A 115,343-nucleotide genomic window follows, 5' to 3' on the forward strand; every position below is an offset into this window, starting at 1 on the left:
CCGAAATCGCCGCGCATCTCGATCGCCCGCTCGGTATGGTCCGCGTCGTCATCGGTGATCTCGTCGTGGACGGCAACCTGCGAGTGCATTCGACTTTGACCGAGCAGGCGAGTTACGACGAACGCCGGTCGCTGATGGAGAGGACATTGCGTGGACTCCGAGCCCTTTAGCAAGAGCCAGGGTGGTGGTGCGGCGGAGGCCGAGACTCGGGTCGTCGCGTCGACCAAGATCGTCGTCGCCGGTGGATTCGGTGCGGGCAAAACAACTTTCGTGGGCGCGGTCTCGGAGATCGTGCCGCTGCGGACCGAGGCTATGGTCACCAGCTTCTCCGACGGCGTCGACGACCTAAACGACACCCCGGACAAGCGGACCACCACGGTCGCAATGGATTTCGGCCGGATCATCCTGCCGGGAAACCTGACGCTATACCTGTTCGGCACACCCGGACAGCAACGGTTCTGGTTCATGTGGGACGACCTCGTCCGCGGCGCCATCGGCGCGGTGGTGCTGGTGGACGCGCGCCGGTTGGAGGACAGTTTCGCCGCCGTCGACTTCTTCGAGGCCCGTAATCTGCCCTTCCTGATCGCGGTCAACCGGTTCCCGAACTCGCCGCGGTTCGCGATGGCCGAACTACGCGAGGCGCTGTCGGTGCGCGAGGGCGTACCGATCGTGGATATCGATGCCCGCGACGCGAAGGAGGTGCGGCAGGCGCTGGCCGCCGTCACCGAGTACGCGATCAACCGTTTGAAGGCTCAGGAATACGAGGGAGTCGCCCGGCATGGTTGAGGTGCTGGCCGCGGGCACGGTCGAGACCGCCGATCTGTTCACCATGGGCTACTGGCTGACCCTGCTCACTTTCGGGGTGTCGGCGGTCGGGATGTTCGTGGGCCTGGCCTGCGCGGTGAACGGCCGCCGCTCGGTCCGGTTCCGCCCGGTATGGGTGGCCGCCGCCGCGGTCTCCATCGGCGGTATCGGGGTCTGGCTGGCCAGCACCGTCTCACTGCTGGGAATCTCCATTCCGGGCCGCGTTCTGCGTTACGACATCTCGGATCTGACCCTGTCCCTGGTGTTCGCCGTCGCCGCGGTCTTCCTCGGCCTGCTGCTGGCCGGTCGTGAGTTCGAGCTCAAACGCATGGTGAACGCCGCGGCCGGACTCGGTCTCGGATTCGGGATCATGCTGTGGCTACAGATCACCTCGATCGATATCCAGGGTTCGGTCTCGGTGAACATCGGCTTCTTCGTCGTCGCGATCGTCGTGGTGGTGACCGCTTCCTCGCTGTGTGTGTTCCTCTTCCAGCGGTTCCGCTTCCCGGCGGCCCGGGTCGGGTCGATCGCGATATTCGGCGCGGGCGTGGCGGCCGTCTACTTCACCGGTGTCGCCTCGCTGGAATTCCGGTTCGACCCCGATGCCGAGCCCGCGCAGGGCATGGAGCTGTTCGGTTACGCCTTCCCGATGTTCGTTCTCGGTCTCCTGGCCCTGGCCGTTCCGATCACCGCGGTGCTGGTCGCCCCGGAGCGCCCCGACGACACTCCCCGCGGCCCGAAGCCCGGCGCGGGCGAGACCGGCGGCCCGGCGGGTGGTGCCGGCGGTGCGGCCCCCACGGACGAGCAGAGTCGGCCCGCCGCGCGCCCCAATGCCGCGGCGGCGCTCGCGCAGCGTGCTCAGCCGCTGCCGGAACCGGCGCGCTGATGCGGATGGAACCCGATACCGTGCTGTCCGATCAGGAGAAGCTGCTGCGGGAGCTGTGGGCGCAGGTGCGCGGCCTGCGCTCCGAGGTCTCCGAACTGCGGGTCGAGATCAGTGAAATGGAAGCCACGGTCGCCGATCTCGCGGCCCGGGCAGAGCGCCAGGAGCGAGTGGAGTTGCCGTGGCCGGTATCGCTGCTGCTGCTCCCGGCAGCCCTCGCTCTGGCGCTTCTGCGACAGGTGGGCGATATCGCGCAGGCGCTTGCGGCGGAAAGTGACTCACGACAGCGGGCGGAGCTGCCCGCGGAGACCGGGGCGAAAGCCCTCGAAAGTGGCGATGAGCGGGTCTCCCATTTCTGGGAGACCCGCCCTCACGCACGAGGATAACCGGTAGGGACCGCTGAAGCAGCAGTCCGCCGAGTTTTTCCGCAACTCACCGCATATCCGTCCGAAATAGCGGTGCGCCACCCACCTTCGGTCCGCAACCGGCCGGCAGGCGATCAGGCGAGGTGGGAGCCATGATTATGCTTGCGGGAGGTTTGCCACCGGCGCAAAATCGACCTTGGCTTCCGCTCGGAAGAGCCTGTCGCCACGATCTTTTCGCATCTAGGGGGCCTGACAACTCACCGGCGTTTCAGGTCCAGCAGGCCGCGGCGGACCGCCTCGACCAGACGCCGCGGCACCCGATGCACCACACCATCCACCGTGACCGGAACCAGATCCGGCGGGGTGGCCTTCCAATTCGACCGGCGGCTCCGGGTATTGGACCGCGACATCCTCCGCTTCGGTACCGCCATCTCAGTGCTCCTTCCGGGTCCGCCCGGCACGCCGGCCGTATCGGCGTTCGAATTTCTCCACCCGGCCCTGGGTGTCGAGCACGCGGTGCGCGCCGGTCCAGAAGGGGTGTGAATCCGCGGTGACGTCCACCGTCAGCAGCGGATAGGTATTACCGTCGGTCCAGGTGACGGTCCGGTCGCCGGTGGCCGTGGAACGGGTCAGGAACCGGGCCCCGGTACTCGCGTCCTCGAAGACGACGGGATGGTAATCGGGATGGATATCGGCTTTCATCACTTCTCCTTCCGGGCGCGCTCGCCCGTGTCGCCGCCCCGGCCCTCGCCGGTAGCGGCCGGATACGGTTCGTCCGGATCGCAGGGGTCGGTATGCCATTCGCCGAACGGATCCGGCCAGCGGGCCACCTGATGTGGTGCCCGTTCGACCAGCCGCAGTTCGGCATCGTCGACCAGCGCCCGGTCCAGTACCTGCCGGATCTCGTCCGGATCGGCCGCGTGGACCAGGACGACCAGCGAATTGTCACGGTCGCCGAACCTGTCGTCCCAGCGCAGCCGGGCCATGGCCAGCCGCTCCGGCTCGACCTCGGCGCGTTCGGCTTCGGTCATCGCCGCCAGCCAGCGGCCGGCCCCGCCGATCCGCAGCCCCCCGCCGGCCGATTCCAGCCACACCACCTCGTCCGGCTGGGTCGCCAGCCAAACCCGGCCGCGCGCGGTGACCACACCCTCGAACAGCACGTCCAGCGCCCCGTGCAGCCGCTCGGGGTGGAAGGGGCGCCCGGCGGCGAACTCCACCAGCTCCACCCCGCATTCCGCGCCCAGCGGGGGCTGCCCGCGCAACAGCGGGGTATGCGCGTCGAAAACCCGTCCGCGCCGGGACCGCGCCGGAATCCGGGCCAGCAGTTCCTCGACCGCTCCGGTGGTCACCGCGGCGTCCGGGCCCGCCCACAGCGCCGGGGCGAGCGGCACCAATCGGGACAGCACCGCCCCGAGCCGGGCCCGTTCCAGCGGGTCCACGGCGTCGCCGCCGGTGATCACCAGGGCGTCCGCGAAATCGACCTGCCCGACTGCCAGTTGAGCGAGGGTGCGCTCGTCGTCGGCCCATGCCCAGCCGAGTTCGTCCAGTGCTTCGTCCCCGGTCGCCGCAGCGAGCCAGGTGCGCGCGTCGAGACCGGTGAGCACGGCGGCTATCCGGACATCCCGCGCGGCGGGACCGTCCACCCGGCCGACGACACCGGCCACCACCACCTCGCCGATCCCCTGGCACACCGACTCCGCTTCGATGGCCGGATCCAGGGCGAGCACGATGCGCTGCACCGAATCCCGGGCCGCGAGAGTACAGAGCAGCGGCAGCAGATCCGCCTTCAGGGTGCAGGAGACGCAGCCATGCGCGAGTTCGTGCGCCGAGACGGTGGCGGTGCCGCCCTGGGATACGGTGCGGCGCACGATTCCCTCCCCGAGTTCGGCGAGATCGTGGCGCACCACCACGGTGCCCGCGGCGGCGCCGAGTGCGTCCGCGACGAGGTCGACGGAACCGGCCGGATCACCGTGCAGGCCGGCGACGACCACGACCGGTGTGCGGCGGTCTCCGGGATCGATGACGTCTGGGAGTTGTGCGGAATGGGACACCACTACCCTTTCGGTAATGATTTTCAATTACGACCGGGCACACGCTACAGTCTGGACCCATCGTTGTCGAAAACGATTGTCATCATCGTTCACGTCGGAGGGAGTCCCATGTCGGCGCACTGTCAGGTCACCGGTCGCAAACCCGGATTCGGCAAGGCCGTCTCGCATTCGCACAAACGCACCAGCCGGCGCTGGGATCCCAATATCCAGCGCAAGACCTACTACCTGCCCAGCGAGGGCCGCCGGATCACCCTCGATGTGTCGGCCAAGGGCATCAAGACCATCGACCGCGACGGGATCGAAGCGGTGGTGGCCCGTCTCCGCGCCCGCGGAACGCGGATCTGAGCGCACCGATGGCATCGAAATCGACCGATATTCGTCCGGTGATCAAACTCCGCTCCACCGCGGGCACCGGATACACCTACGTCACCCGTAAGAACCGCCGGAACGACCCCGACCGCATGGTCCTGCGGAAATACGACCCCGTGGTCCGCCGGCACGTCGACTTCCGGGAGGAGCGCTGATGGCCAAGAAGTCCAAGATCGCCCGTGACCGGCAGCGCCGCGCCGTCGTGGCCCGCTACGCCGAACGGCGGGCCGAGCTCAAAGAACTGATCCGTAAACCCTCCACACCCGAAGACGAGCGCCTGACCGCCCTGGCAGCCCTGCGCCGACTGCCCCGCGACGCCAGTCCGGTACGATTGCGCAATCGGGACACCGCCGACGGGCGACCGCGCGGTTATCTCCGGAAGTTCGGCCTTTCGCGTGTGCGTGTGCGCGAGATGGCGCATCGGGGAGAGTTGCCCGGTGTGCACAAATCGAGCTGGTAACCCACCGATCGTGAGTTAGGAACCGGTCATATGGCAGTCAAACGAGGCCCGTCGAAGAAGGTCCGCGCCGAACAGGCTCGCCGGCCCAAGAAGAACCCGCTGATCGCCGCAGGTATCGAGACGGTCGACTACAAGGATGTGAATCTGCTGCGCACCTTCATCTCCGATCGGGGCAAGATCCGCAGCCGCCGGGTCACCGGGCTGACCCCGCAGCAGCAACGCCAGGTCGCCGTCGCGGTGAAGAACGCGCGCGAAATGGCCCTGCTCCCCTTCACCAGCCGCTGACGCGACCCGAATCCCTCCCGGACGCCCGGCCCCGCACCACGCGGCGCCGGGCGTTCGGCTGTCGCCTCCACGGCCGGGCAGCGCGGATGCCGGTGCCCACTACAGTGGTGGGCATGATCACACTGCGGGGATGTACGGCAATCCTGGCTCTCGGCGTCGTCCTCGCGGTCTCGGCCTGCGGTGGCGACGGCGCCGCCTATCCGGAGCCCGGCCCCTCCCCGACCTCCGTACCCGCCCCGGCGAGTACGCCCGCCACGCCCACCGAGGATCCCGCGGCCGACCCCGGGCGCCTCTTCACCGCGGACCCCTCGATTGTCGGCGCCCATCCCGTCCCCTTCACCTCGTGGACGAAGATGGCCGAGGACCGGATCGCGATCCATTTCGAGACCGGCGTGCCCGAATGCTACGGCGTGGACGTCACCACCACCGCGGACGACCGCGCGGTCACCATCGAACTCCGCAGCGGCAGCCGCGCCGACGCCGTCGACAAGATGTGCGTGATGATGGCCGTTTTCGGCACGCTGGAGATCCAGCTGGACGCCCCGCTGGGCGACCGGCAAGTGCTCAGCGCTGTTTGACGGGGCCACGAATCCGTCGTCCCGAAGAGGCCTGCAGCGCAACATATTCCGTGCCCCCAAAAACATGGGCAGAGGAACTCGCGGCTCAACTGCAGCCGGAATGTGCCATAGCGTGCTTCTCGCACGGCCACCGGTCGTGCCCAGAACCACAGGAGAGGAACACGGATATGCAGAAAACTCTCATCGGTGGTATCGCCGCGCTGGCGATCGCAGCCGGCTCGGTCGCCGGTGCCGGCACCGCGGCCGCGGCCGGACTACCGCTCGAAGCCGCCGCACCCGCCGCACCGCGCATGGTGCAGGGTGACTCCAGTGGGTCCGGCGTTGGTCACCAACCCAGCGGCTCGTCGCTGGGCGGCCCGATCTCCACTGGTTCGGCACAGGTGCTCGGCACCCTCATCACCGGCCTCGCAGCCCTCCTCGGCGGCAACCTCACCCCTCCCTTGTGATCTCCTTGGGGGATACGCCCCCTAACGGTCTCCGGCTCGGGCCGGGTACAACCACATGGTTGTACCCCCGCCGACCGCTCACGACAACGATCGACCGAAAAGGAATAGTGGATATACGGAGTGCATTGATCTCGGGCGCGATTGCCATCGCGGCTGCCGCGATCGTCAATGTATCGGCCGGCACCGGAACGGCCATCGCCGGGACCGGCCCTGCCACTCGAACCCGCCGCCCCTGTTGGGGTATCCGTCCCGGATATGGCACACAAGGAAGTCGCCGGAGTGCCCACCGGTTCGGCGCTCACCGAGCTCGCAACCCTGTCGGCTTGCGTCCCGGGTACCACGAATTGCTGAATACGCTCCGCTGACCGGTTTCGGGCGGACGCTCGATCGACAAGCCATCGACCCGGCGTGGCAGCCTGTGGCCCTTCGATCGCTATGGATCGGAGGGCCACAGGCGTTGCCGCGTCGGCCCAGCTCAGTGGGCGAAGTGACGGGACCCGGTGAAGTACATGGTCACCCCGGCCGCCCGCGCCGCGTCGATGGTGTCCTGGTCGCGCACCGAACCGCCCGGCTGGACGATCGCCCGGATACCGGCTTCCAGCAATAGTTGCGGCCCGTCGGGGAACGGGAAGAACGCGTCCGAGGCCGCCACCGAACCCGCGGCGCGATCACCGGCCCGCTGGACGGCGAGCCGTACCGAATCGACCCGGTTGACCTGCCCCATACCGACACCTACCGACGCACCGTCGTGGGCCAGCAGGATGGCGTTGGATTTCACGGCTCGACAGGCGCGCCAGGCGAATTCGAGATCGGCGAGCGTCGCCGCGTCCGCGGCCTCGCCGGCCGCGAGGGTCCAGTTCGCCGGATCGTCGCCGTCGGCGTCGATCACATCGCGCTCCTGGAGCAGCAACCCGCCACTCACCGGCCGGTGTTCGGCACCCGTGGGTGCCGGCGCTTCGGCGATCAGGATGCGGATGTTCTTCTTGCGCTGTAACACCTCGATGGCACCGTCGGCGTAGGAGGGCGCCACGATCACCTCGGTGAAGATCTCGGCCACCTGCTGGGCCATCGCCACCGAAACCTCACGGTTGGTCGCGATGACGCCGCCGTAGGCGCTCACCGGATCGCAGGCGTGCGCTTTGCGATGCGCCTCGGCGATATCCGCGCCGGTCGCGATACCGCAGGGGTTGGCGTGTTTGATGATCGCCACCGCGGGCGCCTCGTGGTCGTAGGCGGCACGGCGGGCGGCATCGGCGTCGGTGTAGTTGTTGTACGACATCTCCTTGCCGTGCAACTGCCGCGCCCGTGCCAGGCCGAGCCCGCCGTCACCGTCGGTGTACAGCGCGGCCCGCTGATGCGGGTTCTCGCCGTAGCGCAGCACGGCCGCACGGTCCCATACGGCGCCGATCCAGGACGGGAACCCGTCTTCCCCGGCCGGGCTATCGACCAGCGTCGACGCCATCCAGTTCGCCACGGCGACGTCATAGCTCGCGGTGTGCTGGAAAGCCTTGGCGGCCAGCGCGATCCGCTCCGACAGCGTGAACCCGCCGTCGGCGACGGCCTTGCGGACCTCCTCATAGTCGCCGGTGTTCACCACCACGGCGACCGACGGATGGTTCTTGGCCGCGGCGCGCACCATCGACGGTCCGCCGATATCGATCTGTTCGACACATTCGTCCGGGCCGGCTCCGCTCGCGACGGTCTCGCTGAACGGGTAGAGGTTCACCACCACCAGCTGGAAGGCCTCGATACCCAGTCCGGAGAGCTGTTCGAGGTGTTCGGCCTTGCGGGTATCGGCCAGAATGCCCGCGTGTACCCGCGGATGCAGGGTCTTGACCCGGCCGTCCAGGGTTTCCGGGAACCCGGTCAGCTCCTCGACCGCGGTCACCGGGACGCCGGCGCCCGCGATCCGTGCCGCGGTCGACCCGGTGGACACCAGCTCCACCCCGGCCGCGTGCAGCGCGGTCGCCAGCTCCACGAGCCCGGTCTTGTCGTAGACGCTCACCAGCGCCCGGCGGATCGGCGTGCGTTCACTCACCGGAGAACTCGCTCATCAGGGATAACTGCCTTTCGTCCATCGGAGACAATTCCGCGGGTCGCGACGGCGGCGACAACCTCCACCAGCAACCGTCGCTCCACAACTTTGATGCGCTCGTGCAATTCGGCCTCGTCGTCGGCCGGATCGACCCGGACGGGCTCCTGGGCCAGGATCGGGCCGGTGTCCACGCCGGCATCCACCAAGTGCACGGTGGTCCCGGTGATCCGGACCCCGTAGGCCAGTGCGTCCCGCACCCCGTGCGCACCGGGGAAAGCGGGCAGCAGGGCCGGATGGGTGTTGATGATCCGGCCGCCGAAACGATCCAGGAACACCGGGCCCAGCAGCTTCATGAAACCCGCGCAGACCACCAGGTCGGGCGAGTATCCGGCCACCGCCTCGGTGAGCGCCACATCCCAGGCCCCGCGATCGGCGTGATCGCCGACCGCTACCCGGAAGGTGGGCACGCCAGCCGCCGCCGCGTGTTCGACGGCGGCGCACTCCCGGTCGACGCCCACCGCGTGGATCCGTGCCGGATAACCGGGATCGGCCGCGGCGTCGAGCAACGCGCGCAACAGTGACCCGGTCCCCGAGGCGAGTACGACCAGGCCGGCCGGGGTGGAATCGGTGGGTTCCGGGGCGGTCAGGGCTCTACTCCTGGAGTTCGAAGGAACGGCGGGCGGGGTCCACCCGCCGGCGGGAACGAACCCGCGGCACGGATAGAGCCTAGTAGACGCGGTCCGGCCCGCCTGCGGCGGCAGTGAGCCGCGGCCCGGACCGGACGTGGTCAGCTCCGGCGACCGTCTCCGTCGTCCCCGTCGAGCGCATCCGGTTCGACCACTTCCGCATCCACGATCTCGGGTGCCGCCTCCGCGGCGGCGACGGCCTCAGCGGTGGATCCGCGCGGCTGGTCCTCGACCACCTCGGCCTCGACCTCCAGCGGCTGCTCGGGCCCCGGCGACTCGGCGGGCGGCCGATCGAGCAGACCCGCATAGCGGGCTCTCGGATCGGTGGCGGAATCGGCCGGCAGCTCCGGGAGCCGCCGCTCGGGCAGCGCGCGGTCCGCCGGGCCTCGGGCGCTCTCCTGCTCGTCGGGGTAATAGTCCTCGTCGTAGTCGATATCGTCCGGGTCGAACAGCGCGTCGGGATGGCGCATCAGCGGTGTGGGGAAGGAGACGACGAAGGTGCGCGCGAACAGCAGACCGGCGTAGCCGGGAATCGCCAGCCAGGCGAACACCGCCAGAGCGAACACCGGAAGCTCGAGGCCGAGGCGCCCGAAATTCCCCAGCTCTCCCCCGGACAGCGCGGCCAGCGCGGTGAGCGCCGCGCTCCCGAGCCCGGCCGCGGCGAGCAGCGCCCAGGGCGCGCCGGGACGGTCGTAGCTCACCCGGGCCGATTCCACACCCCCGTACACACCCACGGCCGCCGGTACGAGCAGCAGCACGGCCCACCACAGCACGGCCGGGCCCGCCGGTACGGCGGCGAGCACCGGTACCGCGGGAATCGGTCCACCGACCACGGTGAACACTCCGACCGACGCAGCACCGAACTCGACTCCCGGGCCCACCAGCACCCCGACCGCGGCCACCGCGGCGTTCGGCAGATACAGCAGCGAGAGCAGGGTGAGCCCGAGCACGTCCACGATCCCCTCCGCGGCCCCGTAGGTCTCACCGACCCGCGACCAGTGCGGCAGCAGGCCCAGCACCAGCAGTACCGCCGCGGCGGCCAGCAGGCGCGATACGGCGCGGGCCGCCACGTACGCAGCGGCGATCACGTCATAGGGCAGACCCTCGAAAAGGCGTTCCCGGCAACGGAACGCGATACCGCACAGTACGGCGGTCAGATGCAGGAGCAGCACCCAGCCGAACGCGGTCAGCGGGTTGGGACGTTGTAGGGCAATGGATCCCGACGCGTCCTCGGTGACCGCCAGGCATACCGCGGTGATCAGCAGCGGACCACCCATGGCGGCACCGCACAACCAGCCGAGTTCGGCCCGGGTGGGTTCGGTATCGGTTGCGGCGACGGCTTCCCGGGCCGCGGCCCACAGCAGCAGCGCGGTCGGTAGCACCGGTAGCAGGCCCACCGTCGTACTGCCGATGAGCAGCGGTACCTGGTGCACGGCGAGCCAGCCGGCTGCCACCGCGCCGCTGAGACCGGTGAGATCGCTGCCCGCGGTGAAGAGGGTCACCAGCATGGTGACCACGACGACCGCCAGGGCGAAGGCTGCGGGCCGGAAAGCTACGAAAAGAAGCACCCGCGCGTGATCGGGCGGTAGCGAGAGAAAACCCGGCTCGTCGCCGGAACGCGTCGAACTCCTGCGTGCCCCCCGGAGCGGGTGGTTCGACGAGGTACGCGGGGAACTCATGGATTTCAGAGTGGCAGCCGCCCCGGCGCGGACGCTTCAGGCGCGCCGCGCCGGGTGCTGCCGGTACTCACTTCTGGTCGTCGGACTGCCGGAACGCGCGGGTGGCGTCGGCGGCCGGATCGGCGGGCTGTTCACCACCGAACGGCTGAGCCTGCTGGCCCGGCTGCTGCGGCTGCTGCGGCTGCTGCCCGTAGGTCGGCTGCTGCTGACCGTAGGGCGAAGGCTGCTGCTGGCCACCGGCGTACGGCGACTGCTGCGGCTGCTGGCCATACCCCTGCTGCTGTTGTTGCTGCTGAGGGTAGCCCGGCTGCTGCCCGTAGGCCGCCTGCTGCTGACCGTAGCCCGGCTGCGGCTGCTGACCGCTGCTGTACTGCTGGCCGTAGCCCGGCTGCTGGCCGTAACCCTGCTGCTGGGCCTGGTACTGCTGCTGGCCGTAACCCTGCTGACCGCCGGGGAATCCGGTCTGCGCCGCCGGACGGGCGGCCGGCGGGGTGAGGATTCCGGCGTCGAACAGCACGACCGCCACCGCGAGACCGGTCTGCACCAGCGCCAGCACCAGGATCAGGTAGAGCCCGATCTCGGCCTTCGCGCCATCGGGCAGGCTGAACAGCTGGAACAGGATGGTGACGAAGGTGCCGCCGGCCACCGCGGCCGCCGCGCCGACCCAGTCCTGCTTGGGCAGCAGCGACAGGCCCGCGAGTATCGCGGCGATCAGCAGCAGTCCACCGATCGTGGCTTCCTGGTATTCGAACAGGTTCAGGCTGGTATCGGCCGAGGACGGCAGATCCATATCGGTATCGGCGCCCACATAGGACAGGAAGCCGAGTAGGAAGGCGAGCACGCCCACCGCGGCCACCCCGATGGTGAGGAAGAACGGCAGTCCTTTCCCGCCGGCCCCAGCGGCACTCCCACCACCGGCCGCCTGCTGGCCTGGATTGGGCGGAACAGAGGGCGGAACGGGTGCGTTGTACCCGGAGCCCCCGGTCGGGTATGACATGTCGTCATCTCCTAGGTCGAGTAATACGTACTTGACGGCTGAATTCTCTTTGACGCTACTGCACGCGCGCGCACAGGTCATCACCGAAGGATTCGGCCATGGACGGCTCGACCACGCCACCGATACCGTCCACGCACCGTATTCCCGCTTGGTACGCGGCAAACCACGGAGGCCGTCCGCGCGATGCGGACGGCCTCCCGGAGTTCGGTGCTGCTACCGGATCAGGCGGAAACGGCCGCCTTCTCCAGGATCTCGCGCGCCAGCGCGGCGGTCTCGGACGGCGTCTTGCCGACCTTCACCCCGGCGGCCTCCAGCGCGTCCTTCTTGGCCTGCGCGGTACCCGAGGAGCCGGAGACGATGGCGCCCGCGTGGCCCATGGTCTTGCCCTCGGGGGCGGTGAAACCGGCCACATAGCCGACGACCGGCTTGGTGACATTGGCCTGGATGTAGGCCGCGGCCCGCTCCTCGGCGTCGCCGCCGATCTCACCGATCATCACGATCAGCTTCGTCTCCGGGTCCTTCTCGAACGCCTCGATGGCGTCGATGTGGGTGGTGCCGATGACCGGGTCGCCGCCGATACCGATGGAGGTCGAGAAACCGAAGTCGCGCAGCTCGTACATCATCTGGTAGGTCAGGGTGCCGGACTTGGACACCAGGCCGATCGGGCCCTTACCGGTGATGTTGGCCGGGGTGATACCGACCAGCGATTCGCCCGGGGTGATGATGCCGGGGCAGTTGGGGCCGATGATCCGGGTCTTGGCGCCCTTCTCCACGTTGTAGGCCCACGCGTAGGCGGTGTCCTGCACCGGGATGCCCTCGGTGATCACCACGAGCAGCGGGATCTCCGCGTCGATGGCCTCGATGATGGCGTCCTTGGAGAACTTCGGCGGAACGAACGCGATGGAGACGTCCGCGCCGGTCTTCTCCATGGCATCGGCCACGGTGGCGAAAACGGGCAGTTCGACGGCGTTGCCGTCGGCGTCGGTGTGCGAGACGGTGGTGCCCGCCTTACGCGCGTTCACACCGCCGACGACCTGGGTACCGGCCTTGAGCATCAGCGCGGTGTGCTTGGTGCCCTCGCCGCCGGTGATGCCCTGGACGATGACCTTCGAATCCTTGTTGAGGAAAATAGACATAGTTCTGTGTGTCCTTTACTGGGCGTGCCCTGGTAGGTCGACTCAGCGGGCCGCGAGTTCGGCGGCCTTGTCGGCGCCTTCGTCCATGGTCTGTGCCAGCGTCACCAGCGGATGCGCGGCCTCGGCGAGGATCTTGCGACCCTCTTCCACCCGGTTCCCGTCCAGGCGGACCACCAGCGGCTTATTCGCTTCGTCGCCCAGGATCTCGAGGGCCTTGACGATGCCATTGGCGACCGCGTCGCACGCGGTGATACCACCGAAGACGTTCACGAAAACGCTCTTCACCTGGGCATCGTTCAGAATGACGTCGAGCCCGTTGGCCATGACCTCGGCGGACGCGCCGCCACCGATATCGAGGAAGTTGGCCGGCTTGACACCGCTGTGCTTCTCGCCCGCGTAGGCGACGACGTCCAGGGTGGACATAACCAGACCGGCACCGTTGCCGATGATGCCGACCGCACCGTCGAGTTTGACGTAGTTGAGGTCGTTCTCCTTGGCCTTCAGCTCCAGCGGATCGGTCGCGTCCTTGTCCGCGAACTCCGCGTGGTCCGCGTGCCGGAACTCGGCGTTCTCGTCCAGAGTGACTTTGCCGTCGAGCGCCAGGATCTCGTTGTCCGGGGTACGCACCAGCGGGTTGACCTCGACCAGGGTGGCGTCCTCGTTGACGAAGACCTCCCACAGCTTCTGGATGGTCACCGCGGCGGCGTCCAGCACGTCGGCGGGCAGGTGACCCTGTTCGGCGATCGAGCGGGCGAACGCGAGATCGACACCCTTGACCGCGTCGACCGGGATCTTGGCCAGCCGGTCGGGCTTGGTGGCGGCGACCTCTTCGATCTCCATACCGCCCTCGACCGAGCACATGGCCAGGTAGGTGCGGTTGGTGCGGTCGAGCAGGAAGGAGATGTAGTACTCCTCGGCGATGTCCTTCGCCTCGGCGACCAGGATCTTCTTGGTGATGTGCCCCTTGATGTCCAGGCCGAGGATGTTCTGCCCGTGGGTGAACGCATCGTCCGGGGTGGCCGCGTACTTCACGCCACCGGCTTTGCCGCGGCCGCCGACCTTCACCTGGGACTTGATCATCACCGGTTTGCCGATTTCCGCGGCGATGGCGCGGGCGTCCTCGGCAGTGTCGGTCACGCGACCTTCCGACGAAGGCACCCCGTGCTTTACGAAGAGCTCCTTCGCCTGATATTCGAAGAGATCCATGTACTCACCGTCTCGTCTGCGTTGCTATGACAACGTCTTTGTTGGCGGCCCGACGTCGGTAGCGGGTCGTTCGGACTCTAACCACTCACAGGCACGCCCGATCGGGCACGTTCATCCTAAGTGGCGCAGGTCACGAGCCTTCCGGCGGGGAGGGCAAAGCCGCAGGCCAAGGCTACCGGCGAGTAGCTTTCCGGTGGGCCGCAGGCGGTGCGCGGCGACCGCCCGTGCGACGAGGGCGATCGCGGCCGCACCACCACAGGACAGAGCGTCCGACCGTGAGCCACGCCCACAAAGGAAACGTGATCAATATCACAGTAACGTTTGAAGGGGTCCTACCGCTTGCCGCGTCGCAATCGTTTCGTTACCGTCGAAGCCGGTCGATGTCACAGGCCGATCACAAACGTTGCACAGCGTGGATGCTTGCGCACCCGGTTGTACCGCGAGTAGAGATCTCCGTGATGTTGCTCCCTGAGCAGGTTTAGAGAGGACGGCAGCTTGACGCAGCACCCCGCTCCGCAGTCGCAGAGCCGTTCGGCAGCAGCCTTTCCGGCAGTGCATCCCTTCACCGCCGCCCGGAAGCCCGGTGCCAGTCGGATGCGAACCAGCCGATGAACCACCGCGGCACCCTCGACGCCCATCCCGACGGTCGCGCCCGGCGCCGGCACGAGAACGCGCAGCCGGCCGAAGCGACCCAGTCGTTCAACGCATTCGGCGTACCCGGTGACAGCCGGTCCCGCAGGCGCCCGCTCAATACCGCTGCCGCCTCGGCCGCCGCCGATGCCCACCGCACCGCCGCCGACGACTTCTGGACGACCAACCAGGGTTGGGCCGATTCCCGGGCCGACAGCTGGTCCGGTGGCGAGCAGCAGGCACAGGACAACTGGCAGCAGGGCGGGTGGCAGCAGAACGACAAGCCCGTCTGGCACAGCGATCCGAACTGGAACACCCACCAGAGCTGGACCGAGGCACAGTCGTGGTCCGACGCGCCCGCGCAATCCTGGCCCGAACCCGCGCCCTACGCGCCCGGTGGCCGAGCGGCTTCCGATCACTACGCCGCACCCACCACGATCGCCGAGGCGCTGGAGAACGCGCCGGTCGCCGACGAAACGCCCGAAGAAACACGCCGGTCCCGCTCCCGGGGCGCACATCGGGTAGCTGCCCCGCCGTCCGCGCTCAAGGGCCGCGCCGCGGTCGTCGCGGTGGCCGCGGGCGCGGTGGTGGCCGCCGGACAGTGCGCCACCGCCGAACCCACCGATCAGAAACACGCCCAGCAGGCCACCGATTACGAGGCCGCCGGGTCGGTCCACGAGATCGCCGCCCAGTCGATGGCGACCGAGGATCCGGCCGCCGCCGTATCCAGTACCGCGTCGCCACAGATGCTCGGCGGGAACCTTCCGGTCGACACCAGCCGCTTCGGCGAGATGCTGGCCAATGGCGCCCAATTCGCGGAGGATCTGGCCCAGGCCGAAGAAGCCAAATTCCGCCCACTGTTCGCGAAATTCGCCAATGGCGCGTACACATCCGGATTCGGCGCCCGCTGGGGTGTCCAGCATCTCGGAATCGACGTGGCCGCGCCGATCGGCACCCCCATCTACGCGGTGGCCGACGGTGAGGTCATCGATGCCGGGCCGGCCTCGGGTTTCGGTATGTGGGTGCGGCTGCTGCACGCCGATGGCACCATCACCGTCTACGGACACGTAGATACCACCACCGTCGGAGTGGGCGAATACGTGTTCGCCGGCGACCAGATCGCTACCGTGGGCAACCGTGGTTTCTCCACGGGCCCGCACTGCCACTTCGAAGTGTGGCTCAACGGCAGCGACAAGATCGATCCGGTGCCGTGGTTGGCCACCCGGGGGATCAGCCTCACCGGCAACGGCGACTGACCGATCCCGCCGACCGCCGGGTGCCACGATCCTCGGAGCACCCGGCCGCGGTCGTTTTTCACGGTGCGGCGGTGACCGCCAGCCCGATCAGCGCAATCACCTTGGCGATCTCCAGCCCGATGTACCAGTAGTGCGCCGTCGAACGCGGCAACTCCTCCCCCGCGAGCACCCGGTCCGAGCGACGTGACAGCGGCGGACGCACCGCGGCCAGCTGTACCACCAGGATCACCACCGCAATCGCGAGCCACACCCGCACCGCCCCGGCGGGCGCCAGCACGACGGCCGCCACCAGCAGTACCGCCGCCAGCACGGCCTCCACGGTGTTCAGGGCCCGGAACACCAACCGTCCGATCGCCAGCCCGAGTTCGGTGGTGACCCCGGGCGCACGGAATTTCAGCGGCGCCTCCAGGAACGAGATGGCCAGCACCATGCCGAGCCAGAGCATTGGCACGAACCACATCAGGTGCTGCAGGACAGACTCCATGATCGGAACCTCCCGCGCGTCCGAGCCCCGCGGGGGCGCTACAGCTTGGTCAAGGTCTGGCTGAACTTGGGAATGAGCCGGATGGTGCCGCTGGTCCCGAAATCGATCGTCACACTGGCCATATCGCCGACCCCGTCCGCGGCGACCACTCGGCCGAGACCGTACTTGTCGTCGCTGACCCGGTCGCCGACCGCCAGCACCAGGCCGACATTGTTGCGGGATACGCCGGGCCGCGCCGGGCGGGTCTCCCGGATACCGGGCCGCGGCTCCCGCGACTGCGGCCGGCCACCGGTCCAGTCCTCATCGCTCGACTCGGCACCACGGCGACGGCCGTACTGTGCCGGAGCCGACGGCCGTTTGGGTTCCAGCCGCTTCCAATCGATCAGATGGTCCGGGACCTCCTGCAAGAACCGGGACTCCGGGTTGAACACCGGCTGCCCCCACGCCGAGCGGACCACCGCGCGGGTGAGATACAGGCGGCGCCGGGCCCGGGTGATCCCCACATAGGCCAGCCGGCGTTCCTCGGCCAGTTCGGCAGGGTCGCCGAGGGCCCGCAGATGCGGGAACTGGCCGTCCTCCCAGCCGGTCACGAAGACCACCGGGAACTCCAGGCCCTTGGCGGTGTGCAGGGTCATCATGGTGACCATGCCCGAACCCTCCTCGGGGATCTGGTCGGCATCGGCCACCAGTGATACCCGTTCCAGGAAGGCGGCCAGCGAACCGGGTTCGGGTTCGCCCTCACCGGTTTCCGGTACCAGGCCCTCGGCGCGGGCGGCCTCGAGCGCGTTCCGCGCCTCGGAGCTGAACTCTCGGGCGACGCTGACGAGTTCGTTCAGGTTGTCCAACCGGGCACCGTCCTGCGGATCGTCGGAGGCCTCCAGTTCCGCCCGGTAACCGGTGCGATCCAATACCGCCTCGACCACCGCGCCCACATCGGGGAAATCGACCTCGTCCATCTCACCGGCGGCCCGGATCTGCTCGAGCAGCGCGACGAATCCGGCGATGGCATTGCGTGCCCGGGTGTTCAGCAGCGCGACCTCACCGGCGGCGGCATCGCGCAGCGCTTCGGCGAAGCCGATACCGCGCTGTTCGGCGTGCACGGCCACACAGGCCTCGGCCCGATCCCCGATACCGCGCCGCGGGGTGTTGAGAATCCGGCGCAGGCTCACCGCATCCTCCGGGTTCTCCAGGACGCGCAGGTAGGCGACGATATCGCGGACCTCTTTGCGCTCGTAGAACCGGACCCCGCCGACCACCTTGTAGGGCAGGCCCATCCGGATGAAGATCTCCTCCAGGGCCCGGGAGTTGTTGTTGGTGCGGTAGAACACCGCGATATCGGAGTAGGCGGCCTCACCGTCGTCCACCAGCCGGTCGATCTCCCGCGCGACGAAGGCCGCCTCGTCGTGTTCGTTGTCGGCGACGTAACCGGTGATGAGTTCGCCCTCACCGGCATCGGTCCACAGCCGCTTGTCGCGGCGGTTGCTGTTGCGAGCGATCACCGAGTTGGCCGCGGACAGGATGTTCTGCGTGGACCGATAGTTCTGTTCCAGCAGAATGGTCTCGGCGTCGGGGAAATCGCGCTCGAATTCCTCGATATTGCGGATGGTGGCGCCGCGGAAGGCGTAGATGGACTGATCCGCGTCCCCGACCACGCAGAGTTCGCTGGGCGGCACCGTACGCGCGTCCGGTTCCGGGGCCTCGCTGCCGGATGCGGCGGCCGCCGCGCCGGCGTCGGTATCGGCGGCTTCGCCGGCCGGGCCGGACCCCGCGGTGTGATGCCCGACCAGTTCCCGCACCAGCACGTACTGGGCGTGGTTGGTGTCCTGGTATTCGTCCACCAGGACGTGCCGGAAGCGGCGGCGGTAGTACTCGGCGACCTCGGGATGCCGTTGCAGCAGGGCGACCGTCTCGCCGATGAGGTCGTCGAAATCCAGCGCGTTGGCCGTGCGCAACCGCCGCTGGTATTCGGTATAGACCCGGGCGACCACGCGCGGCAGCTCGGCATCCTCGAATTCCGCGTCGCTACTCGCCTGTTCCGGGCCGACGAGTTCGTTCTTCAGGTTCGAGATGGCGGTCGCGAGCAGCCGCGGGGTGTACTTCTTGGCGTCCAGTTCCAGATCCCGGCCGATCATGGTGAGCAGCCGCCGGGAATCATCGGCGTCGTAGATGGAGAAGTTCGAGTTCAGCCCGGCCAGCAGGGCCGACTGGGTGCGCAGGATCCGCACACAACTCGAGTGGAAGGTCGACACCCACATGCTCGCGGCGCGCGGGCCCACCAGGCCGATGACCCGCTCGCGCATCTCGGCGGCGGCCTTGTTGGTGAAGGTGATGGCCAGGATCTGCCCGGGGGTTGCCCCGCGCGCGGCCAGCAGGTAGGCGATGCGGCGGGTCAGCACCGCGGTCTTGCCCGAACCCGCGCCGGCCACGATCAGCAGCGGCGAGCCGGTATGCAGTACAGCAGCGCGCTGCTGCGGGTTGAGGCCCTCCAGCAGCTGCTCGGCCTCCTCGGCCCGGCGCTGCGCGGTATCGGTGCGCTGCTGCGCCTGCTCGGCCTGCACCCGCTGCCGGAGCGCGGCCAGGCCGCCGGGCGCCGCCGCACGCCGGTCGGCACCGGATAGCTCCAGGCCGGGCAGGGCCGCGGCCTCCGGCGCCGGGCCGGGCTCCGGCGAGCCGGCGGCGGAGGTGGTGGCACGGGAATTGTGCGAATCCGAACGAAGTGCTGCCGCGGTGGTGTCCATCGTCTGTTCACGCTACCGCCGCGACCCGACACGATCGAACACTCGGCCGAATTCGTCGCCGACGGGACCACCCGGTGGGTCGGTGTCCCCACCAGTGAGCGTTTTGCATACATCGGTTGCCGTGGCAAACTGGCAATATGGTTTGCCCTTCAGCGAAACATCCGCGCCGGTTGTGTGGACAGCTGGGCCGCAGACCGGGCACCTGAGGCTCGAACGGGACGGGGGAACGGCACTACCAGACCCGCCGGGTCTTTTTCACGCGGTGGAAGAGCTCTGGATCGGTAATACGACGCGCCTCGGCGCCGATCCAGGTTCTGACACGAGGAGATGAGAAATGAGCACACCCGCTACGGCGACCGGGTCGGGTTCGACTACCGACACGGACTCGGAGCTCCCTCGGACCGAAGCCGAGATCGAGAAGCTCCGTAAGGAGATCGACCGGCTCGATGCGGAGATCCTTGCGGCCATCAAGCGCCGATCAGAGGTCTCGCGGATCATCGGCCAGACCCGGATGGCTTCCGGGGGCACCCGCCTGGTGCACAGCCGGGAGATGAAAGTGCTCGAGCGCTTCAGCGAACTCGGTCAGGAAGGTCACACCCTGGCGATGCTGCTGCTGCGTCTCGGACGCGGACGTCTGGGCCGCTAGGCCCCACAGAAACCGACGCGGCGGCCCACAGACCGCCGCAACCTCACGAACCGCCCCGGGTGACCACGCCCCAGGGCGGTTCGTACTGTCTGTCACGTCATGGCGATGTACTTGGTCGACAGGTATTCCTCGATCCCCTCGGTACCGCCTTCCCGGCCGAAACCGGACGCCTTGACGCCGCCGAACGGGGCCGCCGGGTCCGAGATCACCCCGCGGTTCACCCCCACCATTCCGCTCTCCAGCCCCTCGGCCACCCGCAGCGCCCGGTCGAGATCCCGGGTGTAGATGTAGCTCACCAGCCCGAACTCGGTGTTGTTGGCGGCGGCCAGCCCCTCTTCCTCGGTGTCGAAGGCGACGATCGGCGCCACCGGGCCGAAAACCTCCTCGCGGAGGATCCGCGCCCCCGCGGGGATATCGGTGAGCACGGTCGCCGGATAGAACCAGCCCGGACCGCTCGGAGCTTTCCCTCCGACGCGGACCGACGCGCCCGCACCGACCGCGTCGTCGACCAGTTCGGCGACGGTGTTCAATTGATCCTCGCTGACCAGGGGGCCGAGGGTGGTGTCCGGATCGGTACCCGGGCCCAGCCGGACCTGTGCGTTGACCGCCGCCACGAACTTATCGGTGAACTCCTCGACCACCGCGCGCTGCACGTGGAACCGGTTGGCCGCGGTGCACGCCTCACCGCCGTTGCGCAGTTTGGCCAGCAGGGCCCCTTCGACGGCCGCATCGATATCGGCGTCGTCGAACACCACGAACGGCGCGTTCCCGCCGAGTTCCATCGACGTGCGCAGCAGGCCGGACGCGGATTTCTCGACGAGGGTGCGACCGACCTCGGTGGATCCGGTGAAAGTGAGCTTGCGCAACCGGGGATCGTCGAGCAGCGGCTGGGTCACCGCGCCGGATCGGCGGGAGGTGATCACCGACAGCACGCCGTCGGGCAGACCGGCCTCGGAGCACAACTTCGCCAGCAGCAGCATGGTGAGCGGGGTCGCCGAGGCCGGTTTCACGATCATGGTGCAGCCCGCCGCCAGCGCGGGGCCGATCTTGCGGGTACCCATCGCGAGCGGGAAGTTCCACGGCGTGATCGCCAGACAGGGACCGACCGGCTGCTTGTGCACCAGGATGCGGCCGGTGCCCGAGGGTGCGTGCAGATAGCGGCCGTGGATACGCGCGGCCTCCTCGCCGAACCAGCGGAAGAACTCGGCCCCGTAGCGGACCTCGTTACGGCTCTCCGGCAGAGCCTTGCCCATCTCCAGGGTCATCAGCAGGGCGAATTCCTCGGCGCGCGCGGTGATGCGTTCGAAGACCGCCCGCAGGATCTCCCCGCGCTCGCGGGCCGGGGTCGCGGCCCAGTCCGCCTGAACCGCGACCGCGGCGTCCAGGGCCCGCACGGCGTCCTCCGGAGTCCCGTCCGCCACCTCGGCCAGCACCTCGCCGTTCGCCGGGTTGTGCACCGCGAAGGTGCCCCCGCCGGTGGCGTCGACGGGTCCGCCGATCCACAGTTGCTTCGGGACGGATGCGAGTACTTCGGTTTCCGATGCCATACCGGCCAGCCTATGCGCGGAACCAGCAGAAAACAGTGTCTATTGCTCCGCCTCCGGCGGGGCGGGTCGGGGCCCGGTAACCCCGATTCTTCCTGCTCCGCTCAGTCGCTGCGCTCTTTCGCTCCGTCGGTCCAGAACCCGGGGCGGGTCCCGACCATTGAGGTAGACCATCCGGAACAGGCGGAAGGTGCGTGCCGGCCTCGACCGGCCTGGGGAGGCGCACGACTCGATAAGTGCTCACTGGTCACCGGCCTCTGGACTGTCGACTGCACACGCTCAACCGCTTCGCTCCTTCGCTCTGTCGCTCCGGAGCCAGGGGCGGGCCCCGACCACGAACGCAGACCCCATCCAGATCGGACGAAAGACACCTGAGAGCCGCACCCGACCCGCCGGAGTTACCGGTGGGCAACCACCTTCGTTCGCCTTCGTCCGGCGGCCGGGACCCGCCACGGGCCCCGGCCGCGCCTGCGGCCGGGGCCCGTGGGTTGTACGCTCGGCCAGTGTGAGCGTCGACATAACCGCATCGGCGGCATGGCAGAGATTGCGCGATCACCACACTGCGATCGCCGCCCTACAACTGAGGGATCTGTTCGCCGAAGATCCGCCGCGCGGCCGGGATCTCACGCTGACCGCGGGTGAGCTGCGAATCGACTACAGCAAGCATCGCGTCACCCGGGAGACCCTGCAATTGCTGGTGGAACTGGCCCGGGAAGCGGGTGTGGAGACGCAGCGCGACCGGATGCTGCGTGGTGAACACATCAACACGTCCGAGGACCGGGCGGTGGGTCATACCGCCCTGCGGTTGCCGAAGGGCAGTTCCCTCACCATCGACGGCGCGGACGCGGTCGCCGCCGTACACGAGGTACTCGACCGGATGGGTGCCTTCGCCGACTCGGTGCGTTCGGGCGACTGGCGCGGTGCGACCGGTGAGCGCATCCGCACGGTGGTGAACATCGGTATCGGCGGTTCGGATCTCGGCCCCGTGATGGTGCATCAGGCGCTGCGTCACTACGCGGACGCCGGTATCGGTGCGCGGTTCGTCTCCAATGTCGATCCCGCCGATCTGGTGGCCACACTGGCGGATCTGGATCCGGCGACCACCCTGTTCATCGTGGCCTCCAAAACCTTCTCGACCCTGGAGACGCTGACCAACGCCACCGCCGCGCGTCGCTGGCTGGTCGACGCGCTCGGCCCGGACGCTGTGGCGAAACATTTCGTCGCGGTGTCCACGCACGCCGGGCGGGTCGCCGAGTTCGGTATCGACACCGACAATATGTTCGGCTTCTGGGATTGGGTCGGCGGCCGGTATTCGGTGGATTCGGCCATCGGCCTGTCGGTCATGGTGACGATCGGTCCGGCCAGGTTTGCCGAATTCCTCGCCGGTATGCACGATATGGACCGCCATTTCGCCACGGCGCCGCTGGCGGAGAACGCGCCGGCCCTGCTGGCTCTGCTCGGCGTGTGGTACGCGAACTTCTTCGGCGCGCAGTCGCGCGCGGTGCTGCCGTACTCCAACGATCTCGCCCGCTTCCCGGCCTATCTGCAGCAGCTCACGATGGAGTCGAACGGTAAATCGGTGCGAGCGGACGGTACCCCGGTCACCACCACCACCGGCGAGATCTTCTGGGGCGAACCCGGCACCAACGGTCAGCATGCCTTCTACCAGCTCCTGCACCAGGGCACCCGGTTGATTCCCGCCGATTTCATCGGTTTCGCCCAGCCGACCGACGATCTGCCCACCCGCGACGGCACCGGCAGTATGCACGACATCCTGATGAGCAATCTGTTCGCGCAGACCAAGGTGCTGGCCTTCGGGAAGACCGCCGAGGAGATCGCCGCCGAGGGCACACCGCCGGAATTGGTACCGCACAAGGTAATGCCCGGAAACCGGCCCAGCACCACGATCCTCGCGCCCCGGCTCACCCCCGCGGTGCTGGGCCAGCTGATCGCGCTGTATGAGCACCAGGTGTTCGTGGCGGGTGTGATCTGGGGGATCGACAGCTTCGACCAGTGGGGTGTGGAGCTGGGCAAACAGCAGGCCCTCGCATTGGCCCCACTGCTCACCGATCCGGAAGAACCCGCACCGCAGGATGATTCGTCCACCGACGCGCTGATCCGCTGGTACCGCACCAACCGCTGACGCTCACCACGGCCGGATCGGCAGATCCACCCGCGCGGCGGTCGCGGTGACCAGCCGGTGCAGTGCGGCCGCATCGGCCACCTGTTCCGGGTAGAGACTCGCGACGGTCAGAACGTGGTCGTCCCCGAATCGGCACAGGTAGCCGGACAGCCGGGTGCGCGGCCGCCGCGCGTAGTCGAGGCCGGGATGAACGGCCCGGGTGGCGATACCGGTGCACTCGTACGGCCCGAGGGTGGACAGCGCCGACGGGATCGCGCCGATATTCGAGCACAGGATGTCGCGTTCTCCCGCTCCCCGGGACAGCAGATGGGCCACTTTGTCGGGCACCAGGTAGAGGAACTCCTCCGGTAGTCCCCCGGGGCTGGTCATCCGCCGCTCGTAGGCCGACCGGCTCTTCGCGCGGATTTCGGCCGGACCATCCCCCGAGGCCACCGCGATCTCGGTCACCGCCAGATCATTGTCGATCCCGGGTTCCTCCCGGGTGTCCACGGGCAGGCTCGCCGCGATCTCGGCACCGGGAAAACCAGCGGCCCACAGCGTGTTCGCGACGAGCCAGATGAACAGGCTGTTGGCTGTACCTCCATATTTCGCGGCGACCGCCGCCCAGGCCGCCGCCGGGCAGCGGAAGATCAGCGCGGGTTCGTTCAGCGGGGCGTGGATGGAGATTTCGGCAGGTCCGGACGGACCGACGGGTTCGAGTTCCGCTGCGCGCGCGGCGTACCCGGCAGGTCGCTCGGCTCGAGCCGAGCGGTCGAGCCCCGGCCCGGCGATGAGGCGGGCCGGAGCGTGCGCGGTACGTGGAATACCTCCGGCCCCGGGCGCTACCCGTGGACGTCCGGCGGCCGATCTGCCGGTTCCGGGCCCTCGGATTCCACGCGGTATCCGGGCCGCGGCGGCCCGCACACCACCAAGCCCCACCGTCGCCCAGATACGCGCCGCATCGAGCCAGTCCGAATCCGAACCGCCCCCGACCTCGCCGCCCGGCGCCGTCCCCGGCCGGGCTCGCGGGATATCCACCGCGCGAACCGGATTCACCGCCTCGAGTGCTTGTTCCACCGCGAGGATCAGCCCCCGGGCATCGGCGAGCACATGGGAGCAGGTGAGGGCCACGATCGTGCCCCCGTCGGTAAGTGGCGCCGCCGACAGCCGCCAGCCCGGACCGTGTTCGGGATCCAGGTCGGCACCACACGCGTCGGCCCAGTACGGGATCTCGGCGGGCATGAGTGCCGTATGGTGCCGGTCGAGCCGATGAGCGCGATCGTTGCGCTGCCACCGCGCCCGAGCGCCCGGGACCCGGGGCCGGATCACCCGGCGGGCGAGCGGCCCGCTGCGTAATGCCCCGTGCAGTTGTGCGAGAACTTCGGGTTCCACCGCCCCCGCGGTGCGCCACAGGCCCTGGAGCGCGATCGGGGTGCCGAGCCCCTGATGGGTGCGCAGGAAGATTTCGTCGACAACGCTCAAGCGCCGCATCCGCACAGGTTAACCGTTGTTTCCGGGACGCCGCGCACGGCACCGCATCCGCCGCCGGTATCCAGCCGAGGCCGGCACGTGACCGGCCCGATCACCACCCCTCGTTCGTCGAGGCGGAGCCTGGTGACGCGGACGGCCGTGGGTCGCGGAGAGGGCGTCGGCGATGTGGAATATCTCGGCGGCGCCCATCCGTGTGGCTGTTCTCGGCCACGAACCCGGAAGGACGGGTGCCATCGATACCGACCGGTCCCGATCCCCCGAAGGTCCGCCATGTGACATAGGACGCATAATCGATGGATGCTCACGCACGACGTTGTCAACCAGGTTCCGCCGATCACTCCGTTCGAGGTCTCGCGGGACCCGGCGTTGCTGGCCGGTCTGCACCGGGAGGGCGCCGGGTGGGCAGAGGCGGAAGTGCGTGAACTCGGCACGCTCGCCGGTACCGAGCAGGTTCAGGAGTGGGGCCGGCTCGCCAACGAGTATCCACCCGTCCTGCACACCCACGACCGCTACGGCAACCGCGTCGACGAGGTGGAATTCCATCCGTACTGGCATGAGCTGATGGCGGTGGCGGTCGAACACGGGCTGCACGCCGCCCCGTGGGCCGACAACCGGGCCGGCGCCCATGTGGCGCGGGCCGCCAAGTTCTACGTCTGGGGCGCCGCCGATGCCGGGCACATGTGTCCCGTCTCCATGACCTACGCCGCGATTCCGGCACTGCGGCACAATCCGGAACTGGCGGCGCGATATGAACCGCTGCTCACCGCTCGCGCCTACGACTTCGGGCTGCGCGAACCATCCACCAAGGCGGGGCTCATCGCCGGTATGTCGATGACGGAGAAACAGGGTGGGTCCGATGTCCGGGCCAACACCACCACCGCGACCCCGCAACCCGACGGCACGTATCGGCTCGTCGGACATAAATGGTTCACCTCGGCACCGATGTCGGATATGTTCCTCACCCTGGCCCAGGCGCCGGGCGGGCTGTCGTGTTTCCTACTGCCGCGAGTGCTGCCCGACGGCTCCCGCAACCCGATCCGGCTCCAGCGGCTCAAGGACAAACTGGGCAACAAATCGAACGCGTCCGCGGAGATCGAATACGAGAACGCGATCGGCTGGCCGGTCGGCGCGGAGGGCGCCGGGGTGAAGACCATTATCGAAATGGTCAACATGACCCGTCTCGACTGCGTGATCGGGTCCGCGGTCGGGATGCGCACGGCCGCCGTACGGGCGGTGCACCACGCCCGCCACCGGAAGGCGTTCGGTGCCGCGCTGGTCGATCAGCCCGCGATGCGCAATGTGCTCGCCGATCTGGTGCTCGAATCCGAGGCCGCCACCACGGTCATGCTGCGGTTGGCCGGGGCCACCGATCGCGCCGCGGCGGACTCCGGCGAAGCCGCGCTGCGCCGGATCGCGCTCGCGGTGACCAAGTACTGGGTATGCAAACGCGCGGCCCCACACGCCGCCGAGGCCCTGGAATGTTTCGGTGGAAACGGTTACGTCGAGGAATCCGGGATGCCACGGCTGTACCGGGAGGCGCCGCTCATGTCGATCTGGGAGGGATCGGGCAATGTGGCCGCGCTCGACGCCCTGCGCGCGATGGGCACCCAGCCCGAGACCGTGGAGGCGTACTTCGCCGAGGTCTCCCGGGCGCGCGGCGAGAACCCGCATCTGGACCGCGCGATCGACCTGGTCGGCAAGGAACTGGCCGATCGCAGCGATATCGAGTACCGGGCGCGCCGGATCGTCGAGTTGATGGCGCTGGTCCTACAGGGCGCCCAGCTCGTCCGGCACGGCCACCGCGCGGTCGCCGACGCCTTCTGCGCGTCCCGGCTGGGTGCGGACTGGGGCGCCGCGTTCGGGACCCTGCCCACTGGCGTGGATACGACGGCGATCATCGAACGGGCGTTCGTCTGAGTGGTCAGTCGGCCGGGAGCACTTTGTCGAGGAAGGTGAGGGTGTGGTCGAGGCCGCCGTTCTCCTCCAGGTCTTCGTGGCCGGCCTCGAGGATCTGGACCATATGCTGCGTGCCGTTCAGGGCGAACTGCCCCATCAGCGCAAGGGTCAGTGGTAGCGGGACGACGGTGTCGTAGGTGCCGTGGACGACCAGAATCGGATCCTGGTAGCCGCTGATCGGCACGCTCATATAGTCGCGCGCCACCGACGCGAAATCCGGGTCGTCGAGGGGGCGCGATACCAGGGAGCCGATCTCCGTGGTGTACAGCATGGCCTCGGCCTGTGCACTGCAGCCGGCGCTGATTCCGGCGATGAACTTGCGGCCCTGCGGGGTCAGGAAGTCGCCGACCTCGGGGCCCAGCCGGGCGCCGACCATACCGGCGAGCACCATGGGCGCGGACCGGCCCACATATCCGGGCAGCTCGGGCTGATCCGGGCGCGAACGCAGGAACATGCTCTCCAGATTGCTGACCGGGGCCAAGGCGGCGGTACCGCGGAAATCGAGTTCGGGGGCGTACTCGGGAGCGAGCCGGCCGGTGCCGAGCGCGGCATGCCCACCCTGCGACCACCCGGCCACCGCCCAGCTCGGGGCGAGGCCGGGGTAGGCGGAGCGGGCGGCGCGGACCGCGTCGATGGTGGCGGTGGCCTCGCTCGTGGTGTGCAGATACGGATGGGGACCCGGTGAATTGGGGCTCAGCCCGATGTAGTCGGGGGCGACGACGGCGTATCCGGCGTCGTTGAAGCGCGCCACGGTCGGGCCGGTGTCCCGTTCGAGTTCCTCCGAGCCGGTGAGACCGCAGTTCTGCGCGAGCCCGGAGGTGCCGTGGTCCCAGGCGACCACCCGGCGGCCCCCTTCCGGGGCCGTCCCCTCAGGAATGCGTACCAGGGCGGCGGCGGGAACCAGTTCACCGCCCGGGCCGGTGGTGACGTATTCGATGCGCCGCACACCGTCGAGCCCGGCCCACGGCCGGTCGAGCAGTCCGGCCGAGAGCAGACGCCCCGGATACCAGGCCGCCTGCGCCCGTGCGACGGCCCCCGGCAGTCCGGCGCACAGCGCCGCAACCAGTGTCAGTACCCCCGCAAGCGCCCGGGCATAGCGGACCATTGCTCTGTGCTCTCCTCTGTTTATGCGGCAGACCATCGTCCATGGTGGCAGCGGTCCGGGAATCGTGCCCGTCCGGCCGGCGCGGGCATGTACCGGAAACACTCAGCGGGTCGGCGGGGCGATCTGCCAGTGCTGCTCCAGCGCACCGGCTATATCCGGCAGCACGGTGACCGGAATCCGTTTATGGCGCAACATGTTTCGTATCTCATTGACCTGTTCGCGCTTACGCAGTTCGTAGGCTCCCGAGACCGGCCCGCGGACCGGGGGAATCGAGAGCAGCACGAGTTCACTGTGCGGTTCCTCACTCCCGGTCAGATCCAGCGCGAGCGACCAGCGCGCGTCCTCGTCGAGGCCGAAACGGCCGGCCACCACACGCTCCCAATCGATACTGGTCGCCGACCACGGCGTCCGCCGCTGGATCGCCTCCTCGGTGAGGATCACCGTGTCCCGGGTGAACAGCGCGAACAGCGCGGCCACGGCGAGAATCGCGCCGAGGACGATCCCGGTGAACACCCGGGCGGGCCCGAACAGCAGCACCGTGGGGACGGTCACCGCGACGACCACCGCGACTCCGGCCAGACCGTAACCCAGCACCCGAGCGGTGGGCACGACACCAGCGTGCACCCTCTGCATACCGACTCCGTTCATCCCGCGAACTGGTGCCGGCCACACGGTACCGGACAATCGATGGCGGCTCCGCCGACGCTGGTCACCCGCTCAGAACAGCGCGACGGCGGCCTCGGCCGAGTACACGTGGAAGGTCATGCTCTGCTGGAAATAGAGCTGGACAGTTTCGGCGTCGTGGGCCAGATAACCGATGGACAGATCCTGGCCCACGGTGAGATCGAAGTCACCGCCGCGGGTGGTGAGCACGAACGCCCCGTCGATGGCCGGCGCCCAGATGATCTCCCCGTCGGGAACCAGTCGTTCCAGGTGGGTACGCAGCGGATGACCGTGGTTGGAGGTCTCGCTCACCTTCGTGTACAGATCGGCGCTCAGCAATACCGAATACGGTCCGTCGACACCGGCCAGCCGCAACTGGCTCACCGCCAGGGCGATCACCTCGGGCACCCCGAACACATCCTCGGGCAGCGCGATCGACCGGTTCGACGAGGCGGCCCGGATACCGGTGATACCGGCCGCCGCGTAACCCTCGAATACGGCCCGGTCCTCGGCGAAGGCGATATTGCGGGCGGCGTCCTTCACCGGGTCCAGGTCGGTGTCCTGAGCGCCGCGCTCGACATTGTCGAGTTCCTCGCGCGAAAGCGTGAACGGCACCCGCAACTCGACCAGCGGCGCCACCACCCGCTGCCGCGCCTGCACACCGTCGTGCGGAGCGTCGATCGGCGTCGTATGGCCGAGCCCGCGGGCCGAATAGTCCGTGCCGTGCGGGCCGGACAGGTCGACCACCCGGCGGCCGGCATTGTGCCGTTTGAAGGTACGCGTCGCCTCCTCCTCGATAACGGCCCAGGCCGCGTCGGTGATCGGCGCGAGTTCGCGATGCAGGTTGTTCATACGGTGCTGCTCCTTTTCAACGTGCCGATACCGAGGGAACCGTCGGCGGCCGGCGGCGGGCCCGGATCTACCGCCACGGCTTCCTCCGGCGGGTCGGGCAGATCGTCGAAGAAATCTCGGGGCGGAACGAAGAAGAGGGTGCCGGTGACCGCGGTGGAGAAATCCAGGATGCGATCGTGGGTGGCCTCATCGGTCCCGAGGAACATCCGCTCCAGCATGATCTCGGTGGTCCGGGGGGTCGCCGAATAGCCCACGAAGTAGGTGCCGAACTCACCGTCGCGGACACTGCCGAACGGCATGTTCGCGCGCAGGATCTCCCGTTCTGTGCCGTCGGGCTCGATCACCTGGTTCACCGCGATATGCGAGTCCGGGGGTTTCACCTCGTCGTCGAATTCGAAATCCTCGAGTTTGGTGCGGCCGATCACCCGTTCCTGCTCCTGCACCGGCAGCGCCCGCCAGGCGGTCAGATCGTGCAGGTACTTCTGCACGATCACATAGCTGCCGCCGGTGAAATCCGGGTCGTCGGCGCCGATCAGCGCGGCCCGGCCGGCGGGTGTATCCGGCAGACCGCCCTCCGGGTTCTCGGTGCCGTCGACGAAACCGAGCAGGTCACGTTGTTCGAAATAGCGGAAACCGACCGTTTCGTCGACGATCGTGCCGATATCGGCCAGCCGGTCGCCGATCGCCATGGCCAGTTCGAAACAGGCGTCGTGCACTTCGGCGCGGATATGGAAAAGCAGATCGCCCGGCGTGGCGGGAGCCCGGTGCAGCGGTCCCTCGTACCCGGGGAACTCATGCAGTTCGGCCGGGCGCGGCCCGCCGAACAGCCGGTCCCAGGCGGTGGACCCGACCCCGCTGATACACGCCAGCCCGGCGCCCGGCAACCGGAATCCGATGGCCCGGCGCAGACCGGGCAGCTCGGCGAGCAGATCCCGTGCCGCCGCCTCACCACCGGGGTCGATGGTGGCGACCAGGAAATACGCGGCCGGGGTGAGCGGTTCGAGAATCGGCTGCGGCTGCCCCATAGCCGATCACATTACCGGCGCGGGACCGACAAGCGTGTGACCCGGGCTGCCTACTTGGCGACCGTCAACAGAAAGGCCACATCGTCGATGGCCTGCACGCTGTGCCGCGCCCTCGGAACCACCAGCAGATCCCCGGCCGACCCCTTCCACTCGTTGTCCCCACTGTGCAGCGTGAGCGTGCCGGAGAGGACGAGCAGGGTGGCCTCACCGTTGTTGTCGTGTTCGGCCAGGCCCTGGCCGGCGCACAACCCCACGACGGTCTGGCGTAGCGAATTCGCGTGACCGCCGTAGATGGTCTGCGAGCTGCGACCACTGGTCACGGTCGCGGCCAGCTTGAGTTGCTGCCGGGCCACCGCTGTCAGCGATTTCTTGTCCATGGACAGCCTTTCGCCTCCGCATACCCACGACCGGGCTGTGATCGCGGGACGTACAGCCGAGTATGCCCGACCGGGCTCCACCGTTCCGGCGTTTTCCGCGGCTCGCGCCCACCGGAACCCGGATGCCGGCGGTCAGTCGCGGGTGAAACGCCGGATCCGGTAGCGTAGCCCGCCCATGGATTCGAGCCAGGTCGCCGGATCGGCCGACGACCACTCCGGACCCAGGGCGGGGGCGTGCGCGTCACCGTCCACCTCGGTGTCGACCTCGGTGACCAGTAGCTCGCCGGCATACGGCAACGCCAGCCGGTAGATCTCGCCGCCGCCGATCACCCATGTCGTCGCGGGCGCCGCCGAGGCCAGCGCCGCCTCGACCGACGCGGCCGCCTCCGCCCCGGCCGCGGACCAGCCGGGCTGCCGGGTCACGACGATATTGCGCCGGCCCGGCAGCGGCCGGAACCGGGCGGGCAGCGAATCCCAGGTGCGGCGGCCCATGACCACCGGATGACCGGCGGTCGTCTCCTTGAACCGAGCCATATCCTCGGGCACCCGCCACGGGATGGTGTTGTCCACTCCGATCACCCCGTCGGGGGTCTGCGCCCAGATCAGGCCGATCACGCGCGCGGATCCGGTCGTGTTCACACGGCCACCGGTGCCTTGATTCCCGGGTGATGCCGGTAGTCGCGTACCCGCACGTCCTCATACCGGTAGTCGAACAGCGAGGCGGCGGGTTCTAGTTCGAGCACCGGGAACGGGTACGGCGTGCGGGTCAGCTGCTCGGTCACCTGTTCGTGGTGGTTGTCGTAGATATGGCAATCACCACCGGTCCAGATGAAATCGCCCGGTGTGAGCCCGGCCTGCTGGGCGACCATCACGGTGAGCAGCGCGTAGCTCGCGATATTGAACGGCACGCCGAGGAAGAGATCGGCGCTGCGCTGATAGAGCTGGCAGGACAACCGGCCGTCGGCGACATAGAACTGGAACAGCGCATGGCACGGCGCCAGCGCCATCCGGTCCAGCTCGGCCACATTCCAGGCCGAGACGAGCATCCGCCGGGAATCCGGGTCGGTACGCAGCGTATGCAGCACCTGGGCGATCTGATCGATATGCCGGCCGTCGGGAGCCGGCCACGAACGCCACTGCACCCCGTACACCGGACCGAGCTCCCCCGCGGCGTCGGCCCATTCGTCCCAGATGCCGACCCCGTGCTCCTGCAACCACCGCACATTCGAGTCGCCGCGCAAGAACCACAGCAGTTCGTACACGATCGATTTGAGATGCACCTTCTTGGTGGTGATCAAGGGGAAGCCCGCGGACAGGTCGTACCGCAGCTGGTGCCCGAACACACTGCGAGTGCCGGTTCCGGTGCGATCCGCCTTGGCGGTCCCCGTCTCCAGCACCAGCCGGAGCAGATCTTCGTATTGGGTGTCCGGAGCGTGTCGCGGGTCCGGGACCTGACTGTTCGCTGCGCTGACCACGGGCCGAGCTTACTTCGCGGCCGATAGGTCGTGCCGCCGCCCCGGGACACCGATGCCGCCCCGGCGGGGCTACACCCCATCGATTCGGGCGAGCGCCTTCTCCGGCACCCGGCGCCCGGCTCCGTCTTCGACCTGCCAAGCTGACCCCATGCGCAGGCTGTATGTGATCGGTATCGGTGCCGGCGACCCCGACCAGGTGACGATGCAGGCGATCAAGGCCCTCCGGGAGATCGACGTCTACTTCGTGATCGGCAAGGGCGTCGAGAAACAGGAACTCGTGGCGGTGCGCACCGCGATCCTCGCCGAACACGCCGATCGTCCCTACCGGATCGTGGAGATCCCCGATCCGCCCCGCGACCGGGACCCCGCGGACTACCGCGGCACAGTGCTGGACTGGCACGAACGGCGTTCGCTGCTGCTGGAGGAGGCGTTCGCGGCGCACGAGGGGGTCGGCGCGATCCTGGTCTGGGGTGATCCGGCGCTCTACGACTCCACCCTGCGCATGGTGGAACGGGTGCTGGCCCGGGGCACCCTGGACTTCGACTACACCGTGATCCCGGGGGTCACCAGTGTGCACGCCCTCGCGGCCCGACACCGGACCGTACTGCACCGGATCGGCGAACCGGTGCACATCACCACCGGGCGCCGCCTGGGCGAGGACGGGCTGGGCGCCGGGTCGACGGTGGTCATGCTCGACGCCGACTGCGCGTTCACCACCGTCCCCGACGACACGTTCATCTGGTGGGGTGCCTATCTGGGGATGCCCGACGAAACCCTGATCGCGGGCCGGGTCGGCGCGGTCGCCGGCGATATCGTGCGGCGGCGCACGCAGTTGCGCGAACGCAAGGGCTGGATCATGGACATCTATCTGCTGCGCCCGGCCGAATGACCAGGTGATGGGCATCGGAGTCGTAGCATGGTCGGCATGACCGAACAGGACATACTCGGGCGGATCTCCGATCTCGTCGACCACGAGCACGACCTGCGGTCCCGGGCCTCGCGCGGGGAACTCGATCCCGACGTGGAGCGGCGGCGACTCGCCGAACTGGAGGTCATGCTCGATCAGTGCTGGGATCTGCTGCGGCAGCGGCGGGCCCGGATCGATCGCGACGAACCACCGGACGAGGCCCAGCCGCGATCGGCGGGACAGATCGAGGGCTACCTACAGTAACGCAGCATGTCTGACAACTCGATGGGTTATCGGGCACCGCCCTTCTCGGGCGTCCTCGGCTCGTACCCCGGCCGGGGTACGAGCCTTGGTTCCCGCGTCGTCCGGGCCGGTTGCACCGGCACCCATCGGGTGCCGGTCAGTGCCTTCCCGGCGGCGGGCGTCGGTAACCCGGCCCCCTGCTCGGAGGTCCGGGGATCGTGGTGGGTCTTCCTGCTGGAGTTGCGGCCGGGCAGCGAGGTTGACTGCGGCATTGAGCTCCCGATCGGCGCGGTACCCGCAGGGGCAGCCGAACACCCGGTCCGACAATGTCAGGGCGGGGTTGAGAATTTTCGCCCGCCCGGTGGTGAGCATCCGGCGCGGGCGGCGGGTGTCCTCCCGGACCCGCAACTACCCGAGGCCCGGCAACGTCACCGACCGCGGCGTGTCATCGTCGTCGACCCGGATCGCCGATCACACAAGCCACCGACAACATCGCGAGATACGCGGCAATGGCCTCGGCACACCGGCCCAAACCGCGAACAGAACCGCAGGACAACACGGGTACCGAGCCCTCCGGCAGCGCACACGCACCCCTGCCCGGCCCACAGACCCGGGCCCGGCAGTCCGAGATCCCAGACACCCTCTAAGGAGCCCCGCATGCCCGGCAGCGACAGCGACGCCACCGCGGACGGTCGGGTCGCCGAATACGATGTCATCGTCCTCGGCGGCGGTCCGGCCGGTGAGAACGCGGCCGCCTACGCCATCGCCGGCAGCGACCGCACCGCGGCGATCGTCGAACCGGAGAAGGTCGGTGGCGAATGCTCGTACTGGGCCTGTATCCCGAGTAAGGCACTGCTGCGCCCGGGCCATGTGCTGGGGGCCGCGCTGGGCATGCCCGGTATCGAGGCCGAAGGACCGGAGACCGCCGAAGTGCTGCGCCGGCGCGACGAATTCGTGCATGCCCACAACGGCGACCACGACGATTCGAGTCAGGTCGAGTGGGCTGCCCAGCAGGGTATCGAGGTGATCCGCGGCGGCGGCCGGCTCGACGGGGAACGCCGGGTACGGGTCGGCGACCGGGTACTGCGCGCCCGCTCGGCGGTGGTGCTGGCCACCGGGACCCATGCGGCCGTCCCGGACGTCCCCGGTCTGCGCGAGGCCCTGCCGTGGACCTCCCGCGACGCCACCAACCTGCACGAGATCCCGAAACGAGTGATCGTGATCGGCGGCGGTGTGGTGGCCTGTGAGGCCACCACCTGGCTCTCGGCGCTCGGCGCCGAGGTGACCGTCTTGGTCCGCGGGGACCGGCTGCTCACCGGTGTGGAACCGTTCGCCGGGGAGTACGTCGCCTCCGCGCTGACCGCGCAGGGGGTGCAGATCCGGTTCGGGACCCGGCCGCTGCGGGTGACCCGCCCCGCGGCCGTCGACCACGGCGAGGGCCGGATCCACGGCGGCGCCGTCACGGTACACGCCAAGGGTCCGGACGGGGAGACCACGCTCGTCGCCGACGAGATCGTGGTGGCGGCGGGGCGGGTGCCCAACACCGGCGAGATCGGCCTGGAAACAGTGGGCCTTCCCGGTGGATACGTCGCGGTCGACGATCGGCTGACGGTGTCCGGCGCCCCCGGGGAATGGCTGTACGCGGTCGGTGATATCAACCACCGCGCCGCACTCACCCATATGGGCAAATACCAGGGCCGGGTGTGCGGGGACGTGATCTCCGCGCGCGCTGCGGGCCGGTCGCTGACCGGCCCGCGCTATCGGGCGGCTGCCGACCACCATGCGGTACCGCAGGTGGTGTTCACCGATCCCGAGGTCGCCGCCGTCGGGCTCACCGCCGCGGCCGCCCGGAAAGCCGGCCATGAGATCCGCACCGTGGAACTGGATATCGCGGTCGCCGGTTCGGCGCTGGCCCGCGACGACTACACCGGACGCGCCGCGCTGGTGATCGACACCGCCACCGACACAGTGCTCGGCGCCACCTTCGTGGGCCCCGATGTGGGCGAACAGTTGCATGCCGCGACCATCGCGGTCGCCGGACGCGTCCCACTGGACGCCCTGTGGCACGCGGTGCCCGCTTTTCCCGCGATCAGTGAATTCTGGTTACGCCTGTTGGAGACCGATCGCTCGTCATTACGATCGGGTAGATGAGCGTAACCGAACAGATCACGACAACGGACGGTGTGGTCCGCGGTCGCCGCGGTCGGCGCGTGATGTACTGGCGGTCGCTGCCGTACGCCGCGCCCCCCGTCGGTGACCTGCGATTCCGCTCGCCCCAGCCGGTGCGGCCGTGGCCCGATATCCGCGACGCGACCTATTTCCGCGCCGCCGGTATCCAGCCGACCTTCGGAGTGCGGCTCGGTCCGCGCAAGCTTCAGGAGATGAGCGAGGATTCACTGACACTGAATGTCGTGGCTCCCGCCACCGCATCGGTGCGGCCGCGCCCGGTGATGGTGTTCATCCACGGCGGCGGCTACCTGTTCGGTACTTCGGCACTGCGCCTCTACTCCGGTGTCCAGCTGGCGGCCGACGGGGATGTGCTCGTGGTGTCGATCAACTATCGGCTCGGCGCGTTCGGATACGCCGATTTCAGCGAGTTCTCCACACCGGACAGCCCCTACGATTCCAATCTCGGTCTGCGTGACCAGATCGCGGCGCTGCGCTGGGTACGGGCCAATATCGCCGAATTCGGGGGCGACCCGGACAATGTGACGATCTTCGGCGAATCCGCGGGCGCCCACGCGGTATTGAGCCTGCTGGCGACGCCCGCCGCGGAAGGCTTGTTCCACCGCGGTATCGCCCAGAGCCCACCCGCGGACTGGGGGTTGACGGTCGCCGAATCGCGGGAATTCGCGCGCCGCGTCCTCGACCGGCTCGGTATCGCCCCCGAGGACGCGAATCACGCGTTGCGCGCCGCCGACCCGCACGATATCCGTCGCGCGTTCAACCGGGCGTCGAATGCGGCGATGACGGAATTCCCGGGGTTCTTCCCGGCCGCGCCGGTTGCCGACGGCGAGTTGTTGCCGCGCACGCCGATCGACGCCTTCACCGAAGGCCACACCCACCGGGTCCCGCTGATCATCGGCACCTGCCGTAACGAGGGCGCCCTGTTCAACCGCTTCACCGATACGCTGCCCACCCGCCCCGAACGCCTCAAGAAGGCACTCTCGTCCGCCGGACCCGACCTCTACCCCCGGGTGTTCTCCACCTATCCGGGTTTCCCGGCCGAACAGGCCGCGATGCGCGCGGGCGGCGACTACTTCTTCTGGCGGCCCTCGGTGGCGGTGGCGGAGGGCCACAGCCGTCACTCCCCCACCTACTCCTATCGCTACGATTACGCACCCCGGCTGTTCCAGCTCTACAAAGTGGGCGCCACACACGGGACCGATCTACTGCCCACCTTCGGCACGGTCTACGAACCGTGGAGCCGGGCCCTCACCGCCGGCGGCAGCCGTCGCGGTCTGCTCGCGGTGACCCGCCAGGTCCAGAACAACTGGTTGCATTTCGCCCGCACCGGCGAACCGCTGCCGTCCTGGCCGCGCTATACCGAACAGGAACGCAGCACGCTCATCATCGATGCGCCGGGCCGGGTGGACAACGACCCGGACAGCGCCCGGCGCGAATTGTGGGCGGGCGTCCGCGCACCGCAGCTGGTCCCGGACGAGGCCGGTGGGCCGGCTCTCCCGGCCGACGACGCGGAAGCGGCCGCCGAGTCCGAGCCCGAAACCGAGGGGACATTGCTCGACACGGTCGCCGCCGAACACCCGATCGCCGCGACCGCCGCCGCTACGGCCGCGCAGGTCGTGGACGAGGTGTCCGGCAGTGCGGACGATGCGGAACCCGATTCGAAACGAACCGACTGAAGCGGCCGCCCGTTCCGCGGCAACATCTCCGTACGGGCCCGGGTACCCCGCTTCGGGCGACCCGAGCCGACGGACAGCACGGCCTACTTGAGTAGGCGTGACATCCGGCGGTCGGCAAGGATTTTGCCACCGGTCTGGCAGGTGGGGCAGTACTGGAACGAGCGATCGGTGAAAGCGACCTCGCGGACCGTATCGCCGCATACCGGACAGGGCAGTCCGGTGCGGGCGTGCACCCGCATTCCCGAACGCTTCTCGCCCTTGAGCCGGGCGGCGTCCTGCCCCACCGACCGCGCCACGGCATCCGCCAGCACGGTGCGCATCGCCGCGTACAGGTCGGCGATCTTCGCCGCCGGCATCGTCTTGGCCGTGGCGAAGGGTGAGATCTTGGCGGTGTGCAGGATCTCGTCGGAGTAGGCGTTGCCGATGCCGGCGAGCACGGTCTGATCGACCAGCACGTTCTTGATCCGCCCGGACGCGTCGGCCAGCAGCTCGGCGAACTGCGGCTCGGTGACCGCGAGCGCGTCGGGCCCGAGCCGGGCGATTCCCGGAACCTGCGCCGGATCGTTCACGATATAGACGGCGAGACGCTTCTTGGTGCCCGCCTCGGTGAGATCGAAGGCCGGGGTGGCGCCCTCGGGGGTGAAGAAGTGCACCCGCAACGCGAGCGGACCGCGCCCCGGTTTGGGCGGACTCACGCTCGGGGTATCGGTCCAGCGCAGCCAGCCCGCCCGGGACAGATGGGTGATCAGCCACAGACCCCCGCAATCCATCCCGAGGAACTTCCCCCATCTCCCGGCGCCGGTCACATCCCGCCCCGACAGCGCCGTCACCGGCGGATCGAAGGTTTTGATCGCGCTGAGCGCCGCGATATCGATCCGCCCCACCACCGCGCCGACCGCGTGCTCCCGCAGGAACTGCGCCAGCGCCTCCACCTCCGGTAGTTCGGGCACGGCCTCAGGTTACCGGGGGCCACCGACATCGGTGCGATCCAACCGCCGGGTGATTCCGGTGGTGGTCACGGCCAGCAGCGTACCGATCACCACCAGGTCGAAGGCCATCTGCACCGTGGTCGCCACCCGGGCGGCCTGCCCGACCGGGTGCACATCGCCGAAACCGACGGTGCCCAGCGTCGCGACGGTGTAGTAGAGCGCGTCGTTGCGGGTGCGCAACTCGGCGAACTGCCCGGGCTGGCGGAGCTCGAGGAGGTAGTAGAACAGCGCGAAGAACACCACGACGAGGGTGATCAGGAACAGCAACCCGTCGACGCGGCGGCCGGTATCGTCCCTCGCGGCCAGGAACTGGCCGATCCGGCGATAGGCCAGCCAGCAGAGACCGGCCACCCCGGCGACGAAAGCGACCAGCGTGACCACCCGCGTAGGCCAGAAGCCGGGGAGTTCCAGCCCGACCGGCACGAAGTAGTAGAACAGCAGGGCGGACAGCACCGTGCCCGCGTTCCGCCACAGATGCGCGCGGCCGCCGATACGTCGAGAACCCATGCGGTCATGATCGGCCCCCGCGGGCGGGTCGACGGCCGGGCGCGCCGGGCCGCGCACCGATTCAGGTACACCCTGTTGATCGGCACCGGTCGCCGCGCCGCGACAGCGGACGAACAGGACGCGCTGGGCGAGTCGGCCACAAGGCTTCCGCTGGTCCTCGGTTGAGGGAGGCAGAGCGAGTGATCCGGCGTCCGTTCGGCTTACCCGATACCGCCGAACTGGGTGTTCACTACCGAACCGCGACGCGGTCGGCCGCCTTCGTCATGGCGCCGCCGACCGCGTACCGGATTCAGTTTCCGTCGCCGGTCCCCCGGAGCCGGGCCAGCAGCCGTGGCGCGACCACCGCGAACGATTCCGCCGTCGTCATCTCGTCGTGTGTCGCCGGTACCGCGTATTCGACGATTTCCCCGGCCACATACGGCAACCAGTCCTCCGCTCGCGGGCCGGACTGCTGCGCACCCGGCGTGGGCACCTCGGCACGGAAGAAATCGATGACACCGCGGTAGGTCCGGGGCCGGTGTTCGGAGATCAGTTCCGCCGATCGTGCCGCGGTCCGGTACACCCCGCGCAACCGTTCCACCGGCAAGGTCAGCAGTTCCGGCGGGATCAGTTGGTGCAGTCGTTCCAGTTCGGCATCGTCGAGTTCGCCGACAGCCCGGTCCGTCCCCGGTTCCTCGGTCAGGATGCCCTGTTCCACCAGTGCGGCACGGAGCAGGGTTTCGAAGATCCCCGGGTCGACGGCCGGATGGCTGTCGAGCAGGGCCAGCATCTCGACCTGCTCCCCCGCCGCCTGCAACTCGGTGGCGACGGCGTGGGCCAGTACGCCGCCCAGGGACCAGCCGAGCAGCCGATACGGGCCGTCGGGCTGGATCCGCCGGATCTCCGCGAGATACCGGGCCGCGATCTCCGCCAGCGAATCCGGCGCGTAGTCGGGTTCGGTGTAGGCGGGCGACTGGAGACCGTAGATCGGCTGATCGTCCGGCAGCAGCCCGGTCAACGCGGCGAAACTCCATGCCAGCCCGTCGCGGGCATGGACCGCGAAGATCGGGGTCGCCGTCCCGGTCTCCCGGATGGGCAGCACGACCCGCAATGCCGCTTCGGACAGTTCCGCCGCGGCACCCGGTTCGGCGATCCGGGCGGCCAGCCCGGCGACCGTCGCCTCGGTGAACATCCACTGCACACTGATCTCTGCACCGGTGACCGCACCCAGCCGGGCCGCCACCTTGGTCGCGAGCAGCGAGTTACCGCCGAGGGCGAAGAACGAATCGTCCACCCCCACCCGGTCCACGCCCAGGACCTCGGCGAAGACCTCGGCCACGGTCTGTTCCAGCGGTGTGCGCGGTGCACGGTAGCCGGCATCGGCCGCGAACACCGGTTCCGGCAATGCGTTGCGGTCCAGCTTTCCGGCCGGGGTCAACGGGATCTCCTCGATCACCGTGATCGAGGACGGCACCATATAGCCCGGCAGTCGCTCCTCGATCTGCGCGCGCACGCCCGCCGTATCGACGGAGACACCCGGGGCGGCCACCACATACGACACCAGCGATACCACGCCGGCCGGGTTGCGGTGCCCGACCGTGACCGCGAAATCGATGCCGTCGGAGGAGGTCAGCGCGGAATCGATCTCACCGAGTTCGATACGGAAACCGCGGATCTTGACCTGGAAGTCATTGCGGCCCACATACTCGACCGCCGGATCACCGGCACCGTCGCGCCGCCAGCGCACGATGTCACCCGTGCGGTACAGCCGCGACCCCGGCGCACCGAACGGGTCGGCGACGAAACGCTCCGCCGTCAGACCCGCCCGCGCGTGATAGCCGCGCGCCAGCTGGATACCACCGACGTACAGCTCACCGGCGACGCCCTCGGGGACCGGGTTCAACCGGTCGTCCAGTACCAGCGCGCGCATACCCCGCACCGGACCGCCGATCGTCACCGGATCGCCCGGTAGCAGCGCACCACTGATATTCGTCGCCACAGTCGCCTCGGTCGGGCCATAGGCGTTGTGCAACCGACGCTCGACCCCACCGTCGCGGATCGTGGACCACTTCGCCACCAGATCCGCCGAGATGGCCTCACCACCGGCGATGATCACCCGCATACCCGCCAGATCGGCCGGGTCCAGCGAGGCCAGCACCGACGGCGTGATCAATCCGACCGTCACCCGCTCCCGGGAGATCAGCTCACCCAGCTCGGCACCACCGTAGGTACCGGTCGGCACCACCACCAACGCACCCGCGGACCCAACCGCCAGCAGCAGTTCCAGAATCGAGGCATCGAAACTCGGCGACGCGAAGGCCAGCGCCCGCGAATGCCGGTTGAGTCCATACCGTTCGACCTGTTCGGCACTGAAGTTCGCCAGACCGGCGTGCGTGACGACCACGCCCTTGGGCACGCCGGTGGAACCGGAGGTGTAGATGACGTAGGCGGTGTTCGCCGGCGTCAGCGGACGGACCCGGTCGGCGTCGGTGACCGCCGCGGCGGAGTGGCCTCGCGAATCCAGTTCGTCGAGCACCAGCCAATCCACCGAATCCGGCAGCTCGGCCCGCACCGACGACACCGTGATACCCACCGCGGCACCGGAATCGGACAACATATGCGCGATCCGATCGGCCGGATACGTCGGATCCACCGGCAGGAACGCCGCACCCGATCTGGTGACCGCCCACTCGGCCAGCACCGAATCCGCCGACCGCGGCACCGCCACCGCCACCAGATCCTCGGCACCCAGGCCGCGCTCGATCAGCACCCGCGCCAGCCGGTTCGACCGCTCGTCCATCTCGCCGTAGGACAGCCGCTGATCCCGGAACACCACCGCCGGTGCCGACCGGTCCTCGGCCACCGCGGCGGCCAGCAGATCCGGCAGGGTCCGGGCGGACACCGCCGGACCACCGGACCGCGATCCCAGCTCCGCCCGTTCGGTCGCGCTCAGGAACTCCACCTCGCCCACCGGTAGTTCCGGCGCGTCGACCAGCTGGTCGATCACCCGCAGCAGCCGCGTGGCGGCGGTATCGATCGTCTCGGCCGTGAACGAGCTGGTCAGGTACTTCAGCGCGATCCGGACCGTATTGTCCGCGGTCACCACCAGGGTCAGCGGGTAATGGCTGTTGTCCCGCGTGCCCACCCCGGCGATCGACATACCGTCGATATCACCGGTGGCGGCGACTTCGGCGGCATCGGTGGGATAGGACTCGAACACGAACAGGCTGTCGAACTGCACCGCGGTCCCGGCGGCCCGCTGGATATCGGTCAGCCCGAGATAGTGGTGTTCCAGCAGGGCGGCCTGCGCGCGCTGCAGGCCGGTAAGCAGCTCGCCGGTGGTGGCCCGGTGCTCGAGGCGCACCCGGACCGGCAGGGTGTTGATGAACAGACCGACCATGGATTCGATACCGGGGAGTTCGGCGGGACGGCCGGACACCGTGGCACCGAACACCACATCGTCGCGTCCGGTCATCCAGCCGAGCAGCACACCCCAGGCCGCCTGCAGCAGCGTGTTCATCGTGATCCCGAGCTCGGTGGCCCGCGTGGTCAGCTGCCGCGTCCGGTCCGCGTCGAGTTCTGTCACGACGGTGCCGATTTCGTAGTTCTCCGCCGGCACCGGTTGCGAAACCAGCAGTGAGGGTTCGGTGAAACCGGCCAGTTCCGCCCGCCAGGCCGCTGCGGAGGCGGTCCGATCGCGCTCGCCGAGCCAGGACAGGAAATTACGGTACGAGGCCACCCGCGGCAGCGCGGAGGTATCGCCGCGAAGCGCGTAGAGCACCAGCAGTTCCCGCATGAGCAGCGGCATGGACCAGCCGTCGAGCAGGATGTGGTGCGTGGTGATCGCCAGCTGCCACGCGTCCTCGGTCAATCGCACGAGGTGGAACCGGATCAGCGGCGGGACCGCCATATCGAAGTGCTCGGCCTGGTCCACGGCCAGCAACCGGCGCAGCTCGCCGGCCCGTTCGTCCTCCGGCAGGCCGCGCAGATCGATATCGCGCCACGGTACCGGCACCGTGTCGAGCACGACCTGCACCCACTGACCGGCGCTGTCGGCGACGAACGCGGTCCGCAGGTTCGGGTACCGGCCGATCATCGCCTCGGCGGCGGCCCGCAGCCGCGCCGGGTCCACCGTGCCGGCCAGGTCGACCGACGACTGCATGGTGTAGACGTCCACGCCGTCCTGGATGAACTGGGCGTGGAACAGCAGACCCGACTGCAGCGGCGACAGCGGCCAGACCTCCGACAGTGCCGGATAGGTGCGCTCCCACCGTTCGATATCACCCTGCGATACCCGCACCAGTGACATATCGGACGGCGTGAAACCGCCCGCTTCCGGCCGGCGGACATGGTCGGCGAGGGCGGTGAGCGCGGCGATCCACAGCTCCGCGAACTCGCGGGCCCGCGGCTCGGTGAGCACCCCGGCGGGGTAGGCGAACACCGCGCTCAGCACCGAACCCTCGGCGCCGGAATTGACGATGGCATTGATATCCAGCACGGCGTTGGCCGGCATATCCCGGTCCGCGTCCGCACCGATCGCACCCAGTTCGGCGGTCGGCATCCAGCCGAGCTCGGCGAGTTCGGGCGAGACCTCCCCGGCGGAGACACGGCCCAGATAGTTGAAGCTGATCTGGCCCGGTACCCGGTCCGGCAACCGGTCCCCGGTCTCGGGGTTCAGATAGCGGAGCAGGCCGTAACCCAGGCCCTTGTCCGGCACCGCGAGCAGCTGTTCCTTTACCGACTTCACCAGCACGCCGAATGCGGGACCACCGGCGAAGGCCTCGTCGATATCGATCCCGGGCAGATCCAGCCGGAGCGGATGCACGGCGGTGAACCAGCCGACGGTGCGGGACAGGTCGGCCCCGGGCACCACGGTCTCTTCGCGACCGTGGCCTTCCAGTTTGATCAGCGCCGCCGCGGACGGACCGGCGTCGCGCCACCGGGCCAGTGCCAGCGCCAGCGCCGCCAGCAGGGCATCGTTGGGTCCGCCGTGGTAGCGGGCACCGACGGTGGTCAGCACAGCCTCGGTGATATCGGCGGGCAGTGACACCTCGAAGCGTTCGACCGTGGCGTTGGTATCGACGGCGGGGTCGAAGGCCCGGGCCCCCAGCAGCGGATCCGGGGTGGCGGCGATCTGCTGCCAGTACGGCAGTTCCGCGACCCGGCCGGGCTCGGCGGCGGCCTCGGCCAGCCCGTGCGCCCACCGGCGCAGCGAGGTCCCGACCGGCGGCAGCGTCACCGCGGCACCGGCCGCGAGCTGCGACCAGGCCAGCGCCAGATCCGGGATGATGATGCGCCAGGACACGCCGTCGACCACGAAGTGGTGCGCGGCGAAGAGCAGTACATCGCGCCGGTCGCCGTCGAACGAGAACCACACGAACTGCGCCATCACCGCGGCGGCCGGGTCCAACCGGTCCAGCGCGGCATCGAATTCGGCGGACGCGACGGCGACCAGTTCGTCCTCGCCGATGGCATTGTCGAGATCGACCCGGCGCACCAGCGCGTCGATATCGATCGCACCGGGCGCGAGCGCTTCGAACGCCGGCGCGCCGTCCACGACCCGCAGGCGGGTGCGCAGGGCGTCGTGGTGGTCGAATACCGCCGCGAGGGTGGCGACCAGGGTTTCGCGGTCGATATCGACCGGCAGCCGCAACAGCATGGGCTGCGTGAAACGCTGATAGGCAGTGTTTCCGTCGAGGATCTGCGACATGACCGGCAGCACCGGCATATCGCCGACCCCGCCACCGGGCAGCTCCACCAGTCGCAGCTCATCCGCGTCGCCGCGGCCGGCGACCTCGGCGAGCGCGGCGACGGTCCGGCGTTCGAACACATCCCGGGGTGTGAAGACCACGCCCCGGGCCTTGGCTCGCGACACCAGCTGGATCGACAGGATGCTGTCACCACCGAGCGCGAAGAACGAATCGTCCACGCCGACCCGCGCGACCCCGAGGACGTCGGCGAACACCTCGCAGATGATCGTCTCGACCGCACCGACCGGAGCGCGGAACGACTGCGCCTCGAGCACCGGTTCCGGGAGCGCCTTGCGGTCCAGTTTGCCGACCGGGGTCAGCGGGATCTGGTCCAGGACGATGACAACCGACGGCACCATATGCGCCGGCAACCGGGCGGAGACGAATTCGGTCACCGCGGCGGTGTCCACCCTGTGTCCGGGTACCGCCAGCACATACGACACCAGGATCGTCGCGCCCGCATCGGTGTCCCGGCCGAGGGTTACCGCGTACTCGACATCCGGATGCGCCGCCAGCGCCGTATCGATCTCGCCGAGCTCCACGCGGAAACCGCGGACCTTGACCTGGAAATCCGAACGGCCCACGTAATCCAGTTCCCAGTGCACCGTCGGCAACGCCTCGTTACCGGCCCGCGCACCGGGTTTCGCGTACCAGCGCACCACATCACCGGTGCGATACATCCGCGAGCCCTCGAAGCTGTACGGGTTGGCGACGAACCGGTCGGCGGTCAGGCCCGGCCGGTTGTGGTAACCGCGGGCCAGCGCACCACCGGCCAGGTACAGCTCGCCCGCCACGCCCGGAGGTACCGGTTTCAGGCGCGCGTCCAGGACCAGTGCCGCCATACCGTGCACCGGATCGCCGATGGTGACGTGTTCGCCGGCGAACAGTCGCGCGTAGGACGAGATGATGGTCGTCTCGGTGGGGCCGTAACCGTTGAAGTACTTGCGGCCCGGCTCCCATTTGGCCAGTAGTTCGGCGGTGGTCACATCGCCACCCACCGACAGCACCTCGAGTGCGTCCAGGCCCGCCGGATCCAGCGTGCCCAGCACCGCCGGGGTGATGATCGCGTGGGTCACCGCTTCGGTGCGCAACAGTTCGGCCAGGTCCGGACCGCCGATGATCTCACCCGGGACCACGACGAGCGTCGCACCCACGTAGGCGGTGCACACCCACTCCAGCACCGACGGGTCGAAACTCGGTGAGCAGATGTGCAGGAACCGGTGCCGGGATCCGACGCTGTACAGATCGGCCGCCACATCGGCGAGGCCACCCATACCGGCATGCGTCACCATCACGCCCTTGGGCAGACCGGTCGATCCGGAGGTGTAGATGACGTACGCCGGATGCGACATCGCCAACGGCGTGATCCGGTCGGTGTCGGTCACGGCACTGTCCGGTTGCGCCGCCACCTGTGCCAGGAACTCCGGATCGTCGAGCAGCAGCCACTGCGCATCGCCGGGCAACCGGTCCACGTACTCGCTGCTGGTGAGCCCCAAAACGGCACCGGAGTCGGAGAGCATATGCCGCATCCGGTCCGCCGGATAATTCGGATCCACCGGGACATGCGCGCCGCCGGCCTTGGCCACGGCCCAGAAGGCCAGCACGATCTCGTAGGACCGCGGCAGCGCCAATGCCACGATCCGCTCCGGACCGACGCCGCGATCGATGAGCACCCGCGCCAACCGCGAGGACTGCTCGTCCAGCTCCCGATAGGTCACCGACCGGCCCCGATAGCGCACCGCCACACCGTCCGGGTTGACCCGGACACCGGTGGTGAGCAGGTTCGGAAGCAGACCCGTCGCCATGACATCGTCACCGCGGACATGGGTGAGTAGGCGGTACTCGGAATCGTCGATGATCGGCAGATCGCCGATCGGCGCCTGCGGATGGCGGACGATGGCCGACAGCAGGTGCAGGAACCGGCGCGCGAAGACCCCGACCGTGTCGGAGTCGAACAGATCCCGGGCGTAGGAGAAGGCGGCCGCCATACCGTCGCCGGTTTCGGTGATCCGCAGCGAGAGATCGAACTTGGCGCTGTCGGCATCGAAATCGACAGCGCCGACCCGCAGCCCGGGCAGTTCGAAATCACCCTGCGGCAGATTCTCGAACGACAATGCCACCTGGAACAACGGGTGCCGAGCGGTCGACCGCTCCACGTCGACCAGTTCCACCAGTCGTTCGAAGGGCACATCGGCGTGCGCGAACGCCTGCAGATCGGTTTCTCGGGTCGCCGCCAGGAACTCACCGAAACTCGACTCGCCGCGCACATGCGACCGCAGTACGAGGGTGTTGACGAACATTCCGACCACATCGTCGAGTTCGGCCTCGCCGCGACCCGCGACGGGCGTACCGACAGCCACATCGTCGGTGGCCGACAACCGTGCGAGCAGTAGTGCCAGGACCGCGTGCACGACCATGAACACCGTCGCATTGTGCTCGGCGGCCAATCGCGTCACCGCGCGGTGCAGTTCGGCGTCGATCCGGAACGGCACGGTGCCACCGACCATCGTTCGCACGATCGGACGCGGCCGGTCGCTCGGCAGGTTCAGCTCGTCCGGCAGGCCTGCCAGCGCCCGGCGCCAGTAGTCGGCCTGCGCGCTGACCAGGCTCTCGGGATCGTCCTCCGAGCCCAGGACCTCGCGCTGCCACAGGCTGTAGTCGGCGTACTGCACCGGCAGCGGCGTCCACGCCGGAGCCGAACCGGAGGTGCGCGCGGCGTAGGCGGTCATCAGGTCCCGGGTCAGCGGTCCCATCGACCAGCCGTCGGTACTGATGTGGTGCACCACGAAGACCAGGACGTATTCATCGTCGGCCGGCTGCAACAAAGCCACCCGTAGCGGCACCTCGACTGTGACATCGAACCCGGTCGCGATCACCTCGGTGATCCGGTCGCGGAGTTCCGTCGCGGCCACCGGAACCGGGGTCGGATCCGGAACGGCCCGGCCGACCGGCAGCACGAGCTGGTATGGCCGCCCGTCCTGCGCGGGGTAGACGGTCCGCAGCGTTTCGTGCCGGCCCACGATATCGGCGACCGCCTGCCGCAGTGCGGCGATATCGAGGTTCCCGGACAGGCGGACGGCCACCGGGATGTTGTACGCCGTCGAATCGGTATCGAACTGGTTCAGGAACCACATCCGCTGCTGCGCCAACGACAACGGCACCCGCTCCGGACGTTCCCGCCGCGCCAGCACCGGCAGATCTCCCCGCCCGGTGGCGGATTCCGCAGCGGCGGCCAGCGCCGCCACGGTGGAGGCCTCGAACAGGGTCCGCACCGCGACCTTGGTGTCCAGGGCCGCGGCCACCCGCGCCGCGACCTGGGTCGCGATCAGCGAGTTACCACCGAGGGCGAAGAAATCGTCATCCGCACCGACCCGCTCGACACCGAGGACCTCGGCGAACACACCGGCGACGATCTCCTCGATCGGGGTCGAGGGGGCGCGGAACTCCCGGGCCTCGAACACCGGAGCCGGCAGCGCTTTACGGTCCAGCTTGCCGGAGGTGTTCAACGGGAACGCATCCAACTGCATGACCACGGCCGGGATCATGTACACCGGCAACACATCACGCAGGGAATCCAGCAGCACCGCGGAGACGACCTGCTCCCCCGGAGCCGGCACCACATAGGCGACCAACTGCTCACCCAGATCCGACGCCGCCACCGTCACCACAGCCTGGCTCACCACCGGCTAAGCCCAGCAACGCCGACTCGATCTCCCCCAACTCGATCCGCTGACCACGGAACTTCACCTGGAAATCGGTACGACCCAAATACTCCAACACCGGCAGAGACGCCGTACGGCCTTCCACCGAAGCCTCGACCCGGCTCCACCGCACCAGGTCACCGGTCCGGTACATCCGCTGACCGGCATCGAACGGGCTCGCCACAAACCGATCCGCTGACAAATCCGGACGAGTCACATAACCACGAGCCAACTGATCACCCGCGAGATACAACTCACCCACCACACCCGCAGGAACCGGCTGGAGACGGGAATCCAACACGTACACACGGCTGTTCCACTGCGGCACACCAATCGGCACACTGCCCGACTCATCACCGGACGCCTGCCAATACGTGATCGACACCGCGGCCTCGGTCGGACCATAGAGGTTATGCACAGCCGCATCAGAAATCGCATGCATCGCCGCCACCGTCTCCGGCGGCAACGCCTCACCAATCACGAACACATGCTCGAGACTCGGGATAGAACCTGCCCGCGTATGGGCGGCGAATACACCCAACATGGACGGCACGAAGTCGGTCACCGTGACGCTGCGCTCGGCGATCGTCCGCGCCAAGTACTCGGTGTCACGATGACCGTCCGGCGTCGCCACCACCAGGTGCGCACCGGCAGCCAACGGCAGGAAATAACCCCACAACGACACATCGAACGTCGTCGCGGTCTTCTGCAGGTACACATCCGAGGCACCCAGCGGATATTCCGCCAGCATCCACGCAACCTGATTACTGATCGCCGAATGCGGAACCGCCACACCCTTCGGACGCCCCGTCGAGCCGGACGTGAAAATCACATACGCGGTATTCGACGGCCGCACCGGCGCACGCCGATCCGCATCGGCCACCACGGAATCGGCGTATCCCGAGACATCCATGGTGTCCAGGGTGAGCACCGGAACCTCCGGCGCCACAGCGGCAACGCCGCCATCGGCGACCGCGGCCGCATCAGCAGTCGTGCTCAGCACGCACAACGGCGACGCCGTATCCAGGATGTAGCCGATCCGCTCCACCGGATGCGCCGGATCCAGGGGCACATACGCACCACCCGCAGCCACCACGGCATACATACCGACCACGAGATCCAGCGACCGCGACACCAACAACCCGACAAGAGTCTCCGGACCCACACCCTCGGCGATCAAATGCCGCGCGAGCCGATTCACCCGACCCGCGAACTCACCATAGGACAGACTCGTCCCCTCGAACGAAACCGCCACCCGATCCGGATACGCCGCCGCCACCGCATTGAACCCATCCAACAACAACCCCGCCGGCAGCCGATGCTCGGTCGCATTCCACTCCGCCAGCACCCGAGCACGCTCGGACGCCGCCAGGATCTCCAGATCACCGACAGCGGTTTCGGGAGCGGACACGATCTCCCGCAGCAGGCGCGCGAACCGGTCGGCGAAACCCGCGACGGTGGACTCGTCGAACAGTGCGGTGGCGTAGGACAGATAACCCGTGACCCCCTGTGGGGCACCTGATTCGTCGTAGGTGTCGCCGAGGATCAGGTTCAGGTCGAACTGCGAGATCTCGGTGTCGACCTCCACACCCGACACCGTCAGACCCGGCAACTCCAGACTCGACTGCGCCAAATTCTGGAACGACAACCCCACCTGGAACAACGGATGACGCGACTGCGAACGCGCCGGATTCAACACCTCCACCAGGCGTTCGAACGGCACATCCGCATGCGCGAACGCCGCGATATCGACCTCACGCTGCCGACGAAGCAGATCGGTGAACGACTCACCACGATCCAACTCGGTCCGGAACACCAACGTATTCACAAACATACCGATCAAATCATCCAGTGCGGCCTCACCACGACCCGCCACCGGCGTACCCACAGTGATGTCATCACTACCCGACAACCGCGACAACAACACCGCCAACGCCGAATGAACGACCATGAACAGAGTCGCGTTCTGCTCCCGGGCCACCCGCAGCAAACCGGCATGAACCTCGGCATCGACAACGACCCGAACCCGACCACCCGCAAACGACTGCACCGCCGGACGCGGCCGATCCGCCGGCAAATCCAACTGATCCGGCACACCCGCCAGCGCCGACCGCCAATAACCGACCTGCCGCGCCGCCAACGACTCCGGATCGGATTCATCACCAAGCAGCTCACGCTGCCAGATACTGTAATCCGCGTACTGCACCGGCAACGGCGCCCACCCCGGACCATCCCCCGCCCTACGCGCCGCATACGCGGTCATCAAATCCCGAGTCAACGGCCCCACCGACGAACCATCACCAGCAATGTGATGAACCACCAGCGCCAGCACGAATTCATCGGCTGTGCCGTCGACCTGGAACAGCGCCACCCGCAACGGCACCTCGACCGTCACATCGAAACCCGCCGACCCCAACCCGGCCACCGCCGCCACCACATCACCAGCAGCAACCGACCGCACATCCAGACGCGGTGACGCCTCCGCAGCCGGCAACACCACCTGCACCGGACCCGACTCCGTCTCCGGATACACCGTGCGCAAAACCTCGTGCCGGCCCACCACATCGGCGACCGCCGCGCGCAACGCGGCGATATCGAGATCGCCCGACAACCGGATCGCCATCGGCAGGTTGTAGGCCGCCGACTGCTGATCGAACCGGTTCAGGAACCACATCCGCTGCTGCGCCAACGACAACGGCACCCGCTCCGGACGTTCCCGCGCCATCAGCGCCGGCATACCACCACGACCGGTAGCGGTCTCGGCCGCGGCGGCCAGCGCTGCCACGGTGGAGGCCTCGAACAGCATCCGCACCGGCACCTGCGCGTCCAGTGCCGCGCCGAGGCGGGCCGCGACCTGGGTCGCGATCAGCGAGTTACCACCGAGGGCGAAGAAATCGTCATCGGCGCCGATCCGCTCGACACCGAGCACGTCGGCGAACACGCCCGCCACGATCTCCTCGATCGGAGTCGAGGGGGCGCGGAACTCACGGGCCTCGAACACCGGTGCCGGCAGCGCTTTACGGTCCAGCTTGCCCGAGGTGTTCAACGGGAACGCGTCCAACTGCATGACCACGGCCGGGATCATGTACACCGGCAACACATCACGCAGCGCATCCAGCAGCGCAGCCGTAACGATCTGTTCGCCGGGCGCCGCAACGACATAGGCGACCAACTGCTCACCCAGATCCGACGCCGCCACCGTCACCACAGCCTGGCTCACCACCGGCCGGCCCAGCAACGCCGACTCGATCTCCCCCAACTCGATCCGCTGACCACGGAACTTCACCTGGAAATCGGTACGACCCAGGTATTCCAGTACCGGCAGGCTCTCGCTGTGCGCATCGACGGTGACGTAATTCCACCGCACCAGGTCGCCGGTGCGGTACATCCGCTCCGCGGGATCGAACGGACTCGCCACAAACCTGTCCGCCGACAAATCCGGACGCGTCACATAACCGCGCGCCAACTGATCACCCGCGAGATACAACTCACCCACCACACCCGCAGGAACCGGCCGCAACCGCGAATCCAACACGTACACGCGGGAATTCCACTGGGGCACACCGATCGGCACACTGCCCGACTCATCACCGGACGCCTGCCAATACGTGATCGACACCGCAGCCTCGGTCGGACCATACAAGTTATGCACAGCCGCATCAGAAATCGCATGCATCGCCGCCACCGTCTCCGGCGGCAACGCCTCACCGATCACGAACACATGCTCGAGACTGCGCAGGGCTTCCGCCGGAGTATGCGCAGCGAACACACCCAACATCGACGGCACGAAATCGGTCACCGTCACCCGCTGCTCGGCGATCGTCCTTGCGAGGTACTCGGTATCCCGATGACCGTCCGGTGTCGCCACCACAAGGTGCGCACCGGCAGCCAACGGCAGGAAGTAACCCCACAACGACACATCGAACGTCGTCGCCGTCTTCTGCAAATACACATCCGAGGCATCCAACGGGTACTCCGCCAGCATCCACGCAACCTGATTACTGATCGCCGAATGCGGAACCGCCACACCCTTCGGACGCCCCGTCGAACCCGACGTGAAGATCACATACGCCGTATTCGACGGCCGCACCGGCGCACGCCGATCGGTATCGGTCACCGGTGCGGTATCACGATCACCCAGGTCGAGGGTGTCCAGTACCAGCACCGGCACACCCGTGCCCTCGGGCACCGCACCCGCGTCGGCAGTCGTGGTCAGCACACACAACGGCGACGCCGTATCCAGGATGTAGCCGATCCGCTCCACCGGATGCGCCGGATCCAACGGCACATACGCACCACCGGCCGCCACCACGGCATACATACCGACCACGAGATCCAGCGACCGCGACACCAACAACCCCACAAGGGTCTCCGGACCCACACCCTGCGCGATCAAATGCCGCGCAAGCTGATTCACCCGACCCGCGAACTCACCATAGGACAGACTCGTCCCCTCGAACGAAACCGCCACCCGATCCGGATACGCGGCCGCCACCGCATTGAACCCATCCAACAACAACCCCGCCGGCAGCCGATGCTCGGTGGCATTCCACTCCGCCAGCACGCGGTCACGCTCGGACGTTGCCAGGATCTCCAGATCACCGACCGGCACTGCCGGGTCCGCCACCACCGCTGCCAGCAAGCGCACAAAGCGGTCGACGAATCCCTGGACGGTGGTGTGATCGAACAGAGCCGTGGCATAGGTCAGATAACCCGCGATCCCCAGGGGCGCACCGGATTCATCGTAGGAGTCGCCGAGGTCCAGGTTCAGATCGAACTGGGAGATCTTGGTATCGAATTCCACACCCGATACGGTCAAACCCGGCAGCTCGAGGCTAGGCTGTGCCAAGTTCTGGAAAGCGAAGCCGATCTGGAACAACGGATGCCGCGCCTGCGACCGCGCCGGATTGAGGACCTCCACCAAGCGCTCGAACGGCACATCCGCATGCGCGAACGCCGCGATATCGACCTCACGCTGCCGCGACAACAGATCCGCGAACGACTCCCCACGATCCACCTCGGTCCGGAAGACCAGAGTGTTGACGAACATACCGATCAGATCATCGAGCGCGGCCTCACCACGACCCGCAACCGGCGTACCGACAGTGACATCATCCGTACCCGACAGTCGCGACAGCAGCACCGCCAATGCCGCGTGCACGACCATGAACAACGTCGCGTTCCGCTGCTGCGCCACCCGCTGCAAACCGGCATGGACTTCGGCATCGACAACGACCCGCACCCGCCCGCCCGCGAAAGACTGCACGGCCGGACGCGGACGGTCGACCGGCAGATCCAGCTGATCCGGCACGCCAGCCAGCGCCGACCGCCAGTAACCGACCTGCTGCGCCGCGATCGATTCCGGATCGGACTCGTCACCCAGCAATTCGCGCTGCCACAACGCATAATCGGCGTACTGCACCGCCAACGGCGCCCAACCCGGCACATCACCGGCCGCACGCGCCGCATATGCGGTCATCAGATCCCGGGTCAACGGCCCCACCGACAAGCCGTCACCGGCGATATGGTGCACCACCATCGCCAATACGAACTCACCGGCCGCACCGTCTGCCTCGGGCCCGGCACCAGCGGCGGTCGCGTCGTTCACCCGGAACAGTGCCACCCGCAACGGCACCTCGACCGTCACATCGAAACCCGCCGACGCCAACCCCGCCACCGCCGCCACCACATCCGCCGAGGCAACCGAACCCACCTGCAAACGCGGCGAGGTCTCCCCGACCGGCAATACCAGCTGCACCGGACCCGACGCGGTCTCCGGATACACCGTCCGCAATACCTCATGCCGCGCAACCAGATCCGACACCGCCGCACGCAGTGCGTTTACATCCAGCGCACCCGCCAATCGGATCGCCATCGGAATGTTGTAGGCGACCGAATCCTGATCGAACCGGTTCAGGAACCACATCCGCTGCTGAGCCAACGACAACGGCACCCGATCGGGACGCTCTCGCGCCACCAGCGGCTGATGGCCACCGGAGCCGCTCAGTTCAGCCAGGCGTACGGCGAACTCGGCCACTGTCGGGGCCTCGAACAACACCCTGGCCGGGATGCGGGCGTCCACGGTGGCACCCAACCGACCCGCGACCTGGGCGGCGATCAGCGAATTACCACCCAGTTCGAAGAAATCGTCATCGGCACCGACCGGATCCACGGGATTCAGTAGATCGGCGAAAACGGCCGCGACCTGTTTCTCCAACGGGGTATCCGGCGCCCGGTACGCCTTCGTCCGCAACTGCGGGTCGGGCAGCGCACGGCGGTCGATCTTGCCGCCCGGCGTCAGCGGAATCTCGTCGAGGACGGTGATACTCGCCGGAACCATATACGCGGGAAACCGGCTCGCGGCCAGCGCGAGCAGTTCATCAGGGTCGATATGAGCCCCATCCGCCGGATGCACATAACTGGCCAGCACCGTCGCCCCGCTGGGGGGCTCGTAGCCGACGGTGACAGAGAAATCCACCGATTCGTGCCCGGCCAGTATGGCGTCGATCTCACCGAGCTCGATCCGGAAACCACGGATCTTCACCTGGAAGTCGTTGCGGCCCATATATTCCAGCGATCCGTCGGCCAGCCAACGCACCAGGTCGCCGGTGCGATAGAGCCGGGATCCGTCGCCGGCGAACGGATTTGCCACAAAACGTTCCGCGCTCGAGCTGGGGCGGTTGCGGTAGCCGCGCGCCAATTGGGCGCCGCTGACATAGAGTTCGCCTGCCACCCCCGTAGGAAGCGGGGAAAGCCGTTCGTCCAGTACATATTCGGTGATCCCGCGGATCGGCGCACCGATGCCGACCGGCTCGTCCGGTTTCATCGGGGCACTGATATTGACCGCGACTGTGGTCTCGGTCGGGCCGTAGGCGTTGAAGAACTCGCGGGGGCGCCCGTCGGCCGTGGGAACGGCCCAGCGACGCACAAGATCCGGCGGGCAGGACTCGCCGCCGGTGATGACGATGCGCAGATCGTTCAGACCTGCCGGGTCGACCGAGGCGAGCGCGGCCGGCGTGACAAAGGCATGGGTCACCCCTTCGTTGCGCAACAGCCCGGCCAAATCGTCACCGCCGTAGACCGTGGGCGAAACCACCACCATGGTCGCCGCCCCGCCCACCGCCAAAAGCAGTTCCAGCACCGAGGCGTCGAACGACGGAGAGGCGAAGTGCAGGGTACGAGCGGTCGCATCGACGCGATACCGTTCCCGCTGTTCGGCGCAGAACCCGGCGAGGCCGGCCTGGGTGATCACCACACCCTTCGGTGTACCGGTCGAACCCGAGGTGTATATGACATAGGCCGGATGCTCGGCGCGCAGCGGCCGCAGCCGCTCGTCGAAGGAGACCGGTTCGGCCGAGTACCGCAAAAGGCCGGCGGAGACCACCGCGCTGTCGATGGACACCCACTCCACCTCACCGGGCAATCCGGGCGATGATTCGGTGACGGTAAGGCCGAGGACGGCGCCGGAATCGGTGACCATATGCGTGACGCGGTCCATCGGATAGGTCGGGTCCACGGGCACATAACCGGCGCCGGTCTTGGCCACCGCCCATACCGCGACCACGGATTCGATCGAGCGGGTGATCCCGATCGCGACCAGGTCCTCCGGTCCGATACCGCGTGCGATGAGCAGCCGGGCGAGCCGATTGGAACGTTCGTCCAGTTCGGCGTAGGTGAGCCGGCCGAGATTACCGGTGGCGTCGGCGTAGCTGAGGGCGACACCCGAGGGGTTGGTCTCGACCGCTGTCGCCATCAGCTGGGGCAGGGTCGTGCCCCGAGGCCGCCGGGTCCGGGCGGGTCGTGTGCGCGCCGTTCGGGTCATGCCTACATCACTTCCTGGTGGTGGTCACACTGCTCACCGACAACCGAACCCATCAACCTGCCTGCCTTGTTCGCTTCCTCCGGGCGGTCCACCCGCCGACGGCAAACCGCTACCGAACTACCGGCCCGTGGCTCGTGCAAGGCACGTTCGATCGCCGCCGGACTCGCCGTCGTCCATCATTACATGGGCCGGAGGTACCCATCTGTTACCACCGAGGATGCCATCGCCCGGCGACCGGGGCCGCTACACCAACGACTCAGTCCAGCAGGGCGCCCAGATCGAGCACCTGCTCTACCTCGGCCCACGACCCGTCCGGACGTCCCTTTTCCTCCAGGATCAACGCGGAGAGATCCTCCATGGCGTCCGGCTCCAACTGGTCGAGCCCGGCCTGATCGATCCACAGGTGGGTGACCCATTCGTCGCCGAGCGTCTCGCCGGTCACCTCGGGTACCAGTACCACCGCCGCGCCTACCGCGCCGGCCGCCACGATCTCCACCACCGCGGCCGGGCCGTCGGTACGGCCGTACCGGAAGGTACGGGATTCGTAGGTCAGGTCAGTCACGGTGTGCACCTCGGCCACCACGGCGGCCAGTTCGTCGTATGAGAGGACACGGCCGCCGGTGGTGACGCATACCGGGTCGCCGCCCTGCAGCGGCCGGACCCGGTCTGCGTAGGTCACCGGCCGGGACGACTCCGCCGCTATCTCCCCACTACGTTCGGGATTGTCCAGGGCCAACCAGTCGACATCGGGCACGGCCGGTGGCGCGTCCACCACAATGCCGGCCTCGACCGACAGACCGGCGGCCATGGCGGCATCCACCGCCTCAGCGGGTACCAGCGCCGCACCTGTCTTGAGCACCGCCCAGGTCGCCACGGCCGCGTCGACTCCGCGTCCGAGGCGCAGCACCACACCGGTACCCGGCCCGTAACCCCGCCCGATCAGGACCCGGGCCAGCCGCGAGGAACGCGCGTCCAGCTCCTGATAGGTGACCTCTTCCTCGCCCCACACCACCGCGGGGGCTTCCGGATCGTCCTCCACCGACGCGCGCAGCGTCTGCGGCAACGCGGTACCAGTGGTTGCAGCAGGGGCCACCGGCTGCGCGGGGGCCGCCATCCGGTCACGTTCGGCGGTATCGAGGATGTCGATACCGCCCACCCGGACCTGTGGGTCAGCAGCTACCGCGGCGAGGATCCGCTCGAATCGGCGACCGAAGGATTGCACGGTCGCGTCGTCGAACAGATCGGTGGCGTAACCGAACACCGACCACAGTTCCCCGAAGCCGCCGTCCACATCCCGCTGTGGGTCGATACCGATCTGGAGATCGAACTTCGCAGCCAGTGCCTGCTCGCCCAGTGCCTGCACACTCAGACCGGGCAGCTCCAGGATGGGCTGTTCGGTGTTCTGGAAGGACAGCACCACGCTCAGGAGCGGGTTGTGCGCGGTGGCTCGACCGGGCAGTACCGCGCTCACCACCTGTTCGAACGGGATATCAGCATTCGAGAAGGCCGACAGGTCCGTCTCGCGGACATGCTCGAGCAATTCGGCGAAGGTCATATCGGGTTCCACCTTGGTACGCAGTGCCAGGGTGTTGACGAACATACCGACGAGATCGTCGAGCTCCTGTTCCCCGCGTCCAGCGATCGGAGTACCGACAACGATATCGTCGGCGTTGGTCAGCCGGGACAACAGCACCGCCACCGCCGCGTGCATCACCATGAACAGCGTCACACCGTGCGCTCGCGCCGACTCGTCCAGCGCCCGATGCACCCCGGCATCGATGGCGAAACTCGTCAGTCCACCACGCATGGACGGTACCGGCGGACGCGGCCGGTCCAGCGGCAGTTCGACATCCACGGCGACCCCGTCGAGCTGTTTCTGCCAGTAGGCCAACTGGCCGGCAGCCGCCGAAGTCGGATCGGTCTCGTCACCGACCACTGCGCGCTGCCACAACGCGAAGTCCGCGTACTGCACCGGCAGCGGCGACCAGCCCGGCGAGTCGCCGCCGACTCGAGCCAGATAGGCCGTCATCAGGTCTCGGGCCAGCGGCGCCAGCGAGGCACCGTCGGCCGCGATGTGGTGCGCGACAACCGCGAGCACGTGCTCGCCTGGTGCGGTTTCGAGCAGCAATGCCCGCACGGGGACCTGCTGGGTGACATCGAACCCGGTCGACATCAGCTCGCCGATCCGAGTCACCGGATCAGCGGCGGGTGCCACCTCGAGCGCACCGCCGAGCGCCTGCGCGGACGGGAGGACCTCCTGGTACGGCGTGTCGCCCGGGCCGACCGGGTAGCGAGTACGCAGCGTCTCGTGCCGTTCCAGCACATCGGCGACCGCCGCGCACATAGCCGTGACATCCAGCTCCCCGGACAGCCGGATCGCCAGCGGGATGTTGTAAGCCGGCGAACCGGGATCGAACCGGTTGATAAGCCACATCCGCTGCTGTGCCAACGACAACGGCACGAACTCCGGACGCGACTGCGGCACCAAGGCACTACGCCCACCCGAACCCGCGTGCCGCTCCACCCGGACCGCCAGCCCGGCCACCGTAGACGCCTCGAACAGAGCCCGCACCGGCACCGTCGTGTTCAACGCCTTACCCAACCGCGCCGCGACCTGCGTCGCAACCAACGAATTACCACCGAGAGCGAAGAAATCATCCTCCGCACCCACCCGATCCACACCGAGAACCTCGGCGAACACACCGGCAACGATCTCCTCGATCGGAGTCGACGGCGCCCGGAACTCCCGCGCCTCGAACACCGGCTCGGGCAACGCCTTACGATCCAGCTTCCCGTTGACATTCAACGGCAACGCATCCAACTCCACGAACACCGACGGCACCATGTACGACGGCAACCGCTGCCCGAGTTCGGACTGCATACGCCCAGCATCCAGACCCGCTCCACCGCCGGACACCACATACCCGACCAACCGATCCCCGGTCCGCGGATCCGTGGCGACCAGCACCGCGGCCTGCGCGACCTCGGGCAACGCCAACAACGCCGCCTCGATCTCCCCCAGCTCGATCCGGAAACCACGAACCTTCACCTGGAAATCGGACCGACCCACATAATCCAGCTCACCCGCCGCAGTCCAGCGAGCCACGTCACCGGTGCGATACATCCGCTGCCCCACCGTGAACGGATCCGCCACGAACCGATCCGCACTCAAATCCGGCCGCCCGAAATACCCATCCGCCAACTGCACACCCGCCAGATACAACTCACCCGCGACACCATCGGGCACCGGCCGCAACCGCGAATCCAACACATACACACGCGAATTCCACTGCGGCACACCGATCGGCACCGAACCCTGATCGGCCTCGGTCACCTCATGCGTGGTGATCGACACCGCCGCCTCGGTCGGACCATACAAGTTGAACAACCGGACACCCGCGAACTCGGCAAGCACCTTGCGCGCCGTCGCCGCCGGCAGCGCCTCACCGATAGCCAACACCCGCCGCAGCGAGCCCGGCAAGCCTTCACCCGTGCTCAACAACGCATCCAACATCGACGGAACAACCGCCAATGTAGTCACCCGTTCCCGAGCCATCAGCTCATTCAGATACAACGGATCCCGATGCCCATCGGCCTCCGCGATCACCAACCGACCACCGGACACGGCCGCCGACCAGAACTCCCACACCGACAAATCGAACGTCGCCGCGGTCTTCAACAACACCGCATCCGTCGCGACCAAACCGAACTCGGCGACGAGATAACGCAACTGGTTCACAACCGCCGCATGCGGAACCGCCACACCCTTCGGACGACCCGTCGAACCCGACGTGAAAATCACATAAGCGGTATTCGACGGCCGCAACGGCGCCACACGCTCGACATCAGACACCGGCACCGCGTCGAAACCACTGACGTCCAAGCCGTCCAGCGCAATCACCGCTGCCTCACCGGCCATCGCCGTAGCAAAATCCGATACGACATCACCACTGGTAAGCACACATACCGGTGCCGCGGTATCGAGGATGTAACCGGTTCGCTCCGCAGGCTGATCCGGATCCACCGGAACATACACACCACCGGCAGTGGCGACCGCGTACATCGCGACCACCAAATCCACCGACCGCCGCAACCCCAGCACGACCCGATCCTGCGGACCCACACCCACCGAAATCAGATACCGCGCCAACCGATTGACCCGAGCACCCAACTCCGCATAGGTGACCGCGGAACCGTCGGCGGCAACCAACGCGACCGCATCCGGCGTGGCCGCGACCGACGCATCCAACAGCGACACCAAAGTCGCCGCCGAATCCAGCTCCCGAACAGTGTCATTACGAGCCGCCAACACCGCACGCTCGGCCGGAGCCAGAATCTCCAGCTGCCCGACCGCAGTATCCGGTGCCGCGACGATCTCACTCAGCAACCGGATGAACCGACCAACGAATTCCTGCGCAGTGGCATGGTCGAACAGATCGGTGGCATAGGTCAGATGGCCACCCACACCCTGCGGCGCACCCTCACTGTCATAAGCGTCCGCGACGATCAAATGCAGGTCGAACTGCGAAACCTCGGTATCGACCTCCACACCCGACACCGTCAGACCCGGCAACTCCAGACTCGACTGCGCCAAATTCTGGAACGACAACCCCACCTGGAACAACGGATGACGCGACTGCGAACGCGCCGGATTCAACACCTCCACCAAACGCTCGAACGGCACATCCGCATGCGCGAACGCCGCGATATCGACCTCACGCTGCCGACGAAGCAGATCGGTGAACGACTCACCACGATCCAACTCGGTCCGGAACACCAACGTATTCACAAACATACCGATCAAATCATCCAGTGCGGCCTCACCACGACCCGCCACCGGCGTACCCACAGTGATGTCATCACTACCCGACAACCGCGACAACAACACCGCCAACGCCGAATGAACGACCATGAACAGAGTCGCGTTCTGCTCCCGGGCCACCCGCAGCAAACCGGCATGAACCTCGGCATCGACAACGACCCGAACCCGACCACCCGCAAACGACTGCACCGCCGGACGCGGCCGATCCGCCGGCAAATCCAACTGATCCGGCACACCCGCCAGCGCCGACCGCCAATAACCGACCTGCCGCGCCGCCAACGACTCCGGATCGGATTCATCACCAAGCAGCTCACGCTGCCAGATACTGTAATCCGCGTACTGCACCGGCAACGGCGCCCACCCCGGACCATCCCCCGCCCTACGCGCCGCATACGCGGTCATCAAATCCCGAGTCAACGGCCCCACCGACGAACCATCACCAGCAATGTGATGAACCACCAGCGCCAGCACGAACTCATCGGCTGTGCCGTCGACCTGGAACAGCGCCACCCGCAACGGCACCTCGACCGTCACATCGAAACCCGCCGACCCCAACCCGGCCACCGCCGCCACCACATCACCAGCAGCAACCGACCGCACCTCCAGACGCGGCGTCGCCTCCGCAGCCGGCAACACCACCTGCACCGGACCCGACTCCGTCTCCGGATACACCGTCCGCAACACCTCATGCCGGCCCACCACATCGGCGACCGCCGCCCGCAACGCCGCTACATCGAGATCGCCCGACAGCCGGATCGCCATCGGGATGTTGTAAGCCGCCGATTCCTGATCGAAACGGTTCAGGAACCACATCCGCTGCTGCGCCAACGACAACGGCACGAACTCCGGACGCGACTGCGGCACCAAGGCACTACGCCCACCCGAACCCGCGTGCCGCTCCACCCGGACCGCCAGCCCGGCCACCGTAGACGCCTCGAACAGAGCCCGCACCGGCACCGTCGTGTTCAACGCCTTACCCAACCGCGCCGCGACCTGCGTCGCAACCAACGAATTACCACCGAGAGCGAAGAAATCATCCTCCGCACCCACCCGATCCACACCGAGAACCTCGGCGAACACACCGGCAACGATCTCCTCGATCGGAGTCGACGGCGCCCGGAACTCCCGCGCCTCGAACACCGGCTCGGGCAACGCCTTACGATCCAGCTTCCCGTTGACATTCAACGGCAACGCATCCAACTCCACGAACACCGACGGCACCATGTACGACGGCAACCGCTGCCCGAGTTCGGACTGCATACGCCCAGCATCCAGACCCGCTCCACCGCCGGACACCACATACCCGACCAACCGATCCCCGGTCCGCGGATCCGTGGCGACCAGCACCGCGGCCTGCGCGACCTCGGGCAACGCCAACAACGCCGCCTCGATCTCCCCCAGCTCGATCCGGAAACCACGAACCTTCACCTGGAAATCGGACCGACCCACATAATCCAGCTCACCCGCCGCAGTCCAGCGAGCCACGTCACCGGTGCGATACATCCGCTGCCCCACCGTGAACGGATCCGCCACGAACCGATCCGCACTCAAATCCGGCCGCCCGAAATACCCATCCGCCAACTGCACACCCGCCAGATACAACTCACCCGCGACACCATCGGGCACCGGCCGCAACCGCGAATCCAACACATACACACGCGAATTCCACTGCGGCACACCGATCGGCACCGAACCCTGATCGGCCTCGGTCACCTCATGCGTGGTGATCGACACCGCCGCCTCGGTCGGACCATACAAGTTGAACAACCGGACACCCGCGAACTCGGCAAGCACCTTGCGCGCCGTCGCCGCCGGCAGCGCCTCACCGATAGCCAACACCCGCCGCAGCGAGCCCGGCAAGCCTTCACCCGTGCTCAACAACGCATCCAACATCGACGGAACAACCGCCAATGTAGTCACCCGTTCCCGAGCCATCAGCTCATTCAGATACAACGGATCCCGATGCCCATCGGCCTCCGCGATCACCAACCGACCACCGGACACGGCCGCCGACCAGAACTCCCACACCGACAAATCGAACGTCGCCGCGGTCTTCAACAACACCGCATCCGTCGCGACCAAACCGAACTCGGCGACGAGATAACGCAACTGGTTCACAACCGCCGCATGCGGAACCGCCACACCCTTCGGACGACCCGTCGAACCCGACGTGAAAATCACATAAGCGGTATTCGACGGCCGCAACGGCGCCACACGCTCGACATCAGACACCGGCACCGCGTCGAAACCACTGACGTCCAAGCCGTCCAGCGCAATCACCGCTGCCTCACCGGCCATCGCCGTAGCAAAATCCGATACGACATCACCACTGGTAAGCACACATACCGGTGCCGCGGTATCGAGGATGTAACCGGTTCGCTCCGCAGGCTGATCCGGATCCACCGGAACATACACACCACCGGCAGTGGCGACCGCGTACATCGCGACCACCAAATCCACCGACCGCCGCAACCCCAGCACGACCCGATCCTGCGGACCCACACCCACCGAAATCAGATACCGCGCCAACCGATTGACCCGAGCACCCAACTCCGCATAGGTGACCGCGGAACCGTCGGCGGCAACCAACGCGACCGCATCCGGCGTGGCCGCGACCGACGCATCCAACAGCGACACCAAAGTCGCCGCCGAATCCAGCTCCCGAACAGTGTCATTACGAGCCGCCAACACCGCACGCTCGGCCGGAGCCAGAATCTCCAGCTGCCCGACCGCAGTATCCGGTGCCGCGACGATCTCACTCAGCAACCGGATGAACCGACCAACGAATTCCTGCGCAGTGGCATGGTCGAACAGATCGGTGGCATAGGTCAGATGGCCACCCACACCCTGCGGCGCACCCTCACTGTCATAAGCGTCCGCGACGATCAAATGCAGGTCGAACTGCGAAACCTCGGTATCGACCTCCACACCCGACACCGTCAGACCCGGCAACTCCAGACTCGACTGCGCCAAATTCTGGAACGACAACCCCACCTGGAACAACGGATGACGCGACTGCGAACGCGCCGGATTCAACACCTCCACCAAACGCTCGAACGGCACATCCGCATGCGCGAACGCCGCGATATCGACCTCACGCTGCCGACGAAGCAGATCGGTGAACGACTCACCACGATCCAACTCGGTCCGGAACACCAACGTATTCACAAACATACCGATCAAATCATCCAGTGCGGCCTCACCACGACCCGCCACCGGCGTACCCACAGTGATGTCATCACTACCCGACAACCGCGACAACAACACCGCCAACGCCGAATGAACGACCATGAACAGAGTCGCGTTCTGCTCCCGGGCCACCCGCAGCAAACCGGCATGAACCTCGGCATCGACAACGACCCGAACCCGACCACCCGCAAACGACTGCACCGCCGGACGCGGCCGATCCGCCGGCAAATCCAACTGATCCGGCACACCCGCCAGCGCCGACCGCCAATAACCGACCTGCCGCGCCGCCAACGACTCCGGATCGGATTCATCACCAAGCAGCTCACGCTGCCAGATACTGTAATCCGCGTACTGCACCGGCAACGGCGCCCACCGGGGCACCTCGCCGACGACCCGAGCGGCGTAGGCGGTCATCAGATCCCGGGTCAACGGCCCCACCGACGAACCATCACCGGCGATGTGGTGGACCACCAGCGCCAGCACGAATTCATCGGCTGTGTCGTCGACCTGGAACAGCGCCACCCGCAACGGCACCTCGACCGTCACATCGAAACCCGCCGACCCCAAGCCCGCGACCGCCGCCACCACATCACCAGCAGCAACCGACCGCACCTCCAGACGCGGCGACGCCTCCGCAGCCGGCAACACCACCTGCACCGGACCCGACTCCGTCTCCGGATACACCGTCCGCAACACCTCATGCCGGCCCACCACATCGGCGACCGCCGCCCGCAACGCCGCCACATCCAGCACACCCGACAACCGGATCGCCATCGGCAGGTTATAAGCCGCCGACTCCTGATCGAAACGATTCAGGAACCACATCCGCTGCTGCGCCAACGACAACGGCACCGCATCAACAACCTCGCCCGAAGCCGACACCCGCGTCGGCCGCACCTGCGGCACCAACACGGCCCGGCCACCCGAACCCGCCTGCTCCTGAATCCGAGCAGCCAACGCCGACACCGCCGCAGCCTCGAACAACAACCGCACCGGCACCTGCGCGTCCAGTGCCGCACCCAACCGGGCCGCGACCTGGGTCGCGATCAGTGAGTTACCACCGAGAGCGAAGAAGTCGTCATCGGCGCCGATCCGCTCGACACCGAGGACCTCGGCGAACACGCCCGCCACGATCTCCTCGATCGGAGTCGACGGGGCGCGGAACTCCCGGGCCTCGAACACCGGCGCGGGCAGCGCTTTACGGTCCAGCTTGCCCGAAGTGTTCAACGGGAACGCGTCCAACTGCATGACCACGGCCGGGATCATGTACACCGGCAACACATCACGCAGGGCTTCGAGCAACGCACCGGAATCGATCTGCGCACCGGGCGCCGCAACGACATAGGCAGCCAGCTGCTCACCCAGATCAGACGCCGCCACCGTCACCACCGCCTGGCTCACCACCGGCTGCGCCAGCAACGCCGACTCGATCTCCCCCAACTCGATCCGCTGACCACGGAACTTCACCTGGAAATCGGTACGACCCAAATACTCCAACACCGGCAAGCCGTCCACCTGCTGCCACCGCACCAGATCACCCGTGCGATACATCCGCTCCGCGAGGTCGAACGGGCTCGCCACAAACCGATCCGCCGACAAATCCGGACGAGTCACATAACCACGAGCCAACTGATCACCCGCGAGATACAACTCACCCACCACACCCGCAGGAACCGGGCGCAACCGCGAATCCAACACGTACACGCGGGAATTCCACTGCGGCACACCAATCGGCACACTGCCCGACTCATCACCGGACGCCTGCCAATACGTGATCGACACCGCAGCCTCGGTCGGACCATACAAGTTATGCACAGCCGCATCAGAAATCGCGTGCACCGCGGACACGGTCTCCGGCGGCAACGCCTCACCGATCACGAACACATGCTCGAGACTCGGGATAGAACCCGCCGCAGTATGGGCAGCGAACACACCCAACATCGACGGCACGAAATCGGTCACCGTCACCCGCTGCTCGGCAATAACCCGCGCCAAGTACTCGGTATCCCGGTGACCGTCGGGGGTCGCGACCACAAGGTGCGCACCGGCAGCCAACGGCAGGAAATAACCCCACAACGACACATCGAACGTCGTCGCGGTCTTCTGCAAATACACATCCGAGGCACCCAACGGGTACTCCGCCAGCATCCACGCAACCTGATTACTGATCGCCGAATGCGAAACCGCCACACCCTTCGGACGACCGGTAGACCCGGACGTGAAAATCACATACGCCGTATTCGACGGCCGCACCGGCGCACGCCGATCCGCATCGGCCACCACGGAATCGGCGTACCGGGAGATATCCAGGCTGTCCAACGCCAGCACCGGGACAGCGGTGTCTTCGGGCACGGCAGCCGAATCACCGGTAGTCGTCAACACACACAGCGGTGCCGCGGTATCGAGAATGTAGCCGATCCGCTCCGCCGGATGCGCCGGATCCAGGGGCACATACGCACCACCCGCGGCAACGACGGCATACATACCCACGACGAGATCCAGCGACCGCGACACCAACAACCCGACAAGGGTCTCCGGACCCACACCCTCGGCGATCAAATGCCGCGCGAGCCGGTTGACCCGACCCGCGAACTCACCATAGGACAGACTCGTCCCCTCGAACGAAACCGCCACCCGATCCGGATACGCCGCCGCCACCGCATTGAACCCATCCAGCAACAACCCCGCCGGCAGCCGATGCTCGGTGGCATTCCACTCCGCCAGCACCCGAGCACGCTCGACCGGCGCCAGGATCTCCAGATCACCGACCGCGGTCTCCGGCGCCTCGACAACCTCACGCAGCAGACCCAAGAACCGGTCGGCGAAGCCCACTACTGTGGCGCGGTCGAACAGATCTGTCGCGTAGATGAGCTTGGCCGAGACACCGTGCGCCGCAGAGCCGTCCGGGTTGGCCGGACCGGTCAGTTCACCGAGCTCCAGTTGCAGGTCGAACTTCGAAGTCTCGATAGGTGATTCGAGGCCACTTATGGTCAGACCGGGCAGCTCGCCGCGGACCTGCGGATCGTTGTTCTGCAACGACAGCATCACCTGGAACACCGGGTGCCTGGCCTGCGACCGGACCGGGTTCAGGACCTCGACCAGCCGCTCGAACGGCAGGTCCGCGTGCCCGAAGGCTGCCACATCGCCGGCGCGCACCGTCTCCAGCAGTTCGGCGAAACCGGCGCCGGAGTCGATCGGCGTCCGCAGCGCGAGCGTATTGACGAACATGCCGATCAGATCGTCGAGCGCCCGATCACCACGCCCGGCCACCGGGGTGCCAACGACAATATCGGTCTCACCCGACAGCCGGGACAGCATCACCGCGAAGGCCGCGTGCATGACCATGAAGAAGGTCACGCCGTGGGCGCGGGCCAGTTCCACCAGTTCGGCGTGCGCGGCAGCATCGATCTCGAAGCTGTAGGCGGCACCCTGCCCGGTGGCCACCGCCGGCCGCGGCCGGTCGGCCGGAAGATCCAGCTGTTCCGGGATACCGGCCAGCGCCTCCGACCAGTAGGTGAGCTGGGAGGCGATCACTGATTCCGGATCGTCCTCGGCACCCAGCACCTGCCGCTGCCACAGCGTGTAGTCGGCGTACTGCACCTCGAGCGGCTGCCAGCCCGGCTCGCCGCCGTCGATCCGGGCACTGTAGGCCGTGATCACATCGCGGGCCAGCGGTCCCATGGAGAAACCGTCCGACGAAATATGGTGGACAACCAGGACCAGCACATGCTCGGTCGGATTCGCCTCGTACAGCCGGACCCGGAAGGGCACACCGGCGGTCACATCGAACCCGGTACCGACGAACTCCGCCACCCGCGCGGGCAGCTCCGCCTCGGTCACCTCCACCGGGGTCAGATCGGGGATCACCGTCGAGGTCGGCACGACCTGCTGGAACGGTGTCCCGTCCACCTCCGGGTAGTAGGTGCGCAGCGATTCGTGCCGCGCCAGCACATCGGCGATCGCGATCTGCATGGCCTGGCGGTCCAGCAGACCCGACAACCGCACCGCGATCGGCAGATTGTTCGCGGCCGAGGCCGGATCGAACCGGTTCAGGAACCACATCCGCTGCTGTGCCAGCGACAGCGGCACCCGCTCCACGACCTCGCCGGTCTCCAGGACCTGGGTCGGCCGCGGCTGCGGCACCAGGGCCACCCGGCCACCCGCACCGGCATGTGTCTCCGCGCGGGCGGCCAGCGCCGTCACGGTGGAGGCCGCGAACAGTTCCCGGACCGGGAGTTCGGTGTCCAGTGCCGCCGACAACCGCGCCGCCACCCGGGTGGCGCTGAGCGAGTTACCGCCCAGCTCGAAGAAGTCGTCGTCCGCACCGACCCGCTCGGCACCCAGTACTTCGGCGAAGGTCGCGGCCACGATCTCCTCGACCGGGGTCGAGGGCGCCCGGAACACCCGCGCCTTGAACACCGGCGCCGGCAAGGCCTTGCGATCCAGCTTCCCGGACGCGTTCAGCGGGAACTCGTCGAGTACCACGAACGCGGCGGGCACCATGTACGACGGCAGCAGTTCCGTCAGGTCCTCGCGCAGCACCTCGATATCCAGCAGCGCGCCCGGGGCGGGTACCAGGTAGGCAACGAGCTGGTCGCCGGTGCGCGCGTCACCACGCATGACCACCACGGCCTGGGCGACCTCGTCCACGCCGGTCAGCGCCGATTCGATCTCGCCGAGTTCGATACGCAGACCACGCAACTTCACCTGGAAATCGGTACGACCCAAATACTCCAGCTCACCAGCCGCGGTCCACCGCACCAAGTCACCCGTGCGATACATACGCTCGGCGATCTCGAACGGATCGGCCACGAACCGATCCGCCGACAAATCCGGACGAGACACATACCCACGCGCCAACTGCGCACCCGCCAGATACAACTCACCCGCAACACCCACCGGAACCGGCCGCAACCGAGCATCCAGCACATACACCCGAGTGTTGAACACCGGAGCACCAATCGGCACCGTCACCGTGTCCGCATCGGTCACCTCGTGATACGTCACATCGACCGCGGCCTCGGTCGGACCGTACAAGTTGTGCACAACCGTCCCGGTCAACTCCCGCAACCGCTGCGCCGGCTTCGGCGCCAACGCCTCACCCGAGGAGAACACCAACCGCAACGAACCACACCGCCCGGCACCCGAACCAGCGAACACACCCGGCAAAGCCGCCACGAACACCGTCAGCATCGACGGCACGAAATGCGCCACCGACACGCCCTCGGCATCGATGACCTCCGCCAAATACTCCGGATCACGATGCCCATCCGGCTTCGCCACCACCAACCGCGCACCCACCTGCAACGGCCAGAAGAACTCCCACACCGACACATCGAAAGTCGACGGCGTCTTCTGCAACACCACATCCGACGCGGCCAAACCATACTCGGACTGCATCCACACCAAACGGTTCACGATCGCCGCATGCGACACCGCCACACCCTTCGGGCGACCCGTCGAACCCGACGTGAAGATCACATACGCCGTATTCGACGGACGCAACGGCGCACGACGCTCGACATCGGTCAGCGGCGTATCCGTGTACGCGCTCAGATCCAGCCGGTCGATCCGCACCTGAGCGGTATCGATCGGCAGATCGTCGCCGGAGGTGAGCACACAGATCGGGTCGGCGGTGGCCAGGATGTACTCGGTGCGCTCGGCCGGATGATCCGGATCCAGCGGCACATAGGCGCCACCGGCGACGATGACCGCGTACATACCGACCACCAGATCGATCGAACGCCGCATACCCAGGGCCACATACGACTCCGGCCCCACCCCGCGGTCGACCAGCCACCGCGCGAGCAGATTCACCCGGGCCGCGAAATCGGCGTAGAAGAGGGTCTCCGTCCCGAAGGTCAGAGCGGGCGCCTCCGGGGTGCGGACGCTCTGCGCGTAGAACATCGAGGCCAGCGTCGCGGCGGCATCGACGGTATGCGCGGTGTCGTTCCACGCGCGCAGCACCCGGTCGCGTTCCCCGCCGTCCAGCAGTTCGATTTCACCGATCGGCCGGTCGGGGGTCTCGGTGACGGCGGCGAGCACCCGCACCAGCCGGTCGGCGATCCGGCGCACATCGGCTTCGTCGAACATGTCCCGCTGATAGCCGGCGCGGATCCGCAGCGTGCTGCCCAGCGCGGCGATCAGGCTCAGCGGATAGTGGGTGGCGTCGACCGCGCTCAAACCGGTCACCGCCATCCCGTCGATATCGGTGGCCTGCGCCTGGATACCCTCGGCGTCCACCGGATACGACTCGAACACCAGCAGGGTGTCGAACAGGGTCGCCAGTCCGGCCGCGCCCTGGATATCGGCCAGACCCACATAGTGGTGGTCCAGCAGATCCGCCTGTTCGCCCTGGGTCCGGGTGAGCAGTGCGCGCGGGGGTTCGTCCTGATCGAACCGCACCCGGACCGGGACGGTGTTGATGAACAACCCGACCATGGTCTCCACCCCGGCCAGCTGCGGTGGGCGACCGGACACGGTGGCGCCGAACAGCACATCGTCGCGGCCGGTGATCCGGCCGAGCAGTATCGCCCACGCCACCTGCAGCACCGTGTTGGCGGTGATACCGAGTTCGGCGGCCAGCGCGGTGATCCGTGCCGTGGCCGCGGTATCCAGCTCGAAGGTGTATTCGCCGGACAGGGCCTCGATCTCGTGCGTGGAATCGCCGCCCCCGGTTTCCGGGCGGCTGAGCAGGGTCGGCTCGCTCACCCCGGCCAGTGCCTCGGACCACATCGCCAGCGACGCCGGGTGATCCTGCCTGCCGACCCAGTCCAGGAAGTGCCGGTAGGAGCGGGCCGCGGGCAGCGCGGTGCCGTCGGCGCGGACGGCGTACAGCGTCAGCAGATCCTGCATGAGCAGCGGCATGGACCAGCCGTCCAGCAGGATGTGGTGGTTGGACACCACGAACTGCCAGGTGTCGGCTCCGGTCTTGATCAGGGTGAACCTGATCAGCTTCGGTTCGGTGAGATCGAAACGCCGCAGCCGGTCGGCGTCGACGAGGTCGTCGGCCGTGCCGGTGGCGCTGCGGTCGTGCTCGGTCCAGTCGACCGGCACCTCATCGAGGACGACCTGCACCGAGTCACCCGCACGGTCGGTGACGAACACCGTGCGCAGATTCTCGTAGCGGTCCACCAGGGCCTGCGCTGCCGCCCGGAGCCGTTCGGCGTCCACCCGGCCGGTCAGGGTGAGCACCGCCTGCGCGGTGTACACATCCACCGAGGTGGCGGCGAGCTGCGCGTGGAACAGCATGCCGGCCTGTAGCGAGGACAGTGGCCACAGATCGGCGACCCGCATCGGGAACCGCCGCTCGATCCGCTCGATGGCCGGCTGCGATACCTCGACCAGCGGGAAGTCCGACGGCGTATGGCCGCCCGCGTCCGCGGAACCGGCATGGCGGGCCACCGCTTCCAGTGCCCGTACCCACAGGTCTCCGAATTCGCGGGCCTCGTCCGCCGACAGCAGCGTGGACGGGTAGCCGATACGCGCGGTCAGCGTATCGCCGACCACGATGGCGTTGATGTCCAGCAGCGCCATGGCCGGCATATCCGCGTCGTAGCCGACATCCACGGCCAGATCGGCCGCCGGGAGCCAGCCGAATCCGTGCATCTCCTCCGGAATCTCACCGGCGCCGACACGACCCAGGTAGTTGAAGTTCACCTGGCCCGGCATCTCCTGCGGGAACTCGGCGGCGGTCTCGGAGTTCATGTACCGCAGCAGGCCGTAACCGACGCCCTTGTCCGGGACCGCGAGCAATTGCTCCTTGACGAGCTTGAGCGCGGCGCCCAGTTCCGGCTCGCCGGCGAGGGCGGCCTCGATATCGATACCGGCCGGCTCGAACCGGACCGGGAAGAGCGCGGTGAACCAGCCGACCGTACGGGACAGGTCGGCGCCGGGCGCGACCTGTTCCTCACGACCGTGACCCTCGAGCCGGATCAGCAGCGGGTCGTCCGGCGCGACGCCGGGCACACGCCGCGTCCGCCAGGCGGCGGTCGCCAGGACGAGCGCGGTGAGCAGACCGTCGTTCACCCCGCCGTGGAACAGCGCCGGCACGGTGGTGAGCAGGGTCTGGGTGACCTCCGGCGATACCCGCACGGCGTGGACCGCGACGGCCCCGGCGGTATCCACCGCGGGATCCATCCGGCGCTCGGTGAGCAGCGGATCGGCGGTACCGGCCACGGTGCGCCAGTACGCCAGTTCCGCGAGCCGTTCCGCGCTGTGGGCATCGCGCTCGAGCGCATGCGCCCACGTCCGCATGGAGGTGACCGGTGCGGGCAGTTGGGGGATCTGGCCGGCGCTGCGCGCGACGGCGGACAACACGAGATCGGGTACCAGCACGCGCCACGACACGCCGTCGACGGCGAGGTGGTGCACGATGACCACCAGATGCCCGTTGCGCTCGGCGGTATCGGGTTCCAGCCAGACGAACCGGACCACCACACCGCGCTCGGGATCGAGCCGGTCCAGCGCGGTATCGACCGCGGCCGTGGCGATCTCGGACAGTTCGGTACCGGTGACGGCACCGTCGAACACGGTGTGGTCGATCAGCGCGTCCACATCGACACTGCCCGGCTCGCCGGTTTCCACGACCCAGTCGCCATCGGTGGAGTACAGCCGCGACCGCAACATATCGTGCCGGTCGACCACCGGGCCGACCACGGCGGCAATGGTCTCCCGGTCGATGCCGATCGGGAGGTCCAGGGTGATGAGCTGGTGGAAACGCCCGAACGAACCGGGCCGTTCGGCCATGAACCGCACGATCGGCGTCAGCGGCATGGTGCCGACGCCGCCGCCCGGCAGTTCGACGAGCGTGCTCGTCACACTGTCGGCATCGGCGGATTCGGCGACGGCGGCCAGCCCGGCCACCGTCCGCTGTTCGAAGACGTGCCGCGGGCTGAAGACCACACCGCGGGCCTTGGCGCGGGACACCAGCTGAATGGACACGATGCTGTCGCCGCCGAGGGCGAAGAACGAATCGTCCACACCGACCTGGTCCACGCCCAGGACCTCGGCGAAGACCTCGGCGATGGTCTGCTCGACCGGTGTGCGCGGCCCGCGGAAGGCGGTACGCGCCTGGAACACCGGTTCGGGCAGCGCTTTGCGGTCCAGTTTCCCGGCGGGAGTCAGCGGGATCCGGTCGATGACCATGACGGCCGCCGGCACCATGTAATCGGGCAGCCGCTCGGCGACGTACCCGGTCAGCGCCGTGACATCCACGGTGGCGCCGGAGGCCGCCACCACGTAGGAGACGAGCGATACCGCGCCCGCGGCATTCTTGTAACCCGTGGTGACGGCGAAATCGACAGTTTCGTGCGCGGTCAACGCCGCGTCGATCTCACCCAGCTCGATACGGAAACCACGAACCTTGACCTGGAAATCATTACGGCCCACATACTCCACGGCCGGGTCGCCCGCGGCGTCACGACGCCAGCGCACCACATCACCCGTGCGATACAACCGTGAACCCGGCTCCCCGAACGGATCGGCGACGAACCGTTCAGCGGTCAAACCGGGACGGGCGTGGTAGCCGCGTGCCAGCTGGATACCACCGACATACAGCTCACCGGCCACACCCTCGGGCACCGGATTGAGCCGGTCGTCGAGCACCAGGGTGCGCATACCCCGCACCGGACCACCGATGGTGACCCGATCACCGGCGTGCAGGACACCACTGATATTCGTGGCGACCGTCGCCTCGGTCGGACCGTAGGCGTTGTGGAAGCGACGCTCGACCCCGCCTTCGTGCGTGGTCGACCACTTCGCCATCAGATCCGCCGAAATGGCTTCACCACCAGCGATGATCACTTCCATTCCGGCGAGATCCGCCGGATCCAGCGATCCGAGTACCGACGGCGTGATCAAACCGACCGTCACACCTTCGCGGGAGATCAGTTCGCCCAGCTCGGCACCGCCGTAGGTGCCGGTCGGCACCACCACCAGCGCACCGGCCGAACCGACCGCGAGCAGCAACTCCAGGATCGAGGCGTCGAACGACGGGGAGGCGAAGGCCAGCGCCCGCGCGGACGCATCGAGGCGATAGCGCTCGACCTGTTCGGCACTGAAGTTCGCCAGACCCGCGTGGCTGACCACAACACCCTTGGGCAGACCCGTCGAACCCGAGGTGTAGATGACATAGGCGGTATTCGCCGGGGCCAACGGCCACACCCGATCCGCATCGGTGATCGGACCGGCCGGATAGGTGTCCAGCGCGAGCTCGTCGAGGACCAGCCAGTCCACCGAGTCGGGGAGATCCGCCCGCACACTCGACACCGTGATACCCACGGGCGCACCGGAATCGGTGAGCATATGCGCGATCCGATCGGCCGGATACGTCGGATCGATCGGCAGGAACGCCGCACCCGATTTGGTCACCGCCCACTCGGCCAGCACCGAATCCGCCGACCGCGGCACCGCCACCGCCACCAAATCCTCGGCACCCAGGCAACGCTCGATCAGCACCTGCGCCAGCTGATTCGACCGCACGTCGAACTCACCATAGGAGTACCGGACGCCCTCGAACACCACCGCCGGCGCCGACGGATCCACCGCCACCGCCGCCGCCAGCAACTCCGGCAACGTCGAAGCCGACACCGCCGGACCACCCGTACGGGACAGGACCTCGTGACGTTCGCTCGGATCGAGCAGTTCGAGATCACCCAGCACCGCGCCGGGGTCGGCGGCGACCGCCGCCAGCAACCGCCGGAACCGGGTGACCATCATGGTCGCGGTGGTTTCGTCGAACAGTTCGGTGGCGTAGTTCAACACCAGTTCCATACCGCCCGAACCGTTTTCGGCCAGCGAGAACTGGAGGTCGAAGCGCGCCACATCGTCGGCGATCTCCACCCCGGCGACGGTCAGGCCGGCCAAGTCCAGGGCCGGCGCCTCCTGGTTCTGGAACGACAGCGCCACCTGGAACAGTGGGTTGCGGGCCTGCGAACGCTCCGGCGCCAGCAGGTCCACCAGCCGCTCGAACGGCACATCGGCATTACCGAAGGCATCCAGGTCGACCTGCCGAGCCCGATCCACCAGCTCCGCGAATGTTTCACCGGAACCGACACTCGTGCGCAACACCAGCGTGTTCACGAACATGCCGACCAGATCGTCCAGGGCACGCTCACCACGACCCGCGATCGGCGTACCCACCGCGATATCGTCCGAACCCGACAGGCGCGCCAGCAATGCCGCCAACGCGGCGTGCAGCACCATGAACATCGACGCACCACGAGCACGCGCCAGAGCGTTCAGGCTCCGCACCAGCTCGGTGTCCAGCTCGCCGTGCACCCTGGCGCCGCGCAGCGACGCCACCGGGGGACGGGGGCGGTCGGTGGGCAGCACCAGCTCGTCGGGCAGGTCCGCGAGAGTCTCCTGCCAGAAAGCGATCTGGCGGGCCATGGCGGTGTCCGGATCGTCCTCGGCACCCAGCACCTGCCGCTGCCACAGCGTGTAGTCGGCGTACTGGACCTGCAGCGGCGCCCAGCCCGGCAGCTCGCCCTGGACCCGTGCCGCGTACGCGGTCATCACGTCCCGTGCCAGCGGCGCCAGCGAGAAACCGTCACCGGCAATGTGGTGCAGCACCACGACCAGCACGAATTCCCGGGGTGAGACAGCGAAGAGACGGATCCGCACCGGCACGGCGGCGGCCACGTCGAAACCGGTCGCCGCGAACTCGACGATCTCGGCCGCTACCTCGTCCCCGGACACCTGCTCCGGCTCCAGGGTCGGCACGGCCCGTTCGGCGGGCAGGATCAACTGCACCGGTCGGCCCCCCTGCTCCGGGTACCGGGTCCGCAGCGATTCGTGCCTGGCCACCACATCGCCCAGCGCCGCGCGCAATGCCGGCACATCGAGATCACCGGTGAGACGGATCGCCATCGGCAGGTTGTAGGCCGCCGACGAAGTGTCGTACTGGTTCAGGAACCACATCCGCTGCTGCGCGTAGGACAGCGGTATCTGTTCCGGTCGCGGCCCGGCCACGAGTTCCGGCCGGGACCGGGCACCGGACTCTTCCACCCGGAGCGCGAGCGCGGCCACGGTCGGCGCCTCGAACAGCGTGCGCACTGCCACCTGGGTACCGAGCGCCGCACCGATACGGGCCGCGACCTGCATACCGATCAGGGAGTTACCGCCCAGCTCGAAGAAGTCGTCGTCCGCGCCGACCCGCTCCACGTCCAGCACATCGGCGAAGGTCGCCGCCACGATCTCCTCGATCGGGGTGGCCGGCGCCCGGAATGCCCGGGCCGCGAAGACCGGTTCGGGCAGCGCCCGGCGATCGAGCTTGCCGCTGGCGTTCAGCGGGAAGGCGTCGAGTACGACGAACGCGGCGGGCACCATATACGACGGCAACCGGCCCGACAGGGCGGCGCGCAGCGAGTCGCTCTCGACCGGGGCGCCGGCCGCCGGCACCACGTAGCCCACCAGCTGATCCCCGGTGCGCGCGTCACCACGCATGACCACCACGGCCTGGGCGACCTCGTCCACGCCGGTCAGCGCCGATTCGATCTCGCCGAGTTCGATACGCAGACCACGCAACTTCACCTGGAAATCGGTACGACCCAAATACTCCAGCTCACCAGCCGCGGTCCACCGCACCAAGTCACCCGTGCGATACATACGCTCGGCGATCTCGAACGGATCGGCCACGAACCGATCCGCCGACAAATCCGGACGAGACACATACCCACGCGCCAACTGCGCACCCGCCAGATACAACTCACCCGCAACACCCACCGGAACCGGCCGCAACCGAGCATCCAGCACATACACCCGAGTGTTGAACACCGGAGCACCAATCGGCACCGTCACCGTGTCCGCATCGGTCACCTCGTGATACGTCACATCGACCGCGGCCTCGGTCGGACCGTACAAGTTGTGCACAACCGTCCCGGTCAACTCCCGCAACCGCTGCGCCGGCTTCGGCGCCAACGCCTCACCCGAGGAGAACACCAACCGCAACGAACCACACCGCCCGGCACCCGAACCAGCGAACACACCCGGCAAAGCCGCCACGAACACCGTCAGCATCGACGGCACGAAATGCGCCACCGACACGCCCTCGGCATCGATGACCTCCGCCAAATACTCCGGATCACGATGCCCATCCGGCTTCGCCACCACCAACCGCGCACCCACCTGCAACGGCCAGAAGAACTCCCACACCGACACATCGAAAGTCGACGGCGTCTTCTGCAACACCACATCCGACGCGGCCAAACCATACTCGGACTGCATCCACACCAAACGGTTCACGATCGCCGCATGCGACACCGCCACACCCTTCGGGCGACCCGTCGAACCCGACGTGAAGATCACATACGCCGTATTCGACGGACGCAACGGCGCACGACGCTCGACATCGGTCAGCGGCGTATCGGCGTAGCCCGAGAGGTCGATCTCGTCGACGACCACCACCGGACGACCCGCCGTGGTGAATTCATCCGCCGAACTCGTCAGAACGCAGGCCGGGTCGGCCGTGGCCAGGATGTACTCCGTGCGTTCGGCCGGCTGCTCGGGATCCAGCGGCACATACGCACCACCGGCGGTGATCACCGCGTACATCGCCACGACCAGATCCACCGAGCGCCGCATACCCAGCGCCACCGGGACATCCGGTCCGACACCCAGCGCGATCAGGTGCCGCGCCAGGCGGTTCACCCGGCCGGCGAACTCGGCGTAGGACAGACCTGTCCCCTCGAATGCCACGGCGGGCGCATCCGGCGTCCGGACCGCCTGGTCGGCGAACAGGCCGGCCAGGGTCGCGGCCGGATCGACGGCGCGTTCCGGGCCGTACCCGCCGCGCAGTACCGCCGAGGCCTCCAGCGCGTCCAGGAGCGGGAGATCGCCCAGCGGGCGCTCCGGCGTCTTCACCACGGCCTTGAGCAACCGCACGAAACGCTGAGCGAACCGTTCGACGGTCGCACGGTCGAACAGGTCGGTCGCGTAGGTGAAGACCGCGTCGATCCCCGCCGCCCCGGTCCGCTCGCTCAGATCCAGCTGCAGATCGAATTTCGCGGTTTCCAGTGGCATCTCGACCGCGCCGATGGCCAGCCCGGGCAGCTCCGTGTGCACCTGCGGGGTGTTCTGCAACGCCAGCATCACCTGGAACAGGGGATGGCGGGCCTGCGACCGCACCGGGTTGAGGATCTCCACCAGACGCTCGAACGGCAGATCGGCGTGCCCGAACGCGGCGATATCGGTACCGCGCACCGAACTCAGCAGCTCGGTGAACCCGGCCCCGGTATCGACCGGCGTCCGTAGCACCAGGGTGTTGACGAACATGCCGATCAGATCGTCGAGGGCTCGTTCACCGCGACCCGCGATCGGCGTGCCGATGGCGATATCGGCCTCCCCGGACAACCGTGACAGCAGCACCGCGAAGGCGGCGTGCACGGCCATGAACAGGGTCGCGCCTTCGGTCCGCGCCAGTTCGGTCAGTCCGGTATGGGTTTCGGCGTCGATCTCGAAACCGAGGATCGCGCCCCGGCCCGAGGAGATCGCGGGCCGCACCCGGTCCGTCGGGAGGTCCAGCTGATCCGGCAGCCCGGCCAGCTCCCGCGACCAGTACGAGACCTGCTGGGCGATCACCGATTCCGGATCGTCCTCCGCACCCAGCACCTGCCGCTGCCACAGAGCGAAGTCGGCGTACTGCACCTCGAGCGGCGCCCAGCCGGGCGCGTCACCGGCGGTCCGTGCGATGTACGCGGTCACCACATCGCGCAGCAGCGGCGCCATCGAGAAACCGTCACCGGAGATGTGATGGACGACGAAGCCGAGCACATGTTCGGCGGCCTCGAGCCGGAAGAGCCGGGCCCGGAACGGTACGCGCGCGGTCACATCGAAGCCCGCCGTCACCAGCTCCGCGAGACGTGCGGGCAGATCGGCCGCCGTGACGTCGACCGGTGCCAGTTCCGGCACCACCTCGGCCGCCGGCACCACCTGCTGGAACGGCGTTCCGTCGACCTCCGGGTAGAAGGTTCGCAGCGATTCGTGCCGCGCCAGCACATCGCCGACGGCGGCCGCCAGGGCGGCGGTATCGAGAGCACCGGAGAGCCGGACCGCGACCGGGATATTGTCCACGAACGATTCCGGGTCGAACCGGTTCAGGAACCACATCCGCTGCTGTGCCAGCGACAGCGGCACCCGTTCCACGGTCTCGCCGGTCTCCAGGACCTGGGTCGGGCGCGGCTGCGGCACCAGCGCCGCCCGCCCGCCGGCCTCGGACCGCAGTTCCGCACGGGCGGCCAGGGCGGCCACGGTGGGCGCCTCGAACAGGGCGCGTACCGGGACGTCGACATCCAGTGCGCGGCCGAGGCGGGCCGCGACCTGGGTCGCGATCAGCGAGTTGCCGCCGAGGGCGAAGAAGTCGTCATCGGCACCGATACGGTCGGCACCGAGCACATCGGCGTAGACACCGGCCACGATCTCCTCGATCGGGGTCGACGGCGCCCGGAACTCCCGCGCCTCGAACTGCGGCTGCGGCAATGCCCGGCGATCCAGCTTGCCAGACGGGTTCAACGGGAACTCGTCCAACGTCAGCACGGTCGCCGGGACCATGTAAGCCGGCAGCACCGCGCGTACCGCATCGAGCAGTTCCGCGGAATCGATCCACGTGTCCGCGGCGGGCACCACATAGGCGACCAGTTGCTCGCCCAGCGGCGACGCCGCGACGGTCACCACGGCCTGACCCACCTGCGGCTGTGCCAGCAGGGCGGATTCGATTTCGCCGAGTTCGATACGCAGACCACGCAACTTCACCTGGAAATCGGTACGACCCAAATACTCCAGCTCACCAGCCGCGGTCCACCGCACCAAGTCACCCGTGCGATACATACGCTCGGCGATCTCGAACGGATCGGCCACGAACCGATCCGCCGACAAATCCGGACGAGACACATACCCACGCGCCAACTGCGCACCCGCCAGATACAACTCACCCGCAACACCCACCGGAACCGGCCGCAACCGAGCATCCAGCACATACACCCGAGTGTTGAACACCGGAGCACCAATCGGCACCGTCACCGTGTCCGCATCGGTCACCTCGTGATACGTCACATCGACCGCGGCCTCGGTCGGACCGTACAAGTTGTGCACAACCGTCCCGGTCAACTCCCGCAACCGCTGCGCCGGCTTCGGCGCCAACGCCTCACCCGAGGAGAACACCAACCGCAACGAACCACACCGCCCGGCACCCGAACCAGCGAACACACCCGGCAAAGCCGCCACGAACACCGTCAGCATCGACGGCACGAAATGCGCCACCGACACGCCCTCGGCATCGATGACCTCCGCCAAATACTCCGGATCACGATGCCCATCCGGCTTCGCCACCACCAACCGCGCACCCACCTGCAACGGCCAGAAGAACTCCCACACCGACACATCGAAAGTCGACGGCGTCTTCTGCAACACCACATCCGACGCGGCCAAACCATACTCGGACTGCATCCACACCAAACGGTTCACGATCGCCGCATGCGACACCGCCACACCCTTCGGGCGACCCGTCGAACCCGACGTGAAGATCACATACGCCGTATTCGACGGACGCAACGGCGCACGACGCTCGACATCGGTCAGCGGCGTATCCGTGTACGCGCTCAGATCCAGCTCGTCCACGGCCAGTACCGGCACACCTGTCCCCTCGGGCACAGCACCGGCATCGGACGTCGAGGTCAGCACACAGACCGGTCGCGCGGTCTCGAGCACATACGCGGTCCGCTCGGCCGGGTGCTCCGGATCCACCGGCACATACGCGCCGCCGGCGGTGACGACCGCGTACATGGCCACCACCAGATCCACCGAGCGCCGCAGCGCCAGACCGACCAGCGATTCCGGCCCCACGCCCTCGGAGATGAGATGACGCGCGAGACGATTGACGCGTCCCGCGAACTCCGCATAGGTCAGTTCGATGCCCTCGAACGACACCGCGACCCGATCCGGGTACGCCGCGACCGCCGCGGCGAACTCGTCCAGGAGCAGCTCGGAACCGATCGCGCGGCCGGTCGCGTTCCAGCGGTGCAGCACCAGTGCGCGCTCCGCCACGTCGAGCAGATCGATATCACCGACGGCGACGGACGGATCGGCGACGATCCCGTCCAGCATCCGGACCAACCGGTCCGCGATCCGCCGCACCTCGGCCTCGTCGAACATGTCCTGCCGGTACCCGGCCCGGATCCGCAGCGTATTGCCGAGGGCGGCGACAAGGGTGAGCGGGTAGTGCGTGGCATCGATACCGTCGAGGCCGGCCACCGTCATTCCGTCGATATCGGTGGCCTGCGCCTGGATACCCTCGGCATCCACCGGATACGACTCGAACACCAGCAGGGTGTCGAACAGGGCCGACATCCCCGCCGCGGCATGGATATCCGCCAAGCCCACATAGTGGTGATCCAGCAGGTCGGCCTGTTCGGCCTGGACCCGGGCCAGCACTGTCCGCACGGACTCGTTCCGGTCGAACCGCACCCGCACCGGGATCGTGTTGATGAACAACCCGACCATGGTCTCCACACCGGGCAGTTCCGGCGGGCGACCGGAGACCGTGGCGCCGAACAGCACATCGTCACGCCCGGTCAGCCGGCCGAGCAGCACCGACCACGCCACCTGCAGCACCGTGTTCGCCGTTACGCCGACCTCGGTGGCCAGCGCGGTCATCCGGGCGGTGGCCGCGGCGTCCAGCTCGAACACGTACTCACCCGACAGCGCGGTGATCTCCGAGCCGCCCGCTTCGGGGCGCGCGAGCAGGGTCGGTTCCTCGACCCCCGCCAGCGCCGCCCGCCAGGCATCCAACGAGACTCCGAGATCCTGGCGGCCGACCCAGGCCAGGAAGGTCCGGTAGGAATGGACCGCCGGCAGCGCGGCGGCATCACCGCGGACCGCGTACAGCGTCAGCAGATCCCGCATGAGCAGCGGCATGGACCAGCCGTCGAGCAGGATGTGGTGGTTGGACACCACGAACTGCCAGGTGTCGGCTCCGGTCTTGATCAAGGTGAACCGGAGCAGCGGCGGCTCGGCGAGATCGAAGCGCCGCAACCGGTCCGCCTCGATGAGCTCGTCGGCCGTGCCGGCGCCGCTGCGGTCGTACTCGGTCCAGTCGACCGGCATATCCTTCAGGACCACCTGCACCGGGCTGCCCTGGTGATCGGTGACGAAGGCGGTACGCAGGTTGTCGTACCGGTCGACCAGTGCCTGTGCCGCCGCACGCAACCGGGCGGCGTCCACCCGGCCGGTCAGCGTCAGTACCACCTGGCCGGTGTACACATCCACCGAGGTCTCGGCGATCTGCGCGTGGAACAGCATGCCGGCCTGTAGTGAGGACAGCGGCCATACATCGGCGACCGGCGCCGGGAAGCGCCGCTCGATCCCGTCGACATCGGACTGCGACAGCGCGACCATGCCGAAATCGGACGGGGTGTGCCCGCCGGCACCCGCGGAAGTCGCGTGCCGCGCGACCGCGTCCAGCGCCCGCGTCCACAGTTCACCGAACTCGCGGACCTCCTCGGCACCGAGCAGGGTGGTCGGATACCCGATCCGCGCGATGAACTCGTCGCCGACGACGACGGCATTGATATCCAGCAGAGCCAGCGCCGGCATATCCGCGTCGAATGCCGCGTCCACCACCATATCGGCGGGCAGCCAGCCGAATTCCCGCATCTCCGGGGAGAATTCGCTCGCACCGGCGGATCGGCCCAGGTAGTTGAAGCTCACCTGGCCCGGCAGCTCGACCGGCAGCTCGCGCGCGGTCCGCGGGTTCAGATGACGCAGCAGCCCGTAGCCGATGCCCTTGTCCGGCACCGCGAGCAGCTGTTCCTTCACCGCCTTGAGTGCCGCTCCCAATGCCGGCCCACCGGCGAGCGCATCCTCGAAATCGATACCGGCCGGCGCGAACCGCACCGGGAAGACGGAGGTGAACCAGCCGACGGTGTGGGACAGGTCGGCCCCGGGGACGACCTCTTCCTCACGACCGTGACCCTCGAGCCGGACCAGCAGCGGATCATCGATCGCCGCCCCGGCCACCCGCCGCGCCCGCCAGGTGGCGGTGGCCAGCACCAGCGCGGTGAGCAGACCGTCGTTCACCCCGCCGTGGAACAGCGCCGGCACCGTGGTGAGCAGTGCCCGGGTGACCTCGGGCGACACCCGCACCGAGTGGGTCTCGACCGTCGCGGCGGTATCCACCGCCGGGTCCAGTGCGCGGTCGGACAGCAGCGGGTCGGCGGTCTCGGCGACAGTCCGCCAGTACTCCAGTTCGGCTTCCCGCTCGGCACTGCGCGCATGCTCCTCGAGCGCATGCGCCCAGGTCCGCATCGACGTGGTCGGTTCAGGCAGTTCGGGCAGCAGCCCGGCGCTGTGCGCACCGGCGGACAGCACGAAATCCGGGAGCAGGATGCGCCAGGACACACCGTCGACCACCAGGTGATGCGCGACGACGACAAGGTATCCCGGCCGGTCGGCGGTATCCGGTTCCAGCCAGACGAACCGCACCACCATGCCGGTGCCGGGATCCATCCGGTCCAACGCGGCATCGACTGCGGCGGAGGCCGTTTCCAGCACCTGTTCCTCGGTGGCGGCGGCCTCGAACACGGTGTGATCGATGAGCGCGTCCACATCGACCGCACCGGGCTCGGCCGTCTCCACGACCCATTCGCCGTCCACGACGAACAGACGCGACCGCAACATATCGTGCCGGTCGAGCACCGGGCCCACCACCGCGGCGATGGTCTCGCGGGTGACGCCGACCGGCAGGCTCAGCGGCGTCAACTGGTGGAAACGCCCAAACGAACCGAAGCGCTCCACCATGGTCCGCACCACCGGGGTGAGCGGCATCCGGCCGACCCCGCCACCCGGCAACTCGGCCAGGGTCCGCGTCGCGGCGTCACCGGGTTCCGCGAACTCGGCGACCGACGCCAGGCCGGACACCGTGCGCTTCTCGAACACCTGCCGCGGTGTGAACACCACACCGCGTGCCTTGGCCCGCGACACCAACTGGATGGAGACGATGCTGTCGCCGCCGAGGGCGAAGAAATCGTCGTCCGCGCCGATCCGCTCGACCCCGAGGACCTCGGCGAAGGTCTCCGCCAGGAGTTCCTCGATCGGCGTCGACGCCGCCCGGAATTCCTGGACCTCGAAGACCGGTTCCGGCAACGCCCGCCGGTCCAGCTTGCCCGAGGCGTTGAGCGGGAACGCCGCGAGTTCGACGAAGGCCGACGGCACCATGTAGGACGGCAGCCGGTCGTGCAGATGGGCCCGCAGGTCGTCGACGTCGATCGTCGCGCCGGCCGCCGGCACCACATACGCGACCAGCTGATCACCGGTCCCCGCACGCCGCAGGATGACCAGGGCCCGCGCGACGGCGTCCAGTTCGGTGAGCGCGGCCTCGATCTCACCGGGCTCGATCCGCTGACCGTGCAGTTTCACCTGGAAGTCGCTGCGGCCCAGGTATTCCACCTCGCCCGCGGCGGTCCAGCGCACCAGGTCACCGGTGCGATACATCCGCTCACCGGTGTGGAAGGGGTCCGCGACGAAGCGCGTGGTGGTCAGATCGGGCCGGGCCAGATAGCCGGGCGCCAGCTGTACACCGCTGATGTAGAGCTCGCCCTGGACACCCGCGGGTACCGGCCGCAACCGGTCGTCGAGGACATAGGTCCGGGTGTTGAGACCCGGGACACCGATCGGCACGGCTCCGGTTTCGGCACCGGTCACCTCGTGGGCGGTGACATCGATCGTGGTCTCGGTGGGCCCGTACTGGTTGAACAGGCGGGCGCCGCCGGTGCGTTCCCGCAACCGCCGCGCGAGATCACCGGACAGTGCTTCACCGCCGACGACGATACTGCGCAGTCCGGCCCACGCCGCGGGATCGGATTCGGACAGGAACACCGACAGCAACGACGGCACGAACTGCGCCATCGTGACGCCTTCGGTGGCGATCAGCCCGGTGAGGTACGCCGCGTCGCGGTGGCCTTCCGAATGCGCGATGACCAGGCGGGCGCCGAGCTGCAACGGCATGAAGAACTCGACCACGGACGGGTCGAAGGTCGCCAGGGTGCGCTGCAGCAGCACATCGTCGGCACCGAGACCGTGCCGTTCCCGGGTGGTCGCCAGGTAGTTGAGCACGGCCCGGTGCGAGACCGGGACGCCCTTCGGCCGGCCCGTGGAACCCGAGGTGAAGATCGCGTACGCGGTGTTGTCCGGCCGCAGCGGCCGGAGCCGATCGGCGTCGGTGAGCGGAGTATCGGCGATACCGGACAGCTCCAGCCGGTCGATACGTACCTGACCGGCGATCGCCGGATCGAGATCTTCGCCGGAGGTCAGCACGCAGATCGGGCGCGCCGTCTCGACAATGTACTCGAGCCGGTCCACCGGCTGGTCCGGATCCAGCGGCACATACGCGCCGCCCGCCGCGATCACCGCGTACGCGGCGGTGACCAGGTCGAAGGACCGGCGCATACCCAGGGCCACATAGGTTTCCGTACCCACCCCGGCCTCGCGCAGCCACCGCGCCAGCCGATGCACGCGGCGCGCGAACTCGCCGTAGGACAGACCGGTGCCCTCGAAGGTCAGCGCGACCCGATCCGGGGTTTCGGCCACCACGCGGTCGAACCCGTCCAGCAACAGGCCCGGCTCGATCACCCGGTCGGTGGCGTTCCACCGGTGCAGCACCAGCTCGCGTTCGGTCGGGTCGAGCAGCTCGATCTCACCGACCGGGGCCGCGGGATCGGCGACGACGCCGGCCAGTACCCGCAGGTACCGCTCCACGAATCCCGCCACCGTCGCGGGGTCGAACAGGGCAGTGGCGTAGGTCAGGTACCCGCTCACACCCTTCGCGGCACCGGTCGCGTCGTAGGTGTCGCTGAGGATCATGCTCAGGTCGTACAGGGAGACCTCGGCACCGGCGTCCAGGCCGGAGACCGAGAGACCCGGCAATTCCAGGCTCGCCTGCGCCAGGTTCTGGAATGCGAAGCCCACCTGGAACAGCGGATGCCGCGCGGTGGACCGCACCGGGTTCAGCGCCTCCACCAGCTGTTCGAACGGCACATCGGCATGCGCGAGGGCCGCGATATCGGCCTCTCGCTGGCGCGCCAGCAGCTCAGTGAACGATTCCCCGCCCTCGACCCGGGTCCGGAACACCAGCGTATTCACGAACATGCCGATCACATCGTCGAGCGCGGCCTCGCCCCGGCCGGCCACCGGCGTGCCGATCGCCACATCGTCGGTGCCCGCCAACCGGGCCAGTACCAGCGCGAACGCGGTATGCGTGACCATGAACAGGGTCGCGCCCTGCTGCCGCGCGAAGTCCAGCAGCGCCTGGTGCAGGCGCGCGTCGATACGCACCTCGATTCGGCCGCCGTCGTAGGACTGGGTCGCCGGCCGCGGCCGGTCCATCGGCAGATCCAGCTGCTCGGGCAGATCGGCCAGCGCGGACCGCCAGTAGTCGAGCTGTTCGTGTGCCAGCGATGTCGGATCGGCACCGTCGCCCATCAGGTTCCGTTGCCAGATCGCGAAATCGGCGTACTGGACCGCCAGCGGCGCCCAGTCCGGTGCCCGGCCTGCCGCGCGTGCCGAGTACGCGGTCATCAGATCCCGCATCAACGGCACCGTCGACGCACCGTCGCCGGAGATGTGGTGCACCACCGCGGCGAGCACGTATTCGTCTGCCACATCGTCGATCCGCAGCAGCGTCACCTGTACCGGCACCTGCTCGGCGACATCGAACGACACCGACGCCAGCTCGGCCACCACGGTCTCGACCGCGTGCGCGGCCACCGTACGGATTTCCAGGTCCGGTACCGCGCCCGAGACCGGCAGCACCACCTGCGCCGGACCGGATTCGGTCTCCGGGTACACCGTCCGCAACACCTCGTGCCGCGCCACCAGGTCGCCGACCGCCTGCCGCAGGGCCGGCACATCCAGGTGCCCGGTCAACCGGATCACCAGCGGGATGTTGTAGGCCGCGGCGCCGCCGTCGAACCAGTTCAGGAACCACATGCGCTGCTGCGCCAGGGACAGCGGGATCCGGTCCACGACCTCCCCCGACGGCAGCACCCGGGTCGGCCGCGGTTGCGGCACCAGCGCCGGACGTCCGCCGGAACCCACCTGCTCCTCGAGCCGGGCGGCCAGGGTGCCGACGACGGAGGCCTCGAACAGCGTCCGCACCGGGACCTGCGTATTCAGCGCCACCCCGAGCCTGGCCGCGACCTGCGTCGCGAGCAGCGAGTTCCCGCCGAGGGCGAAGAAATCGTCATCCACGCCGACGCGTTCCATACCGAGCACATCGGCGAGCACACCCGCCACGACCCGCTCGACCGGTGTCGACGGCGCCCGGAACTCCCGGGCCTCGAAAGCCGGCTCCGGCAGCGCCCGGCGGTCCAGCTTGCCCGCCGGGGTCAGCGGCACCCGGTCGAGCACCATGACCGACGCCGGCACCATGTACGAGGGCAACCGCTGCCCGACGTACTCGCGCACCTCGGCCGCATCGATCGACCGGCCCGGTACGGCCACCACGTAGGAGACGAGCGATACCGCGCCCGCGGCATTCTTGTATCCGGTGGTGACGGCGAAATCGACGGTTTCGTGCGCGGTCAACGCCGCGTCGATCTCACCCAGCTCGATACGGAAACCACGAACCTTGACCTGGAAATCATTACGACCCACATACTCCACGGCCGGGTCACCCGCGGCGTCACGACGCCAGCGCACCACATCACCCGTGCGATACAACCGTGAACCCGGCTCCCCGAACGGATCGGCGACGAACCGTTCAGCGGTCAAACCGGGACGGGCGTGGTAGCCGCGTGCCAGCTGGATACCACCGACATACAACTCACCCGCCACACCCTCGGGCACCGGATTCAGGCGATCATCGAGCACCAGGGTGCGCATACCCCGCACCGGACCACCGATGGTGACCCGATCACCGGCGTGCAGGACACCACTGATATTCGTAGCCACCGTCGCCTCGGTCGGACCATACGCATTGTGGAACCGACGCTCGACCCCACCCTCCGGCGTAATCGACCACTTCGCCACCAGATCCGCCGAAATAGCCTCACCACCAGCGATGATCACTTCCATCCCGGCGAGATCCGCCGGATCCAGCGATCCGAGTACCGACGGCGTGATCAAACCGACCGTCACACCCTCACGCGAGATCAGCTCACCCAGCTCGGCACCACCGTAAGTACCGGTCGGCACCACCACCAACGCACCCGCCGAACCCACCGCCAGCAACAACTCCAGAATCGAGGCATCGAAGCTCGGCGACGCGAACGCCAGCGCCCGCGAATCCGGACTCAACCGGTAACGCTCGACCTGCTCGGCACTGAAATTCGCCAAACCCGCATGGCTGACCACAACACCCTTGGGCAGACCCGTCGAACCCGAGGTATAGATGACATAGGCCGTATTCGCCGGCGCCAACGGCCACACCCGATCCGCATCAGTGATCGGACCGGCCGGATAGGTGTCCAGCGCGAGCTCGTCGAGCACCAGCCAGTCCACCGAATCCGGCAGCTCGGCCCGCACCGACGACACCGTGATACCCACGGGCGCACCGGAATCGGTGAGCATATGCGCGATCCGATCCGCGGGATAGGTCGGATCGATCGGCAGGAACGCCGCACCCGATTTGGTCACCGCCCACTCCGCGAGTACCGAATCCGCCGACCGCGGCACCGCCACCGCCACCAAATCCTCGGCACCCAGGCAACGCTCGATCAGCACCTGCGCCAGCTGATTCGACCGCACGTCCATCTCGCCATAGGACAGGCGCTGATCCCCGAACACCACCGCCGGCGCCGACGGATCCACCGCCACCGCCACCGCCAACAACTCCGGCAACGTCGAAGCCGACACCACCGCACCACCCGTACGGGACAGGGTTTCGGCGCGCTCGACCTCGTCCAGGATCTCGATCGACCCCAGCGCGATCTCCGGATCCACGGCCACCGCGGTCAGCAACCGCCGGAACCGGGTGATCATGGTCCGGATGGTCGCCTCGTCGAACAGTTCGGTGGCGTAGTTCAGGAACAGGGTCATGCCGCCGGACCCGTTCTCGGCCAGCGTGAACTGCAGGTCGAACCGGGCCACGTCCTCCTCGAGGTCCAGCCCGGAGACCTCCAGACCCGCCAGGTCCAGCACCGGCTGCTCGTTGTTCTGCAGCGACAGCGCCACCTGGAACAGCGGGTTGCGGGCCTGCGAACGCTCCGGCGCCAGCAGGTCCACCAGCCGCTCGAACGGCACATCGGCATTACCGAAGGCATCCAGGTCGACCTGCCGAGCCCGATCCACCAGCTCCGCGAATGTTTCACCGGAACCGACACTCGTGCGCAACACCAGCGTGTTCACGAACATGCCGACCAGATCGTCCAGGGCACGCTCACCACGACCCGCGATCGGCGTACCCACCGCGATATCGTCCGAACCCGACAGGCGCGCCAGCAATGCCGCCAACGCGGCGTGCAGCACCATGAACATCGACGCACCACGAGCGCGCGCCAATCCGTCCAGGCCCCGCATCAGCTCGGCGGGCAGCTCACCGCTCACCGTCGCGCCGCGCATGGACGCGACCGCCGGACGCGGCCGGTCCAGGGGCAGCGCCAGCTCGTCGGGAACGCCGTCGAGGGTGCGCTGCCAGAACGCGATCTGCCGGGCCAGCGGCGAATTCGTATCGTCCTCGGCGCCCAGCACCCGCCGCTGCCACAGCGTGAAGTCGGCGTACTGGACCGGCAGCTGATCCCAGCCCGGCTCCAGATCCCGGACCCGCGCCGCGTACGCGGTCATCACGTCCCGGGCCAGCGGGGCCATCGAGAAACCGTCGCCGGAGATATGGTGCACGACCACCACCAGCACGAATTCGCGCGGCGTCAGCTCGATCAACCGGGCCCGCAACGGCGGGGCCACGGAGACATCGAAACCGGCACCCACGAATTCCGCCACCGCGGTGGGCAGCTCGTCCGCGGTGACCGCGACCGTCTCCAGTCCGAGGTCGACCTGCTCCGCGGGCACGATCAGCTGCACCGGTACCCCGGAACGCTCCGGGAAGTAGGTGCGCAGCGATTCGTGCCGCCGCAGCACATCGGTCAGGGCCGCCCGCAGCGCGACCACATCCAGCTCACCCGAGAGCCGGATCGCCATCGGCAGGTTGTAGGCCACCGACGAGGTGTCGTACTGGTTCAGGAACCACATCCGCTGCTGCGCGTACGACAGCGGCACCAGTTCGGGCCGCGGCCCGGCCTCCAGCGCCGGACGCGCCTTCTCACCGGCCTGCTCCACCCGCACGGCCAGCGCGGCCACCGTCGACGCCTCGAACAGCGCGCGCACCGTCACCTGGATATCGAGCGCGGCCCCGATCCGGGCCGCGACCTGGGTCGCGACCAGCGAGTTACCGCCCAGCTCGAAGAAATCGTCGTCCGCGCCGACCCGCTCCAGGCCGAGCACCTCGGCGAACGTCGACGCCACGACCTCCTCGATCGGGGTCGACGGCGCCCGGAATGTCCGCGTCTCGAAGACCGGCGCCGGCAGCAGTTTGCGGTCCAGCTTTCCGGCGGCGTTCATCGGGAACGCATCGAGCATCACGAAGGCAGCGGGCACCATATAGGCCGGAAGTTCGCCACGCAGTGTGGTCTTCACCGCCTCCGGATCGATCGCCCGGCCGGTTTCCGGTACGAGATAGGCCACCAGCTGGTCACCGGTGTGCTCATCGGTGCGCATGACCACCACGGCCTGGGCGATCTCGGCCACCCCGAGCAGGGCCGACTCGATCTCGCCGAGCTCGATGCGCAGACCGCGCAGCTTCACCTGGAAGTCGGTGCGGCCCAGGTATTCGAGCTCACCGTCGGCATTCCAGCGCGCCAGGTCGCCGGTCCGGTACATCCGCACGCTCATGCCGAACGGGTTCGCCACGAAGCGGTCGAAGGTCAGATCGGCGCGGTCCACGTACCCCTGCGCCAGTTGCGCGCCGGCCAGGTAGAGCTCACCCGGGACCCCGGGCGGGACCGGGCGCAATCGTCCGTCCAGCACGTAGGCCTGGGTGTTGAACGCCGGGACGCCGATCGGCACCGAGACCGTATCGGCCTCGGTCACCTCGTGGTAGATGAGGTCGACCGTGGCCTCGGTGGGCCCGTACAGGTTGTGCAACCGGGCGCTGGTCAGGCTGCGCAACCGGCGCGGAACATCGACGGGGAGCGCCTCGCCGCCGACGATGATGTGGCGCAGACTCGACCACGCCTCGGGACCGGTCTCGGCCATGATCACCGACAGCATCGACGGCACGAACTGCACCGTCGTCACCCCTTCGGAGGCGATGATCCCGGCGAGATACGCGGGGTCACGGTGCCCGTCCGGGCGGGCGATGACGAGCCGGGCGCCCACCTGCAACGGCAGGAAGAACTCGGCGACCGATGCGTCGAAGGTGACCGTGGCGCGCTGCAGCATGACATCGGCCGCACCCATCCCGTAGCGTGCGTGCGCGCCGACCAGGTAGTTCACCACCGCGGTGTGCGCCACCGAGACACCCTTGGGACGACCGGTCGAGCCGGAGGTGAAGATCACGTACGCGGTGTTGGCCGAGCGCAGTGGCCGCAACCGGTCCGCGTCGGTAAGCGGAGCATCCGAGAACTCGGACAGATCCAGTCGATCGATCCGCACCTGCCGCTCGATCACCGGGTCCAGGTCCGTACCGGAGGTGAGTACACACACCGGGCGTGCCGTATCGAGGATGTGCCCGAGCCGTTCCACCGGCTGATCCGGATCCAACGGTATGTACGCGCCACCGGCCACGACGACCGCGTAGACACCGACGACCAGATCGAAGGAGCGCTGCATACCCAGCGCCACATACACTTCGGGCCCGACACCCATTTGAACGAGCCGGCGGGCCAGCCGATGTACCCGGCCCGCGAACTCGGCGTAGGACAGATTCGTCCCCTCGAAGGTCAGTGCGACCTCGTCCGGGGTCCGGGCGACCTGCGCCTCGAACAGGGAAACCAGGGTGGCGGTGGCATTGCCGGGGGTCTCGGTGAGCGCGGTCTCCACCGGGAAATCCGTCGCGTTCCAGCGATCGAGCACCAGGGCCCGTTCGGCCGGGGCCATGAGCTCGATATCCCCGACCGGCACCGTCGCGTCCGCGATCACGGCGTGCAGCACCCGCACGAATCGCCGGCCGAACTCGGAAACGAAGTCTTCGTCGAAGAGATCGGTGGCGTAGAGGATCTCGGCATCCATACCCGATCCACCGTCGACCGCGTCGCCCATGGTGAGCGCCATATCGTATTTGGTGGTCGGGATATCGACACCCAGCCCGGTCATGGTCAGACCCGGCAGTTCCAGTCGGGTGTCGCCCAGGTTCTGGAACGCGAGCATCACCTGGAACAGCGGCTGACGTGACTGGGAACGGACCGGATTGAGGGCTTCGACCAGACGCTCGAACGGCACGTCGGCGTGTGCGAACGCGGCCAGATCGCGATCCCGGACGTGGGCGAGCAACTCGGTGAACGGCGCACCGATATCGATCCGGGTCCGCAACACCAGTGTGTTGACGAACATGCCGATCAGCTCGTCGAGCACCCGCTCGCCGCGACCGGCGATCGGGATACCGATGGCGATATCGTTCGTCCCGCTGAGCCGGGCGAGCAGGGTGGCGAACGTGCTGTGCACGAGCATGAACAAGGTGACACCCTGCGCCTGGGCGACCCGGTTCAATTCGTCGATCACCGCGCCGGGCACCACGAACCGGTGCGTCGCCGCCCGTTCGCTGGCGACCGCCGGCCGGGGCCGGCTGGACAACCGGAGTTCGTCGGGCAGTTCGTCCAGTTCGGCCCGCCAGAAGTCCAGCTGCTGGGACACCAGCGACGCCGGATCGTCATCGGACCCGAGCACATCGCGCTGCCACATCGCGTAGTCGATGTACTGCACGGCCATCGGTTCCCACTCCGGAGCCGCGCCGGCCGAACGCGCCGAGTACGCGATCATCAGGTCACGGCTCAGTGGCCGCATCGAGAAGCCGTCGGCGGCGATATGGTGCACCACCCCGGCCAGCACGTAGTCGTCCTCGGTGAGGCGGTAGACCCGCAGCCGAACCGGCAGTTCGGTGGTCAGATCGAAGCCGCGGAAGCCGAATTCGGCGATCGACGCGAGGAGATCGCCACCGAGTTCGGCACCCGATACCGCGGTCCGGTGCGATTCGACGATCTCCACTTCCGGAACCGCGCGGTCCGGTGGTAGTACCTGCTGATAGCCGACACCATCATGGGACGGGTACACGGTCCGCAGGGATTCGTGCCGGGCGATCACATCGGCTACCGCCTGCAGCAGCACCGCGATATCGACGGTGCCGGTGAGCCGCAGCATGATCGGAATATTGTCGACCGCGGACTCCGGTTCGAAGCGGTTGAGGAACCATATCCGCTGCTGTGCCTGCGACAGCGGCGGGCGTTCGGGCCGGGGACGGGCGGCGAGCACCGGCCGCCCACCGGCACCGGCCTGCTGTTCCACCCGGGCCGCCAGCGCGGCCACCGTCGAATCCTCGAACAGCATCCGCACCGGGACCTGGGTATCGAGTGCGGCCCCGATCCGGGCCGCGACCTGGGTCGCGATCAGCGAGTTACCACCGAGGGCGAAGAAATCGTCGTCGGCACCGACCCGTTCGGTAGCGAGGACCTCGGCGAAGACCCCGGCCACGATCTCCTCGATCGGGGTCGACGCCGCCCGGGAACCCGCCGATTCGAATACCGGCGCGGGCAGGGCACGGCGGTCCAGTTTGCCGTTGATGGTCAACGGGATCCGGTCCAGCACGACCAGCGCGGACGGCACCATATAGGACGGCACCCGCTGGGCGACACCCTCGCGGATCGCCGCCGTACCGGCCTCGGCCCCGGGCTCCGGCACCACGTACCCGACGATCCGGTGATCGCCCGGGTTGTCCTCGCGGACGATGACCGCGGCCTGCGCGACACCGGGCTGCGCGAGTACCGCCGCCTCGATCTCACCGAGCTCGATCCGGAAGCCGCGCACCTTGACCTGGTCGTCGGCACGGCCCAGATACTCGAGTTCGCCGGAGCGGTTCCAACGCGCCAGGTCGCCGGAGCGGTAGAGCCGCGTCCCGGAATCGCCCAGCGGGCTCGCCACGAAACGGGCCGCGGTCAGGTCCGGGCGATCCAGGTAACCGCGGGCGAGCTGCCCACCCGCGATGTACAACTCGCCCGTCACCCCGACCGGCACCGGCCGCAGCCGGGTGTCCAGTACGTAGATCCTCAGCCCGGCGATCGCCCGGCCGATCACGCTACCGGTGGCCCCGGCGACGGTCTCCGCGTCCAGGGCGCGGTAGGCCACGTGCACGGTGGTCTCGGTGATGCCGTACATGTTCACCAGCACCGGCGAGCCGGTTTCCCGGCCACCGATCAGGGCGGTGCGTCCGGTCGAGCCGTCACCGTGCCTGGCGATCCAGTCGGAGAGCCGGCGCAGTTCGAGTGCCTCACCACCGAATACGACGTAGCGCAGCGCCAGCGGACGTTCCGCCTCCGCGGTGCGATCGGCCTCGGCGAGCTGATAGAACGCCGAGGGCGTCTGGTTCAGCACGGTGACCCGTTCGGTGCGCAGCAACTCCAGGAACTGCTGCGGCGACCGCGAGGTGTAGTAGTCGACGACCACCAGCGTGCCGCCGAACAGCAGCGGTCCCCACAACTCCCAGACCGAGAAGTCGAAGGCGTAGGAGTGGAACAGGGTCCATACGTCCTCGGGGCCGAAACCGAATTCGGGCTCGGTATTGGCGAACAGCCGCACCACGGTCCGGTGTGCCACCGCGACGCCCTTGGGGCGGCCGGTGGACCCGGAGGTGTAGATGACGTAGGCGGTGTTGTCTGGACGCAGCGGCGCCAGGCGGTCGGCGTCGGTGATCGGGCCGTCGTCGGCGTCCTCGATATCGCCGGCTTCCACGGCGTAACCGTCCACCACGACCCGGGAGATACCCCTGGGCAGCTCCACCCGCACCGAGGAGTCCAGCACTACGGTCGTCGGACGCGCGTCCTGGAGGATGTAGGCGATCCGGTCGGCGGGGGAATCCGGGTCCACGGGCACGTACGCGGCCCCGGACTTGATCACCGCGAGCAGAGCGACCACCAGATCCAGCGAGCGCGGCAGCAGCACCGCGACCTGGGCCTCCGGTCCGGCGCCCTCGGAGATCAACCGGCGCGCGAGCACATTCGCCCGGCGCTCCAACTCGGAGTAGGTGAGCTGGTCACTACCGTACTTCGCGGCGGTCCGGTGCGGATGCTCACCGGCGGCCGCCTCGAACAGCCCGGCCAGGGTGGCCGTCTCCGGAAGATCGACCGGTGCGCCGTCGACGGTGAACACCCCGGGGCCGGCGTCGGCGCGGGACTCCACCCACCGCCGCACCACGTCCAGGCGCTCGGCGTCACCGAGCAGATCGATATCGCCGACCGCCATCGCCGGCTCCTGGACGATGGCGCGCAGGATGCGCAGGAAACGGTCGGCGAAATCGGCGACGGTCTCCGGATCGAACAGATCGGTGGCGTATGCCCACTGCATCCGCAGGCCACCGTCGGCGGCACCCTCGGTGCCGACCGTCAGCTGGAGGTCGAACTTCGACTGACCGGTCTCGAAGTCGACGACATCGAGGTCGAGCCCGGGCAGCGACACCGCCGCCATATCCGCCACCGACGCGGCCTCGAAGGTCAGTACGACCTGGAACAACGGGTGATGCGCCTGCGAACGGCGCGGGTTGAGGATATCGACGAGTCGCTCGAACGGGATATCGGCGTTCGCGAAGGCCGCGAGGTCGGTGCGGCGCACCTCGGCCAGCAGGTCGGTGAACGGCGTGGCCGGGCCGACTTCGGTCCGCAACACCAGGGTGTTGACGAACATGCCGACCAGATCGTCGAGTACCTGCTCGCCGCGCCCCGCGACCGGGGTGCCGATGCTGATATCGGAAGTGCTGGACAACCGGCTCGCCCACGCGGCGAGCGCGGCATGCACCACCATGAACAGGGTGGTGTTGTGCGAGCGGGCCAGCCCCTCGAGCGCGGTACGCAATTCCCCGTCGACCGCGAAATCGTGGGCGGCGCCGGAATTGGAGGCGATCTCCGGCCGCGGCCGGTCGGCGGGCAGGTCCAGCTGATCGGGCATATCCCGCAGCTGTTCGCTCCAGTAGGCGATCTGCTGGGCGGCCACCGATACGGGGTCGTCCTCCGACCCCAGCACCTCACGCTGCCACAGCGTGTAATCGGCGTACTGCACCGCCAGCGGTTCCCAACCCGGGGCCACGCCGCGGCTGCGGTCGTTGTAGGCGACGACGAGATCCCGGAGCAGCGGACGCGGCGAGAAGCCGTCGGCGCTGATGTGATGCGCGACGAAGACGAGCACGTGGTCGCGCTCGGCCAGGCGCAGCAGCGACACCCGGAACGGGAGCTCGGTCATGACGTCGAAGAGCGCCCCGGCCGATTCGACCATGCGGGCGGGCAGTTCCGCCTCGGTGACCGGCTCGGGATCGAGCGCGATATCGACCGCACCGGCCGGCAGCACCTGCTGGTGGCCGATACCGTCCACCTCCGGATACACGGTCCGCAACACCTCGTGCCGCGCCACCAGATCCGAGACGGCCGCGCGCAACGCATCCACGTCCAGGTGACCGGACATCCGCACCGCCAGCGGGATGTTATAGGCCGCGGACCGGTCGTCGAACCGGTTCAGGAACCACATCCGCTGCTGCGCCAACGACAACGGCACCCGCTCCGGACGTTCCCGCCGCGCCAGCACCGGCATACCACCACGACCGGTAGCGGTCTCGGCCGCGGCGGCCAGCGCTGCCACGGTGGAGGCCTCGAACAGCATCCGCACCGGCACCTGCGCGTCCAGTGCCGCGCCGAGGCGGGCCGCGACCTGGGTGGCGATCAGCGAGTTACCGCCGAGAGCGAAGAAGTCGTCATCCGCACCGATCCGCTCGACACCGAGGACCTCGGCGAACACACCGGCGACGATCTCCTCGATCGGGGTCGAGGGGGCGCGGAATTCACGCGTCTCGAACACCGGAGCGGGCAGCGCTTTACGGTCCAGCTTGCCGGAGGTGTTCAACGGGAACGCATCCAACTGCATGACCACGGCCGGAACCATGTACACCGGCAACACATCACGCAGGGAATCCAGCAGCACCGCGGAGACGACCTGCTCCCCCGGAGCCGGCACCACATAGGCGACCAACTGCTCACCCAGATCCGACGCCGCCACCGTCACCACAGCCTGGCTCACCACCGGCCGGGCCAGCAACGCCGACTCGATCTCCCCCAACTCGATCCGCTGACCACGGAACTTCACCTGGAAATCGGTACGACCCAAATACTCCAACACCGGCAGAGACGCCGTACGGCCTTCCACCGAAGCCTCGACCCGGCTCCACCGCACCAGATCACCGGTCCGGTACATCCGCTGACCGGCATCGAACGGGCTCGCCACAAACCGATCCGCTGACAAATCCGGACGAGTCACATAACCACGAGCCAACTGATCACCCGCGAGATACAACTCACCCACCACACCCGCAGGAACCGGCTGGAGACGGGAATCCAACACGTACACACGGCTGTTCCACTGCGGCACACCAATCGGCACACTGCCCGACTCATCACCGGACGCCTGCCAATACGTGATCGACACCGCGGCCTCGGTCGGACCGTAGAGGTTATGCACAGCCGCATCCGAGATCGCATGCATCGCCGCCACCGTCTCCGGCGGCAACGCCTCACCAATCACGAACACATGCTCGAGACTCGGGATAGAACCCGCCGCAGTATGGGCAGCGAACACACCCAGCATCGACGGCACGAAGTCGGTCACCGTCACCCGCTGCTCGGCAATAACCCGCGCCAAGTACTCCGTATCCCGATGACCATCCGGCGTCGCCACCACCAGATGCGCACCCGCAGCCAACGGCAGGAAATAACCCCACAACGACACATCGAACGTCGTCGCGGTCTTCTGCAGGTACACATCGGAGGCATCGAGCGGATATTCCGCCAGCATCCACGCGACCTGATTGCTGATCGCCGAATGCGGAACCGCCACACCCTTCGGACGCCCCGTCGAACCCGACGTGAAAATCACATACGCCGTATTCGACGGCCGCACCGACGACAACCGATCCGCATCGGTCACCTGCGCGCTGTCGTAACCACCGGTCTCGAGAGTGTCCAACTCCAGGACCGGCACACCCGTCCCCTCGGGCACCGCACCGGAATCAGCCGTAGTCGTCAACACACACAACGGCGACGCCGTATCCAGGATGTAGCCGATCCGCTCCACCGGATGCGCCGGATCCAACGGCACATACGCACCACCCGCAGCCACCACCGCATACATACCCACGACGAGATCCAGCGACCGCGACACCAGCAACCCGACAAGGGTCTCCGGACCCACACCCTCGGCGATCAAATGCCGCGCGAGCCGATTCACCCGGCCCGCGAACTCGCCATAGGACAGACTCGTCCCCTCGAACGAGACCGCCACCCGATCCGGATGCGCGGCTGCCGCGGCATTGAACCCATCCAACAACAGTCCCGCGGGTAGCGCATGCTCGGTGGCATTCCACTCCGCCAGCACGCGGTCACGCTCGACCGGCGCCAGGATCTCCAGATCACCGACCGCGGTCTCCGGCGCCTCGACGATCTCCCGCAGCAACCGCACGAACCGATCGACGAACCCTTCCACCGTGGCGTGATCGAACAACGCCGTCGCGTAGGTCAGATAACCCGAAACACCCTGCGGCGCACCGGAATCATCGTAGGTGTCGCCGAGGATCAGGTTCAGGTCGAACTGCGAGATCTCGGTGTCGATATCCACACCCGACACCGTCAGGCCCGGCAGTTCCAGACTCGACTGCGCCAGGTTCTGGAAGATCAGGCTCACCTGGAACAAGGGGTGGCGGGCGGTCGAGCGGGCCGGGTTCAGCACCTCGACCAAGCGCTCGAACGGCACGTCCGCGTGCGCGAACGCCGCGATATCGATCTCCCGCTGCCGGCGGAGCAGATCGGTGAACGCTTCCCCACGCTCCAGCTCGGTCCGGAACACCAGAGTGTTCACGAACATACCGATCAGATCATCGAGAGCCTGCTCGCCACGACCGGCGACCGGCGTTCCGATGGTGATGTCGTCACTGCCCGACAACCGGGACAGCAGCACCGCCAGGGCGGAGTGCACGACCATGAACAGGGTCGCGTTCTGCTGCTGGGCCACCCGCTGCAGACCGGCGTGGATCTCGGCATCGAGGGCGACCTCGACCCGGCTACCCGCAAAGGACTGCACCGCCGGACGCGGCCGGTCCATCGGCAGATCCAGCTGGTCCGGCACACCCGCCAGCGCCGACCGCCAATAGGCGATCTGATCGGCCGCGATCGATCCCGGGTCGGCTTCGTCACCGAGCAGCTCACGCTGCCAGATGCTGTAATCCGCGTACTGCACCGGCAACGGCGCCCACCCCGGGGCATCCCCCGCCGTACGCGCCGAGTAGGCCGTCATCACATCCCGGGTCAACGGAGCGAGCGACGCACCGTCACCGGCAATGTGATGGATCACCAGCGCCAGCACGAATTCATCGGCTGTGCCGTCGACCTGGAACAGCGCCACCCGCAACGGCACCTCGACCGTCACATCGAAACCCGCCGACCCCAACCCGGCCACCGCCGCCACCACATCACCAGCAGCAACCGACCGCACCTCCAGACGCGGTGACGCCTCCGCAGCCGGCAACACCACCTGCACCGGACCCGACTCCGTCTCCGGATACACCGTCCGCAACACCTCATGCCGGCCCACCACATCGGCGACCGCCGCGCGCAACGCGGCGATATCGAGATCGCCCGACAACCGGATCGCCATCGGCAGGTTGTAGGCCGCCGACTGCTGATCGAACCGGTTCAGGAACCACATCCGCTGCTGCGCCAGCGACAACGGCACCCGCTCCGGACGTTCCCGCGCCATCAGCGCCGGCAGATCCCCCCGGCCGGCGGCGGTTTCCGCCGCGGCGGCCAGCGCCGCCACGGTGGAGGCCTCGAACAGCATCCGCACCGGCACCAGCGTGCCCAACGCCGCACCCAAACGCGCCGCGACCTGGGTGGCGATCAGTGAGTTACCACCCAGGGCGAAGAAGTCATCATCCGCACCGATCCGCTCGACACCGAGGACCTCGGCGAACACACCGGCGACGATCTCTTCGATCGGGGTCGAGGGGGCGCGGAACTCGCGGGCCTCGAACACCGGAGCCGGCAGCGCTTTACGGTCCAGCTTGCCGGAGGTGTTCAACGGGAACGCGTCCAACTGCATGACCACGGCCGGGATCATGTAGACCGGCAACACATCACGCAGCGCATCCAACAGCGCACCGGAATCGATCTGTTCGCCGGGTGCGGGCACCACATAGGCGACCAACTGCTCACCCAGATCCGACGCCGCCACCGTCACCACAGCCTGGCTCACCACCGGCCGGCCCAGCAACGCCGACTCGATCTCACCCAGCTCGATCCGCTGACCACGGAACTTCACCTGGAAATCGGTACGACCCAAATACTCCAACACCGGCAGAGACGCCGTACGGCCTTCCACCGAAGCCTCGACCCGGCTCCACCGCACCAGATCACCGGTCCGGTACATCCGCTGACCGGCATCGAACGGGCTCGCCACAAACCTGTCCGCTGACAAATCCGGACGCGTCACATACCCACGAGCCAACTGATCACCCGCGAGATACAACTCACCCACCACACCCGCAGGAACCGGCCGCAACCGCGAATCCAACACATACACACGGGAATTCCACTGCGGCACACCAATCGGCACACTGCCCGACTCATCACCGGTCGCCTGCCAATACGTGATCGACACCGCGGCCTCGGTCGGACCGTAGAGGTTATGCACAGCCGCATCAGAAATCGCGTGCATCGCCGCCACCGTCTCCGGCGGCAACGCCTCACCGATCACGAACACATGCTCGAGACTGCGCAGGGCTTCCGCCGGAGTATGCGCAGCGAACACACCCAACATCGACGGCACGAAATCGGTGACCGTCACCCGCTGCTCGGCGATCGTCCTTGCGAGGTACTCGGTATCCCGATGACCGTCCGGAGTCGCCACCACCAGGTGCGCACCGGCAGCCAGCGGCAGGAAGTAACCCCACAACGACACATCGAACGTCGTCGCCGTCTTCTGCAGGTACACATCCGAGGCATCCAACGGGTATTCCGCCAGCATCCACGCAACCTGATTGCTGATCGCCGAATGCGGAACCGCCACACCCTTCGGACGCCCCGTCGAGCCGGACGTGAAAATCACATACGCCGTATTCGACGGCCGCACCGGCGCACGCCGATCCGCATCGGCCACCACGGAATCGGCGTACCCGGAGACATCCAGGCCATCCAACGCCAGCACCGGGACAGCGGTGTCTTCGGGCACGGCAGCCGAATCACCGGTAGTCGTCAACACACACAGCGGTGCCGCGGTATCGAGAATGTAGCCGATCCGCTCCACCGGATGCGCCGGATCCAGGGGCACATACGCACCACCCGCGGCAACGACGGCATACATACCCACGACGAGATCCAGCGACCGCGACACCAACAACCCGACAAGGGTCTCCGGACCCACACCCTCGGCGATCAAATGCCGCGCGAGCCGATTCACCCGACCCGCGAACTCACCATAGGACAGACTCGTCCCCTCGAACGAAACCGCCACCCGATCCGGATACGCCGCCGCCACCGCATTGAACCCATCCAGCAACAACCCCGCCGGCAGCCGATGCTCGGTGGCATTCCACTCCGCCAGCACCCGAGCACGCTCGGACGTTGCCAGGATCTCCAGATCACCGACAGCGGTTTCGGGAGCGGACACGATCTCGCGCAGCAACCGCGCGAACCGGCCCAGGAAGCCTTCCACCGTGGCGTGATCGAACAGGGCCGTGGCATAGGTCAAATACCCGGCCAGACCCTCCGGTGCCCCGGCAGCGTCATAGGTATCCCCCAGGACCAGGTTCAGATCGAACTGCGAGATCTCGGTATCGGTATCGATACCGGAGACCGTCAGGCCCGGGAGTTCCAGCACCGACTGTGCCAGGTTCTGGAATGTCAGCCCCACCTGGAACAGCGGATGCCGTGCTGTGGACCGCGCCGGGTTGAGTACCTCGACCAGGCGTTCGAACGGCACATCGGCGTGCGCGAACGCCGCGATATCGATTTCCCGCTGCCGGCGGAGCAGATCGGTGAACGCTTCCCCACGATTCAGCTCGGTCCGGAACACCAGCGTGTTCACGAACATACCGACCAGATCGTCCAGCGCCCGTTCACCGCGGCCCGCCACCGGGGTACCGATGGTGATGTCGTCGCTGCCGGACAGCCGGGACAGCAGCACCGCCAGCGCGGAGTGCACGACCATGAACAGGGTCGCGTTCTGCTGCTGGGCGACCCGCTGCAAACCGGCATGGGTTTCCGCGTCGATCGCGAACCGCACGCGACCACCGGCGAAGGTCTGTACCGCCGGGCGCGGCCGATCCGCCGGGAGGTCCAGCTGATCCGGCACTCCGGCCAGCGCGGACTGCCAGTAACCGACCTGCTGTGCCGCGATCGATTCCGGATCGGATTCGTCCCCGAGCAGCTCACGCTGCCAGATGCTGTAATCCGCGTACTGCACCGGCAACGGCGTCCACCCCGGGGCCTCGCCGGTCACCCGTGCCGCATAGGCGGTCATCAGGTCCCGAGTCAACGGGCCCACCGAGGAACCGTCGGCGGCGATGTGGTGCACCACCATCGCCAGCACCCATTCGTCGGGTCCGGTGGTCAGCAGCAGCACCCGTACCGGCGCCTGTTCGGTGACATCGAAGCCGACCGACATGAGTTCGGCGACCCGCGCCACCGGATCGTCCGCGGCGGCGATCTCCATCCCGCCGATCACCTGTGCGGCCGGCAGAACTTCCTGATACGGCAGGTCCCCGGCGCCGAGCGGGTACCGGGTCCGCAATGATTCGTGTCGTTCCAGCACATCCGCGACAGCCGCACGCAGTGCCTCGACATCCAGTGCACCGGTCAACCGGATCGCCACCGGCAGGTTGTAGGCCGCGGACCGTTGGTCGAACCGGTTCAGGAACCACATCCGCTGCTGCGCCAGCGACAACGGCACCCGCTCCGGACGCTCGCGCGGTGCGAGAACGGGCAGGTTTCCGCGGCGCGTGGCGGTTTCCGCCGCGGCGGCCAGCGCGCTGACGGTGGAGGCCTCGAACAGCATCCGCACCGGCACCTGCGTACCCAACGCCGCACCCAACCGCGCCGCGACCTGCGTCGCGATCAGCGAGTTACCGCCGAGAGCGAAGAAATCGTCATCCGCGCCGATCCGCTCGACACCGAGGACCTCGGCGAACACACCGGCAACGATCTCCTCGATCGGAGTCGACGGTGCCCGGAATTCCCGGGTCTCGAACACCGGCGCCGGCAGAGCCTTACGGTCCAGCTTGCCCGAAGTGTTCAAGGGGAACGCATCGAGCTCCATCACCACGGCCGGGACCATGTAGACCGGCAGCACCTCACGCAATGCGTCCAGCAGCGCAGCCGTAACGATCTGTTCGCCGGGGGCGGGCACCACATAGGCGGCCAGCTGCTCACCCAGATCGGACGCCGCCACCGTCACCACAGCCTGGCTCACCACCGGCTGCGCCAGCAACGCCGACTCGATCTCCCCCAACTCGATCCGCTGACCACGGAACTTCACCTGGAAATCGGTACGACCCAAATACTCCAACACCGGCAGAGACGCCGTACGGCCTTCCACCGAAGCCTCGACCCGGCTCCACCGCACCAGATCACCGGTCCGGTACATCCGCTGACCGGCATCGAACGGGCTCGCCACAAACCGATCCGCTGACAAATCCGGACGAGTCACATAACCACGAGCCAACTGATCACCCGCGAGATACAACTCACCCACCACACCCGCAGGAACCGGCCGCAACCGCGAATCCAACACATACACACGGGAATTCCACTGCGGCACACCAATCGGCACACTGCCCGACTCATCACCGGACGCCTGCCAATACGTGATCGACACCGCGGCCTCGGTCGGACCGTAGAGGTTATGCACAGCCGCATCAGAAATCGCATGCATCGCCGCCACCGTCTCCGGCGGCAACGCCTCACCAATCACGAACACATGCTCGAGACTCGGGATAGAACCTGCCCGCGTATGGGCGGCGAATACACCCAACATGGACGGCACGAAGTCGGTCACCGTGACGCTGCGCTCGGCGATCGTCCGCGCCAAGTACTCGGTGTCACGGTGACCGTCCGGCGTCGCCACCACCAGGTGCGCACCGGCAGCCAGCGGCAGGAAGTAACCCCACAGCGACACATCGAACGTGGTCGCGGTCTTCTGCAGGTACACATCCGAGGCATCCAGCGGGTACTCCGCCAGCATCCACGCAACCTGATTGCTGATCGCCGAATGCGGAACAGCTACACCCTTGGGCCGGCCCGTGGACCCGGACGTGAAGATCACGTACGCGGTATTCGACGGCCGCACCGGCGACACCCGATCGATATCGGTAACCGGTGCGGTATCACGATCACTCAGATCGAGGGTGTCCAGTGCCAGCACCGGCACACCCGTCCCCTCGGGCACCGCACCCGCGTCGGCAGTGGTGGTCAGCACGCACAGCGGCGACGCCGTATCGAGGATGTAGCCGATCCGCTCCGCCGGATGCGCCGGATCCAACGGCACATACGCACCACCGGCCGCCACCACGGCATACATACCGACCACGAGATCCAGCGACCGGGAAACCAACAACCCGACGAGAGTCTCCGGCCCCACACCCTCGGCGATCAGATGACGGGCGAGCCGATTCACCCGGCCCGCGAACTCGCCATAGGACAGACTCGTCCCCTCGAACGAAACCGCCACCCGATCCGGATACGCGGCCACCACCGCATTGAACCCATCCAGCAACAACCCCGCCGGCAGCGCATGCTCGGTCGCGTTCCACTCCGCCAGCACCCGAGCGCGCTCGACCGGGGCGAGAACCTCCAGATCACCGACGGCGGTTTCGGGAGCGGACACGATCTCCCGCAGCAGGCGCGCGAACCGATCGACGAAGCCTTCCACCGTGGCGTGATCGAACAACGCCGTGGCATAGGTCAGATAACCCGAAACACCCTGCGGCACACCCGATTCGTCATAGGAATCGCCGAGGATCAGGTTCAGATCGAACTGCGAGATCTCGGCATCGACATCCACACCCGACACCGTCAGGCCCGGCAGTTCCAGACTCGACTGCGCCAGGTTCTGGAACGTCAGCCCCACCTGGAACAACGGGTGCCGCGACTGCGAACGCGCCGGGTTGAGGACCTCCACCAGGCGTTCGAACGGCACGTCCGCGTGCGCGAACGCCGCGATATCGACCTCACGCTGCCGCGACAACAGATCCGCGAACGACTCGCCGCGATCGAGCTCGGTCCGGAACACCAGCGTGTTCACGAACATACCGATCAGATCATCGAGGGCCGCTTCACCGCGGCCTGCGACCGGCGTTCCGATGGTGATGTCCTCGGTTCCGGACAGCCGCGACAGCAGCACCGCCAGCGCGGAGTGCACGACCATGAACAGCGTCGCACCCTGCTGCTGCGCGACCCGCTGCAGACCGGCATGGGTCTCGGCATCGAGGGCGACCTCGACCCGGCTACCCGCAAAGGACTGCACCGCCGGACGCGGCCGGTCCATCGGCAGATCCAGCTGATCCGGCACGCCGGCCAGCGCGGACTGCCAGTAACCGACCTGCTGCGCCGCAATCGATTCCGGATCGGTCTCGTCACCGAGCAGCTCACGCTGCCAGATGCTGTAATCCGCGTACTGCACCGGCAACGGCGCCCATCCCGGGGCATCCCCGGCCGTACGCGCGGCATAAGCGGTCATCAGATCCCGCGTCAGCGGGCCCACCGAGGAACCGTCCCCGGCGATGTGATGGATCACCATCGCCAGCACGAACTCGTCGGCCGTGCCGTCGACCTGGAACAGCGCCACCCGCAACGGCACCTCGGCCGTCACATCGAAACCGGCCGACATCAGGTCGCCGACCCGGGCCACCACATCATCGGTGGACTCGACGGCGAGCCCCCCGGCGATCGCTTCCGCGGCCGGCCGGACCTCCTGATACGGCACGCCGTCCGGACCCGCCGGGTAGCGGGTCCGCAATGTCTCGTGCCGTTCCACCAGATCGGTGACCGCCTGCCGCAGCGCGTCCACATCGAGATCGCCCGACAAACGGATCGCCAACGGGAAGTTGTAAGCCGCCGACTCCGGATCGAAACGGTTCAGGAACCACATCCGCTGCTGTGCCAACGACAACGGCACGAACTCCGGACGCGACTGCGGCACCAAGGCACTACGCCCACCCGAACCCGCGTGCCGCTCCACCCGAACCGCCAGCCCGGCCACCGTAGACGCCTCGAACAGAGCCCGCACCGGCACCGTCGTGTTCAACGCCTTACCCAACCGCGCCGCGACCTGCGTCGCGACCAACGAGTTACCACCGAGAGCGAAGAAATCATCCTCCGCACCCACCCGATCCACACCGAGAACCTCGGCGAACACACCGGCAACGATCTCCTCGATCGGAGTCGACGGCGCCCGGAACTCCCGCGCCTCGAACACCGGCTCGGGCAACGCCTTACGATCCAGCTTCCCGTTGACATTCAACGGCAACGCATCCAACTCCACGAACACCGACGGCACCATGTACGACGGCAACCGCTGCCCGAGTTCGGACTGCATACGCCCAGCATCCAGACCCGCTCCACCGCCGGACACCACATACCCGACCAACCGATCCCCGGTCCGCGGATCCGTGGCGACCAGCACCGCGGCCTGCGCGACCTCGGGCAACGCCAACAACGCCGCCTCGATCTCCCCCAGCTCGATCCGGAAACCACGAACCTTCACCTGGAAATCGGACCGACCCACATAATCCAGCTCACCCGCCGCAGTCCAGCGAGCCACGTCACCGGTGCGATACATCCGCTGCCCCACCACGAACGGATCCGCCACGAACCGATCCGCACTCAGATCCGGCCGCCCGAAATACCCATCCGCCAACTGCACACCCGCCAGATACAACTCACCCGCGACACCATCGGGCACCGGCCGCAACCGCGAATCCAACACATACACACGCGAATTCCACTGCGGCACACCGATCGGCACCGAACCCTGATCGGCCTCGGTCACCTCATGCGTGGTGATCGACACCGCCGCCTCGGTCGGACCATACAAGTTGAACAACCGGACACCCGCGAACTCGGCAAGCACCTTGCGCGCCGTCGCCGCCGGCAGCGCCTCACCGATAGCCAACACCCGCCGCAACGAGCCCGGCAAGCCTTCACCCGTGCTCAACAACGCATCCAACATCGACGGAACAACCGCCAATGTAGTCACCCGTTCCCGAGCCATCAGCTCATTCAGATACAACGGATCCCGATGCCCATCGGCCTCCGCGATCACCAACCGACCACCGGACACCGCCGCCGACCAGAACTCCCACACCGACAAATCGAACGTCGCCGCGGTCTTCAACAACACCGCATCCGTCGCGCCCAACCCGAACTCGGCGACGAGATAACGCAACTGGTTCACAACCGCCGCATGCGGAACCGCCACACCCTTCGGACGACCCGTCGAACCCGACGTGAAAATCACATAAGCGGTATTCGACGGCCGCAACGGCGCCACACGCTCGACATCAGACACCGGCGCCGCGTCGAAATCGCCGAGATCGAGAGTGTCCACGGCCACCGACGGGACACCGGCGAGGAGACTGTCGCCATCGGCGCCGCTGGTCAGCACACACACCGGTGCCGCGGTATCGAGGATGTAACCGGTTCGCTCCGCAGGCTGATCCGGATCCACCGGAACATACACACCACCGGCAGTGGCGACCGCATACATCGCAACCACCAAATCCACCGACCGCCGCAACCCCAGCACAACCCGATCCTGCGGACCCACACCCACCGAAATCAGATACCGCGCCAACCGATTGACCCGAGCACCCAACTCCGCATAGGTGACCGCGGAACCATCGGCAGCAACCAACGCGACCGCATCCGGCGTGGCCGCGACCGACGCATCCAACAGCGACACCAGGGTCGCCGCCGAATCCAGTTCCCGAACAGTGTCGTTACGGGCCGCCAGCGCCGTCCGTTCGGCCGGAGCCAGAATCTCCAGCTGCCCGACCGCGGTATCCGGTGCCGCGACGATCTCACTCAGCAACCGGATGAACCGACCAACGAATTCCTGCGCAGTGGCGTGGTCGAAAAGATCGGTGGCATAGGTCAGATGGCCGCGCACGCCCTGCGGGGCACCGTCGCGGTCGTAGTCGTCCGCGACGATCAGATGCAGGTCGAACTGGGAGATCCCGGTGTCGACCTCCATTCCGGAGACCGTCAGGCCCGGCAGTTCCAGCAGCGCCTGGGCCAGGTTCTGGAACGAGAAACCGACCTGGAACAACGGATGCCGTGCCGTGGATCGCGCCGGGTTGAGCACCTCGACCAGCCGCTCGAACGGCACATCTGCGTGCGCGAACGCCGCGATATCGACCTCACGCTGCCGCGACAACAGATCCGCGAACGACTCGCCGCGATCGAGCTCGGTCCGGAACACCAGGGTGTTCACGAACATACCGATCAGATCGTCGAGAGCCTGCTCGCCACGACCCGCCACCGGCGTTCCGATGGTGATGTCCTCGGTTCCGGACAGCCGCGAGAGCAGCACCGCCAGGGCGGAGTGCATGACCATGAACAGGGTCGCGTTCTGCTGCCGAGCGACCCGCTGCAAACCGGCATGGGTCTCGGCATCGATAGCGACCTCGACCCGGCCACCGGTGAACGACTGTGCGGCCGGGCGCGGCCGATCCGCCGGCAGATCCAGCTGGTCGGGTATACCGGCCAGCGTCGACTGCCAGTATCCGACCTGCTGCGCCGCCAGCGACTCCGGATCGGATTCGTCGCCGAGCAGTTCGCGCTGCCAGATGCTGTAGTCGGCGTACTGCACGGGCAGCGGCGCCCACCGGGGCACCTCGCCGGCGACCCGAGCGGCGTAGGCGGTCATCAGGTCCCGGGTCAAGGGCCCGGCCGACGAACCGTCACCGGCGATGTGGTGGACCACCATCGCCAGCACGAACTCACCGGAGACGGCCTCGCCGGTGGCCGCGGAAGTCGCGCCCACCTCGAACAACGCCATCCGCAACGGCACATCGGCCGTGACATCGAAGGTCGCCGAAGCCAACTCCGTCACCGCCGCCACCACATCCGCGGCGGCGACCGCGCGGACCTGGAGTCGCGGCGTCGCCTCCGCGGACGGAAGGACGACCTGCACCGGACCGGAATCGGTCTCCGGGTACACCGTGCGCAACACCTCGTGCCGGCCCACCACATCGGCGACCGCCGCGCGCAACGCGGCGATATCGAGATCGCCCGACAGCCGGATCGCCATCGGCAGGTTGTAGGCCGCCGACTGCTGATCGAAACGGTTCAGGAACCACATCCGCTGCTGCGCCAGCGACAACGGCACCCGCTCCGGACGTTCCCGCGGCATCAGCGCCGGCAGATCCCCCCGGCCGGCGGCGGTTTCCGCCGCGGCGGCCAGCGCCGCCACGGTGGAGGCCTCGAACAGCATCCGCACCGGCACCTGGGTACCCAACGCCGCACCCAAACGCGCCGCCACCTGCGTCGCGATCAGCGAGTTACCACCCAGGGCGAAGAAATCGTCGTCTACACCGACCCGCTGTACACCGAGGACCTCGGCGAACACGCCCGCCACGATCTCCTCGATCGGGGTAGACGGGGCGCGGAATTCACGGGCCTCGAACACCGGAGCGGGCAGCGCTTTACGGTCCAGCTTGCCGGAGGTGTTCAACGGGAACGCATCCAACTGCATGACCACGGCCGGGATCATGTACACCGGCAACACATCACGCAGGGCTTCGAGCAACGCTCCGGAATCGATCTGCGCACCGGGCGCCGCAACGACATAGGCGGCCAGCTGCTCACCCAGATCAGAGGCGGCAACGGTCACCACAGCCTGGCTCACCACCGGCTGCGCCAGCAACGCCGACTCGATCTCCCCCAACTCGATCCGCTGACCACGGAACTTCACCTGGAAATCGGTACGACCCAAATACTCCAACACCGGCAGAGACTCCGTACGGCCTTCCACCGAAGCCTCGACCCGGCTCCACCGCACCAGGTCACCGGTCCGATACATCCGCTCCGCGGGATCGAACGGGCTCGCCACAAACCTGTCCGCCGACAAATCCGGACGAGTCACATAACCACGAGCCAACTGATCACCCGCGAGATACAACTCACCCACCACACCCGCAGGAACCGGCTGGAGACGGGAATCCAACACGTACACACGGCTGTTCCACTGCGGCACACCGATCGGCACACTGCCCGACTCATCACCGGACGCCTGCCAATACGTGATCGACACCGCAGCCTCGGTCGGACCATACAAGTTATGCACAGCCGCATCAGAAATCGCGTGCATCGCCGCCACCGTCTCCGGCGGCAACGCCTCACCAATCACGAACACATGCTCGAGCGACGGAATCGAACCCGCCGCAGTATGGGCAGCGAACACACCCAGCATCGACGGCACGAAATCGGTCACCGTCACCCGCTGCTCGGCAATAACCCGCGCCAGGTACTCGGTATCCCGGTGACCGTCCGGAGTCGCCACCACCAGGTGCGCACCGGCAGCCAACGGCAGGAAATAACCCCACAACGACACATCGAACGTCGTCGCGGTCTTCTGCAAATACACATCCGAGGCACCCAACGGATATTCCGCCAGCATCCACGCGACCTGATTACTGATCGCCGAATGCGGAACCGCCACACCCTTCGGACGCCCCGTCGAACCCGACGTGAAAATCACATACGCCGTATTCGACGGCCGCACCGACGACAACCGATCCGCATCGGTCACCTGCGCGCTGTCGTAACCACCGGTCTCGAGAGTGTCCAACTCCAGGACCGGCACACCCGTCCCCTCGGGCACCGCACCGGAATCAGCCGTAGTCGTCAACACACACAACGGCGACGCCGTATCCAGGATGTAGCCGATCCGCTCCACCGGATGCGCCGGATCCAACGGCACATACGCACCACCCGCAGCCACCACCGCATACATACCGACCACGAGATCCAGCGACCGCGACACCAACAACCCCACAAGGGTCTCCGGCCCGACACCCTGCGCGATCAGATGCCGCGCGAGCCGATTCACCCGACCCGCGAACTCGCCATAGGACAGACCTGTCCCCTCGAACGAGACCGCCACCCGATCCGGATGCGCGGCTGCCGCGGCATTGAACCCATCCAGCAACAACCCCGCCGGAAGCGCATGCTCGGTCGCATTCCACTCCGCCAGCACCAGAGCGCGCTCGGACGCCGCCAGGATTTCCAGATCACCGACCGCGGTCCCCGGCGCCTCGACGACCTCGCGCAGCAACCGCGCGAACCGGTCCGCGAAACCTTCCACCGTGGCGTGATCGAACAGATCCCGGGAGTACGAGAGTTCGCCGAGCATACCGGCGTCGGTGTCCTCGCCCATGCCGCGGAGATTGAGCGAGAGATCGAACTTCTCCAGGCCCGTCTCGAAATCGACCGGAGCCACCCGCAGGTCCGGCAATTCGAAATGCCGGTCCGGCAGGTTCTCGAACGACAACGCGACCTGGAAGATCGGATGCCGCGCCTGCGAACGTGCCGGGTTCAGCACCTCCACCAGGCGTTCGAACGGTACATCGGCGTGCGCGAACGCCTGCAGATCGGTATTCCGGACCTCGGCCAGCAGTTCGGCGAAGGTCATCCCGCTGCGGACCTGGGTTCGCAACACCAGGGTGTTGACGAACATGCCGACCAGGTTCTCCAGCGCGGCATCACCACGACCGGCCACCGGAGTACCGACGGCGATATCGGATTCCCCGGTCATGCGCGCGAGCAGTACGGCCAGCGCACTGTGCACGACCATGAACGGTGAGGCATTGTGCCGGCGGCCCAGTTCCACCACCCGGCGCCGCAGCTCCGGGCCGATCACGAACGAATGGACGCCACCCTGGAAGGAGGACACCGCCGGGCGCGGCCGGTCGGCGGGCAGTACCAGCTCGTCGGGCAGCCCGGCCAGTTCCTGTTTCCAGTACCGGACCTGGCCGGAGATCAGCGAATCGGGATCGTCCTCCGAACCCAGCACTTCGCGCTGCCACAACGCGTAGTCCGCGTACTGCACCGAGAGGTTCACCCACGCCGGGGGCTCCCAGCTGATGCGGGCCGCGTAGGCGGCCATCACATCCCGGGCCAACGGTCCCATCGACCAGCCGTCGGCGGAGATATGGTGCACGACCATACCGAGGACGTACTCGGTCTCGTCGATCTCGAAGAGCCGGGCGTGCAGAGGCACCTCGACGGTGACATCGAAGGCCATTGTCGCCAGATCGATCAGATGATCGATCAGCTTGTCCTCGCGGATCCGGAACGGGGTCAGGTCCGGAACCACCTGGGCAGCGTCCAAGATCACCTGGACGGGTGCGCGGCCGGTATCCGGGAATACGGTCCGCAACGATTCGTGCCGGTCGATCACATCGATGAAGGCCACCTGTAGGGCGGCCACATCGAGATCACCGGACATCCGGATCGCGATCGGGATGTTGTTGACCGCCGATTCGGTGTCGTACCGGTTGAGGAACCACATCCGCTGCTGCGCCAGCGACAGCGGGATCTCCTCCTGGCGGCTGCGCGCCACCAGCGCCTGACGCGCACCCTCACCGACATGCGACTCGATCCGCGTGGCCAGCGCCATCACGGTCGAGGCCTCGAACAGGGTGCGCACCGGGACGCGGGTATCGAGCGCGGCGCCGAGCCGCGCGGCGACCTGGGTCGCGATCAGCGAGTTACCGCCCAGCTCGAAGAAATCGTCGTCGATACCAACCCGTTCGACGCCGAGTACCTCGGCGAAGATCCCGGCCACGATCTCCTCGATGGGGGTGACCGGGGCCCGGAAGGTATGCGACCGGAACTGCGGTACGGGCAGCGCCCGGCGATCCAGTTTCCCGGCCGGGGTCAGCGGGATCTCGTCGAGCACCATGATCGACGAGGGCACCATGTAGGCGGGCAACCGCTCCTGGACGTGCGCGGCCAGAGCGGAGGTGTCGACCGACTCCCCCGAGGCCGGAACGACATAGGATGCCAGCGACATCGCGCCGGAGACACTCTCGTGTCCCACGGTCACCGCGAAATCGACGGTGTCGTGCGAGGTGAGCGCGGAATCGATCTCGCCGAGCTCGATCCGGAAACCGCGAACCTTCACCTGGAAGTCGTTACGGCCCACATATTCCACGACCAGCGAACCGGTACGGTCCCGCCGCCAGCGCACCACGTCGCCGGTGCGGTACAGGCGGTCGCCGGGCTCGCCGTACGGGTCGGCGACGAATCGACCGGCGGTCAGCGCGGGCCGGGCGTGGTAGCCGCGGGCCAGCTGGATACCACCGACATACAGCTCACCGGTGACACCTTCCGGTACCGGGTTCAACCGGCCGTCCAGCACCAGTGCCCGCATACCGCGCACCGGGCCACCGATGGTGACCGGATCACCGGGACGCAGTCGGTCACTGATATTCGTCGCGACGGTGGCCTCGGTGGGGCCGTAGGCATTGAAGAGGGAACGGTCCGAGGTCGCCGCCCAGCGGGCGGCCAGTTCCGGCTGGACCGCCTCGCCACCGGTGATGACGACCCGCACGTCCGACATCGCGTCGAGATCGAGTGAGGCGAGTACCGACGGGGTCAGGAAGGCATGGGTCACCCCGGTGGTCTCGATGAGATCGGCCAGTTCCGCACCGCCGAACATCATCTGCGGCACGATGACCAGGGTGCCGCCCGCGCCGACGGCCAGCAACAGTTCCAGCACCGAGGCGTCGAACGACGGGGAGGCGAAAGCCAGTGCCCGGGTGGACGGGTCCAGGCCGAAACGCTGCACCTGTTCGGTGCTGAAGTTGTGCAGACCCGCGTGGGTGACCGCGACACCCTTCGGTACACCGGTCGACCCCGAGGTGTAGATCATGTACGCCGTATTCGCGGTGCGCAGCGGTGCGCGCCGATCGGCGTCGGTGATCGGCGCCGCCGAACTGGCCATGATCTCGGCGGCGAATTCCGGATCGTCCAGGTCGATCCAGCCGCCGGCCAATTCGGGCAGATCGGGGAGTTCGGCTTCCTCGGTGATACCCAGGGCCACACCGGAATCGGTGACCATATGGATGATCCGGTCGGCCGGGTAGGTCGGATCGATGGGGACCAGCACGGCACCGGATTTGGCGATGGCCCACAGGGCCAGCTGGTAACTCCAGGACCGGCTCAGTGCCAGGGCGATCGTGAGTTCCGGTCCGGCGCCCCGCTCGATGAGGACCCGGGCCAGCTGGTTCGACGCGGTATCGAGTTCGGCGTAGGTGTGCGACTCGTAGTCGGCGATCACCGCGATACCGTCGGGATCGGTCTGTGCCGCGACGTTCAGCAGTTCCGGCAGTGTCCGGGGCGTTTCGGCCGGGCCACCGCTGCGGGTGGTGAGCTCGGCGCGCTCGGCATCGTCCATGATCTCGATCTGCTCGAGCCGGATCTGCGGCTCGGTGACGATCACGGACAGCAGGCGCTGCCAGCGGGTCACGAAGGAGCGGACGGTGGACTCGTCGAACAGGTCGGTGGCATAGGAGAGCACCAGGTCCATACCGGTCGGCTCACCGTGGGTGCCGCGCTTCTCGGTGACCGTCCAGACCAGGTCGAATTTGGCGATATCGAGTTCGATCTCGGCCGCGTCGACCGACAGTCCGGGTATCTCCAGGGCCGCGTGCGAAAGCTCCTGCAACGAGAGCATCACCTGCACCAGCGGATGCGCGGCCTGCGAACGCGACGGGTTCACCAGTTCCGCGATCCGCTCGAACGGCACATCCGCGTTCGCGAATGCCGCGAGGTCCCGTTTACGGGTATCGGACAGCAGATCGGTGAACGTCTGTCCGCCGTCCACCTCGGAGCGCAACACCAGGGTATTGACGAACATACCGATCAGGTCGTCGAGGGCGGCCTCACCGCGGCCGGCGACGGGTGTGCCCACACCGATATCGGTGCTGCCCGACAGTCGGGCCAGCAGCA

General features: G+C 67.7%; 43 protein-coding genes and 1 pseudogene (2 of these 44 running past the window's edge). 19 read left to right on the forward strand and 25 right to left on the reverse strand.

Annotation, left to right across the window (positions count from 1 at the left end; translation table 11 throughout):
* The 4 genes and pseudogenes from ACQPYS_RS25815 to ACQPYS_RS25830 all read left to right on the forward strand — a co-directional run.
* Positions 1-170: pseudogene (locus ACQPYS_RS25815) on the forward strand (DUF742 domain-containing protein); its annotated part reaches 169 nt to the left of the window's first position; the annotation flags it as partial.
* A gap of 58 nt (positions 171-228) precedes the next feature.
* The gene (locus tag ACQPYS_RS25820; RefSeq protein ID WP_245664614.1) at positions 229-786 is read left to right on the forward strand and encodes a GTP-binding protein; all 558 of its coding nucleotides are present in this window, start codon (positions 229-231) and stop codon (positions 784-786) included.
* Complete coding sequence (locus ACQPYS_RS25825) at positions 779-1,690, forward strand: MHYT domain-containing protein (protein ID WP_433491062.1); 912 nt, start codon at positions 779-781, stop codon at positions 1,688-1,690. Before ACQPYS_RS25820 ends, ACQPYS_RS25825 begins: the two co-directional genes overlap by 8 nt.
* A gap of 5 nt (positions 1,691-1,695) precedes the next feature.
* Entirely contained in the window at positions 1,696-2,073 is a 378-nt protein-coding gene (locus ACQPYS_RS25830) for a hypothetical protein (protein ID WP_157107270.1), read from the forward strand.
* A gap of 236 nt (positions 2,074-2,309) precedes the next feature.
* Here the strand turns inward: ACQPYS_RS25830 and rpmF are convergent, their stop codons facing one another.
* Genes rpmF through mrf form a run of 3 tightly spaced genes read right to left on the reverse strand, consistent with a single transcriptional unit; the run spans position 2,310 to position 4,103 of the window.
* The gene (gene rpmF / locus ACQPYS_RS25835; RefSeq protein ID WP_063036990.1) at positions 2,310-2,483 is read right to left on the reverse strand and encodes a 50S ribosomal protein L32; all 174 of its coding nucleotides are present in this window, start codon (positions 2,481-2,483) and stop codon (positions 2,310-2,312) included.
* Between the two features lies 1 nt (position 2,484).
* Positions 2,485-2,754 carry a type B 50S ribosomal protein L31 gene (locus ACQPYS_RS25840; RefSeq protein ID WP_063036988.1) on the reverse strand — a complete coding sequence of 90 codons (270 nt, stop codon included), beginning with the start codon at positions 2,752-2,754 and terminating at the stop codon, positions 2,485-2,487.
* Positions 2,754-4,103 (reverse strand): ribosome hibernation factor-recruiting GTPase MRF, encoded by a 1,350-nt coding sequence (gene mrf, locus ACQPYS_RS25845; protein WP_433491063.1) that lies wholly within the window; start codon positions 4,101-4,103, stop codon positions 2,754-2,756. Before mrf ends, ACQPYS_RS25840 begins: the two co-directional genes overlap by 1 nt.
* Before the next feature lie 108 nt (positions 4,104-4,211).
* Here mrf and rpmB point away from each other — a divergent pair, with 108 nt between their 5' ends.
* The 6 genes from rpmB (at position 4,212) to ACQPYS_RS25875 (ending at position 6,241) form a co-directional block, all read left to right on the forward strand.
* A complete protein-coding gene (rpmB, locus tag ACQPYS_RS25850) occupies positions 4,212-4,448 on the forward strand; it encodes a 50S ribosomal protein L28 (RefSeq protein ID WP_030522351.1) in 237 nt (78 codons plus the stop codon).
* A gap of 8 nt (positions 4,449-4,456) precedes the next feature.
* Positions 4,457-4,627 (forward strand): 50S ribosomal protein L33, encoded by a 171-nt coding sequence (rpmG, locus tag ACQPYS_RS25855; RefSeq protein WP_030522352.1) that lies wholly within the window; start codon positions 4,457-4,459, stop codon positions 4,625-4,627.
* Positions 4,627-4,932 carry a 30S ribosomal protein S14 gene (gene rpsN / locus ACQPYS_RS25860; RefSeq protein WP_063036986.1) on the forward strand — a complete coding sequence of 102 codons (306 nt, stop codon included), beginning with the start codon at positions 4,627-4,629 and terminating at the stop codon, positions 4,930-4,932. Before rpmG ends, rpsN begins: the two co-directional genes overlap by 1 nt.
* 30 nt (positions 4,933-4,962) lie before the next feature.
* Positions 4,963-5,217 carry a 30S ribosomal protein S18 gene (rpsR, locus tag ACQPYS_RS25865; RefSeq protein ID WP_030522354.1) on the forward strand — a complete coding sequence of 85 codons (255 nt, stop codon included), beginning with the start codon at positions 4,963-4,965 and terminating at the stop codon, positions 5,215-5,217.
* Between the two features lie 113 nt (positions 5,218-5,330).
* Positions 5,331-5,795, forward strand: coding sequence for a hypothetical protein (locus ACQPYS_RS25870; RefSeq protein ID WP_433491064.1), 465 nt, complete (start codon positions 5,331-5,333; stop codon positions 5,793-5,795).
* A gap of 167 nt (positions 5,796-5,962) precedes the next feature.
* A complete protein-coding gene (locus ACQPYS_RS25875; protein ID WP_433491065.1) occupies positions 5,963-6,241 on the forward strand; it encodes a hypothetical protein in 279 nt (92 codons plus the stop codon).
* A gap of 475 nt (positions 6,242-6,716) precedes the next feature.
* On the opposite strand, the gene purH is transcribed toward ACQPYS_RS25875, so the two are convergent.
* The 6 genes from purH to sucC form a co-directional block, all read right to left on the reverse strand.
* Positions 6,717-8,279 (reverse strand): bifunctional phosphoribosylaminoimidazolecarboxamide formyltransferase/IMP cyclohydrolase, encoded by a 1,563-nt coding sequence (gene purH / locus ACQPYS_RS25880; protein WP_433491066.1) that lies wholly within the window; start codon positions 8,277-8,279, stop codon positions 6,717-6,719.
* Positions 8,276-8,923, reverse strand: a complete 648-nt coding sequence (purN, locus tag ACQPYS_RS25885) for a phosphoribosylglycinamide formyltransferase (RefSeq protein WP_433493133.1) — start codon at positions 8,921-8,923, stop codon at positions 8,276-8,278. The genes purH and purN overlap by 4 nt, the downstream gene beginning before the upstream one ends.
* Positions 8,924-9,063: 140 nt before the next feature.
* Positions 9,064-10,641: a cell division protein PerM gene (locus ACQPYS_RS25890; RefSeq protein WP_433491067.1), complete on the reverse strand. Its 1,578-nt coding sequence runs from the start codon at positions 10,639-10,641 to the stop codon at positions 9,064-9,066.
* A 67-nt stretch (positions 10,642-10,708) separates the two neighbouring features.
* A complete protein-coding gene (locus tag ACQPYS_RS25895; RefSeq protein ID WP_063036974.1) occupies positions 10,709-11,638 on the reverse strand; it encodes a DUF5336 domain-containing protein in 930 nt (309 codons plus the stop codon).
* 221 nt (positions 11,639-11,859) lie between these two features.
* Positions 11,860-12,774: a succinate--CoA ligase subunit alpha gene (gene sucD, locus ACQPYS_RS25900; RefSeq protein WP_063036972.1), complete on the reverse strand. Its 915-nt coding sequence runs from the start codon at positions 12,772-12,774 to the stop codon at positions 11,860-11,862.
* 42 nt (positions 12,775-12,816) lie between these two features.
* Entirely contained in the window at positions 12,817-13,980 is a 1,164-nt protein-coding gene (sucC, locus tag ACQPYS_RS25905) for an ADP-forming succinate--CoA ligase subunit beta (RefSeq protein WP_063036970.1), read from the reverse strand.
* 608 nt (positions 13,981-14,588) lie between these two features.
* Between sucC and ACQPYS_RS25910 the strand changes: the two genes are divergently transcribed.
* On the forward strand, positions 14,589-15,866 hold the full coding sequence (locus ACQPYS_RS25910; RefSeq protein WP_431940060.1) for a M23 family metallopeptidase: 1,278 nt from the start codon (positions 14,589-14,591) through the stop codon (positions 15,864-15,866).
* 58 nt (positions 15,867-15,924) lie between these two features.
* On the opposite strand, the gene ACQPYS_RS25915 is transcribed toward ACQPYS_RS25910, so the two are convergent.
* Complete coding sequence (locus ACQPYS_RS25915) at positions 15,925-16,350, reverse strand: hypothetical protein (RefSeq protein ID WP_433491068.1); 426 nt, start codon at positions 16,348-16,350, stop codon at positions 15,925-15,927.
* A gap of 38 nt (positions 16,351-16,388) precedes the next feature.
* Positions 16,389-19,088 carry a DNA helicase PcrA gene (gene pcrA / locus ACQPYS_RS25920; RefSeq protein ID WP_433491069.1) on the reverse strand — a complete coding sequence of 900 codons (2,700 nt, stop codon included), beginning with the start codon at positions 19,086-19,088 and terminating at the stop codon, positions 16,389-16,391.
* A 334-nt stretch (positions 19,089-19,422) separates the two neighbouring features.
* On the opposite strand from pcrA, the gene ACQPYS_RS25925 reads away from it, so the two are divergent.
* Entirely contained in the window at positions 19,423-19,734 is a 312-nt protein-coding gene (locus tag ACQPYS_RS25925; protein ID WP_063036966.1) for a chorismate mutase, read from the forward strand.
* Positions 19,735-19,826: 92 nt separating this feature from the next.
* On the opposite strand, the gene ACQPYS_RS25930 is transcribed toward ACQPYS_RS25925, so the two are convergent.
* Positions 19,827-21,281, reverse strand: coding sequence for an NAD-dependent succinate-semialdehyde dehydrogenase (locus tag ACQPYS_RS25930; RefSeq protein WP_431940057.1), 1,455 nt, complete (start codon positions 21,279-21,281; stop codon positions 19,827-19,829).
* Between the two features lie 502 nt (positions 21,282-21,783).
* Here ACQPYS_RS25930 and pgi point away from each other — a divergent pair.
* Positions 21,784-23,421, forward strand: a complete 1,638-nt coding sequence (pgi, locus tag ACQPYS_RS25935; protein WP_433491070.1) for a glucose-6-phosphate isomerase — start codon at positions 21,784-21,786, stop codon at positions 23,419-23,421.
* Positions 23,422-23,424: 3 nt separating this feature from the next.
* Here the strand turns inward: pgi and ACQPYS_RS25940 are convergent, their stop codons facing one another.
* On the reverse strand, positions 23,425-24,891 hold the full coding sequence (locus ACQPYS_RS25940) for a hypothetical protein (protein ID WP_433491071.1): 1,467 nt from the start codon (positions 24,889-24,891) through the stop codon (positions 23,425-23,427).
* Between the two features lie 297 nt (positions 24,892-25,188).
* On the opposite strand from ACQPYS_RS25940, the gene ACQPYS_RS25945 reads away from it, so the two are divergent.
* Positions 25,189-26,808 (forward strand): acyl-CoA dehydrogenase family protein, encoded by a 1,620-nt coding sequence (locus ACQPYS_RS25945; RefSeq protein WP_433491072.1) that lies wholly within the window; start codon positions 25,189-25,191, stop codon positions 26,806-26,808.
* A gap of 4 nt (positions 26,809-26,812) precedes the next feature.
* Here ACQPYS_RS25945 and ACQPYS_RS25950 read toward each other — a convergent pair whose 3' ends face one another.
* From ACQPYS_RS25950 to ACQPYS_RS25980, 7 genes are all read right to left on the reverse strand, one after another.
* Complete coding sequence (locus ACQPYS_RS25950; protein ID WP_433491073.1) at positions 26,813-27,952, reverse strand: lipase family protein; 1,140 nt, start codon at positions 27,950-27,952, stop codon at positions 26,813-26,815.
* A 102-nt stretch (positions 27,953-28,054) separates the two neighbouring features.
* Positions 28,055-28,585 carry a hypothetical protein gene (locus ACQPYS_RS25955; RefSeq protein WP_433491074.1) on the reverse strand — a complete coding sequence of 177 codons (531 nt, stop codon included), beginning with the start codon at positions 28,583-28,585 and terminating at the stop codon, positions 28,055-28,057.
* 84 nt (positions 28,586-28,669) lie between these two features.
* A complete protein-coding gene (locus ACQPYS_RS25960; RefSeq protein ID WP_063036956.1) occupies positions 28,670-29,467 on the reverse strand; it encodes a family 1 encapsulin nanocompartment shell protein in 798 nt (265 codons plus the stop codon).
* Positions 29,464-30,492 (reverse strand): Dyp-type peroxidase, encoded by a 1,029-nt coding sequence (locus ACQPYS_RS25965; protein WP_433491075.1) that lies wholly within the window; start codon positions 30,490-30,492, stop codon positions 29,464-29,466. The genes ACQPYS_RS25960 and ACQPYS_RS25965 overlap by 4 nt, the downstream gene beginning before the upstream one ends.
* A gap of 50 nt (positions 30,493-30,542) precedes the next feature.
* Complete coding sequence (locus ACQPYS_RS25970; RefSeq protein ID WP_063036952.1) at positions 30,543-30,869, reverse strand: cupin domain-containing protein; 327 nt, start codon at positions 30,867-30,869, stop codon at positions 30,543-30,545.
* Between the two features lie 132 nt (positions 30,870-31,001).
* On the reverse strand, positions 31,002-31,508 hold the full coding sequence (locus tag ACQPYS_RS25975) for a dihydrofolate reductase (RefSeq protein ID WP_433491076.1): 507 nt from the start codon (positions 31,506-31,508) through the stop codon (positions 31,002-31,004).
* Entirely contained in the window at positions 31,505-32,344 is an 840-nt protein-coding gene (locus tag ACQPYS_RS25980) for a thymidylate synthase (RefSeq protein WP_431940049.1), read from the reverse strand. The genes ACQPYS_RS25975 and ACQPYS_RS25980 overlap by 4 nt, the downstream gene beginning before the upstream one ends.
* Before the next feature lie 148 nt (positions 32,345-32,492).
* On the opposite strand from ACQPYS_RS25980, the gene cobF reads away from it, so the two are divergent.
* The 4 genes from cobF (at position 32,493) to ACQPYS_RS26000 (ending at position 37,357) form a co-directional block, all read left to right on the forward strand.
* Positions 32,493-33,233, forward strand: a complete 741-nt coding sequence (gene cobF / locus ACQPYS_RS25985) for a precorrin-6A synthase (deacetylating) (RefSeq protein ID WP_433491077.1) — start codon at positions 32,493-32,495, stop codon at positions 33,231-33,233.
* A 36-nt stretch (positions 33,234-33,269) separates the two neighbouring features.
* Positions 33,270-33,515: a DUF2630 family protein gene (locus ACQPYS_RS25990; RefSeq protein ID WP_433491078.1), complete on the forward strand. Its 246-nt coding sequence runs from the start codon at positions 33,270-33,272 to the stop codon at positions 33,513-33,515.
* Between the two features lie 636 nt (positions 33,516-34,151).
* On the forward strand, positions 34,152-35,645 hold the full coding sequence (locus tag ACQPYS_RS25995) for a dihydrolipoyl dehydrogenase family protein (RefSeq protein ID WP_433491079.1): 1,494 nt from the start codon (positions 34,152-34,154) through the stop codon (positions 35,643-35,645).
* Positions 35,642-37,357: a carboxylesterase/lipase family protein gene (locus ACQPYS_RS26000; protein ID WP_433491080.1), complete on the forward strand. Its 1,716-nt coding sequence runs from the start codon at positions 35,642-35,644 to the stop codon at positions 37,355-37,357. The genes ACQPYS_RS25995 and ACQPYS_RS26000 overlap by 4 nt, the downstream gene beginning before the upstream one ends.
* 83 nt (positions 37,358-37,440) lie before the next feature.
* On the opposite strand, the gene ACQPYS_RS26005 is transcribed toward ACQPYS_RS26000, so the two are convergent.
* Both ACQPYS_RS26005 and ACQPYS_RS26010 read right to left on the reverse strand, forming a co-directional pair.
* Complete coding sequence (locus ACQPYS_RS26005; protein ID WP_433491081.1) at positions 37,441-38,307, reverse strand: Fpg/Nei family DNA glycosylase; 867 nt, start codon at positions 38,305-38,307, stop codon at positions 37,441-37,443.
* A gap of 9 nt (positions 38,308-38,316) precedes the next feature.
* Positions 38,317-38,853, reverse strand: coding sequence for a potassium channel family protein (locus ACQPYS_RS26010; RefSeq protein WP_063037469.1), 537 nt, complete (start codon positions 38,851-38,853; stop codon positions 38,317-38,319).
* A gap of 6 nt (positions 38,854-38,859) precedes the next feature.
* Here ACQPYS_RS26010 and ACQPYS_RS26015 point away from each other — a divergent pair, with 6 nt between their 5' ends.
* Positions 38,860-39,018, forward strand: coding sequence for a hypothetical protein (locus tag ACQPYS_RS26015; protein WP_433491082.1), 159 nt, complete (start codon positions 38,860-38,862; stop codon positions 39,016-39,018).
* A gap of 124 nt (positions 39,019-39,142) precedes the next feature.
* Here ACQPYS_RS26015 and ACQPYS_RS26020 read toward each other — a convergent pair whose 3' ends face one another.
* From ACQPYS_RS26020 to ACQPYS_RS26030, 3 genes are all read right to left on the reverse strand, one after another.
* Positions 39,143-48,265 (reverse strand): amino acid adenylation domain-containing protein, encoded by a 9,123-nt coding sequence (locus ACQPYS_RS26020; protein ID WP_433491083.1) that lies wholly within the window; start codon positions 48,263-48,265, stop codon positions 39,143-39,145.
* Positions 48,219-56,048: an amino acid adenylation domain-containing protein gene (locus ACQPYS_RS26025; RefSeq protein WP_433493134.1), complete on the reverse strand. Its 7,830-nt coding sequence runs from the start codon at positions 56,046-56,048 to the stop codon at positions 48,219-48,221. Before ACQPYS_RS26025 ends, ACQPYS_RS26020 begins: the two co-directional genes overlap by 47 nt.
* A gap of 313 nt (positions 56,049-56,361) precedes the next feature.
* A protein-coding gene (locus ACQPYS_RS26030) for a non-ribosomal peptide synthase/polyketide synthase (protein WP_433491084.1) crosses the window boundary here: on the reverse strand, positions 56,362-115,343 show its 3' portion. It continues 4,051 nt past the right edge of the window; 58,982 of the gene's 63,033 nt are visible here — the last part of the coding sequence; its start codon lies off the right edge, out of view; its stop codon occupies positions 56,362-56,364.

Origin of the sequence: Nocardia grenadensis (genome assembly GCF_050942415.1) — a bacterium.
Classification (GTDB): Bacteria; Actinomycetota; Actinomycetes; order Mycobacteriales; family Mycobacteriaceae; genus Nocardia; species Nocardia grenadensis.

Excerpts from the sequence above, each read along its gene's own strand:
- ACQPYS_RS25970 (WP_063036952.1), bottom strand. The coding sequence starts at position 30,869 with ATGGACAAGAAATCGCTGACAGCGGTGGCCCGGCAGCAACTCAAGCTG.
- ACQPYS_RS25925 (WP_063036966.1), top strand. The coding sequence starts at position 19,423 with ATGAGCACACCCGCTACGGCGACCGGGTCGGGTTCGACTACCGACACG.
- ACQPYS_RS25930 (WP_431940057.1), bottom strand. The coding sequence starts at position 21,281 with ATGGCATCGGAAACCGAAGTACTCGCATCCGTCCCGAAGCAACTGTGG.
- ACQPYS_RS25990 (WP_433491078.1), top strand. The coding sequence starts at position 33,270 with ATGACCGAACAGGACATACTCGGGCGGATCTCCGATCTCGTCGACCAC.
- rpmB (WP_030522351.1), top strand. The coding sequence starts at position 4,212 with ATGTCGGCGCACTGTCAGGTCACCGGTCGCAAACCCGGATTCGGCAAG.
- ACQPYS_RS25910 (WP_431940060.1), top strand. The coding sequence starts at position 14,589 with ATGAACCACCGCGGCACCCTCGACGCCCATCCCGACGGTCGCGCCCGG.
- ACQPYS_RS25830 (WP_157107270.1), top strand. The coding sequence starts at position 1,696 with ATGGAACCCGATACCGTGCTGTCCGATCAGGAGAAGCTGCTGCGGGAG.
- ACQPYS_RS26000 (WP_433491080.1), top strand. The coding sequence starts at position 35,642 with ATGAGCGTAACCGAACAGATCACGACAACGGACGGTGTGGTCCGCGGT.
- pcrA (WP_433491069.1), bottom strand. The coding sequence starts at position 19,088 with ATGGACACCACCGCGGCAGCACTTCGTTCGGATTCGCACAATTCCCGT.
- rpsR (WP_030522354.1), top strand. The coding sequence starts at position 4,963 with ATGGCAGTCAAACGAGGCCCGTCGAAGAAGGTCCGCGCCGAACAGGCT.
- rpsN (WP_063036986.1), top strand. The coding sequence starts at position 4,627 with ATGGCCAAGAAGTCCAAGATCGCCCGTGACCGGCAGCGCCGCGCCGTC.
- ACQPYS_RS25960 (WP_063036956.1), bottom strand. The coding sequence starts at position 29,467 with ATGAACAACCTGCATCGCGAACTCGCGCCGATCACCGACGCGGCCTGG.
- cobF (WP_433491077.1), top strand. The coding sequence starts at position 32,493 with ATGCGCAGGCTGTATGTGATCGGTATCGGTGCCGGCGACCCCGACCAG.
- sucC (WP_063036970.1), bottom strand. The coding sequence starts at position 13,980 with ATGGATCTCTTCGAATATCAGGCGAAGGAGCTCTTCGTAAAGCACGGG.
- ACQPYS_RS25875 (WP_433491065.1), top strand. The coding sequence starts at position 5,963 with ATGCAGAAAACTCTCATCGGTGGTATCGCCGCGCTGGCGATCGCAGCC.
- ACQPYS_RS25965 (WP_433491075.1), bottom strand. The coding sequence starts at position 30,492 with ATGGGGCAGCCGCAGCCGATTCTCGAACCGCTCACCCCGGCCGCGTAT.
- ACQPYS_RS25870 (WP_433491064.1), top strand. The coding sequence starts at position 5,331 with ATGATCACACTGCGGGGATGTACGGCAATCCTGGCTCTCGGCGTCGTC.
- ACQPYS_RS25825 (WP_433491062.1), top strand. The coding sequence starts at position 779 with ATGGTTGAGGTGCTGGCCGCGGGCACGGTCGAGACCGCCGATCTGTTC.
- ACQPYS_RS25890 (WP_433491067.1), bottom strand. The coding sequence starts at position 10,641 with ATGAGTTCCCCGCGTACCTCGTCGAACCACCCGCTCCGGGGGGCACGC.
- ACQPYS_RS25915 (WP_433491068.1), bottom strand. The coding sequence starts at position 16,350 with ATGGAGTCTGTCCTGCAGCACCTGATGTGGTTCGTGCCAATGCTCTGG.
- rpmF (WP_063036990.1), bottom strand. The coding sequence starts at position 2,483 with ATGGCGGTACCGAAGCGGAGGATGTCGCGGTCCAATACCCGGAGCCGC.
- rpmG (WP_030522352.1), top strand. The coding sequence starts at position 4,457 with ATGGCATCGAAATCGACCGATATTCGTCCGGTGATCAAACTCCGCTCC.
- ACQPYS_RS25955 (WP_433491074.1), bottom strand. The coding sequence starts at position 28,585 with ATGCAGAGGGTGCACGCTGGTGTCGTGCCCACCGCTCGGGTGCTGGGT.
- ACQPYS_RS25995 (WP_433491079.1), top strand. The coding sequence starts at position 34,152 with ATGCCCGGCAGCGACAGCGACGCCACCGCGGACGGTCGGGTCGCCGAA.
- sucD (WP_063036972.1), bottom strand. The coding sequence starts at position 12,774 with ATGTCTATTTTCCTCAACAAGGATTCGAAGGTCATCGTCCAGGGCATC.
- ACQPYS_RS25940 (WP_433491071.1), bottom strand. The coding sequence starts at position 24,891 with ATGCGGCGCTTGAGCGTTGTCGACGAAATCTTCCTGCGCACCCATCAG.
- ACQPYS_RS25950 (WP_433491073.1), bottom strand. The coding sequence starts at position 27,952 with ATGGTCCGCTATGCCCGGGCGCTTGCGGGGGTACTGACACTGGTTGCG.
- ACQPYS_RS26010 (WP_063037469.1), bottom strand. The coding sequence starts at position 38,853 with ATGGGTTCTCGACGTATCGGCGGCCGCGCGCATCTGTGGCGGAACGCG.
- ACQPYS_RS25840 (WP_063036988.1), bottom strand. The coding sequence starts at position 2,754 with ATGAAAGCCGATATCCATCCCGATTACCATCCCGTCGTCTTCGAGGAC.
- ACQPYS_RS25895 (WP_063036974.1), bottom strand. The coding sequence starts at position 11,638 with ATGTCATACCCGACCGGGGGCTCCGGGTACAACGCACCCGTTCCGCCC.
- ACQPYS_RS26015 (WP_433491082.1), top strand. The coding sequence starts at position 38,860 with ATGATCGGCCCCCGCGGGCGGGTCGACGGCCGGGCGCGCCGGGCCGCG.
- ACQPYS_RS25945 (WP_433491072.1), top strand. The coding sequence starts at position 25,189 with ATGCTCACGCACGACGTTGTCAACCAGGTTCCGCCGATCACTCCGTTC.